Origin of the sequence: Extibacter sp. GGCC_0201 (genome assembly GCF_017566055.1) — a bacterium.
Classification (GTDB): Bacteria; Bacillota; Clostridia; order Lachnospirales; family Lachnospiraceae; genus Extibacter.
This window is the reverse complement of the sequence record NZ_JABFCH010000015.1, coordinates 1-96541: the sequence shown is the minus strand read 5'-3', so window position 1 is coordinate 96541 and position 96541 is coordinate 1. Positions and strand designations below refer to the sequence as shown.

Here is a 96541-nt window from a genome sequence, read left to right as displayed (position 1 = left end):
ATAGTCGCAGTTCCCGGACGCATCGGAGCATCTGCCCCATACCTCCCCATCGGCGCCCTAGTTTACTAAACCTCCAAATAACCTCGAAGGCAGGCCATCAGCCTGTCGTTGTCTTCCGGATCCATGATGCAGAACCGGATATACTCTCCGTCCAGGCTCCGGAATGAGGAACAGTCGCGTATCATGAGACCCTGACGGATTGCATGCTCGAATGCGTCAGAAGAAGTGAGCCCTTCCCTAAGGAGCCTGACGAGGATAAAGTTGGCATACGGGCGGTAGGTTTTCACGCCCTTCCATGTACGGAGCTCGTTGAACAGACGGGTACGTTCGGAATCTATCAGGTTCCACGTCTTTTGGATATACGTGTCATCTTCGAGCATGAGCCTGCCGGCAAAGGCGCCGATGCTGCTCAAGCTCCACGGATTCTGGTGCCGGTGCAGGACGTCGAGGAACGCCCTGCTGCTCGTGATACCATATCCGAAACGAAGGCCGGGGGCTGCAAAATATTTGGACACCCCGCGGATGACCATAAAGTTGTCGTACTTCGGTACGAGCCCGATAGCGGTGATGGCTTCCGGCTCCGGAGCAAACTCGGCATATGTCTCGTCAATCATGACGAAGATGCCTCTCTCCCTGCAGAACCGGAGGATCTCCTCAAGCTGCGCGCAGGCAAGTGCCGAGGAGGTAGGGTTGTTCGGATTGCAGATGACAAGCAGCCCGGTGTCCGGGGCAAGGGCGTCCAGAAGGTCCGGCACGTCGAGGGCAAAGTCCTTTTCTTCCCTCAGATTGTAATATTCCAGCGTACCGCCGACGAGAGAGAGCTCCCTGGCATATTCAGAGTAGGTAGGGCCTATGACGAGCGCCTTTTTCGGTCGCAGACCGCTGATGAGAAGAGAAATCAGCTCGGTAGAACCGTTCCCGACTACGATGTGCTCCGGGTCTGCATGACAATAGGCGCCGATGGTGTCCCTGAGCCGGGCATAATTCCGGTCAGGATACCGGGTGATTACATCCAGGTTGGATGCAAGCTGCTCCTTCACATGCTCAGAGAGGCCGAGCGGATTGACATTAGCGCCGAAACTTACGATATCCTCCTGCGGTATGTGGTAGTACTGCGAGATCTGTTCAATATCACTTCCATGAAATTCAGGTTTTTTATCCATATCTATACTTCCTGTCTACATATTTTCAAGATTTTGTATCTACAGCATTGCCATCTCAGCCAGAACAATGCTATAATTCATTATAATATGTTTTTAGAAAAATGCAACGAAAGAAGCAGGTGGCAGGCTTGAAAAACAAAATTCAGAAATTTTCCAAGGGTGACTTCCATAATGCACATCCTGATGTTCTCTTCCAGGAAACCAATCTCGTTATGATTATCGGAGAAGGTGAAGTGTACAGGGGAAGTTTTTCTGTGAAAAGCCAGACAGAGGGGAATATACGGGGGTTGATATACCCGTCTTCTTTTCGTGTTCATTTTAAAGACCAGGGATTTGACGGAAATCCTGCAAGAGTAGAATTTACTTATGATGGCAGAGGATTACGTCCCGGGCATGTGGAGGAAGGCAAGTTTACGGTTGTCTGCAACGGGGGAGAGTATGAACTTTCCTTTACTGCTATTATCGAGAAACCGTATGTGATGACTTCTTACGGCAAAGTACAGAGCACAGATGATTTCAGAAAACTGGCAATCAAAGATTTTTCGGAGGCAGGACGGCTGTTCCGCTCCAGAGAATTTTATGAAATATTAAAATATGAGAACGAGAGGATCTTCTACCTGTACGACAACATGAGGAAATGGTCCCTCGGCGAGCAGGCGATGGAGGAATTCCTTGTCGGCATCAAACAGAAGGAGTGCATCTTCCTCACCCTTCCCGGAGAAGGCATGCTGTTTGAAGATATTGAAGAGTCCACAAAAGGCACGCTTACGCTCATGAAGAATACATGGGGATTCATGCCAATCAAGGTGGAGGCGGAGGAGAGGTTCATCAAAGTGCTCCGTCCCGAGCTCAGCACGGAAGACTTCGTCGGCAATACGTACGAGGTAGAATATCTCGTAAGACCAGAGCATCTGCACGGCGGAAGGAACTTCGGCGCATTGAAGTTCATCACGCCGTATGAGACACTCATATACGAGGTAGAAGTGCTGCAGAACCAGGATTATGACGAAGATCACCGTATGAAGGAACTGCTGGAGGCCCAGATTCTGAAGGGGTATGTCGGTTATGTGGCCGGAAGGGTGGAACTGAACAACTGGGTGGAAAGTGCAATCGAGAAGATGGCGGCACTGCGTAAGATGGATCCCCAGAGCGAGACGCTGCAGCTTCTGCAGGCCCATATATATGTGATTGGCAACAAGGCGGAAGAGGCGAAATGGATACTTGAAAACTATAATTACAACCGGTTCGCCATAGGGAAAGACCCGGTAACGAACTGCTACTATCTCTATCTCACGGCGCTCATCAGAGGCAAAGGTAGTCACGTAGACAGGGTCCTCGACGAAATAGGAAAGACCTATATGCGGCATCAGGATTCCTGGCCGCTTCTCAGCATGTTGATCAACCTGGACCCCAGGTACCGCAATCCGTATAAACGGATTGAAGTGCTGGAACAGCAGTTCAGCTTTGAGATTCATGAGGTGCTCTTCTATCTGGCGGCATACGAGTGCTATAAAGAAAAGCCGACATTGCTGAAAAAGTTAGGCGAATTTGAGATACAGGTGCTCAATTTCGCGTCAAAATACAGATTGATGACGAAAGAGCTGGCTCTGTATGTCGCCAATTTTGCCAGCCAGCAGAAGAATTACAGCGATGCCTTGTTCCGCATTCTGGAACGAATCTACAAGATGTACAGCGAGACAATGATATTGAATACAATCTGCACGCTGCTGATCAAGGGCAACAAGAGCCAGCAGCGTTATTTCGAGTGGTATAAGCGGGCTGTGGACGCAGAACTTAAGATAGCGCAGCTGTATGAATACTATATGGTGACGATAGAGGAAGAGCGGGTGAGAGGCCCGCTTCCGAAGTCCATCTTCCTGTACTTTATGCACGGCAATACGCTCGATTATAAAAAGGCGGCATTTCTGTATGCCAACCTGATTACTTTTGAAGAGGAAGGGAGCGACCTGTATCTGAGCTACAGAGAGCAGATGGTCGCCTTTGCGTGGGATCAGCTGGAGAAGCGCCACATCACAGAGCCGCTGAAAATCCTGTACAAAAGATTCTTAAGGGAAGATGAGATGAATGCAGAACGGATGGAAGCACTGCATGATATCTGCTTTGCCTATGAAATCACGACAAAGGTGCGCAACATGAACTGCGTGCTGGTCATAGAGAAGGACGGCAATGTCCGCCAGAGGATTCCTTACGATGAGGAGGACGGCGCGGTTATCTTCCTGTATGATAAGGAGTCAAGAGTCGTGTGGGAGTCCCTGGAAGGAAGGCATTATACGGATTCCATCGCATACGAGACGAAAAGGCTGTTCTATGAGCCACGTTTTCTCGACATGTATAAAAAGTATGCGGCCCATGCCGGCATATGGAAGCATGAGGAGAAGAAGCAGGAGGCAACTTTTGAAAATATCAGGCAGATGGGAATGGACGCGTTTGATGAAAAAGACATTTTCCGGCTCTGCAGCAAACGGATAAGGGAGGATAACTATGAGGAGGATGAATTCTTAAGCTACCTCTGTTTCGAGTTGTTTAAGAAGGAGCAATATGACAAGGCTACGCTCATGTATCTGGCCAATTACTACTGCGGAGCTACGTCCGATATGAAAAAGCTCTGGAAGGTTCTGAAAGATTATGGGATTCCGGCCAATAAGGTGGGCGAACGCATTATTACTCAGATGGTCTTTTCTGAAGACCTGTTCAGGGAGGAAGATATATTTGAAGATTATTATCTCTCTGACAGCGTGTATTTCCGGCTTAAGCAGGCATATCTCGCCTATGTCTCCAGAGAATTCATGCTGCGGGGACGAAAGACCGGCAGAATCGTGTTCGACATCATCATACACGAGTGTGAGAAGAAAGAGGAACTGCCAGACATCTGCAAGATAGCGTTGTTGAAATACTTTTCCACACAGGATTATACGGCAGGCGAGGAGCCGGTTCTCCACGGAGTGCTCAGGGAAATGTGCGAGAAGCAGCTTGTATTCCCATGCTATCTGAATTATAAGGAATCCTGGCTGAGGGAGAACCAGCTTTATGACAAAGTTATAATCGAGTACCAGGCCACGCCGGGAAGCCGGGTGGAACTTCACTATAAGATGAAACAGGGAAGAAGAGAAGAGCTGGGCTATCGGATGGAAGTGATGACGCCTGCATATGAGAACATCTATGTCAAGCAGTTTATCCTGTATACGGACGAGAGCATCAGCTATTACTTCAAAGAGACGGACGGCAGACAGAGCATAACGACAGAGAAAGAGACGCTGGCCAATGTCAGGGAAGCTTCCGGCACAGGAAAGTTTGGCAGGCTGAATACGATGGCTGCCATGAGTCCTGCAAGCAAGAAGAAGGCGATGCTCCTGTATAAGGAGGAAGAGATTATGGCGGAAGAAATATATAAGATATACTAGGAGAGGAGGAGATGGTAATGAATAAGGGGAGCATGCTCGGCTATGATCTGAACGAGAAGAGCTGTCAGATAAGTTATTATGATGAGACAAGAGACGAACCGGTGACATTGGAAGTCGCGGTGGACAATTACCAGATTCCTCTGATGCTTGGTTATTTCAGGGACCGGTGGGTGTATGGGAAAGAGGCAAAGAGGCTGGCGACCGTCAATGAGGGATGCACGGTCTCAGATCTTTTTAACCGGGCCGTCAGGCAGGAAAAAGTGAGAGTAGGGGCCAAGACGCATGATGCGGTATGGCTGCTCGCCAAGTTCATCAGCCTGTCACTTGAAGAATTTGAGAAGATAACGTACATCACCTTTTCTGTACCGGATAATAACATTGATATGACGAAGATGCTGAAAGGTATCGGCAGGCATCTCGGCATAGAGAAGGAGCACATATGTGTCCAGGACTATAAGGAAAGCTTCTGCCAGTATATGTTCTATCAGCCCAAGGAGCTGTGGCAGTACGAATCGGCCTTGTTTTACTGTGATGCGCAGGAAATCAAGGCGTATATGCTGCGCCGGCTGAACACGGTGACCGGACGGGGGAACGAGAAGTTCGTCACGGTGGACGAAGTGGCGAACGCCCGTATGAAAGAGCTGGAGGCTATCTATCCGGTACTGAATGTGGACAAGGCAAAAGACGCGGACGGCAGATTCAAGACGTTCATACAGAGTGTGTTCGAGAAAAAAGTCGTCTCTTCCGTGTACCTGACAGGGGAGGGGTTCGAGAACAACTGGTATCCGAATTCACTGAAAGTGCTGTGCAACGGCAGGAGGGCGTTTCTGGGAAACAACCTGTACAGCAAAGGAGCATGCTATACGTCTATCCGGAAATGCCGCGATTATGATGAAGGACCGGTCTATCTGGACGAGACGAAGATGACCGAACAGATATGCCTGCGCATGCGGGTCAACGGGCAGGAAGGATGGCATCCTATCGTGTCATGGGGGACGCATTGGTATGAAGCGGACGGACAGTGGGAAGTGATACTGGAAGATACGTCGGACGTCGAGATTCATATCGAGACGCTCGCCGCAGGCGACCTTAAGGTAGAGACCGTGCAGCTGGAAGGGCTTCCGGACAGGAAAGACTATTCCCTTCGTCTTCTGATCGAGACGATGTTTCTGGATGAGAGGACGTGCAGGCTCAAATTCAAGGATATCGGATTCGGCGAATTCTATCCGCCTACAGGCTTTCAGGTAGAGAAGGAGATACATTTAGGAGGAATCAATGGGCAGTTTAATTCTATGTCATAAGAAAAAAGCAAAACAGCCGTATGAGATTACGAGAATTCATGTCCGCATATATACGATAGAAGAGCTGTGCTATTACATCTGCAATAACCTCTACCTGATTGATTATACGATAATGAATACTCAGCTCTGCGACTGGATCGAGCAGGAGCTCGAACTGAAGGCGCTGGCAGAAAGGCTCCGCCAGGAGATTACGCAAAACTGCTCGGTGGAACAGTTCGTGCTGACGATACTGAAGGAATCCACGATATATTCACAGTCCGACATCAACAAGATACAGGGCATCCTGGAGCACCTGCAGAATCAGAACGATGTGGAGCGGGAGAAGTACAAGGCGGACAGCCTGCTCAAGAGCGGGGAATATGCCTCTGCCATCCTTGTGTACCAGGCTATCGTAAGCAAGGAGTGGGACGACTCGCTGGACAAGGCCTTTTATGGCCGTGTCTACGGCAGCCTTGGCACGGCATACGGCCGTCTGTTCCTATATGAGGAAGCGGCGAGGATGTACCAGGAGGCATACCGTCTGTGCGAGGAGCCGCAGATGCTTAAAGCCTATATCTACAGCTGCTACAGGGGGATGCCGGAGGAACAGTTCGTGAAGATGATGTCAGGCAATCCCGCGTATCTGAGCACTGCCTCTCTGCTGAAAGAGGATGTCAAGAGGATACGCAGGGAGATTAATATGGAGATAAGCATAGAGCAGCTGGACCAGTGGAAAAAAGAATACCGCAGGATTGACAAGAATCATGGAATATGCTAATATAACAGAGCGATTTAGTGTGGTAAAGTAATCAACTGATGAACTGGTAAAACAGTACAGCGGATGAGACGCCCGTAATATTGCAGATGAGGAGGAAGCATTTATGAAAAGAAAATTAGCGGTATTATTAGTTCTTGTGATGGTTGCAGGGATGGCGGCTGCAGGATGTGGAAATAAAGAAGAGAAGTCGGACGCCAAGACAGACAGCGCGAAAGAAGAGAAGGCAGACAATGGCGACGATACCTTTGTGGTGGGATTTGACGCCGCGTTCCCGCCGTACGGATACAAAGATGACAACGGAGAATATGTAGGCTTTGATCTTGACCTTGCGCAGGAAGTGTGTGACAGAAACGATTGGGAACTGAAAAAGCAGCCCATAGACTGGGATTCAAAGGATATGGAGCTCAGCTCCGGGACGATCGACTGCATCTGGAACGGATTTACGATGAATGGAAGAGAAGACAAATATACGTGGTCTGAGCCATATGTAGATAACAGCCAGGTAATCGTTGTACCAGAGGATTCCGACATTAAGGAATTCAAAGACCTGGCAGGCAAGATGGTAGAAGTGCAGGCCGATTCTTCCGCATTACATACGCTTGAGAGCGACGACAAAGAAGAGGGCGGACAGGCAGAGCTGGCAGCTACGTTCGGGGCATTGAACCAGGTGGCAGATTACAACACCGCGTTCATGGATCTGGAATCAGGAGCATGTGAGGCGATTGCTATGGACGTCGGCGTAGCCAATTACCAGATTGACAGCAGGGGCGGCGGATTCCGGCTGCTGGATGAAAAGCTGTCCACAGAACAGTACGGCGTAGGGTTCAAAAAAGGAAATGAGGAGCTGCGTGACACCGTTCAGAAGACATTGGATGCGATGGCAGAAGACGGCACTTTGGACAAGATAGTAGAGAAATGGGCCGACGGCGGCATCAGCGCAGATGCAATCTGCCTTGGCAAATAAGCCCAGCCAGGGATTGACTGCACATAACAGAGGCCAGGCCGGACAGGCCTGGCCTCTTTCGGACTGAGAGAAGATATGGATGAAGAATGTGATACGGAGGAAGATTAGATGAATGTGGCTTTGATTGTAAAACAGCTGGCCGGAGGTATGGTCGTATCGATAGAGATATTTGTGGCGACGCTGATATTTTCGCTGCCCCTCGGACTGATCGTAGCGTTCGGAAGGATGTCCAGGATCAAGCCCGTACAGTGGATTACAAAGCTGTACATATCAGTGATGCGGGGGACGCCGCTCATGCTTCAGCTGATGGTCGTCTATTATGGCCCCTATTATCTGTTCGGGATGCGCATATCGGCTTCGTACCGGCTGACGGCAGTTCTGATCGGGTTTGCGATTAACTATGCCGCATATTTTGCAGAGATTTACAGAGGCGGCATCGAATCTATATCGGCAGGGCAGTATGAGGCGGCTCGTGTGCTCGGCTATACGAGGCCCCAGACCTTTTTCCGTATCATATTGCCCCAGGTGATGAAGCGGATACTCCCGTCGGTTACGAATGAGGTGATAACGCTCGTAAAGGATACGTCCCTGGCTTTTGTCGTGGCGGTTCCTGAGATGTTCACGACCGCCAAGCAGATCGCGGCGGCCCAGACCTCCATGACGGCCTTCGTGGCGGCCGGCATCTTCTATTATGTGTTCAACCTGATCGTGGCAGTGGTGATGGAAGCGATTGAAAATAAGATGAGTTATTACCGGTAGGAGGATATGGCATGAGTCTGTTAGAGATGAAAAATATTAAGAAAAGCTTTGGCGATACGGAAGTGCTGAAAGACATATCGCTCACCGTAGATACAGGAGAGGTGCTCGGCATCATCGGCCCTTCCGGTTCCGGGAAATCCACGCTCCTGCGGTGCGCCACGAACCTGGAGACGCCTGATTCGGGAGAGATACGCTACGCAGGCACGTTCGGCCTCGTATTCCAGAACTTCAACCTGTTTCCGCATTATACTGTCCTGAAAAACATCATAGACGCGCCGCTGAAGGTGCAGAAAAGAAAAAAGGAAGAAGTCGTCGCAGAAGCGAGGAAGCTGCTTGGGAAGATGGGGCTGGAGGGCAGAGAGGATGCCTATCCTTACCAGCTGTCCGGCGGACAGCAGCAGAGGGTGTCCATTGCAAGGGCGCTGGCCATGAATCCGGATATCCTGTTTTTTGATGAGCCTACTTCTGCGCTGGACCCGGAACTGACCGGAGAGATCCTCAAGGTCATCAAGGATCTTGCGGCGGAGCATATGACGATGGTAATCGTTACCCATGAGATGAACTTCGCGAAAAACGTATCAGACCATATCATATTCATGGACGACGGGTACATCGCGGAGCAGGGGACCCCTGAAGAGGTATTTGGCTCATCTAACGAGAGGATGCAGGAGTTCCTCGGGAAATTTGGCTAAAACTTATAAGTGACGATGAACCTATAAGATACGCTTATGAATACGCGTGCAATAAATAATGAATAAGAATTTATACAAGGCAGACGGGATTATTGCTTTTCCTTCTGCCTTGTATTATACTTATACGTGCATAAGGCGTCTTGGCGGGGGTCCCCATATCAGCCTCCGCTAATCAGGCCTTGGACTCAGATGATAAAACAAGAAAAGGATGGGTGTTAGTATGCAGAAATTAGAACAGTTATATGAAGGAAAAGCCAAAAAAGTCTTTAAGACAGAAGATCCAGATATTGTAATTGTAGACTATAAAGATGATGCGACAGCATTTAATGGAGAAAAAAAGGGAACAATCGTAGGTAAGGGCGTCATCAACAACCGGATGACGAACTACGTCTTCCAGGTTCTTGAAAAAGAAGGAGTGCCGACCCACTTTGTAGAAGAGCTGAGCGACAGGGAAACGGCGGTCAAGAAGGTGGAGATCGTACCGCTTGAAGTAATCGTCCGCAATGTAGCAGCCGGGAGCTTCTCCAAGAGACTTGGAATCGAAGAGGGGACGAGCCTGCTGGCGCCCACGCTCGAATTCAGCTATAAGGACGACGACCTGGGAGATCCGCTGATCAATGACTACATGGCAATCGCGATCGGCGCGTCTACGAGGGAAGAGATCGAGAAGATTACAGAGTATACGTTCAAAGTCAATGAAGTGCTCAAAAAGTTCTTTGCAGACGCAGGGATCGAGCTGATCGACTTTAAGATTGAATTCGGAAGATTCCACGGGGACGTTATCCTGGCAGACGAGATATCTCCGGATACGTGCCGCCTCTGGGATATAAAGACACATGAGAAGCTGGACAAGGACCGTTTCCGCCGGGATATGGGCAATGTGGAAGACGCATATCAGGAAGTGTTCAGAAGAATCGGCATAAAATAGTAAGGAGCTTAAACATTCATGAACCAGTTTGAAAAGGTCACGACAGGTATGGGAGAAGAATGTGGTGTATTTGGAGCCTATGATATGGATGGGGGCGATGTAGCCCCCACCGTATATTATGGGCTTTTCGCATTACAGCACCGCGGGCAGGAAAGCTGCGGCATAGCAGTGACGGACACATATGGGGAAAGAAAAGTACGCTCGAAGAAAGGGCTCGGACTTGTCAATGACGTCTTTGACGAGGAGTCCCTCAGGGAACTGAAAGGAAATCTCGGAGTAGGGCATGTGCGCTATTCCACAGCAGGGGGCTCCAGGGCGGAGAATGCCATGCCCCTTGTCATCAACTATGTGAAAGGGACGCTCGTCATCGCCCACAACGGCAATCTGACGAATGCGGTGGAGCTTCGGAGGGAGCTGGAATACACCGGGGCCATCTTCCAGACGACCATCGACTCTGAGGTGATTGCGTACCATATCGCACGGGAACGTCTGAATACGGGGAAGGCCGAGGATGCGGTAAAGAATGCGATGAAGAAGATCAGGGGTGCATATGCGCTCGTCGTCAGTTCTCCAAGGAAGATGATCGGAGCCAGAGACCCCTTCGGTCTGAAGCCGCTCTGCATCGGTAAGCGCGGGAATACGTATATCCTGGCATCGGAAAGCTGCGCCCTTTCTGCCGTAGGCGCGGACTTTGTGCGGGATGTCGAGCCGGGTGAGATCGTTTCATTTACAAAGCATGGCATCGAATCAGACAGGAGCATGGCAATCGATGCAGGGAAACAGGCCCGATGTATCTTTGAATATATCTACTTTGCCAGGACAGACAGTACGCTTGACGGTGTGAACGTGTATCATTCCCGGATTATAGCGGGAAGAGCGCTTGCAAAGTCTTATCCCGTAGCCGCGGACCTCGTTGTCGGGGTGCCGGACTCCGGGCTCGTAGCCGCGAAAGGCTATTCGGAAGAGTCGGGGATCCCGTACGGCATGGCCTTCCATAAGAACAGCTATGTAGGCCGTACGTTCATCAAGCCGAGCCAGAGCGAGCGGGAGTCAAGCGTGAAGATCAAGCTCAATGTCATAGAGGAAGTGGTACGGGGCAGACGGATCGTGATGGTTGACGATTCCATCGTGCGGGGTACGACGTGCGCCAATATCATCAAGATGCTGAAAAAGGCAGGCGCTCTAGAAGTCCATGTCAGAATAAGCTCCCCGCCTTTCCTGTATCCGTGTTATTTCGGAACGGATGTACCTTCCAATGAGCAGCTGATCGCCCATACGCATACGCCGGATGAGATACAGAAGATGATCGGGGCGGACTCCCTCGGCTATATGGAGATAGACAAGCTGAAAGATATGGTAGGGGACCTCGGATACTGCGATGCATGCTTTACAGGCAACTACCCGATGGAAGTGCCGGGGAAGGATGTCTCACAGGCTTTTGAATAGACTCGGAGCATATGGGGTGGATTTATGAAATTGGATGAAAGGATAAAGAATATGAGTACAGACAGATATGTAAGCCCGTTATCAGAGCGTTATGCCAGCAAAGAGATGCAGTATGTCTTTTCTCCGGACAAGAAGTTCCGGACATGGAGAAGGCTTTGGATTGCGCTGGCCGAGACGGAGAAGGATCTCGGGCTTCCGATTACGGATGAACAGATTGGAGAATTGAAGGAACACAAAGACGATATCAACTATGATGTGGCGAGAGAACGAGAGAAGGTCGTCCGGCATGATGTGATGTCGCATGTATATGCATACGGGCAGCAGTGCCCGAAGGCGAAAGGGATCATCCATCTTGGCGCCACATCGTGCTATGTCGGCGATAATACTGACATCATCATCATGGCGGAAGCGCTGGAGATCGTGAGAAAGAAGCTCCTCAACGTCATAGCGGAGCTTGCCGCATTCGCGGATGAATACAAGGCGCTTCCGACGCTTGCGTTCACACACTTCCAGCCTGCCCAGCCTACGACGGTGGGGAAGAGGGCCACGCTCTGGATGCAGGAATTTATGATGGATCTGGAAGATCTGGAGTATGTGAAGGACAGCCTGAAGCTGCTCGGCTCCAAGGGGACGACCGGGACCCAGGCGAGCTTTCTGGAGCTGTTTGAGGGAGACCAGGAGAAGATAGACAGGATAGACCCGATGATCGCAGAAAAGATGGGATTTAAAGCATGCTATCCGGTATCCGGACAGACCTACTCGCGCAAGGTGGATACAAGAGTCGTGAACGTGCTTGCAGGCATAGCCGCCAGCGCACATAAGTTCTCTAACGATATACGGCTCCTGCAGCATCTGAAAGAGGTGGAAGAGCCATTTGAAAAGACCCAGATAGGCTCTTCCGCGATGGCGTACAAGAGAAATCCGATGCGAAGCGAGAGGATTGCATCCCTGTCCCGCTATGTGATGGCGGACGCGCTGAATCCTGCCATAACATCGGCGGCGCAGTGGTTTGAACGGACGCTGGATGATTCCGCGAACAAGCGTCTCAGCGTACCGGAAGGCTTCCTGGCTGTGGACGGCATCCTGGACCTGTGCCTGAACGTCGTGGACGGCCTCGTCGTGTATCCGAAGGTGATTGAAAAGCGTCTTATGTCGGAGCTGCCCTTCATGGCCACGGAAAATATCATGATGGACGCGGTCAAGGCAGGCGGCGACAGGCAGGAACTGCATGAGAAGATCCGGGAGCTGTCCATGGAGGCAGGAAGAAATGTCAAAGAAAAAGGGCTGGATAACAATCTGCTGGAACTCATCGCGGCAGATCCGGCATTCAATCTGAGCGAAGAAGAGCTTAAGAAGACGATGGATCCGTCCAGATATACCGGACGTGCGGCGGTGCAGGTAGATGCGTTCCTTAAGGACTCGGTATCACCGCTGCTTGAAGCAAACAAAGAAGTGCTTGGCATGAGCGCAGAGATCAATGTCTAGCAGATAGAATATAAGGCGGCTGCCGGAGTGGATTCCGGCGGCTGCCTTTTTTGCAGCCTGTGCCAGGGCGTTGGCATTTTACACAAATCTTCAGATGTATGTCAACGTAAATTCAATGTGTAAATGTGAATATTGAAGAAAATTCACCAAAAATCATCATTAGTGAAGAATCCTGTTGCATTTACTTTGTTAATAATTTATCATATACTTATCGATAGGTAAGGTCTGGTTATCGGCCGTATCTATGAGAGAAGGAGGGAATTTAGAATGGATACATTAAATGACATTGTCTTGACGATTCAGCATTATCTTGCGGATTACATCCTGATTGCTGCGCTTCTGCTTGGCGGCATCTGGTTTACCGTAAGGCTTGGGTTTATCCAGGTAAGAGGATTCAAGGAAGGCATGAAAAGGACGTTCGGCGGCCTGTTCCACAAGAAGGGGGAGGCAGGAGCCGACGGCATGTCCTCATTCCAGGCACTGGCTACGGCAATCGCGGCGCAGGTAGGTACCGGCAACATAGCCGGGGCTGCTACGGCACTTGCAATCGGAGGGCCCGGAGCAATCTTCTGGATGTGGGTCGCGGCTTTTCTCGGCATGGCAACCATATTTTCAGAAGCCATCATGGCGCAGAAGTACAAATGTGTAGGTGACGACGGTGAGGTGACGGGAGGTCCCGTATATTATATCCGTGCGGCATTCAAGGGCACGTTCGGCAAAGTGCTTGCGGGCATATTTGCAGTACTGATAATCCTGGCGCTTGGCTTCATGGGCAATGCGGTACAGTCCAACTCTATCGCGGCAGCTTTCCACACGGCTTTCGGCGTTCCCCAGGCAGTGATGGGGGTCATCATCGCAGTTCTGGCTCTGGCCGTATTCATGGGCGGCATGAAGCGGATTGCCAAGGTGACAGAGACGATAGTCCCGATTATGGCTGCGCTGTATATCGTGGGGGCATTGATTGTAATCATCTATAACTATAAGAACATACCTTACGCGTTCCACGCGATTATCGTCGGCGCTTTCAGCCCGTCATCCATCGCAGGCGGCGCGGTCGGGGCAACGATCAAGCTGGCGCTCACAAAGGGTGTGGCCCGTGGCCTTTTCTCCAATGAGGCCGGTATGGGCTCTACGCCGCACGCACATGCGGTCGCCAAGGTAGACCATCCGGTGGAACAGGGATTCGTGGCAATGATCGGCGTGTTCATCGATACGTTTGTCGTCCTGAACCTGACGGCGCTTGTCATCATTACGACAAAGTCAATCCCTACGGGGAAGACAGGAGCGGAACTGAGCCAGTATGCATTTTCCACTTTGTTCGGCAAAGGAGGGGATATCTTCATCGCAGTATGCATGTTCTTCTTTGCATTCTCTACGATCGTGGGATGGTATTTCTTCGGCCAGGCGAACATCAAATACTTGTTTGGCGCCAAAGCCGTGAAAGTGTATTCCCTGCTCGTGGCTGCCTGCGTCGTACTCGGCTCTCTCGCCCAGGTTGACCTTGTGTGGAATATGGCCGACTGCTTCAATTCCATGATGGTCATCCCGAATATTCTAGGCCTGTTCGCGCTGAGCGGCATGATCAAGAAAGTGCATGACGATTATTATAAGAACTTTTTAAATAAGAAGTCAAAATAAGTTTGGAGTAAATATACATAAATTTAAATGGGATTTGTTGTGTGAAATTACCAAATCGAACTTTCTCATTTGAAAAGGTTGAAAAATTATTAACAATAAGTTAATATTAAAACAAGCAATAAGATATATTCATTGCGTCTATAAATAAAATTTAACAGCGGGTTGATTTTTTTTCAAGAGAGAGCCATGCATATGGCCGCCGAAGAGGCAAGCCGGACAGGTGAGGGTGAACACTTGTGGGGTGAAACTTTCAGGCAAAAGGACTGGGAAAAGGACCGCATTCTGAATCTTGTGTTGAAGTAAGATGATTACGCCAAAAGACAGAAAGGACGAATTGCACATCTGTGTTTATATCGTCCTTTTTTTATTCAAAATTTGATTACCATAATTATCCAGTCGAAGAGGTGGATGGGATGCAGAATGATTACATAATAATAACGAATAATCCACTTGTACCGGAGAAAATCGGCGGAACGCATAACGTGGAGTACGAAGAGATTTCTTATGAGGAAGTGCTCAGGGCGGTAAGAGACAGAATACATGAAGGGCACACGCTTTTATCACACCCTTTGTCGGGGAGTGTAAAGCCTAATGAAACACCATATAAATCAATCATGCTGTCGGCAGGAAAGGGGGAGGTAGACCCGAGGTCGGTCGTTATCATCGAGAATGCCATAGAGGCGTGCGGCAAGTTCGTGTTCAAGTCAGACAAGTATAAGCGCGAGGTATATGATGACTTCCAGATGATAGACTGGACCCTACTGGAAAGCGCGATAACATCGGCAGACGTGTGGTAATGTCTGCACAGCCGGGCAGGAAGCGTCCGGCCAGGTATGCGGGAGGTTGTAACAAGCGAAAGCTTCAACAAATAACAACATTTAACTTAAGGAGGGAACAATACGTGAAATTAGAAATGGGACACATATACATCAAGGATATTCAGTTCGCGGCAGAATCCAAGATTGAAGACGGAATCCTTTATGTATCAGAAGAGGCTGTAAAGGCAGTAGCTCTCGAGGACGAGAAGATCAAGAGCGTATCATTCGACATTGCAAAGCCAGGTGAGAGCGTGAGGATCACCCCTGTGAAGGATGTCATCGAGCCACGTGTTAAAGTAGAAGGAAGAGGGGGAATCTTCCCGGGCGTCATCTCTAAGGTAGATACGGTAGGAAGCGGCAAGACTTATGCGTTAAAAGGCATGGCGGTCGTTACGGCCGGCAAGATAGTAGGCTTCCAGGAAGGCATCATCGACATGACAGGCCCTGGCGCGGACTATACGCCATTTTCAAAGACGCTCAACCTCGTTATGGTATGTGAACCGGTAGACGGTATCAAACAGCACGACTATGAGAAGGCAGTAAGGTTTGCAGGCTTCCGGGTTGCGGTATATATCGGGGAACTTGCACGGAACCTTACACCGGACGAGACGAAAGTGTATGAGACATGCACGATCAAAGAAGGCATGGAAAAATATCCGGACCTTCCGAGAGTCGCATACGTACAGATGCTTCAGAGCCAGGGGCTTCTGCACGATACATATGTGTACGGCGTAGACGCGAAGAAAGTGCTTCCGACTGTCCTGAATCCGACGGAGATCATGGACGGCGCTATCGTATCCGGCAACTGCGTATCCGCATGCGACAAGAACCCGACCTATGTGCACCTGAACAATCCGGTCGTACATGATATGTTTGAAGAGCACGGCAAGACAATCAACTTCGTATGCCAGATCATCACAAATGAAAACGTATACCTTGCAGACAAGCAGCGTTCCTCAGACTGGACCGCAAAGCTTTGCAAGATGTTAGACCTTGACGGTGTCATCGTATCCCAGGAAGGATTCGGAAACCCGGATACGGACTTGATCATGAACTGCAAGAAGATCGAGGCAGAGGGTGTCAAGACGGTTATCATCACAGACGAATATGCCGGACGTGACGGAAGATCCCAGTCTCTTGCAGATGCAGACGCGGCAGCAGACGCAGTGGTGACAGGCGGAAACGCGAACCAGGTTATTATCCTGCCTAAGTTGGACAAAGTTATCGGAACTCTTGACTATGTGACCAAGATTGCCGGAGCCAGCGAAGAGACGCTTCGCGAGGACGGTTCCCTGGAAGTGGAGCTTCAGGTTCTGACAGGTGCGACAAACGAAACTGGTTTCAACAAACTGAGCGCGAGATAATAAGGGAGGATACAGTAAATGAGCAAAATTAAAGTTGTACATTACATCAACCAGTTCTTCGCTAACATCGGCGGGGAAGAAAAAGCGGATTATCCGGCGGAGCTTCGCGTAGGTGAAGTGGTAGGACCGGGTATGGCATTTAACATGAATTTTAAAGATGAGGCTGAGATTATCGCCACGATCGTGTGCGGCGACTCCTACTTTAACGAGAACCTTGAGAAAGCAAAGGCAGATGTCCTTGCGATGGTAAAAGAGCAGGCTCCTGACGTGTTCATCGCAGGCCCGGCATTCAATGCGGGACGTTATGGCGTTGCGTGCGGTACGATAGCAGCAGCGGTCCAGGAAGAGCTTGGCATACCGGCCATCACAGGCATGTATGTGGAGAATCCGGGTGCCGATATGTTCAAGAACCAGGTATATATGGTTGCCACGAAGAACAGCGCGGCCGGCATGAGAGGCGCGGTAGCGAAGATGGCTCCTTTAGCTCTTAAGCTTGCCAAAGGAGAAGCAATCGGCGCGTCCTGCCAGGAAGGCTATATGCCGAACGGTGTGCGCGTGAACTTCTTCGAGGAAGAAAGAGGATCAAAGAGAGCGGTAAAGATGCTGCTTCAGAAATTGGCTGACAAGCCGTTTACTACGGAATACCCGATGCCGGACTTCGACAGGGTGGATCCAAACCCGGCGGTCAAAGACCTAGCACATGCCAAGATCGCCCTTGTCACATCAGGCGGTATCGTACCGAAAGGGAATCCGGACCATATCGAGAGCTCCAGTGCGTCACATTACGGTGAATACGACATCGCAGGCGTCATGGATCTGACGGAAGAGACGTATGAGACGGCCCACGGCGGATACGATCCGGTATACGCGAATGAAGATTCGGACCGCGTGCTTCCGGTAGATGTGCTTCGTGACATGGAAAAAGAAGGAAAGATCGGTGAGCTCCATCATCTGTTCTATACGACGACCGGTAACGGAACTGCAGTTGCGTCCTCCAAGGCATTTGCAGCTGAGTTCTCGAAGAAGCTGCTGGCTGACGGAGTAGATGCCGTAATCCTCACCTCTACATGAGGCACCTGTACTCGTTGCGGTGCAACGATGGTGAAAGAGGTCGAGAGAGCGGGCATCCCGGTTGTGCATATATGTACAGTCACTCCGATATCGATGACGGTTGGCGCGAACAGGATCGTACCGGCTATCGCAATTCCTCATCCGCTCGGCAATCCGGCTCTGGATGCTGCCGAGGAGAAGGAGCTTCGCCGCCACATTGTTGAAAAAGCGCTTGACGCTCTTACGACAGAAGTTGACGGTCAGACGATTTTTGACTAGAGCAGATGTTACTTTAACAAGAAAAAGGAGATGAATCCCATGGGCAAGATTTATGACGTAATTATCCTGGGTGCAGGTCCTGCCGGTCTCGCGGCAGGGCTGTATGCAGGCAGAAGCCGTCTTTCTACGCTGATAATTGAAAAAGGGCAGGATGGCGGACAGATTGCAATCACGGACGAGATTGAGAATTATCCGGGGCAGATGGTAGAAGGCGAATCAGGACCTTCGCTTATCGCAAGGATGACAGGACAGGCAGAAAAATTCGGTGTTGAACGTGTATCAGACACGATTGCTGAAGTAGAGCTGGAAGGCGACGTGAAGGTACTGAAGAGCGCGAAGGCAGAATATCAGGCGAAAAATATCATTATCGCCACAGGCGCTTACTCCAGACCTATCGGCTGCAAAGGCGAGGCGGAATTCATGGGCAAGGGCGTATCCTACTGTGCTACATGTGATGCGAACTTCTTTGAAGACTTTGAAGTGTACGTAGTCGGCGGCGGGGACTCCGCAGTCGAGGAAGCGATGTATCTCACCAAATTTGCCAGAAAAGTCACGATCATCCACAGACGTAACGAGCTTCGTGCCGCAAAGTCTATCCAGGAGAAAGCATTTGCCAATCCGAAGATCGACTTCTTCTGGGACAGTGTCGTAGAAGAGGTGTACGGGGATGACATTCTCCAGGGCATGATCGTCAAGAATGTAAAGACCGGCGAGACGCGTAAAGTAGAAGCCGACCCTGAGGACGGCATGTTCGGGTTGTTCGGCTTCATCGGAACGGTTCCGAATTCCAAGCTGTTTGAAGGCATCGTAGATATGGACGAGCGAGGTTATATCAAGACGGACGATGATATGCATACGAACGTTCCGAACGTATATGCGGCCGGCGATGTGCGTATCAAGAGCCTGAGACAGGTCGTAACCGCTGCTGCGGACGGAGCCATAGCTGCAGTCCAGGTAGAGAGAAGCTTATCAGATTATTTTTAGGAGGTAGAGGAAGATGATTGATGTAACGAAGGAAACATTTGAAGAAGAAGTGTTAAAGGCAGAAGGCTATGTATTTGTAGACTTTTACGGTGACGGATGCGTGCCATGCCAGGCTCTGATGCCAAAGGTTCATGAATTTGCAGACACATACGGGGACAAGATGAAATTCACGTCCCTGAACACGACGAAGGCACGCCGCCTTGCAATCGCGCAGAAAGTGTTAGGACTTCCTGTCATGGCTGTATACAAAGACGGCGAGAAGGTGGAAGAGGTCGTGAAAGACGACGCGACACCGGAGAACATCGAGGCGATGATTAAGAAATATATCTAATCAAGGATAGTTTTCTTTATCATAAATACAACTAGCAACACACAAGAAAGGAGAAAGCATAATTATGGCTATTTTAGATGGAAAAAAAGCAATAATTATCGGAGACCGTGATGGAATCCCGGGGCCGGCTATCGCAGAATGCGTTAAGACTGCCGGTGCCGAGGTAGTATTCTCATCCACGGAATGTTTCGTCTGAACGAGCGCAGGCGCAATGGACTTGGAAAATCAGAAGAGAGTAAAAGAATTTGCTGATGAATATGGTGCAGAGAACTTAGTAGTAGTTCTCGGTGCTGCAGAAGGTGAAGCTTCAGGCCTTGCAGCAGAGACCGTAACAGCAGGAGATCCTACTTTCGCAGGTCCATTGACAGGGGTCCAGCTTGGACTCAAAGTATATCACGTGTGCGAACCAGAGATGAAAGAAGAGTTCGACGAAGAAGTGTATGATGAGCAGATCAGTATGATGGAAATGGTACTCGATGTTGATGATATCATTAATGAAATGACAGCCATCAGAGACGAGTTCTGTAAATTTTAAGTGTGTGGGGTGGTGTCACCCCACCACCCCGTATATTTAATGAAAGGTGGAAAACCAATGAACAGTGTAATCAAAGGGGCAAGTTATGTATTAGTACATACCCCGGATATGGTTTTATATAATGGAACGACGCAGACGACGGAGAGAATCGTCAATCCAGATTCCGAATATCTGAAAGAGGTGCCGAACAACCTGCGTTCTTTTAAAGAGGCAGTAGAATATTGGCCAAACCAGACATATATCGGCAATGTGCATCCGGATGAACTGGCTCAGGTAGAGTTCCCCTGGTATGACAAGAACAAAGAGGGAGCCGACCGATTCGGTAAATATGGCGAGATTATGCCGCAGGAGGAGTTCCTGTTCCTCGTGCAGGCAAGCGATATGTTCGAGGTCGTAAGGCTGGACAAAGAATTTGTGGCAAAGTATAAGGACGCGTTTGCCGCAAACCCGATCATCTCTGACGATATCGTTGAAAAAGTCCACGAGGGCGTGGAACTGGGCGAGATAGAGCATTTCGTCAACGAAGAGCATGCAGAAGGGTTATATCACGATGGAAAATTAGTAGGCTGTGTAAAAAGAGCCCATGATATCGACGTTAACTTATCTGCCCATGTCATGCATGAGAACCTTATGAGCAAGGCTTCCAGTGTTCTGGCGCTGCTCTATGCGGTACGCAATGCAGGGATTGACAAGGCGGATGTAGAATATGTTATAGACTGTGCAGAAGAGGCATGCGGCGACATGAACCAGAGAGGCGGCGGAAACTTTGCCAAAGCTGCGGCGGAAGTTGCAGGCCTGGTCAGCGCTACAGGTTCTGATGCAAGAGGATTCTGTGCCGCACCGGCACACGCCGTGATCGAAGCGGCAGCCCTTGTCAAGTCAGGCGCATACAAGACGGTTGTCGTCACATCCGGAGGATGTACGGCCAAGCTTGGCATGAACGGCAAGGATCACATCAAGAAAGGACTTCCGATCCTGGAAGACTGCCTCGGAGGCTTTGCGGTAGTCATCTCTGAAAATGACGGCGTGAACCCTGAGATAGATCTGAATATGCTCGGCCGCCACAGTGTCGGTACGGGCTCCGCACCGCAGGCTGTCATCGGAAGCCTTGTCACAGATTCGCTTGACAAAGCAGGAATGAAGATTCCGGATATCGACAAGTATTCTCCGGAGATGCAGAATCCGGATATCACGAAGCCGGCAGGAGCAGGAGACGTTCCGCTTGCGAACTACAAGATGATCGCGGCCCTCGCTGTGAAGCGCGGTGAGCTGGACAAGAAGGAGCTGGCGGCGTTTACGAAGGAACACGGTCTTACCGGATGGGCACCTACGCAGGGACACATTCCGTCAGGAGTTCCGTATATCGGTTTTGCGCGTGAGGACATCCTTGACGGCAAGATCAGGAATGCGATGATTATCGGTAAGGGAAGCCTTTTCCTCGGACGTATGACCAATCTGTTTGACGGCGTATCTTTTGTAATCCACGGCAATACGGCCGAGGAAGAAAGTGCGGCGGCAGGCGTATCCGAAGAGGAAGTCAAAGGACTCATTGCGAAGGCGATGAAAGATTTTGCCGCGACTCTGATGGCAGAGTAAGGGGTGGTGAATATGGCAGATAATATAGAGAAGATGATTGCCTCCACCTTTATGGAGATGGCGGAAGGGCTTGAGACCGGAAGCTTTGGAAAGAAGCCGAAGATTGCGCTGACAGGCATGGGAAGCGAACATGGGGAAGAGAATTCCATGGAAGCAGCGGTAGCAGCGGCAAGAGAGGGTATCGATGTGTACTACATCGGTACGCTCGAAGCAGAGGGAGTGACTACAGTGAAAGTGGCTGACGAAGACGAAGGCCATAAGAAGATGGAAGAGCTCCTGAAGAATAAGGAAGTAGACGGTGCGGTAACGATGCACTTTCCGTTTCCGATTGGTGTATCCACTGTGGGGCGTGCGATCACACCATCCAAAGGCAGGGAGATGTATGTGGCGACGACGACAGGTACATCGAGTGCCGACCGTATCGAAGGCATGATTAAGAATGCTATCTACGGCATTATTGCAGCTAAGACCTGTGGAAAGGCAGATCCGACGGTGGGAATCCTGAATGTAGACGGCGCCCGCCAGACAGAGATCGCTTTGAAGCAGCTGAAAGAAAATGGCTATGGTATAAACTTTGCGGAATCGGCCAGAGCGGATGGAGGATGCGTGATGAGAGGCAACGATGTGCTCCAGGGCTCACCGGACATTATGGTATGTGATTCCCTGTCAGGAAACATCCTGATTAAGATGCTGTCCTCTTATACGACAGGAGGAAGCTATGAGGCATCGGGATACGGCTACGGCCCCGGGATAGGGGAAGGGTACGAGCAGCTTGTGATGATCATCTCCCGTGCTTCAGGTGCACCGCTTATCACCGGGGCAATCCGCTATGCGGCACAGCTTGTCAGGGGCAAGGTGTTTGAAGTTGCAAAGAAGGAGTTCGATGCAGCCAACAAAGCCGGCCTGAAAGAGATTCTTGCCGCCAGAAAAGCTTCTGAAAAGACAGCAGGAGATTCCGAGGAAGTGAAAGCGCCGCCGAAAGAGCCGGTTACGTCCCAGATAGCGGGAATTGAGATCATGGATCTTGAGGACGGCGTGAAAGCCCTGTGGAAGATTGGTGTCTATGCAGAGAGTGGTATGGGCTGTACAGGACCGATTATCCTCGTTTCAGACGCAAATCTTGCTAAAGCAGAGGAAGAGCTTAAGAAAGCAGGATTTATCAACTAAATTAACCGTGGAAACCACCAGATTGTTTTCTAATATGAAAAGTGGCGTCTTGCGTGTGGCGAGATGCCACTTTTCATTTGTTCTTTCCAAGCCTTATAATGAATTGAATGTGAGGTGTTAATAGTGGAAGATGTTTTGACATTACGAACAACAGGAAGAAGATTCAGAATTCAGACCGGAAAGATCATGACAGGCACTCTTCTTGCTGCGTCTTTGGGCTGCCTGTATATTGCCAGTCTGAGACAGCCAGTACCGGAGACGGTTTCCTCCGGAGTGGAATATGTCGAAGACACAGTTATACAGATACCGGGACCAGCGCCTGGACTGCCGGATGCCAAGCCTTTCAGGCGGCTGCTGGACCATCCGGAAGAAGCCGGGATTGTAATTCTTCCCGGGAAAGGACTTGCAGAAGACATTCAGGCGGAGGATAATCGGAATCCTAAGAAGGCCGATGCAGCAGACAAGCGTTACCCGGTATCCGGAAGCACAGAAAAAGAAGAGGAGCAAGTGCCGGACGCCGGGACGGAACCGCTTGTTTCCGTACTCGTAACGTTTCACGGCAACGGAGGTACGCTGTCCGAGACAGAGATGACGCTTGATGAGTATTACCTGGATATCTCTTCGGTGGCAGAACCCAGAAGACTCGGTAAAGTATTCGACGGCTGGTACACGGATCCTTCCTGTACCGTTCCGTTTGCAGGCATTGAAAATGGGCAGACAGAGGTACACCTGTATGCAGGCTGGAAGGAATTCCCGACTTATATATGTGATGACAGAGGATATATAACGGGTTACACCGATGCGGATGCTGTTGCGGAGGAGGCTACCATCATCCTGCCGACATCCCCGGATTGCCTCGGAGTCGAGGCAGGCGCCTTCGCTGGACTGGAAGATCTGATAGTCGATTTCTATATTCCGCCGAATATCATCTATATCGCACCGGGAGTGCTCGAATCATTCCCCAATCTGATGTTTATAGAAGTGGTGGAAGGGAATCCTGCATACTACAGCGACGGCGGGATATTGTATAAGGCAGATGGAACGCTCTATGTATATCCGGCAGGGAGAGATAATTGGGGAAGTGATTGAAATTAGTAGGTGACTGGTGATATAATAGGCTGGATTAAACAGACACAGGGGTAATAAGTATGAATATCAGACAGATTACGGAAGACAAGAAGGCATATCTGGACTATTTATTGCTGGCAGACCCTCAGGAAAATATGATTGACCGTTACCTTGACGACGGTGAGATGTTCGTGCTGTGCGACCGGGAGCAGGTCATGACCGTTGCGGTCGTGGTTCTGCTGAAGAACCGGAAGTGCGAGCTTAAGAATATAGCGACGAAGCCAGAGCATCAAGGCAAGGGATATGCCAGATATATGATCCATTACTTGTGTGAACATTACAGCAACCGGTGCGACACGCTTTATGTCGGCACGGGCAATTGTGCCAAGAGCATAGGATTCTATGAGAAATGCGGGTTCGTAAACTCCCACATTATCGTGAACTTTTTTATAGACAATTACGATGAGCCGATCTACGAGGACGGGAAGCTCCTGACGGACATGGTGTATCTCAAGAAGTATCTGGATTCCGAAGTGGATGTCAAGAAAGTGGTGAATCTGGCTCTGGAAGCCGGCAGGATACTACTGAAAAACGGGGGTGAGATCTTCCGTGTGGAGGAGACGATTACGCGCATATGCAACCGTTTTCACGTGGATAAGGTAGATATCTTTACGCTGAGCCACGGTATATTCGTGAGCGCTGAGAATGGCGTGCAGGAGGCATATACGAAAGTGAAGCATGTGCCTCTTTCGGCTCCGCATCTTGGGATAGTGGCTGAAGTGAACGATCTCTCCAGAGAGATATCGGCGGGCCGCGTCGGGGTGGACGAGGCGCTTCAGAAGCTCGGGGAGATAGACGGCATACCGCCCAAACGCAGCTACTTCCAGATACTGGCTGCAGGGGCAGGAAGCGGATTCTTCGGTTTCCTGCTCGGGGCCTCGGCGCTGGAGAGCGTGATCGCGTTCTGCATCGGCTGCCTGCTCTATATCTGGGTGCTCGTCGGCAAGCGGCATCATATGTCTAAGATTATCATAAACATAGCCGGCGGCGTGATTATCACAGCGCTGGCTGTCGCGGCGGTCCATCTGCCATTTCCCGGTCCGGTCAGGCTGGAGGGGATGATCATCGGCTCCATCATGCCGCTCATTCCGGGCGTCGCGTTCGTCAATGCGATCCGTGACATCGCAGACAGCGATTTCCTGTCAGGGACGGTACGGATGATAGATGCCCTGCTCGTGTTCGTATATATTGCCATAGGAGTGGGAATCACACTTAGTATCTATAATAATATGTTTGGGGGGCTGGCGCTGTGATACATGACATTTTTATGAACGTTGCCTGCCCGTTTATAGGGACGATGGCATATGCGGTGCTGTTCAACGTACCGAAGAGATATTACCTGAGCTGTGGAATGACCGGTACGGCCGGATGGCTCGTCTTTGCCCTGTCAGGCCGGTATACGTCCTCAGCAGTAGCGGCATTCCTGGGAGCGCTTATCGTGGTGCTCATCTCCAGGATGCTCACGGTGAGGATGAAATGTCCGATTACGATATTCCTCGTATCAGGCATCTTCCCGCTCGTGCCCGGCGCCGGCATCTATTATACGGCCTACTATCTAGTGACGAACCAGCTATCCCTCGCCGCCCAGAAAGGCCTGGACTCGATTAAGATAGCGTTCGGAATCGTGCTTGGAATCGTATTTATCGTATCCATACCTAGAGAGTTCTTCCAGATTCGTTACTGGAAGGAAAGAAGAATCAGAAAAGGTTGGAGCAGATAGGAAAATATGGTACAATAAGAGTACGAAAAACAGCAGGAGGGAGGGCTGGCGTATGTTAGGAAAGACACTATCGGAGATATTGAAAGAGAGCAGGCATACTACGGTTTTAAGTGGTTTTGGCATGCTCCTGGAAAGCGGATACCCTGCAATCAGGGATGGGGATGAGTCGTATGAGATCGAGCAGAGGTACGGCTATTCCGTGGAGGAGATATTCAGCAGCTCCTTCTACTCCACAAGGAAAGAGCAGTTCTATGAATTCTACCGCAGCGAGATACTGAAGATGCTGGATAAGCCACCTGGCAGATGCTTTTATGAGATGGCGGAGCTTGAGAAAAGAGGCCTTATCCAGTCGGTCATCACGAGGCGCATCTATGGACTTCCGCAGAGGGCCGGCTGCAAGAATGTCATCAATCTCCACGGCAGCGTGTATGATAACTACTGTCCGCACTGCGGAAAGGAATATCCGGTAGAGTATATAACCGAATCCAAGAGGATACCGCTCTGCCAGGCGTGCAGCACACCGATACGCCCGAAGATATGCCTGTTTGGCGAGATGGTCGACAACCGCGTCATCACGGAGGCGGCGGAAGAGGTCAGGAAAGCGGATGTGCTGCTCGTGCTCGGAACCAATCTGAAGACGTATCTCTGCAGCCAGCTGATTGATTACTATGAAGGGGATAAGCTCGTTCTGATCAATCCGGAGAAGCACTTCTCGGATAAGCTTGCCGATGTAATCGTACATAAGAGTGTAGAAGATGCTCTTGGAGAAATACTAAAAGAATTAGGAGAATGATCATGAGGAAAGTAAGAACAAGATTTGCACCGAGTCCTACCGGAAGAATGCATGTAGGAAATCTGAGGACAGCGCTGTATGCGTATCTGATAGCGAAGCATGAAGGCGGAGACTTTATGCTCAGGATAGAGGATACGGATCAGGAACGGTTTGTGGACGGTGCGCTTGAGATTATTTACCGTACGCTTGAGAAGACCGGGCTCATCCATGATGAAGGGCCGGATAAAGATGGGGGCGTGGGCCCTTACGTACAGAGCGAGAGGAACGCCTCCGGATTATATATGGAATACGCCGAGAGGCTCGTGGAGCAGGGAGAGGCGTACTACTGCTTCTGCGACAAGGAGCGCCTGGATTCGTTAAAGAGCAAGGTGTCGGAATCTGGAACCGAGATCATCACGTATGACAAGCACTGCCTGAACCTGAGCAGGGAAGAGGTGGAGGCGAACCTGGCATCCGGGAAGCCATATGTCATCCGTATCAATATGCCGGCAGAAGGGACGACGACGTTCCATGACGATATATATGGAGATATCACGGTTCCGAATGAAGAGCTGGATGATATGATCCTTATGAAATCAGACGGATATCCGACCTATAACTTTGCCAATGTCATCGACGACCATCTCATGGGCATCACCCATGTGGTGCGGGGGAACGAGTATCTGTCGTCCGCGCCGAAGTACAACCGCCTGTACGAGGCGTTCGGATGGGACGTTCCGACTTATGTCCACTGTCCGCTCATCACGGATGAGAACCATAAGAAGCTGAGCAAGCGCTGCGGGCATTCTTCCTATGAAGATCTGCTGGATCAGGGATTCGTGTCCGAGGCGATCGTCAACTATGTGGCGCTGCTTGGATGGTGCCCGGAAGACAACCAGGAGATATTCTCGCTGGAAGAACTTGTGAAAGCATTCGACTACCGCCATATGAGCAAGTCTCCGGCCGTATTTGACGTTGTGAAGCTGAGATGGATGAACGGGGAATATCTGAAGGCCATGGACTTTGACCGGTTTTATGAGATGGCAGAGCCTTATATGAAAGAGGCCATCACGAAGGACTATGATCTGAAGAAGATCGCCGCGCTCGTAAAGACGAGGATAGAAGTATTCCCGGATATCAGAGAACAGATTGATTTCTTTGAGGAGCTTCCGGAATATGACACGGCTATGTACTGCCACAAGAAGATGAAGACGAGCGAGGAGAACTCGCTGGAGGTGCTCACGGATATCCTGCCTGTGCTGGAGGCACAGGAGGACTTCAGCAATGATGCGCTGTTCGCGGCATTAAAGGGTTATGTGGATGAGAAAGGCTGCAAAGTGGGCTTCGTGATGTGGCCGGTCCGCACGGCGGTATCAGGCAAGCAGAATACCCCGGGCGGTGCTACTGAGATCATGGAGATACTCGGGAAAGAGGAATCTCTGAAAAGAATCCGCAGGGGAATAGGACTTTTAAGCAGATAAGAGGTATATATGGGGTTAAACAGTGCTCAGAATGAGGCGGTCGCCCACCACGACGGGCCATGTATGGTCCTGGCAGGTCCCGGTTCCGGGAAGACACTCACCATCGCAAAACGAATTGAATATCTGATTCAGAAGCATAAGGTAAGGCCAGAAGAGATTCTGGTCATTACCTTTACCAAGTATGCGTCCAATGAGATGAAGAAACGTTTTCTGTCCGTGATGGGAGAGCAGCTGCCGGTTACGTTCGGAACGTTCCACGGCATCTACTACGGGATTCTGAAGTGGGCCTTAAGAATCGGACAGGAGAATCTGCTCACCGATGAAGAGCGCTACCAGCTCCTGCGTCAGGTCATAGCAGAGTCAGATATGGAAGGGACCCTCTCGGTCGAAGAGGAAAAGGATTATCTGAAGGATCTGTCTACAGAGATTGGGAGGATCAAGAACGACCGTCTGGATATCGAAACGTATGAATCAGCCCGGTTCGGCAAGGAGCGGTTTCGCTCGATATACTGCGATTACGAGGCGGCGAAGAAAAGATGGAATAAGATTGATTTTGAAGACATGCTGCTGCTCTGCTGCCAGCTGTTTCTGAAACGACCGGATATACTGGAAAAGTGGCAGCAGAAATTCCGCTATATACTTGTAGATGAATTTCAGGACATCAACCAGGTGCAGTATGATGTGGTGCGCATGCTGGCGGCACCGGAGGACAATCTGTTCGTGGTAGGAGACGACGACCAGTCTATCTATGGGTTCCGGGGTGCCAGGCCAGGGATCATGGCAGAATTTAAGAAAGACTATCCAGATGCCAGGCAGGTGCTTCTCGATGTGAACTACCGGTCTACGTCCCACATCGTCAACGGCGCGCTCAGAGTAATCGGACACAATCAGAAACGGTTCAGTAAGGCGGTCCGTTCCGGCAGAAAGCCGGGTGAGACGGTGCACGTACAGGAAGTGAAGGACAGCGTGGAAGAGGGCAGATACGTCGTGGAGCAGATACGTAAGCTGAACGGACAGGGAATCCCTTACAGCCAGCTTGCCGTCCTGTACCGGACAGGACTGGATGCAAGGGCGCTGTCGGAAAGCCTGATGGAATACCATATCCCTTTCACTATGAAAGAGCATATGGACAATATATATGACCACTTCATCGCCCGGGACATCAGCAGCTATTTCCATCTCGTCCTGAAAGAATACGGCCGCAGGCATTTCCTGCAGATTGCAAACAGGCCGAACCGGTACATCGGGCGGGACAGCATGAGCGAGGAACCTGTGACATATGAATCGCTCCGCCGTTTCTACTGCGACAAGGACTGGATGATGAACCGGATAGACCAGCTGGAGTGGGACATTAAGATGATGGAGAACAAATCCCCTTATCTTGCAATCCAATATATGCGAAAAAGTATCGGCTATGACGGGTTCCTGAATGAATATGCGGCTTACAGGCAGATACCCGGCCAAGAGCTCTTTCAAGTGCTGGATGAGATACAGGAGCTTTCCAGAGGATATGATACGATTGAAGGCTGGTTTGCACATGTGGAGCAATACAAACGGGTGCTGAAGGAACAGGCAAAGAAGAGCGCGGCAACGGGGGAGAGCGTCTCCCTGATGACGATGCATGGTTCAAAAGGGCTGGAGTTCGATACGGTGTTCATCATCCAGGGCAACGAAGGGGTAGTCCCATATAAGAAGGCGAAGACAGAAGATGAGATAGAGGAAGAGCGGCGGCTCTTTTATGTAGCCATGACAAGGGCAAAACGAAAGCTCATCATCAGCTACGTCAAAGAAAAAAACGGGAAAGAAGCCAATCCCTCCCGTTTTGTAAACGAATTATTCCTCACTGTCTGATTCGTCGAATTCCTGCATGTCCAGCCATTCGTCAAAGGCGTCGGCAGCGATTTCATATTCATCATCATCTTCGATATTCTCCAGTTCCGGTTCTCCCGGAGCCGTCTCTTTATAGCGGTAGATGTATACGTCGCCTTCCTCGCTGTCTCCGTTCTCATCAAGCGGGAGGAGTGCGATATATTCATTGCCGCCGGCCTCATATACGGTAAGGATGGCACATTCTACCACTTCGTCATTATCAAGCGTCAGGGTAACCATAGGGGTATCGTCATGTCCGCAGCAGTCCTCATGTCCGCAATTGCATTGCTGTTCGCTCATAGTCTTATCTCCTTTTATATACGAATATTATATCTTACATATCAAGATACATTAACTGTACCAAAGGAACGTATAAAATGCAAGGGAGTTTTTGCCATCTCCAGGCGTATGTGAAAAGAGTAGCCAAAACTTTGAAAATAGTGTAAAATATATCTGTGCGTTTGAAAAATAATGCATAAGGAGGATAAAACATTATGATGAAGAGGAGAATGTCAAGTGTAATAGCGGTGATGCTTATCTGTATGTTCGCGCTGTCCGGCTGTAAGAAAAATGTAGGGACGCCGGAAGACAATGCTGTGAAAGATGAGGAGTCCGATGATAACATAGAAGGGGAAGAGGAAGATGCCTATGTGTTCGGCTTCTCCGTAATCGATATGCAGAACCCTTATTTTATAACGCTGGAAGGGGCGACAAGAGAGGCCATAGAAAGTAACGGGTATCGAATGATCACGAAGGATCCGGCTTCTGACGCGGCGTCGCAGGCGGCACAGATACAAGAGATGATAGACGAAGGCATCGACGCTATCTTTCTCTGCCCCGTCGACTGGGAGGAGATAACAGATTCGCTCAAAGCGCTGAAGGATGCCGGCGTTCGGATCATTAACGTGGACAGCCAGGTAAAAGAGATGGAGTATGTGGATGCATACATAGGTTCTGACAATCACAATGCAGGATTCATATGCGGGGAGGATCTGATAGCAAAGCGTCCGGACGGAGGCAAGATTGCCATCCTGGAATGTCCGACCCAGAATTCCATCAATGACCGCATCACGGGCTTCGAGGAAGCGATTGCAGAGGCCGAGAAGGGCTTTGAGGTCGTAGCAAGGGAAGACACCGGAGGTGAGTTTGACAAAGCGCTGGAGGCTTCTAAAAAGATTCTGGAAGAGAACCCGGACATCACCGCGATCATGTGCGGCAACGACCAGATTGCGGTAGGTGCGATGACCGCGGTAAATCTGGCTAAGATGGAAGACGTCATCATATATGGCGTAGACGGATCGCCGGACATAAAGAAAGAGTTTAAAAAAGCGGGATGCCAGATAGCCGGGACAGCGGCCCAGTCCCCGATCAACATGGGGAAGACGGCAGCAAAGACGGGAATCGGCATCTTAAAGGGCGAAGAGTTTGAGCCGGAAGTATATGAAGAAGTATTCATGATTAATAAAGACAATGTAGATATGTATGGAGTAGATGGCTGGCAGTAACAGGAAGGACTTAAATATGAAAGCAGTTGAGGGGAAACCATTGCCGTTAGGCGTTACAATCACAGATGACAGGATCAATTTTTCCATCGCAGTGCCGGAGGGCAGGACATGCAGCCTTCTGCTCTACGAGGTCGGAAGCTGTGAACCGTGCGAGCGGGTCCCGGTGGAGCAATCCATCGGGGAGGTGCATTTCATTGCGCTGGAAGGTATGGAAGCAGACGCTTATGAATATAATTATATGTTCGATGAACGGATCGTGGTGGACCCTTATGCCAGGGCACTTGCGGGCAGGAGCGTATGGCGGAGGGAATATGACGTACAGCAGCATGAAGTGAGGGGTATCATACAGACGGGGACATATGACTGGGAGGGCGATGCGCCGCTCCACATCCCTTATAACGAGGTAATCGCGTACAGCCTCCACGTCCGTGGATTTACAAAGCACAGCTTATCCAAAGCGGTCCATAAAGGTACGTTCGCCGGGGTAGTGGAAAAGATACCATATCTGACGGAGCTTGGCATCAACCAGATCCACTGCATGCCTGTCTATGAGTTTGAGGAATGCCTGCAGTACACGAACTACTGGGGATACGGGGAAGGCTTCTTTTTTGCCCCTAAGAGCGCCTATGCCGCTTCCGGCGATGGTGTCAGGGAACTGAAAGACATGGTGAAGGCATGCCATAAGGCCGGCATAGAAGTCGTGCTCGAAATGCCGTTTACCGACAAGACGCCGAAGCAGCTGATGGTTGAATGCCTCCGGTATTATATGCTGGAATACCATATGGACGGCTTTATCATGAATCCGGCCGTGGCACCGATGGAGACGCTTTCCGGAGATCCTATCCTGAAAAGCACTAAGGTCATGAGGCATGATATGGGCTTTCAGACCGTAATGCGCCGCTTCCTGAAGGGGGACGAGGGCATGGTAGGTGATGCCATCTACTGGCTGAAGCATAATTCCCGGCAGGATGGAATATTCAACAGTATAGCCGCCCATAACGGTTTCACGCTTCAAGACCTCGTATCTTATGATGGGAAGCACAATGAAGCGAACGGCGAGAACAATCTGGACGGACCGGATTACAACTACAGCTGGAACTGCGGAGCGGAAGGGCCTACGAGGAAGAAGGCGGTCCTGCAGCTGCGCAGGAGGCAGATGAGAAACGCGTTCTTCCTGCTCCTGCTTGCACAGGGTACGCCGTGCATATTGGCGGGAGATGAATTTGCCAACTCCCAGAAAGGGAACAACAATGCCTACTGCCAGGACAATCCAACGGGATGGCTCGACTGGGGAAAGGCAGAAAGGGAATCGGAGCTGTTCAACTTTGTAAAAGAGCTCATAGCCCTCAGGAAAAAGCATCCGGTGCTGTATCCCGCGAAAGAAGCGGAAGGTATCGATATGCTCTGCTGCGGAATGCCTGATGTGTCTTACCATGGAGAAAACGCGTGGAAAATACCTTCTGAAGTATCCAGCCGCCAGCTGGGAGTCTATTATTATGGAGCATATGCCGACGACGAAGACTGCTTTGTAGTCTATAACATGCACTGGCTTCCGCACACATTTGCGCTGCCGTCCCTGCCGAAAGATAAGAAATGGCATGCGGCGGCTTCAACGAAGGACGGTATTCTTGCAGAATGCAGGCTGCTTGAGAACCAGCGGCTGATAGAGGTCGAAGAGCGTACGGTTATCATGCTGACAGGACGGTAAACATGGAATGGATTCGTAATAAGTTTGGTTTGACTACATTTCAGCTGAAATGTATCGCTATCATATCTATGGTCGTTGACCATACCGGGGCCGTATTATTCCCCGGCAGCATGCTGTTCCGCTATATTGGGCGGATAGCGTTTCCGATATTCTGCTTTCTGCTCGTAGAAGGCTTCCTCCATACGAGAGACATACGCCGCTATATGTCCAGGCTCCTGATATTTGCTTTTGTGTCCGAGCTTCCATATGATCTGGCATTCCGGGGCACCCTTTTAGAGTTCGGATACCAGAATGTGTTTTTTACATTATTCTTGGGCGTGGTGCTTATGTATGTACTGCAAAAAGCGGCCGATTGGCCGGTCAAGGCGATAGAAGTATTGCTCGTGATGTGGCTGGCGGAGGTGCTTAGGACCGATTACGGTTCCCAGGGGATCCTGCTGATAGCAGCGTTCTTCCTGCTGCGTGACCGGCTGTGGACAAAGCTTGCGGCGGGCACGGCATGGTGCTTCGTCTGGAACGGTGCCGTGCAGAGGTACGGCGCGCTGGCAATGGTTCCGATAGCCTTGTATAACGGCGAACGTGGGCGGAGCATGAAGTATTTCTTTTATGCGTTCTATCCGCTGCATCTGCTCATCCTGTATGGGGTTGCCAGATGGCTGATATAGTTAACATGGAAGTGGAGTAAGAGTTATGAAAGCATGGAAGCATTTATGTACGATCAATCACCATAAGCTGCTGGTGATGAAGCAGTGTTTCAAGGTTGGACTATACAGGCAGGGACTTCTGCATGACATGTCCAAGTATTCGCCTTCGGAATTTCTGGTGGGCTGCAGATATTACCAGGGGACGAGAAGCCCGAACAATGCGGAGCGGGAAGATACCGGTTATTCTACCGCGTGGCTGCATCACAAAGGGCGGAACAAGCACCATTACGAGTATTGGATAGACTACAGCGCCAATCCTGAGGAGGGCATCGTCGGGCAGAAGATGCCGACACGGTATGTGATCGAGATGTTCATGGACCGGATCGCGGCATCCAAGACATATATGAAAGAGGCATATACAGACGCCCATCCGCTGGAATACTATGAAAAAGGTGCCGCCAAGCTCGGGAAGATGATCCACGAAGATACGGCGGCGCTTCTCCATCATCTGCTGAAGATGCTTGCAGAGGAAGGTGAAGATAAGACGTTTGCGTATATAAGGAAAATAGTGATGGAATATAAGAGAAAGAGGAAACAGCGGTGATGACAGGCCGTTGTTTCCTCTTTTTTTATCTGCCGTCCTGATTTAGCTGCCTGCTCCATTCCTTCACATAGTCCAGAAACTTTACAGTGGCCGGCGTAGGCGGAGCGTCTTTCGGACAGGCGACGCCAAGCGTGCGGGAGTAATGTTCTGTGAAAGAGCGCGTGCATATGTCGAAGGGGGCATTGTACAGAAGCAGCCGGGGCAGTATCGTGATGCCGAACCCTTTCTCTACCATCTTAAGCGTGGCAAAGTCCTCATTGAGCCTGTACTGTATCTTTGGCTTTATATTATTCTGCTTAAAGATGTATCCGGTCTCATAATCAAGCCCGTCGGAGGAAAGCACGAAATTTTCGTTATTCACGTCAGACAGGGACACTGCCATCTTTTCAGCCAGAGGATGCGACTTGGGAGTCACAAGCATAAGCTCATCATTACCCATAGGGATGAACGGCAGATCCGGGACGCTGTAGCGGGATGCGAAGATACAGTCGAGCCTGCCGGTCTGGAGCTTCTCTTTCAGCGGATTAAAGCCGTCTACGGTCATCTCGAAACGGATATTCGGATACAGTTGCGAGAACTGCTTCAATATGTCGGGCAGCCAGTGGTAGGAGATGCTCTGTATCGTGCCGATGCGGATATATCCGCTGTCCAGGCTGGTGAGGTTTGATGCGATCTGGCTGATCTTATTCTTCTCCCGGCAGATGATTTTTAACGATTCGATGATTTCCTCGGTATTCGGCATAAGGTCCATGCCGTGCTTTGAACGCTTGAACAGGGGAAAGCCAAGCTCTTTTTCAAAGTTCTTGATGGCCTGGCTGATGGCGGACTGCGTATAGTTCAGGCTGGCGGCAGTTTTGGATATGCTGTGGGTGTCGCATACGCTGAGGATGATCTCATATTTATTCATGGCAGCTCCTTCTATTAGATATTTTAAAGCCTCTGTTCAAAACTACTTAAGTCTGGGACGGAAATCATGCATTTTCACTACATATAAGAAAAAATGAACATATCCTTAAGTAAAGCTGGCTTTTTTATCAGGACTTGTTTCTCTATTATAAACATATATGATAAATTATTGTCAAGCAAGTTATGAACAGGCGGCGGACAAAATGTAAGGAGGAGAAATCATATGGGAACAGAGTTTTGGAACGGGGCAGAAGCTGCCCACAGAAGGGTCATGATGAAAGCGGCAGGATATTCGGATACGGATATCAGGAAGAAGCCCCACATCGGAGTGCCGAACTCTTATATGGCGGGCTCTCCGGGATCTGCACATCTGAGGCAGATAGCAGAAGCGGTGAAGGAAGGGATCTGGGCGGCCGGAGGCGTACCGGTCGAGTTCGGGATTCCGGCAACGTGCGGGAACATCGCCAATGGCGCGGAAGAGCTGAAGTACGAGCAGGTGGGGCGTGACATCGTGGCGATGAGCGTCGAATTTGTCACGAGGGTACATAACTTTGACGGGCTCGCGATGATAGCTTCCTGCGACAATATCATAGCAGGATGCTATCTGGCGGCAATGCGTCTGGACATTCCGTCTATGATCGTAACGGGAGGCTCGATGCAGCCCGGACAGCACTGTGGGAAGACTGTCGTAGAAGCAGATCTGGATGCCGCACGCTTTTCCGGGGCAGATGAGGAGTCGCTTATGGAGATGGAAGATAACGTATGCCCGTCCTTTGGGGCATGCCCGTCTATGGGCACTGCCAACACGATGCAGATGCTCGGCGAAGTGCTCAATCTCGTTCTTCCGGGAACATCCACGATACCGGCTTCTGACAATGCGAAGCTCAGGAAGGCGAGAGAGGCCGGCATGTATGCGGTAGAGATGGCCAAGGCAGGGAGAAGGCCTTCCAAACTTATCACGAAAGAGGTGCTGCATAACGCCATCATGTTCGATATGGCGGTTGCGGGATCGACGAATGCTGTCCTTCACCTTTTATCTTACGGTTATGAGCTTGGCATTGAACTTACGCTGGAAGACTTTGAGAGATATGCCAAGGATATTCCTTGCATCAATGCCGTAGTGCCGAGCGGGCCGTATACGGTCGTGGACTTCCACTATGCAGGCGGAGTGATGAACGTGATGAAGATGCTGGAGAGCAAGCTGTTCACTGACGTGACCGGCATGTACGGGACGTCATGGTCTGAGATGCTCTCGAAAGTGACACCTCAGGAGAATAAGGTCATCCACTCCTTGGAACGCCCTCTGTTCCATGAGCCGGGGCTTAAGATTCTCAGGGGAAACCTGTCGCCGAATGGCGCTATCGTACGGCCTACCGCAGTTTATGAAGAAGTGAAATATATGAGAGGCAAGGCGAAAGTGTTCGAGGGGGACCGGGCAGCATTTGACGCTATCCAGGCAGGCGAGATCGTGCCCGGCGATATCATCGTCATCCGTTATGAGGGCTGCAAAGGTGCTCCGGGCATGAAGGAGCTGATGCTGAGCATAGATGCCCTTATCGGGCTCGGGCTGCACAAGAGTGTCGGATTGATCTCCGATGCCAGATTCTCAGGTTTCAACTTTGGGGCGATCATCGGCCACGTGTCACCGGAAGCCTATGACGGCGGCAATATCGCTCTTGTGCAAGACGGGGATGAGATTGTCATCGATATCCCTGGAGGGGAAGTGTCCATGCTCGTACCGGATGACGAGCTGGCAAGGAGGAGAGAGAAGTGGGTATGCCCGCCGCTTAAGGAGGAAAAAGGCTGTCTCAACATCTATGCCAAGATGTGCCGGCCGGCAGAAGAAGGCGGGGCTATGCAGCCATGGGATCTTGACGCCAGATTCAAAAGATAGAGGTTCTGCAATCGTCCCATGATCAGTGTCCCGGGATTCCAGCCTTTCCGGCCTCCGGGACACTGATACCGGTAAAAGCCGTCTGCCGGGGCGGCGTCCGGATGGGATAAAAAAAGATGAAAAGATTGAGAAAATTTGTTGACATTTGGAGCAAGTCATAGTAATATATTCTTCGGACGGTTTAAGTCATGCGGAAGTGTCGGAACTGGCAGACGAGCAAGACTAAGGATCTTGTGAGCAATGCGCTCGTGTGGGTTCAAGTCCCATCTTCCGCATTCATCAAAAAGCTAGAAACCCTTGATTTATCAGGGGTTTCTTCTTTTTTGCGTTCAAAGTGCTTTGGTTACCTCTGGTTACCTGCATGAGTTTCAGCAGGCAGGAGCGCATCGAATGCCCATACGCTCCTTGCATCCGTGACGTTATTTCTAATGTTCCGTATTCAGTTTTTCAGTTGCTTTCTTCTGCCTGATATTCAGGCGATGTTCCCCTTAAAACCCTTATCGGTAACCGTTCGCGGTAACCAATATCCCAGGATTGGGTGCAAGTGTGGACAAGGCTCGTTCGAACTGCTCGTTCGTCTCGTCCTGTGTCTTGGTGTTGAAGGTGTAGCACCGGAGCGTGGTTCGCTCGTCCTCATGGCCGACCTGTATCCTGGCTGCATCAATGTTGACACCGCCATCGATCAGGTGCGATACATAGGTCTTCCTGATCTTATGCGCCGATCTGAACGGGATGCCGAGTATGTTGCAGTATTTCTTTAGCCGGTATGTGACCATATCGACGTTCACACGGGTAATCCCGTTTGTGAACAGATAGCTGTCATCAGCGCCCCTTGCCGCAACGCCGGAAAGCGCTGCATCGACAACCTCCCTGCCACCGTGGGTAAGGTACACATCGCGGAAGCCTGCTGAGGTTTTCGGGTGGTCGATGACCATATGCCCGATCTGCTTGAAGGTCGTCTCGTCAATTTGAACCGACACCTCCACCTCTGAACGGCAGATATGGGCAACCAACCCGTCGATGTCGCTTCTTTTCAGCGCAACAACCTCGCCGATTCTGAGCCCCGTGTAGAAAAGCAGGATGAGTGCCAGGCAAGCGCCAAGCGAGTTGTCTTCCTTCCATTCTTCCCAGGCAAGCCTCATCAGGAAGAACTCCTCAGCCTCGGTGTACACCTGCGTCTTCGCCTCTGGCTTGCGCTTTTTGACAAGCAACTTCTTGTTTATCTGGGCATGCGCGAACGGATTGTAGGAGATGATCCCGCTCCGGTACCCGAAATCGAGTATCTGCCGAAAAGGCATGGACATGTTGTAGTACTTCTTCTTGTCCATGGCCTCGGCTTTGATCTTGTTGTGGATCCATGTCTCTATGTCTGTTGAATGCATCAGCCGGATCGGCTTGCTGATGAGATCCGCATCCTTCGCGTAGTACTTGTTCCAGGTGGCTACCGCACGCTTGACGGTGTTCATTGATTCGGTCTTTGCCTTGTAATGCTCCATCCAAAGCGGGTAGAGCTTGGCAAGCGTCGGGTCTATTGTCTTCTCATTCTTGCGGTAGGCCTCGACAATCGCATCTTCAAGTGCTTCCCGCGTGTTGCGCTTGATGAGCCGCCTGCCGTCGCTTTTTGTGGCATCCGGCACATGGGTTCGCCATTTGCCGTCTTTACCTTCGAAAATCGAGTACTTATGGTTACTTAAAATGTTCTTCTTAGTTAGCATAGCAATGTAGTTCTGCACATCACTTAGCTCTATTTTACCGCTCTGACCTGCGGTTTTCAATGTTTCAAGAAGCTCTTCGAGCCCTTTTTCGAGCACCGGTTCCATATGGGCATCACCCCCTCCTCATGCCACCTGCCAGTATTACTCCGCTCGGAACAGCAGCACCTTCGCGGTTAGCTTCGCCTCCAAGCGCCGTATCATCTCAATATCGGTTCCTTTTCTGCAATGCCCGCCATCGTCGACCGACTCCCTCATGGCAAGCGTTGCCATGTAGGGCCGGTAGTATCCGATGACGGTCTCCATGGCAATCGGGTCGCCTTTCGATGCCCGAAGAATCGTCTGGTAAGGCAACAGCGCCTTCTTCTGCTTTCCCTGCTTCATAGCGAGTCCTCCATTTCATCAAGCATGTTTCCGAGTTCCTTCAGCGCCTGCGATCTGTGGTACTGGACATTCGCACGTTCCATTCCCACGACCTGCCCGATTTCCCTGTCCGTGAGCCCCATGTAGTAGCTCAACAGGACGATTTCCCGTCGTTGCGCCGAAAGCGCACCTAACGCCTCGAACAGCCCCTCATCGTTCACGATGAAGTCGATTCCGCGAACACGGAGCAGCTGCTCGAATCGGAAGTACTCCGGCGTAAAGGACAGCTTCCCGAGCTCGCGAGGGCTCATCTCCGAGAAAAGCACCTCTTTTCCCTGCCTGCGCTTGCGCTCGTCGTAGGCATCGCGAGCCTCGTTGCGAAGGATCTTCTTACAGTACGCATCGAACTGATGTCTCTTGCTTTGCTCTGTTTTCCTATCCATGGATCGTCACCTCCTTTCCAAGCGGTCACGCCGACCAGATGGAGAGAGGATGGCGATGATTCCTTGTTGCCACCACTACGGCGCAAACAAGGTGAAATGCAAAAGCAAGAAACGGCAAAGTTGCTGTTCAAGTACCGTTTTTAAGCAAAACAAAAGCACCCAGCCAAAATGACCGGGTGCTGACTTGTAGAGGCGGGCTATGTATCCTAGCAAACTTGCCGCCCGCCACGGGCACAATATGTGCTAAGATGCCTTCTATCGGTTGGAGTTGGTAGCTCCTTCTGACCGTCTCGATCGTCAAAAAACCCAAAGAACGAATCGAAACCAGAATCGAACCATCTGAGTGGAAACGGATGAAATCGAATCTCTTGAAAGCGTGCTATCATTATAGCACGGTATCACGCAGGAGAGCACTGAAATGTGCCAGGTTTCGACAAGTTCATAGCGTTTCAAAGCCATCGATGCGGTGGCTTTTTTCATATCTAAAGCCTATTGGAAACCTCACCAGCGCCTATGGTTGCGTGGTTTGGTACCAATGAACGTTTGGCATCAGTCGTGAAGAAATTGTGACCGGAAAGTGATGCAACGATTTGTTGCGTAGAGCTCGGTACCTGTGGTCCTCATCTCCACCTGCATCCGATGCCGCGAGCCCAGCGGGCAGCGATATGCCATAAACGCACCAGGAAGGAAACCCCGCCTATAAGAGACCTGTGCCCGAAGGGCACCAGGATGTGCGTAAGGCGTTGTGGTAAACGCGAAGCGTTTTCCACGATGGCTTTCCACATCCCTTTCGCGGGGCTCTTTTCCTTTCCAAGGAAATCAATCAATCCGCGCTTGCGCGGCTCAGTGAGCGAAGCGAGCGTCTGAGGGTATTGCAGCCCGGATTATCAGATGTGCGTGAGCCAAGCAAAGTCTCAAGGCAACCCCTATGCAACCCGATAGTGTTACGGGGTTGTGCTACAATAGGGTTGTAACACAAAGCATAAAGGAGAAGCATTGAGAAAGAGCAACGTAGGTCGAAATAGGCTGCTAGCTGCGGTAGCGCTTATAGCATGTCTCTGCATGATGATTCTTGCTGGTTGTACGGGCGTTTCCCGATCAGCAGACAAGCCTGTGCTGGATGAGGCAACCGTAGTTCGTGTTGTCGATGGGGATACGTTTGTGGCAAATATCGATGGGCAGGATGAGAAGATTCGCCTGATCGGTGTCGACACGCCGGAAAGCGTAAACCCTGACGAAAGCAAGAACACGGAGAGGGGGAAAGAGGCTTCAGAGAACACGAAGTCTATCTTGACCAAGGGCAAACACGTTTGGTTGGAAGCGGATGTTCAAGACGAGGACAAGTACAACCGGAAGCTAAGGTATGTTTGGCTTGAAAAGCCAACAGATTCCAATAACCGCGAACAGGTGGAAAGTGAGATGTTAAACGCTGTTCTGGTAAAGGACGGATGGGCTGACCCGATGGAGATAGCCCCAAATACCAAATGGGCATCGATGTTCGATGAGCTGAGCGGAGCTGCATAAGCTAAAAGGAGGGGTTACCCTCCTTTTTCTTTGCTTATCCGCAAAAGCTCTATATCACAACCTAACAACCCCGTTAGGTTGTGATATAATAGATGCATAGCGTAAAGCCCAACAGTCAGGAGACGAAATGAGCAACATCGAGCAGCTGAGCGTGAAGCAGCTCATCGAGAAGCAAGGCCTCACAGTGCACCAGCTCCGCACGACCCTGGCCCGCCTGGAGAAGCAAGGCTACGGAAGCCTCCCCGTGGTGCTGGCCGCAGACGACGAGATGAACGATCTGCGCCCCATCCTGGACACCCAAGACGCAGCCGTGATGACCTGCACCGAGCGAGAGTGCCACGGCCTCGGCGCATACGTAGTGATCGGTTAGAAGCAGATAGGAGCCAATGAGATGAGCAAGAAGAAGCGCTTCATAGGCCACCGAAGCCTGGGCAACATCCTCCTTTTCGGCTTTCCCAGTCCGATTACCATAGTGAAGCGGATGTTCCGGAGAAGCTTTCGTTGAGAGAAACATTGTGATACCCGCCCAACTCGGCGGGTATTTTTGTGCCAAAAGTCCCTGGTCAGGTGAAAATTGGCATTCGATTGCGAATATGTCGATGCGATTATCCATATAGCACAACCTAACAACCCTGTTGGGTTGTGCTATAATATCAGATAAGAACAAGCAGCGCGAGGCAGGAGAGCGAATGAAACCGAACAGCATCGAGAAGCTGAAGCAAGCCGAGAACTTCATGAATGCCGCTGCGGGGCTGCTGGATTCCGTCGTATCGGTTGAGTGGGAGTCCCTTGCCGAGGGTGATTACAAAACGGAGGAATGCATCGACGAGATGGAATCCATCAGCAACGCTCTGCGTAAGCAAAGGGCAAGCGTTATGAAGCTCGTCATGGATCAGTCCTTCCGCCAGGTAGCGGAAGAGCGCCCGAGTACCATGGGCTTCCTCGAAGATAACTAGCAGGTACGGTTCGATGCCCAGCAACGGTTACCATGACAAGATCCGCAAGATCCTCGCAATGCTGGAAGGCGCCAAGACCGAGGGTGAGGCCAAGGCGGCCAACCTCGCCTTACAGCGTCTCCTTGCCAAAAGCAACCTAACCGCCGAGCAGGTAGGCGCTTTAGGTTCGGAAGATCCGTCTGCCTCGATCGAGGAAGAGCCTGTTTACATCGGCAGCAACGATGTGTTCTGGAAGAGGATGCTTGCCAGCGCCATAGCGGAGAACCTGCGCTGCCGCGTGATGCTCACCGCATTCCCTGACAAGCCGAGGGCGAAGATCATCGTGTTCGTCGGCCATGCGGAAGATGCCGCCGTTGCCTCGGAATGCTACCGCCTGACATTGAAAGTTGCCCAACGCTGCTTCAAGCTCTATTCGAAGTTGTGCAGGGATTCCGGTTGCCCGATCGATGTCACCGTAACGGCAGTGCGCAATGCCTACTACATCGGCTTTGCCGAAGGCCTCTATGATGCCTATTCGCAACAGGTTGCAGAGAACTCGGAGCTTGCCATCTGCTTACAGGTTCCGTCAGACGTGCAAGCTTTCTTCGAAGCCAAGCACCTCAACAGCATCCCAAAGCGGAGGATAACGGTCAGCGACGAGCAGACTCGGGACAATGGCCGTATCGACGGCTACAGCTACGGTACCTGCCGCACCTTCGACTGATCCCGCCGGGTTTTCCACTTTCCCACAATCCGACCCGAGGCGAGCTTTAGTAGTGCTCGCGTATCTCGGCTCGAATCATGGAAAAGTGGAAAACCCTAAACCGCCTATGATTCCCCTCAGAGGGGAATCCGGCTCACCCGACCGTCCGGTTCCGTTCCCCTAGGATCACGCTCAGAGCGCGATCCGCTCACTCCACCTTCACCGCCTGTGTGGAAAGCTCAGCTACGGGCTGTGAAAATGCCCTTCGCAGACCTTCCCACACAGGCTTCTGCTATACTCGATGTCACCCGCTATGCAGATACGCTTCTTTCACTGCATAGGCTTTCTCTTGTCAGGACCCATGCAACGCCTCGAACTCACGTTGCATGGGTCCTCTTGTTGTTTTCAGATTCCCATAGACTCAGCGAGCAGCGCGAGCGTATTCATCGGCGTAAGCCGTTCAACGAGCGCAAGCGAGTGCATCACCTGAAGCCCTTCCAGTCGGTAGCATCAGCTGTGCGTGAGCCCCTATAACCAAACACCTTCGCAACCCAACAACCTTGCAACACCACCGCATCCCAACATCCCCAAGCGGTTTTCCCACAGACGGCGAAACGCCTTGGTGTGGAAAAACCCCACCATGATGTTTCGGCTTATAGAACCGAAAAGCCTTCCGACAAGGAAGATCGTCCCGCCCGGGAAATCCCAGCTCAAAGCCACATTTCTTTATATCACAACCCAACAACCTAACAGGGTTGTGATATAATTAGGTTACAGCGTAAGACATACGGTAGTTAGGAGACCGAAATGACCACCGAAATGAACCTTGCAGAAGCAGAGAACCTGGTAGCGAAGCTCCTTCCCGAGTGGATGGATACGGCAAGCAGCAACTTCGCGGGATTCGCAGAGATGCTGCTTAACGATTACGAGGATTGGGCACGCGACACCATGGAATGCGTCTTGATGCCAAGCGAGGACGAGTTCGTGCGAACCTTCGAAGCATGGAAGCTCGTGGCAGACCGCTATTTCAAGGCCATGTGCCGCCCTGTGCCGTCCTTCAAGACCGCAGACGGCGTAACCTGCTATGTAGGCGATCTGGTGTACTGCAAGGACGGCAAAAAGTACGAGGTGACGGAAGTCCTAAGCGAGGAGCTTGTTCGTGCTGGCGAGTTCAATGCTCCCTTTGCAGTCGCGAATCTGTGCTACTACGAGCCAGAAGCCCCCAAAAGCCTGAAAGCCGTTCGAGCCGAGAAGCAGGCCGAGCGCAAGCAAGCCGAGCGCAAGGCGGCAACCGAGTTTGAAAAAAAGGTTCGCCGTGACATGCTTGCAGCGCTGAACGATAGGGGCAGCTTTCACGAGCGTTTGCTTTGGGAGCTGACGGAAGCAAATGGGTACATTGGGATCAAAACCAGTATGGACGAGTCTGACTGGGAAACATTCTTGGATACCGATGCAGGAGCCGAAGCCGTTGCGTGGTGGGAGAGCCGAGATGTTCGCTTCAAGATCAGCGAGTGGGAGAAAGGCGTGATTCTTTACGTTGACGGAGTGAATCCCAACACGTTTCACTGCACCTGCTTTGACTTCAAGACATGGGGCGAATACCAGCATCTTGCACGCTAACCAAGGAGGGCAAAAGCCCTCCTTTTTCTATGCTCATCTGCGCTTATCGGATATTATGTTATGGTATACTATGTGATACATAGTAATACCTAAGAGATCGGAGCTGAAATGGCAACGGCAACAATGGCAACGCTTTCTGCCAAAGTGAAGCCAGAGGAGAAGGCGGCGTTCAATGAGGTTTGCGACAGTATCGGGCTTTCCCCATCGAACGCTATCCGCATGTTCGTGTCGGCGGTAAACAAGTGCAAGGGACTTCCTTTTGATACCAGGAACCCATATGGGTTCAACAAGGAAACTCTTCAGGCGATGGAGGACTCTGCGAACATGGTCGGTGTGTCGCGGGGGTTTGATTCAATCGATGACATGATCGCCGAATTGGAGCGTTGATTCATGCAGATTCGATTTACTGCAAGATACAAAAAGGACTACAAGGTCTGTATGAAACGCGGCATCGATATGGAGAAAGTCAATCAAACGTTGGTTTGGTTGCGTGACGGGGTAGAGCTGCCTGAAAGAATGAAAGACCATGCGTTGAAAGGGAACTACAAAGGCCACCGCGAATGTCACATTGAGCCGGATTTGGTGCTTATATACCGTTACAACTATGAGTGCCAAGCCGTGATGGCGGTAAGGTTGGGAACTCACTCCGATGTTTTGGAATAGGGGAATCGAGTTCAAGGAGGGCTATTGCCCTCCTTCTCTTATCCGAACGGGTCGCAGCCCCTTCTCATGCCCGACCCAGGCTCCACGGTCTAAGCCGCGAAGCCTGGGCAACCTAACCGCCCGCCCGGGTTTACGCACTTTCCCACAATCCCGACTCCTACGGGCTTTAGTAGTGCCCTTCGAGCGCCGGAATCATGGAAAAGTGGAAAACCCTCCACCGCCTATGATCCCCCTCAGAGGGGAATCCGGCTCAACCCATATGCTAAGATTGCCGTTGCGGTGCGGTTCCATCCAGTCACGGCCGCACCCATATTATGGCCATGGCAGATGTCCCAAGGTTTTCGTGTAACGGGCATCTGCCTTTCTTGTCTCCTAGCGAAAAGCAGGCTCATAGCAGCACCAATCAGGACGGCGAAACGCATCCCAGCATCCCCAAGCGGTTTTCCCACAGACGGCGAAACGCCTTGGTGTGGAAAAACCCCACCTTGAAATTTCGGCTTATAGAACCGAAAAGCTCCTGGTCGCATGGGTGCGTCCCGCTCGAACCCCCCAGCTCATCGGCATGTTTTCTTATGTTGTGTCCTAACAACCCAACAGGGTTGTGATATAATAGGGTTACAGCGTAAAGGTCAACAGATAGGAGAGACAATGAGCATTCCAAGGCGAATCGAAGCCCGCAAGGCGGCAAAGCAGGCGCACGAGCAGGGCATCTGCCCTCTGTGCAAGAAGCCTGTGAAGCCGTATATCGCATATTGCGGGCAGTGCGGCTGCGACCTCCAAAAGGGCGTGAAGCTGGCAACCCTCACCACCGAGTCCAAGTAGCGAGAACCCAAGGAGGAGCAATCATGACGAAGCGGGTTTACTGCCGCGAAGCGATATACCGTGAGGAGTACATCGTGGACGTTCCCGACAACCTTCCAGAGGAAGAGTGGGAAGAGTACGTTCTGGAAGAGCTGAAGGCGCTCGACCGTGACCCAGATGATACCAAGTTCAGCGAGTACCTGGACGGTGCATGGTTCACAGATACCTGGCTCACAGAAAACTAACAGTCAAAGGAGGGTAAAAACCCTCCTTTTTCTATGCTCACCTGCGGTTATTCTATGTGTTGTGCCCTAACAACCCAACGGGGTTGTGCTATAATAGGGTTACAGCGTAAAGGTCACGGATAGATAGGAGACCGAAATGACCACCGTAGAGAAAACCACGAAGAAGATGCCGCTCGCGATGCGTGGGCATATCGCCGCGAGGAACTACCTTGTACGCAATGGCCTCAGGATTGTGGAAGACGGCTACTCCTGCGATCAGGGCGAGGTCGATTTCGTTGCCATGGACGGGGAGAACTGCATGTGCTTCGTGGAGGTAATGACGCGTTTCGCCCACAGCAGCGACCCGCAGTTCCCGAACGAGGCGGTGGACAACGCCAAGCGCCGCCGCCTCGAAGGCATAGCGATGAGCTATCTGATGAGCAACGAATCTCCCATGAACATCCGCATCAGGTTCGACATAATCTCGATTGCGGCTTGGGGCGAAGGCAGGGCTGTCCTCCGCTATCACAAGAATGCCCTGGAAGCTGCCTAGGCAGCCCAATCCCCGCAGGGCGGGCGCGAATCAGTGCCCGCCCTACCCACCGAACCGAAACCAACCAGTTAGGAGCAGGAAAATGCCCAAGCGTACCGTACAGGAAACCATAGAGTACTTCGAGCAGCTGGCAAGCGAGTTCGAGAAGAAGTCCCACCGCGAGCAGGATGAGCTAACGAAAGCTCAATACGCCGCCAAAGCCGAAGCCTACGAGCTTGCCGCCTTCGAGCTGAAGCGCAATTGCGACTACTAGCCACCAAAGGGCTGCACCCGAACCCCACGGGTCGCAGCCCTTTTCCATACCCGGCCCAGGCTCCACGGTCTGAGCCGCGAAGCCTGGGCAACCTAACCTCCCGCCCGGTTTTCACACATTCCCACAATCCCGACTCCTACGGGCTTTAGTGGTGCCCTTCGAGCGTCAGGATCATGGAGATGTGCAAAAACCTCCACCGCCTAAAATCACCCCTAGAGGGCGCTCCCCGGCTTGCTTTTAGGGGGAGCGCCTTTTATGTTTCCCAATCTCTTTTCAAAGAAAAAAATCTCAGCGAGCACCGCGAGCGTATCAATCGGTGCGCAGCACCGCTTACCTGATGTCCCCGAAACCCGGGTCATCAGCCATGCGTGAGCCAAACGAAGCTCACCGCCGCAGAAAGGAAGCCGTGCCAATCCTCGGCACGCCCCAGATCGCCCGGTTCCGTTCCTTAGGATCACGCTCAGAGCGCGATCCACTCACTCCACCTGCACCGCCCGCCATGGAAAGCTCAGCTACGGACTGCAGGAGTGCCCTCCGCAGACCTTCCCACAGCGGGCTTCCAAAAGGATCCCCAACTTGCGTTGGCGGTACTTATCTGTTGGATGGGCAAGTATATGCCGCTCCCTCGCAACCACCAAGGGTGCAAGCATCTTTTTGCAACTTCTTGAGTCCGTTCCTCCCTCAACAACTTGCAAAAAGACTCCGGGTGCTGGGATGCGCACCCATCGCCCTTGATTAGCTCCGTCGCTCCGCTGCGCTCGCACCCATCAACAGCATAAGCACCGTTGCTTCAAGACAGTGCTTGAACCAAATTCAACAAATCAAAAGGAGGAAGTTTTCATGACGAAAGCGAAAAGAAACGAAACAACAGAGGTAACAGCAGTAAAGGCACAGGCAGTGCAGGTGGCATATGTAGAGGAAAAAGACATGGCACGCGAAGCCCAACTCGCAAGTGAGATTAACTTGATTACCGAGCAGACCAAGCAGATGGTTCTGATGAACTTCATAGAGCTTGGCAAGCGCCTTACAGAAGCCAAAGCCATGGTGAAGCATGGGGAATGGGGCAATTGGCTGAAAGAGAGGGTGAACTATTCCCAGCGTACCGCGAACAACATGATGAAGCTCTATGCGGAGTACGGCGCGAGCGGCATAGCGTCAAAATCGCAGTCAATTGCGAATTTAAGCGTCACGCAGGCCGTGGCATTGCTCGAGATCCCAGCAGAGGAGCGTGAAAAGTTCGCTGAGCAGAACAACGCAAAGGACATGACTATCCGTGAGCTTAAAGAGGAGCTTGCCAAGAAGAAAGCCGAGCTCGCCGAGGAACAGTCAAGCACCAAAGCCGCCCTCGCCGAGGCCCAGAAGCGCCATGAGCAGGAAAACGCTCGCTACAAGGAGCAGGCCGAAAAGGCATTGGCCGACAAGTCCCGGATAGAAAGGGAGCTTGAACAGCAGAAGAAGCGACAAGCCGAGCTTATCGAAAGCAAGGATACCGAGGCAAAGGCACAGGTAGAGGCCGCCATCAAGCAGAGCCGCGAAGAGCTCGCCCGCACCAACGAGGAAGTGGACGCATTGCAGGAAGAGCTTGCGAAGATGAACAGCAAGCATAAAGCAGAGCTTGAAGCCATCCGTGAAGAGGAGCGAAAGAACTTCCAAGAGGAACTGAATGCCAAGGACAAGGAGATAGAGGAGTCGGCGAAGCGTTTCTCGAAAGCCGTTGAAGAGCACAGGAAAGAGATGGCATCGACAAGAAAAGACCTCTTGAAGGAGCAGAGCAAGAACTCCGAGGTTGCCACACTCGGCAAGGCAACCTACGCCATGGAGCAGTTGCTCAAAAGCTACGAGCAGGTTATGGGAATCATCGAAAGCGTTGGCAAGTTCGACCGTGTGACAGCCAAGAAGATGATGACAGAGGTTAACAAGTCCATGCACGCTGTGGAAACCAAGGTTCGCAAGAAGCTCACAGCCTAATGCCATGCAATGGGTAGCAAGACCCCCGCCCAACCGGGTGGGGGCAAATAAAAGAGAAAACCGAAAGGAGGGAACAGAGGTGCTGGAAGAAAGAGAATTTCAAAGAACCGTGAAAGATGCCCTTGCAAAGATCCGAGACAAGGACATGCGCATATTGCAGGAAAGCAACATAGAGGCAAGGGAAAGCGAAGCCATCAACGCCGAGGCAGAAGGCGCGTACATGTGCGTTCTCGAAGAGCTCACGGCAAGGCAAAGAGAGGCGGTGAGGCGTTACATGGCAACTCAAACCGCCGCCGACAACGATCAAGTAGACAATGCCTACATAGCCGGAATAAGGGATGGAATACGTTTCATGATTAGTTTTAGGCTGGCTGATAATCGGTAAAAACAAGGTCTGACCTGCGGTTTGTGGAGGGTTTGTGAAGTAGCGACTTAATGCCCTGATAACCCAATAACCCTGTTGGGGTGTGCTATAATTGAGTCATCAAGTTAAAGGGTGAGCGGAAGGAATCGCCACCCATGAGAGATCGGAGCTCATCATGTCTATCAACCGCGTTATCGTATCTGGCAACCTCACCCGCGACCCCGAGGTACGCACTACTGCTTCCGGCAACCCGGTGATGGGTTTCGGCATCGCAGTGAACGACCGCCGCAAGAACAGCCAGACCGGCGAATGGGAGGATTATCCGAACTTCATCGACTGCACGATGTTCGGTGCCCGTGCCCAGAGCGTTTCCCGCTTCCTTTCTAAGGGCAGTAAAGTAGCCATCGAGGGCAAGCTCCGTTGGAGCCAGTGGGAGACCAACGAGGGTCAGAAGCGCTCCAAGATCGAGATCATCGTAGACGAGATCGAGTTCATGTCATCTATTTCCAACGGTGCTCAGGTACCCGCTACAGCATCCGCGTCCGCTGTTGATCCTATGACTAGCACCCTTTACGATGACGACATCGCGTTCTAAGCAAGCCATGCAGGGTAGGGTAGGGTAGATTCCCTGCCCTTTGGCAATACAGGTTGGCACCACATCAATAACGGTTGCAGGGTATTTTTAACGAAACGTGGGCGACCAATAGAAAGGCACTTGCGAAAGCAGGTGTCTTTCCTATATTCGCATTCGAATGCGAATATCTCGGTGCGATTTTGGAAACGATGAAAGTGTAGCAGTTAATGCAAGCATATGTATAGCAAATGCTACACATATGCTTGCATTATGCGTACATTTGTGCTATAATTAAACCAAGAAAAGAGAAAAGGAGATGAGCTATATGGCACAGGTAAGCGTAAGAGTCGATGATGAGGTTAAGCGTAATGCTGAGGCAACGTTGAACGCGATCGGCATACCGATGTCCACCGCAGTCAACGTCTTCCTGAAAGCTGTTGCAAGGGAGCATCGTATCCCGTTTGAGCTTAACGCTGATCCGTTCTATTCGGACAGCAACATGAGGCACATAAAGAGAGGGATCGAGGCCCTTGATGCCGGCAAAGGCGTGGAGCATGAGCTGTTGGAGGACGATTAGATGAGGAAGGTATGGTTTGATGAGGCATGGGATGATTATGTTTCGTGGCAACGTGAGGATAAGAAGACATTGAAGCGCATCAATGCTTTGGTAAAGGATATTGAGCGTGGAAACGGCTTCGATGGCATCGGAAAGCCAGAACCGTTGAGGGGGAATCTAAGCGGCTTCTGGTCGAGGAGGATTGATGACGCGAACCGACTTGTGTACCGGGTAAAAGACGGGGTACTTGAGATCGTCTCATGTAAAGGACATTACGATGATTAACGGCATCAGTTAAGGCACTTGCGAAAGCAGGTGCCTTTTTCATTGCTATGAAAGCGGGGCGGCAAGGTAAAAGCCCTGTATCTGCAAATGGTGTTTTGCAGATACAGGGCTTTAATCGTAATAGATATTGAGAGAGCCCGAGAAAAGCCAGGTCACCATTCCCGGCGAAAAGAAAGGTGGGCCCTCTCAACACGATCATGATACCCGATATGCAGGCCTGAGCAGAGCACGCAAAATTTTTTACTGTGTTGCAGGGTTGTGCCGTTGTTGGGGCGTAGGGTTGTGCTACAATAAAGCTACAGCGGAAAGGAGATACCTGTTATGCGAGGTTTTAGCTTCTTGATTACATGGCTCGTTTTCGGAATTCCGAGCTCGGCTATCGCCGTCGGCATCGGCTGCTTTCTTCATTTGAGCGCCATCACCATTGCGGCTCTCGTTGTTGCCATCGAGGCGATGACGGTGCTGTCTGGCGTGTTCTGCGTGGCAGCGAAGAATGCTGACATTCGGATGAGATACATGTTCGAGGGTTAAGAAAAGAAAGGAAACAGTCATGAAGACTATTGCGATTTGCAACCATAAGGGAGGAGTCGGCAAAACTGCCGCCTCAATGGCATTGGCGGAAGGCCTGAATGCCAAAGGTTACCGCACATTGCTTGTCGATCTCGACCAGCAAACCAATGCAACCCGTCAGGCTGGTGCGAAGATCGAGGATGCGGTAACCGTCTATGATTTGCTTACATCCTTCGAGTACACCGCCGCCGATGGCATCCAGCACTATGAGCATGGCGACATCATTCCCGGCGACACGTTGGTAGCCGATGCGGAAGTTGAGATGTCCAAGCTTGATACTCCGCTTACGATGCTGGCAGATGCCCTTGAGGGAGTTGAGGGTAACTACGATTACTGTGTTATCGATTGCCCTCCGTCGCTTGGCATTGTGACCCGCAACGCAATTGTCGCGGCAGACGATGTGATTGTGGTGGTGGTTCCAGACACGGCATCAGTTGACGGCTTTGGGAAAGTTTACCAAGCATGCGAGGCGATTCGCAAAAACAAGCGTTTGAATCCCAATGTGACCATCGCTGGCATCTTGATCAACACTTATGATGCACGTGGTCGCTTGGAGCGCTCGCTTGATGAGCAGCTTCCCGAGGTTGCCGAGAATGCGGACACAAAGGTTTTCGAAACACGTATCCGCAAGTGCGTTTCCGTTCGTCAGGCACAGAGTGCCCACATCTCTCTTTGGGATTACGATCCGGAATGCACGGCCGCTGAAGATTTCAAGGCGTTTATCGATGAATATCTCAATCAGGAGGAGAACTAAAAATGGCTAAGACGCGTAAGAGCAATACCGAGTTTGAGATGAATACCGGTGCCAACGAGTCGGTTGCGAAAGCATCCATGAAGAAGAAAACGGAAAGCACAGAGAAGGGCGTTGGCGAGGTCGTGAAATTGCCAGGCGGCTACACTAAACGTCGCTCCCGTGGCAACGATCGTAAGATCAACCTCAGCGTATCCCCTGAGCTCCACAAGCGCATTCGCGATGTGGCACGCGATGAGGATGTCAGCATGAACCTTCTTGTCAGCCGCGTGATGATCGAATGGTTGGACCGAGAAGGGTACTAAGTCCAAGTCAGTTGATGCTTGCTCGGTCGCAACGCTTGTTGATTAAGGCAGAGCTTTCCGGTTGCGTTTAGATTGTATGATCTTGGGCAACTGATCAAATCACGATTTGTATACGTCTTGATAGCCCCCTGTTATTTGTATCTGGTTGATGGCGATCAGCCGATCAAGATCAGTGTAGTTGGGACACAACTGAAAGGAAGCAGAAATGCCAGAAACATCATTGCGAAACGATGAGCAGATACGCCGCAACATCGAGCTCGCTTACATTGGCTTAACCTTTAAAGGCGAGCTGGTTGACGCGGCGAGCCTTACCAAGGAAGTCATAAGCATCGGCCGCATGGTCGCAGACAACTCGCTTGCGGTATTGGTTCAGAAGTCAGCGCGTTTGGTTGGAACGATCAAGGACATCAAGTTCGAAGAGTCAAGTCAGCGCTATCTCGTTACTTTCCGTGCAAACAACAGTGACGAGGATGAGATTGTTCGCTCCGAGCGAGTCGACAGCCAGCGTGGCGAGACCGTTAAAGAGTTGTGGGGAAGGAATAACCTTGGTGGACATAGGGTTGTTCTCTATAAGCACAACGAGCGTGTTGGTGAAGATAAGAAACGCGAGAAAGGTTATCGAGTAGCGCCGTGGGTTACTGATCTCGGTCTTGCTCGATAGCTGAAAGGAGTTGTTACCATGATTGAAAGCACGCCTCCAAAGCTCACCAACGAAGAGCGATTGGCTGCTCTTGAGGCAGCTAAAGTTGCCCGTGTGAAGCGGGCTGAGGTCAAGAGAAAACTTGCAAGCGGCGAGATGTCGGTTGAGGAAGCGATCAGCATGAAGGACGATGAGATTATAGGTCGTCTTAAAGTTGTCGATATGATCGAAGCGGTTCGAGGATTTGGCAGCGCCAAGTCGGAGAAGTTGATGAAGGAGATCGGGATCGCAAAAAACCGTAGACTTAAAGGGCTCGGCTGGAAGCAAGCAAAAGAGTTGATTGATCGTTTACCCTAAAAGCATTTGGATTAGAGAAAACACCTGAAGGCTCCTCAGAAATGGGGAGCCTTTTCTATTCAAAGCCTCCGCTAGGATCCCCCTCAGAGGGGAATCCGCTCACCGGGACATGTATTTCTTTTTTGCAAAGCCAGAAAATTTGAAGTGTCCGCCCGGGTTTACGCACTTTCCCACAATCCCGGCTCCTACTGGCTTTAGTAGTGCCCTTCGAGCGCCGGAATCATGGAAAAGTGGAAAACCCTCCACCACCTAGAATCACCCCTAGAGGGCGATTCGGCTCAATCTGATTTCATCAAAAGGCTCTTCCAAAAGAGCCGCATCAACGAGCGCGAGCGAGCGTATCAATCGATGCGAAGGCATCGCACAGTGAGCGAAGCGAACGTCCTAGGGTGTCGCAATTTGCAACATCAGATGTGCGGGAGCATCCATAACTGAAAGGCTAACTCATTCAAGAAGTTAGCCGTATCAGCGAGCAGCGCGAGTGGATCAATCAGATCAAAGATCTTCCGAAAACGCAGCGTTTGCTTTGCAGAGATCCAATTGGAAATCAAAAAGAGCGGTTACCCAATCAAAAGAGCAAGCTACACCAAATCCTTGTTGTCCCGCCTGAGGGCGGGACGCTCCGGCGAAGCCATCGGAACGCGGGGAGGCTTCTCCCCACGCCCCGACGTCATCGCCGGAGCCCGCTGCAGCTCTCCGTTCGGACCCTTCCAAAGGGCGGCTCCACTGCGAGCTTACGCTCTCGCTACGTTCCGTTCGAACCCTCCCCATAGGTCGGCTTCACTGCACTTCGCTCACTGTCTGCGCAGGATCACGGGGAGGCTTCTCCCCGCAATTCTGCTCCGCCAACGAACCCCCTTCGGGAATCCGTGCAAGCTTTCCTTAACTCATGGTAATATAGCTATCGCTAATTACCACGGTTAAGGGCTTGCCGGACTGGTCGGGACTGCGGCATCGGACTTGCCGATGTCGGTTCCCTGTCCGGGGTTCCGGGTGCTGCGCAGGAATCGCGTTGGCGATTCGCTTGCACCCTCCGATGGTTCCGCTTGCGCGAGCCATCGGCGAATAGCCCGAGGCCGCTCGGGCAAAGGTAAGTGCTTTTCCGCTCCGAAACCGAGGCAGCTCGCTTTGCGAAGCGGACAAAGCCGCAATGTACGAAGATGCGAGGACACCAAGAAAGGAGGCAGACAGTTGAACAAGAAGAGAGGCGACAAGGCCACCATATTGTTGAGCATGACGAAGATAGAGAAGGAAGCCCTTCAGAACCTCGCCAAGCGCTCAAACGTTACAGTGTCCGAGCTTGTGCGCCTAGCGCTCGTCTACCAGGCAATTGATTTGCCGGAGGCGCCGCTAGGCAATGTCGGCAGCTTGGACAAGGAAGAGCCGCGCACCAACTGTATTCAGGTTCAGGTGACGGACAGCGAGAAGCTTGCGCTGAGAGAGCGTGCCGAATCGCTGGGTTGCAGCATGTCGGACCTTGTTCGCCGCAGCGCTATCCAGGGCAAGGTCGTCCAGCAGAACGAGATCGACATCGAGGCAGTGCGGCGCATGACCCATGAGCTCCTGAAGCAAGGCACGAACCTCAACCAGCTCATGTACTTCCTTAATGCAAACGGCATAGCGGCCTTCGATCCAGCAGAAGTGCAGCAGGTGATTTGGAACGTGCGCGATGCTGTCAGGAAGGCCACCGAGTTGACCGAGATGCTGAAAAGCCAAGTGTAGCCTCAGTGCAAATCCTATATTCGCAATTGAATGCGAATACGAATCGGAAAGGAGGAAGCAGGATGACGATCATAAAGCTGAAGCCCGTTACCAGCGAGCGCCATGGCGAGAACGTGCGCCGTTACCTGAACGGCAAGGATGCCTTGGCACGCGATGGCTGGAACATCTTCCACAGCGAGCATTGGTATGCGGAGATGGACCGAACGCGAGAGCTGTTCGGACACAACGAGCCGGCGAAGCGCGGCACGAAGAACACCATCATGTACCATCAGATTCTCGCTTTCCTCCCTGAGGAGTGCAGCGTGAACGGCGGCAAGATGACCCCTGAGCACTGCATGCGCTACGCAATGGAGTACGTAGCGAAGCGCTACCCGAACAATCAGGTCGTCTTCGCGCTTCACGAGGAGAAGGACAAGCAAGGCAAGCGCTATGCTGTGCACATGGCGATCAACCGAAGCGACCTGATGACCGGCAAGCGAATACACGGTGAGGGCGGGAAGAACGGTTACAAGAAGCGTGTAGCCACCGTTCGTGAGATGGATTCCGAATGGGGCTTGAAGCAAGTTGAGGAGGGCAAGCCCAACTCCCTTATCCGCAATCGCAGCCCACGCGATGCCGAGAAGGCGATCATCGAGGACGACCGTTACAGCTACAAGAACAATCTGCGAGAGATCGTTGCCTCAGTGATCAAGTCGCCGAATGTGCGTAGTCTCGGCGACTTCAAGAAGTGGATCGAGGAGTTCGGTGGCGAGGTCGATGTTCGGGACGACAAAGTGTACGTGACCGACACCGATGTCCGCGAGACCGGCAATCCGAAGTGCACCTTTGACATTGGAAAGCTGGACGGCCGTTTCACTTTGCAAGAGATCCAGAAGTCGCTCGAAACGAAGAGCGTGCAGCAAGGCAAAGAGCCCGACAACCCGAAGGCCGTCTACCTTGCCCGCATCGACAAGGCGCTTGCAGCCTATCGCGAGGCCGCCAAGCAGATGGGCGCCGATACTCCCAAGCTGAAGCTGCCGAAGCGCCCAGACTCCCTCGTGGGTGACCGTGACGTCACCGACAGAATTCTGGCTGCCTCGCGTGCTGCAGAGAAGATTCGCAGCAAGGCAGTCCCGAAGCGCAGCGGCGGTGAGCAGCTTCCCGGTCGCGGCGGCAAGGGCTCTGGCGGCGGTACCCATAATCGTGCCCGCACGCATAGCCAGACCGTTACACGGAAAAACGGTCGCGGCGGCGGCGAGCGCAGCAACACCAGCAGGTAAAATTCAATTGAAGAGAGAGGAGAATGTGCATGAAGAACAGCAGCAAGGCAAAAGCCGCGCTCGACGCGCAGGAAAAGTTGCCGCTTGATGAGGATCTTGACAACGAAAACGAGGGAGGAGACTTGAGCCAGGAGGGGATGGCGGAGTCCGATGCTGCGATGCTCGAAGATGCGAAGGCAAATGTCGCGCAGGACGATCTTATCGGCATCGTGATGGGAAACGATAACCCGGATGCCAACGAAACCGGCTCCGCCCCAGAGCAAGGCAGCGAGCATGAGCCTGAAGTTTCCGATCAGCAAAGCAATCAGAATCAGTCAGACGATCGGTCAGCTGAGCAAGAAGAAGGCGAAGAGCAGCAACCAGCAGACGAGCAGGAAGCTGAAAAGTCGGCACAGGAAGATGTCCAGAAGGAAAAGGCAGAGGAGTTGCCTGCAGCACCGGCAACCCCGGCTTCGCAGGCATCGACCGCCGATCCCGCGATGGCTCAAATGCTCATAAAGCTGACGACGGACATGAGCATCCTGCTCGATCGCATCGATCGGCTTGAGAAGCGCATCGAGGCAATCGACGGCAGCACCCGCGATGCGAAGGCAACCCAGGATGCTTGCCTGAAGCTTGCCCAAAAGACCAACGATTACTTCACCGATGCCGGGAAAAGGATTGATGATGCGGTGAAGAGCAGCACGCAGGATGCGGTGAAGACCTTGAACGAAGAGTTCGCAAAGGGCATGCGCTTGTGCGCTCAAAAGGCGTCCGAATCGGTGAACACTGTCCGAAAGGATGCCGCCGAGACGATAGACAAGGTGCATGCGCAAGCCGTGGAGCATATCCATGAGCTGGAGCAGGCAGCCTCACGCCGCTCGAAGATGTACTTCATGATGAACCTTCCCGAGCGCGTCCTGAACTATGCGAAGTACCTTGCCATCCTGATCGTGTTGGCATTGGCCCTGGCTTTCGGAATCGAGCATTTCATGTAAAGAACGTTCGGAAGCGAAGGGATCCAGAAGGATGGCAGGAAACCGCCCGAATGGGCTCAGAGTTGTGCAAAGAAGAAGGCAACATCCTCCCGTTGCTCCCCAAGATAAGCTAGACCTAAATCATATTGCTGTGCTATAATTCAATGGCTATATGGTTATAGCACTCGTCTAAATGAAAGGCTCCTAGCGTCCTCGCTGGGAGCCTTTTTGCATAACAGAACAGTTATCTGCAAGAGAAGACCATTGTCTCACACATACAAACGTACAAAAAAGGAGCCGAATCAGGCTCCTTTTCCATTTTCTAATTTCTAAGCTCCCTTTTCAGAGTAGACGGCGAAATCCGCTTCCCAATTCTTGTGAACCGCAGCGATTGCGCTTGCCCCACGTTCGTCTGTAGCTTCAATGGCGAACCCGTTTCCATAGGCAACTGGCTGAAGTCTCAACCGTTTGGCGATTTGAAGCAAAGCTGACGCTGCTCGGTTGGGATCGCCGAAGTCGTAAAGCATTAGCTCGGTTATATCGATGTTGAGCGCTTCGGCTATTGCCGCCTGCCTATCTTTTTTCGGCAAGCGTCTACCCTCCTCGTAGCTTCTTAGGGCGCCGACCGAGATATGAAGCACGTCGGCCAATTCACGTTGGGTGATGGGGATGGCATTCCGAAGAGCCTTCAGCTTCTTGGCAAAGCAAGATTGAATCCAATTCTCTTTAAGCTTGCACTGTTTGTTGCAAGAATGATCGGCGAGGCGCAATGGAAAATCGTCTGAAAGGTACGGGAGGCAAAAGTGCTCCTTCCAAGTTGCGAAGTCGCCGATAGAGATATGATGCGCCCATTCCTCGATGAATCGTTTCATGAATGAGGAAGAAGGGAAGAGCAAGTTTTGCTTCTTGTCTTCGATAGGGCATGTTTTGACTCGTAAACCGTAAACTTGGCAAATCTGGCGCAAGCCTGCTTGAAGCTCAAGATCGTTATCGAACAGGTAAATGCAGATAGATCCGACAGAAACATCAAGGGCATCGGCGAGCGCGTTGAGCGTTGTGATTTTCGGAAAGCAACGTCCAAGCTCGTAATTCCGTATCGCATTTTCAGAGATCCCGCAAAGCGAACCAAGCTCTGCTTGCGTGAGCCCTTTGCCTTCTCTAAGCAACCTAAGGTTGTCGGCAAACAATTCGGCATCGAACTGTCTATCGATAAGGATGCCCTTGTTGATCATCTAAACCCCTCACTCGCTAGCGAACACAAGCGTCCGCTCGTTCTTCCACCTGTTGTACGAGCACGTGACAAAGGTGTAGTTCCGGGACGGCACCGAGCTGTCTATCACAACGTCGGCGGATTGCGCCCTCTCTGCGTACCACCGACCGAAATCAGCCGTATCGGTAAACGAGGTGCGCTTCGACCTGTCCGTTCCCGCGTTGATCATCTCGGCGAGCTTAACCGAGAGGATATGCTTTTCCCCCGGCATCTGAAGCAGCACCTTGCCGTTTTCCTTTGCGAAAGCGGCATCCGTGTACTTGGAGAACGCCGAGAACACCGTCTGATCGTTCATGTGATGTCCGAATATCACAGAGTTGTACGATTTGAACCCCGCAGCCTCACAGCCTGCATCGAGGTAAGGGCATCCGTAGACGTTGTACTTCCCATAAACATCGTGATGAAGATAGTATTCAGGGTCGTCGGAATGCGCCTGCACGATAGGCGAGTCTATGTTGGTCCCAGGCACGGTGACCCAACCGATGACGTCCGGGTTAACCGATTTCCAATAGTCCCAGTCGACCTCCGGGAACCCGTAAGGGTCGAGCGACACCTCCCGAGCCTGCCCGCCGGGAGATGGGTTGCCCGCCTGCTCCATGGACCAAAGCGTGAATCCAAGAATTCCTGCCGCAACCAAGAGTATCCCGCAGATCCCCATGGCAATCCTGCTCTTAACTTTATGCGAGATCATTCAATCCCTCCTTCCTAAGCGAAAGCGAATCAAGCTTGAAGCTTTCTCATCATTTGCAGACAATTATGCGAACAGTAGCACTTCCTGCTTTTGCCTTTAACGAAGAAAGGAAGTCCACAATAGACGCAGATTCCAAGGTTTATCGACTTATAGCCGAGTAGCGATAACCATAGCCGACTTTCAAGATTGGAAGCCAATAGATCACCTTCATGATATCCATTGAAACCAAAGTCCAACTGATAATCGCCTTGCCTAAGAAGACTCGTGGCAAGGTCATGGAAAAGGTTGTAGGCAGAAGCAAGGCTGCTGTCTGCATATGGGTTGAACGCAATGCCCTTCTTGCGCAGGTACCCTTCAAAGAACCTGTATGCCCGCTCATATTCGAAACCAGATAGGAGAGGTCCCTTTCCTTGCTGGATTGCTGCTTTCAGCGACAGAAGGAAAACAAGCAGGTTTTTAACGGCAGTCCAATCAGAGAGATTTTCTATGACGAATTTGCTTTCAGGATCACATGTGGCCAAAGCATGCGAAAGCGTTTCTTCGCGCGAAAACGAGAACTTCGCGATAGCGTTCCGAGCGCTTGATTCTTTCAATGACGAGACATTTCTATGACCGACTGAGAAGAAACTACATTCGGATGCAAGTGCAGTTCTGCTTGCCCGTGAGAGGTGCGGGGAAACACTGTTTTTCACGAGCTTGCCTTCAAGGCTTAAAGGCATTCCAAATTCTTGGATAGTGCGGAGCAATTGGAGGGGGTTTTTAGCTGCAAGGAAATTATTGAGAAGTCGAGCCTCTTCGGAGCTGTTCAGCAGCGAACCCCGTGGTTCAGATGCCTGTTCAAACTCTTCAGAGCTTAATGTCCAAACCAGCTGATGCGCCGATGTCTCATCCTTCGTCAGAATAACCTGCAATGCAACCTCCTTCAAAAGCCTTTAGCACAACTACGCCGAGCAAGGCAGAGTTGCAAGGCACAGCCGGAACCGTATCGACAAGCTCCATATTCCCGTTTGTGCATCACTAAAAACATGCTAACCTGTATACGTTGTGTTCAGAGTATACAATCAAAAATACAAACGGTGCCCCGCTAACCCGGGCAGCATCGTTTTCAAGTCAAAGCCAGGGACCGTGCAAAAGTTGCCTGGCTTTTTTCATGTTCTGATACAGTCGTGGGACAACAGATAGAGAGCATCTAAGGAATCGTTCTGCTACAATGGATCCATACCGTGATCAGAACGGGAATCTACGCCTGTGGAGAGCATATCTTCTGCGAGAAATCGCGGAAACCGCTCGCTGAAGCAGGAAGACCTGGTGCTTTTCCCGGTTCCTTGAGATATGAAAGCCCTGTTCACACAGCGGTTTCAACTGCGTAGGTTTTGGAACCGGGTGATGTGCCACGGTTACTGAACCGTAACTTGCACGATCAGCTTGTTGTTCAGTTTTGGAACCGGACAAAGCATCAAGCTCACTGAACGCACCGTGCAGCGATACTCGTTGCCTCGGCTGACCGATTTGATTAAAAACCATTGCTGATGAAAGCAGTGGTTTTATTTTTAGACGATGATACCTTAAAACGGAAGGGTCCCGCGTTAGCCGCCCGAAACCGAAAGCAATGAAAATCCCTCCTTCAAAGCTCAATGCAAATAATTGGAAGGCACGGGAGAGCGTCGGCGCATGAAGGCAGATTCAATGTCGGTACAACGACAAACCCCCTTTTCAGAGAACAAAAAGGCAACCTTTTTCCGATTTAATGTCTCCCAGAGACATTAAATACGCTACAATGTATCTATCAGGAAAATCCTCTTACGAAAAGGATAACGATATGCCAAACGAGAAGAAGGGCGACGAGGAGCACGGCGTCCGCCTGTCCTACAAGTTCTGCATCTACCCGACCCCATCCCAGTGCGAGGCGATCAAGGCGAACATCGACGCATCGCGCTTCGTGTACAACCACTACCTCCGGGCAAGGATGGATGCCTACGAGCGCACCCAGCAGGAGGTTCGCCGGCCCAAGCCCGCATGCGACGAGCAGGGCAACGTGCAATACGATCAGGATGGCAAGGAGATATGGGAGCGCACCGAGGGCGGCAAGGTCGTCTTCCACACGATCCCGAACCCGACCTACGATCCCGCAGCCAAGGTGATGTCGATGTTCGACACGTCCAAGGACCTGACGCGCCTGAAGAAGGAGCTCGTAGACGAGGACGGGAAGCCTTGGCTCAAGGAAGCCGACGCCACAGCCCTCATCTACGCCCTTCGCAACCTCGACACTGCCTACCAGAACTTCTTCCGTGGCATCAAGAAGGGGCAGGACGTCGGTTTCCCCAAGTTCAAGTCCCGTAAGAACCCGGTCCAGACCTACAAGTCCGGCAACGTCAAGCTCGCAGGCTGCGACCTTGATGACGGCAAGGCCGAGGCTGCGGTGGCGGAGATACCCTCGCCGATCCCTGCCGACTGGGACCTTGCCGGCATCAGCTGGAACGGCATCGTGCTCCCTAAGATCGGGAAGGTGAGGGCGAGGATCCACCGCATCCCGGAGGGCAAGTTCGTGAGCTGCACCGTGGAGCGCAAGGCAAGCGGCGCCTACTACGCATCGACCAACGTCAAGGAGCGGGAGCTTCCCGCGTACCCAGCCGCAACGGGCGAGGTCGGCATCACGTTCGGCGCCTCCCACTGGGCGGTGACCTCCGACGGTCAGGTGATGGACCTGCCGGAGAGGATCGAGCGGCTGCAGAGGCGCCTTGCCATCGCCCAGCGAGACCTTGCCCGAAAAGAGCCCGGCAGCCAGAACTACCTGAAGCAGAAGAGGAAGGTGGCCCGCATCAACGAGCGTATCGCCGATGTCCGCAAGGCAGCGACGCATAACGCGACCAGGGAGCTCATCAACGGCTACGGCACGATAGCCGCCCGACAGATGGGCTCCAAGGAGATGCAGCAGCATGACGGCGCGGCGACCAAGGACCTTCCCCGCAAGGTGAAGAAGATGCTCAACCGCAAGATGATCGACGGCAACTTCGCGGAGTTCAACCGCCAGCTTGCCTACAAGTCGGCATGGGCGAACCGCACGTTCGTCGAGGTTCCCGGTGACACTCCTACGGCCCAGGTGTGCAGCCGATGCGGTCATGAGGAGCTTGTCCTTGCAAGGGACTTGCGCCCCGCATGGACCTGCCCGGAGTGCGGCGCAAAGCATGACCGCAAGGCAAACGGAGCGCAAAACGTATTGGAAGCCGGCAAGGACATCCTTGCAAAGCAGGAGCAGTCCTTCGTCACCAAGGCGAAGAGGTCCCGCGAGAAGAAGCGAGCCGCAAAGCCCAAGAACAGCGAAAAGCAAAACGATTGGCAGCTTTAAGCTCAACGACAAGAGAAGGAGACAGAGTAATGGAAGAATTGGCGATTAAATTTGTGGTGCTAATAGTTATGGTCGGGATCGGGCTTGCGTTCGACCGATGGGTCTTCCCATGGGAAGACGTCGCGGACGGCGACAAGCCTGCGAAGTACGTCCCCCTGCACGAGCAGTTCAGAAAGTAGCCCAAAATGCCCAAATTCACTGCCCACCTAATAGCCCTGCTAACAGACAATCAAGAAGGAGCGTCCAGATGACGAAAAGCATTGCATACAGGCTAGCCCTCACCGCCCTTGCCGCGGCAGTGCTCGCGATATGCCTCGACCACATCCCGTTCGAGGTCGGCGTCTGCCTCACCTCGAGAATCGCCTCGGCAGTAGCCGGCATCCTAGGTCTGGGCATGGCACTGGGGACGTTTCCCAACGCATTCGGCATGGATCCGAGCCGCAAGTCCTTCAAAGCGCTCTCCGTCATCGGCTGCATCGCTGTAGGCTTCAGCTTCGCAGCCTGCCTTGCCGGCTACACAGGCTACGGCTACGGAATCGCGGCGGCGGTGGACCTCATAGCCTTCTGCTGTGTTGGCATCAGCTCATTGAACGACGAGAAGGAGCCCAGATGACCGATGGCAAGTCAACCCTCACCTTCGTGATACAGATCCTTACAATAGCGATCCTGATTGCCTGCCTGTCCATTATCCTGCCGATCAGGCAAAGCCAACTAGAGCGTTACCCGTTCCAAGACGGTAACTACAGCCTCCGTTCTGTCTCCAACGAGAACGGCCAGTACGATATAACGCTGGTGCTCGCCGAAGGTACGGGCATCACCGAAGCGAAAAGCGTTTCAGTATCAGAGAACTCCGATTACGAGCCTGAATCGCACACGGAGGGCGGAATAACGTACATATCGCTGCAACCAGGGGAGCGTTATGAGCTGCATTCCGAGGAACGCTATCACATGACATTGAGCGAGTCCGAAGTGCAAGTGCAACCTGTAGATGACGGCACCCAACGAATCGAGAAGAAGTCCTCAATCCTGGGCACGCGATACACCCTCTACATGTAAAAAGGAACCGATATGCCCCTAACCAACACTGACATACAAGGCACCCCAGAATACAAGCTGAAAGCCCTCTACGAGGAACTTGATGCTTCTAAAGCAGCATATGCAAAAGCGAAAGCAGAGCGTGAGCGTAAAGTGAAAGCTACTTGGAGAACGCCTAAATATATAGCAGCTATTGCTTTGGGGAGCCTGTCGGGGATGGTGGTTCTACTAGGTAGCTTATGGTTTTTCGGCTCTTTAGCTATTGGGTTGCTGATTGACAGCTGGAAAATCGCAGCTTTTCCGTGGTCGGGACCGTTTTTCCCATACGCTTTCGGGGGTTACTTGGTTTCGGTGCTCATTTTGATTCCGTGCGTATACGTAGAAAGAAAGATGAACCCGGAGTATCACCCAGTCATGATTCCTGCAGGCATACGCACAGAAGGTGCAATCAAAGAAGACATCCAAGCCCTGTTAAAGCGCAACCCCTCCCTGAAAACCCTCAACGAAGAACTGAAAGCAGGTCTGAAATGACCGCCGAAAAACCACCGCTTAGCAATCAAGGCGAAACCAGCCGCGAAGCAGTAACCGACCGCCTTGCAAGGCTCGATGACTACGGCAAGCTGGAACTGTTCTCAACCTGTCACAACTGTGCGAAGTGGCAGGAAGTCCTCTTCGCTGACAATGAGCACTGCATAAAGCCAAAAGTGGCAAAAAGCCCTCCTTCCAGGCACCCTTTTTGTCTTGGCAGCAGGAGTGTACAACTTCGTGATTCTGATAGGAGCGATGTTCTGATGCAGGAAATGATTAGCGTAGACAACAGCAAGGCAGCGGTAGGCCTGCTCGGCAAGCTGCTCCAACTGTCCTACATCGAGCAGTGCATACTGCTCGATCATATAGAGGACGGAATGACCATCGAGGACCTTGTTGCCTCCTTGAAATCCTCCGCCAGCCATGAGGCAAAGTCCATAGCCAAGCGTATCGAGGCGCTTAGCGAAGAACTCAACGGTTCCGGTGAGCAAGATATGGCTAACGTCGCGGAGGAAATGGGAATAAAGATGCCTGATATCGATCGAAAGAGCATGGTCGATGCGGACATCGAGGCGGTAAAGCAGAACGTGATCATGGGCATAAACTGCACGAAGCATCCAGGCGAGGACGCATGGGATCCGACCATCACGGCTGCAAGGCTTTTCGAGAAGGCGGAGAAGGCGCTCTTGAGAGACGCCGACGCCTATTTCGCCCAAAGGGCGGCGCAGGAGGCCCTGAGCCTGTTGAAGGCCAATGAGCGGCAGATCGAGCAGCTGCACACGTTGCTTGAGCAGGAAGGTTCGAAAGATGATCGATGACGATAAGCGCCGGGAGACAGCGAGAAGGCTGCGAGCTGCCGCAGAGCAGGCGGACCCGGCGGTAGGAGTGTCGGAGTTGGAGATATTCTGCATCCTCGACGTGGACATGGGCGGGGAGCGCGGCTTTGCCGACATGCAAGACGTTCTGCGCCTGGCAGACCTGATCGATCGACCGGCAAGGCAAGGAAGCGAAAAAGGCGATGAGCGGTAGAGGACCGAAGACCCGCCTTTCTGCCAGCGAACGGGCGGTTCTGTCGCTGATCGCCGAATACGGTGATGGGGGAGCAGTCATCGCAAAGGACAGCCTTGCGAAGACGATAGGCAGGACCGTCCGCACAGCGCAGCGTGTGGTGAGGTACCTGCGGGAAAACGGTTTGATCGAGTCGATTCCCCAAAGCGACCGATCTGGAGGCGCATCGCCAAATCTCTACGTGATCACATCGAAGGGCTTGATGGAGCTCCGCAAGGAGCGAGATCAAGAAGAGAGATGATGAGAGCAATTGGGGGCTCGAAGCAGGAAAAATTTTGGCAGGAAAGGCGCCGATAACTCTTTGCAAATATTCTATAACTCTAGTAGTCTATATATAGGACTATAGAGTTATAGAACACTAGAGAGGTAAAGGAGGTCGAGGAAATGGGACCAGTCGAATGCATAATCGCGATATTGATGACGCTTCTTGTCTTCCGCGTTGTCTGGCAACTCACGAAGAAGGTGCTGGCGATGCTGGCGGGCCTGTTCCTGATCTCCTTGGCCGGGCTTGCCGTCTTCGCAGTCTACAGCGGAGTGACGAGTCTCGTTGGAATGCTCTTATGAGAAAGGAGTGTGATCGCGATGTCGAAAGACGACGAGGACCGGCTTGTTCAGATGAACGTGCAGGTCCCGAACTGGGTAAGGCAGCGGTTGCGCGAGCGTTACGTGCGCACAGGCGAGGGACAGTCCGCTTTCGCCCGCCGTGCGATAATCCGCCTGCTTGAGGAAGAGGACGAGCAGAGGCCGAAGGATGGGCAATGTTGACGGCAGTGTTGGCGGTCACCTTCCTTGCCTTCGTGTTGGCAGTGTTGGCTTTTGGCTACGCAGGACGCAAGGAAAGCCTCAAGCTCATCTTGGCAACCGGCCTCACGATGATCGGGACCGCTGTGGCAGTCATAGTGGTCACAGCGCTCATCGTTGTGACGGGTGCGTAAGGGACAAGAGGCGAAAGGAAGGCTAACTGATGGAGACGACCTCATGCATCCTAGGCATCATATGCCTCGTTGCCCCGCCGTTCTTCGCGATGCTCGCAACGCAGGGGCTTTACAGCCTTGTGCGGGGCAACGGCTTCGGGCACCCATGCCGACTCGGTTTCGGCATCGGCATGGTCGGTTTCTTGCCGATGCTTCTCATCGTGCTCGGGATCAAGGCGGATGCGTTCTTCCCAGAGCTCGGCGCTACATTCGTTGTCACCGTTGCAGCAGCGGTCGGGCTTGTCCTGGCAGTCATCGCCCCCATCGTTTGGCTTAGGTTCCTGAAAAGCGAGGACGCACAGCAAGACGCATGGGAAGAGGAGGACCGCCGTAACCGCGAGTACCTTGTCGTTCGGCATCGCGAGCAGAGCAGCAACTACGGCAGGCATGCCGATATACGATAAGTTAGGAAAACAAAAAAGCGATTAGAAAAGAGACGAAAGGAATGAGATACATGGAAGAGAACAACAAGCAATCCGGCCTCGATCCAGAGGCGAAGACTGAGAAGCTGGAGGCAATGCCCGCCGATCAGGGGCAGGCAGACGCAACCGAGAAACTTTCGGCAACGGAGATCCCCGCAGACAAGCCCAAGGTCGCGAAGATGGAGACCGCAGAGCGCCGCATCGAGAAGTCCCTGGCAAAGCAGGGCGTTGAGCACGGCGAAGGCGATGTCCACGATGCGTTGATCCCGCTCTACGAGCGCTACGAGCTCACTGGTGCCACGCCGACCCAGGAGGCATTCGCCGAAGCCTGCCGAAACCAGAACGCAGGACTCCACGTAGCTAACATGGCGAAGAACCCGTTCCGCCCAACCGGAAAGCGAAACGCCCTAATCGCCGTAGGCTGCGCAGCTGCAGCAGCTCTGATCATCGTAGGAAGCGCATTCGCGTACAGCTCCACCCACCAGCCGGAGCCGAAGCAGGAGAGCGAGCCCGCCGCAGCTGAGGTGAAGCAGGTAGAGGATCCGACCATCCACGCAAAGGTAAACTGCGATGGCTGGAACCAGGACACCTCCACGCCCATCGTGCTGAGCATCTACCAAGGCGACGTCAAGGACACGCTCACCAGCACCGATGAGAATGTCACCGCCCCCGAACCGATGGCGGAGAAGCAGGTGGTTGCAGGCGAGGACACCGAGATCACCGAGATCACCGAGAAGGGAACCTACACCCTTGCGATCGTCGGCTCCCCGATGCTCGATGACGGCACCTTGTTCAACCTCCCTGAGCCGCAGGTAGTGGAGTACGACGGCGAGCACGGGGCATCCATCGAGATGACGCTCACGCCCAAGGCAGCCGAGAACGTAACCGAGGCAGACATCGCAGCCGCCCAGGCAACGGCAGTGGCAGCCGGCACGGACGCCGGAAAGGCCTCCAACGCCGCAAACGCTGCCAACAGCAAGGCATCGAGCGCCCAGGGCGGAAACGTCGCAACAGGCAACAGCACCGCCGCCTCGAAGAACAACAGCAACAAGACCGGCGTAACCGCCCCAAGTCAAGGAAACCAGGGAGGCAACACCGGCAGCAACCAAGGCGGAAGCACTCAGCCCCATCAGCACAACTGGGTTGCTAAAACAGTGCATCATGATGCAGTTTACGAGAATCAGACTACCTACATTCACCACGATGCAGTTTACGAGAATCAAACGGTTTCTGTATGCGTAACTTGTGGAGCTGAAAATCCTTCTTTGCAGCATTCTAAGAATCATGCATTAAATGGGCAGAGCGATCAGGTTGTTGAAAAACAAAAGCGCGTTAAGGTTAAGGATGCTTACGATGAGCCTGTTACAAAGTCTGTGCTAGTGTCTGCAGCCTATGATGAAACCGTTGGTTATTACTGCTCCACCTGCGGTGCAACGAAGTAACAGTAGCGTAACCCCGTTGGGTTGTGCTATAATACTAGTATTGTTGCGAAAAAGGAGGGAACAGCGGATGGAATCAAGATCCGAAACAGACATCCTTGGTCGCCGCTGGTACCGGATAGACATCCTGAAAGGCGACCGAACCTACGACCGCCTCACGATAACGGCAGAGTCCGACAAAGCGGCTGAGCTGCAAGCTCACCGCGAGGCAACCCGCCTCGCTCTGGTCGGTAAGAGCAGAACGCTTCGCCTGTACCCAGACGACAGAAGTCACCTAATAGCAGAGATCAAGTCAAGATAAAGAAAGAGCCACAGGAGCAAAACCCTGTGGCTCTTCTCATATTCGCATTCGATTGCGAATATCACTTTCCAAGCGCTTGGCCCAGCGGCATGATAGCATCCAGCAAAGCAACGATGCTGTTCATGGTGTTGCCACCGTGAACATCTCCAGTCACGTAAACCAATTTCAATCTCCTCTACGTATGAAGCTCCCGTCTTGCCTCTGCGATCAAGCGGCGCTTATCGAGCCATTCGTTCATTTCCTCATCGTTCATGATCTTCTGGCACCGGAAGAGCGGGATTCCCGCTTTCATGAAGCAGCAGTCTTTGAGGTTGTCCTTCTTCCGCGCCTCATCCGTGCCATGCGTCGAGTCGTCCAGCTCGATGCCGAACAGGAACCGGTCGCTTTTCCCCAATATCATGAAATCGATATGCAGCTGGGCAAGCGTCCTGAACCAAACCGCGTTCTCGTCCGGATCGTTCGTCTTGACATCCAGGATGTCCATCAACCGCACCTTCGGGCAAACCGTGAGCCCTTGCTTGCCGCAAGCACGGTGAAGCACCTTGTAGAAGGCGTGCTCCCTTTTGGAGAATAGCCCGGTGCGCTGATCGATGGGGAGCTCGTCAACCGGCGGGAGATGGTCGAGATCGAGCCATTTCCTCTGATCGCCGCTTGAATCAACCGTTGCCGAGGCTTCCTGATGCTTTGGCGCTTCCTCATGCTCAGCAGCCAGCTTATCGTGCTCTTCGATATGCCGGTCGATCAGATAGCTGTAGAACGATCGGCTTTGATTGGCGGGTATCATGCGCTTCTCGAGATCGGAGAGAAGCCCTTCCTTCCTCATCGCATCTACAAGCGCGATTTGCCTCTCCGTTGGGGCAAGTCGCTGTGCATTCCCTTTCGAAGCCTTATGCGATGAGAACGCCCGTTTCTCCGATTTTCCCCGTACGCGCCTACGGAACCCCAAGAGCTTGCCGAAAAGGTACACGAGCAGAAGACCGATGGCAATGAACTCGAAGAAGCTGGTAGATGAGGAATCCAAGGCGAGCCTCCAATCAGGATGGTTGTAGTTAGATGGTACCATTCATCGCCGCCCGCGCCGCACCCATCGCGCCGCTGGGCTCGCCGAACGCATCGAAGCTCCATTCAACGCGACCTCGATGCTGGACCCATCTGCCAAAGCAAGTTGTGCAGGTCACGGCGGGCTTTCTGCAAGGCAGAGCCTTTTGCCGGAATGCCCGTGCAGAATCCCTGTGCGTGATACAATCCACCTGTACCCGCGTCGGTCGGGGAACCTACGCCTGCGAAGAGCTTGTTGGCTCGCTGAACCAGGAAGACCCGGTGGCAAGCAGTGGGGCTTCGGTGCAGCAAACCCACCAGAATCAATCCCGGCTCACCGTCCTGCTTTGCCTGCCGCCATCAGCCACCGGACACTCGCAGCGTCGTCCTCAACGCAATCTCAATGTACTCGGGAGCGCAGCAAGCTCAAGCTTTCCGTTCCCGCAACGCAGCAGCCTGCCTTTTTCCCGAAGCAGAATCCGCATTGCGTGGCGTGTTGCTGCCGTGAATGTCCCGTTTTCAATGCCGTGTTCCCGAATCGTCCGACAACCTTACATCAACGAGCGCAAGCGAGTGGATCCGCGAAGCCCCTCAGCGAGCATCGCGAGCGTATCAATCGGCGAACAGCTGTTCAGTGAGCTAAGCGAGCGCATCACCTGAATCCCCCGCAACTCAGATCATCAGCTGTGCGTGAGCCCCAACGCCCCCGCAACCCAACACCATATCGAAAGCGAATCGCATCCTATTCGCCCACATCTCGCAAGCTTCCCGCACAGCACCGGCAGGCAAGCGCAGCGCAACTCATCGCAACCGGCACATCGCATCAACTTCCCATCTCCCTCGCCGACAACCTCGGACGCACGGCAAGACGCTGGCAAATCACCTCAACTGCCTGCATCCTGCAAGAATTGGCTCCCATGTCATGGCACCTGCCGCCATCTCTCAATGTTCCGTGACCCAGCACCGCCAAAAGCCCGAAGCAGCCCCTCAGAATCGCCAGCAGCCACCTCAAAGCTCATTTCCCCAGGTCGCAATTTGCCGTTGGTTCTTCCCATATTCAGGCTATTCCCTCATGTTCGTTCGCCTTGCCCTCAGCACCTCGGTTGCTTGTATGGTTTCTAACACCCCCGTCCCGTACCGCAAGGGCTGCCCTACGGCGCATCGACGTGCAAGCCCGCCTTGTCCCTTGACGCTCCGTTCCTTAGTGCGTTTGACCGAAACCAAGCAACGAAGGTTGCTGAGAACAAAACAAACAAGAACAAGGAGGAACTGAAAATGAAGGAAGGAAACACAACGGCAATGCTTGAGCAACTGAGACTTAGAGAGGTGGCGCTTAACAGCATATTTGCGAAAACGGGGCAGAAGATCCGAGTGAAGGCGGTCAAGGTGCACAAGAACAACAATGAGCGAGTGGGCTTGGAGGTGCGCGACAAGGAGCTTCCAATTGTGCTGACGTATTACCCGACAGCGGACGACATGATGCAGCCAGATGTTCGTCTGATTGAGAGGATAGTCGATGTGCTGAGAGAGGAGCGGGATGAAGTCGGCCTGATCGTGCACGAGCCGGACCGCGACGAGTTCACAGCTAATTTGGTGCCTGAGGTGATGAGCGTGGAGAACGCCAAATGGCTGGAAGCGGATGGCAGGCCATGCAAGATCGTTCTCGATATGGTGGTGACGCTTCGCTGCCTGTGGAGGGTCGATATGCTCGCAGATTCCGAGAAAATCGCAAGCTGCCTGGTGACGAAGCAAGTTCTCGATCGCTATAGCCTGAGCGAGAGCGAGGCGTTCGCGATCGCGATGCAGAACTTGGAGGAATCCGCAGAGATCGTCCCGATACGTCAGGTTGTCGAAGAGCTTCTTGGGCACGAGGTGCCGGAGAACGACTACGAGCCGGACATGTACATCGTGAGCAACCGCCTCCGCACTAACGGGGCTCCGCTCATGTTCTCCAAGAAAATCCAAGGCGAGCTTCTTGAGATGTTCAGGAAGCGAAGCGTAGCGGTGCTTCCATCGAGCATTGACGAGTTCATCGCCATCAGCGCAGATCATATGCCGATCGAGGAGTTGAAGGATATGGTGGCTGAGATCAACAGGACGCAGGTAGCGCCTGAGGCTCGCCTGACCGATGAGGTGTACGTTATCACCGGAACACCGGAGAAGCCGATACTCGGCATGCACACCAGCTTGGGTCTTCCAGGGCAGACGTTCCTAGTAGCTCGCTACTAACCAATCAAGGCAGGCTCGGTAACTTGCACCCGCCGGGTCTGCTTAAAGCAACGAATTGTATCACGCACAGGGAGAGCCTGCCGACATTGCATCCCGGTAGGCTCTTCCTTTTTCCATGCCCGCCACGACCTCACCCCGGTCCGCACCCATCGCGGACCGGGGTTTGAATCGCCATGCGTTCGGAAGGAGCTGCCGGTGGCAGGTCCTGTAGATCTCTGCCCGAAAGAAATTTTCGGCCGAAGCTTTGCAAGAAGTTGCTTGTATGCTATTATTCATAGCAGAAAGTCTCCTATCGTGATTGTTTCTTGATAGGTATGCTTTTACGCTGTATCCCCTGGTCTTCGGATTAGGGGAATTTTTTGTTTTATGTTCCTTTTGCCATAAGCTTCGGTACAGCGTAGAATATGGGCGCTATTGCAGTGTCCGTCTGATTTTGCGGGTGAAGCCTTCTCAAAGAGAGGAGGTGAAGCCCATGATGAACTTTATTCTTGGAATTGCCGCTTTATGCGGCATCGCCGATTTCGTAATCGAGCGTATCGAATCTGTTCGCAAGATTGTGCGGAAAAAGAAGATGAACAAATAGAAAGAGCCAGGTAAATGCCTGGCTCAAAGTAGATTTGCTTCACCCGTTCTCTAACGACCTAGGAAATTGTTAGTATATCGGCGGGCGCTGCGATGGTTTTATTATACCAACACATTTGTTGAACGCAAATTATCTTCTTCTCGATCCACCAGCGGTGTTGTTGTACGAGCTTGTGGCGTTGAATGCCTTGATGAGTTTCTTCTCCAAAGCATTCATCTGCTGTGCCGGGCATGGCACGATCTTCACGAAAACAGGCTTTCCGTTTCGAACATCGGCATAGACATCGCCGTTGCCATGTCCCGTGAGATGGTTCCGCACACGGGAGCATACATGCAGGGATTGCCCCACATAGACGTTCTCATAAGCCTTTCCATCAGGTGAAGGGGAGGTGACGATTACATAGCAACCTGGCTGGTCCAGCATCTTGTATCCGCCGGTCACCTTGTTCCCTGATTTTGTCGTTTTCCAATTCCCAAGGAAATTGCCTGCGGAAATCATCTGCGAACCCAAGATGCTCTGCCGCAGCGCAGCTTGATGCTGCCTTTGCCGCTCGATGGCGATCAGCTGGATGCAGCCTGCGATGATTACCAAGAGAATCATTATGATGGCGCCGATGGAAATCTCGAAGTTGAGGAGATCTTGCCCGGCAAGGTTTCCCTCAAATCCCATCCGCATCAACCTAAGCCAGCTGTCTGCATATGAGGTTATGTTCATTGAAGCCCTTTCTTTTCGCTTCTTCGATTATAGCCGATATGCCCCTTAACCAGGCTCTTTACCTAAAACCTCAGCGAGCACCGCGAGCGTATCAATCGGCGAACAGCCGCTCAGTGAGCGAAGCGAGCGTATCCCTGAAGTCCCCGCAACCCGGATCATCACCTCTGCGTCAGCCCAAACGCCCAAAACGCCCCCGCAACACAAAAAAAAACCCCACCGAACAGAAGTTCAGCGAGGTTCTTAAATTCGCATCCGAATGCGAGTTTCGCTGCACGAATCGCTCTACGCCTCGGTAGGCTGGTTAACGTTTTCGTTCTGCACGGTCTCCGGATCGGCCGAAACCCCGCAAGTGGAGCACTTGTAGTCTTTCAGGACGGACTCATCGTATGCCGCTTTGTCGGTTACCGGCTCGTCCCATGCATCCTTCACCTTCACAGTCTCCTTGTGCGGAACCTGCTTGGTCAGCCCTTTGTGACCGGTTTCTCTCAGATGGTCGGTGCCGTCGTTGGTATCCGGGTCAAAGTACTTGCCGCAAGTGTTGCACATGGTTGAGTAAACGGTTTGATTCTCGTAAACCGCGTCATGGTGGACCACGTGCGTCTCGGCGTCATGGTGGACCGTCTCGTATTCGGCAACCCAGTCGTGCTTATGCACATCCTGGGATGCCTGCGAGTTGTCAGAAGTGTTTTGGTTGTCAGCAGGTTGCTGTTGCTCTTGCGCGGCAATCGGCTCAGGCTGTTGCGATCCATGGATCGCAAACCCGATGCCGATGCCGGCTGCGAGCACGACGACGGCTACGGCGATTGCAATCGCCGCGATGCGGACGTTGCCAGTCGGCTTGCCGTTGTCGCTTGATGCCTCCTGCTCGTTATGGGCGTTTTCGCTGTCTGCCATGCAGTCACTCCTTTCTTGAAAAGGGGAGGGTGCCAACATCGGCACCCTCCCAAATGTTTCAGCAGGATCCTAGAGGCTATTCCTCGTCGGACTCGCTATCGGTCTTGCCCTCAGCTGCAGCAAGCTTGCGATGACGGTAAGCATAGGCACCGGCACCGCCAGCCAAAGCTACGAGGGCGGCGATCAGCGCATAGATCAGCGTCATGTCGACGCCGGTCTTGGAGTATCCGTCGCCACCGGGGGTATCGAACGTATTGTCATCGGGCTCAGAAACCGTCACGGTTTGAGCCTCGTCGTCGATGTCCTGATGGTCTGCGATCTGGATGCCGTCCTTGTAGGCGATCTCGAACGCTACGAGGTCCTTGCCGCCGAGTTCGGATGCATCGAACGTGAACTCAAGGTCAACGGTACCGTCAGCCTTGTTCGGGACGAACGTGGTCTCAGCGGTAACGTTGCCGTCACCGACAACCAAAGGCTCGCCGGTCGATTTGTCCATCAAGGTGCCGGACACCGTGTATTCCTTGCCAGGAATCAAGTCGGTGTACTCGACGTGGTCAACGACGGTTGCCTCACGGGAAGGCAGGAGCGTATGGTCGCCATCGGTCTTGTCCGTTGCCGTTGTAGACAGCTTAGGTGTGACGATGGAAACGGTCTGCCCCTCGTTGCCGAGGTCGGACTCATTGGCGATCAGCTCAGAGCCCTTGAACAGGAACTCGAACACAACTGTGTCCGTATCCTCGTTGTAGATGGAGTTGATCGGGAAGTCCATCGAGACGGTGCCCGACTGCTCCTCAGGCGTGAAGGTCTTCTTCTGGATGCTGAGGCAGCTTACGATGTCAGGGTTCTCCTGCATCACCTTGGCAATGGCCTCGTAATCCGGGCTCAAAGGAAGCGCAGGTGCGTCCTTAGTGAGCTTGACCTGATCGTCGGTGTAGGTAGCAACCTCGGTAGTGGAGGAATCCTTCACCTCGGAGAGCTTCCAGCCGTCATCGCTCTTTGCAAGCACGTGCTGAACACCGTCGACATCTGTGTAGCTGTAGGAACCATTGGAGGCGGTAACCTCAAAGCCCTCGCCGAACGCCTTGCCATCGATCTCGATAGCGGAAACGTCGCCGGAGCCAAGCCCGCATGCGGCCTTCAGGTCGTCCGCGAACTTCTGCAGATCCTCAGTAGAGATCGCCGAGGCACCCTCGCCGGAGAGCAGCGGCAGACCCGTGGACTTGTCCATCAGGATACCTGCAACCTGGTACTTATCGCCTGGGATGAGGTTCTTGTAGGCGATCTCGTCGGTGATGGAGGACTCGGGATCGGCTGACATGTGCTTGTCGCCGTCAGCGGTATCCGTTGCCGTGGTGCCGACCTCGGGAGGAACAACCTCCACGGTCTGATCCTCGTCATCGATGTCTTCATGGAAGGTGATCTCGATGTCGTTGCGCAGAAGCTTCTCGAATGCGACCAGCTTCTTACCGGCCAAAAGGTCGGCATCGAACTCGAACACAACGTCCACAGAGCCCTCGGGCTTCTCCGGGGTGAACGTGGTGGAGCCGGTAACCGGGTTGCCGTCCGCATCCAGCAAGGCCTCGCCGGTTTCCTTCACCATCAAGGTGCCGGATACCGTGTACTCCTTGCCAGGAACGAGGTCCTTGTACTGAACAGCGTCCACGACGGTTGCCTTATGGTCTGCGGGAACTTCCTTGTCCCCATCCAAGCCATCGGTGGCTGTGGTGTGGACCTCTGGAACGATGACGGTGACAGCCTGTGCCTCGTCGTCGATTTCCTTGTGACCGCCGACTTCTTTGCCTTCACGCTGAAGCGATTCGAACACGACCAATTGTGCGTCCTGTTCGAGCTGGGAAGCGTCGAAGCTGAACTTAACGTCGATTGTGCCGTAGGTGTCCTTCGGGGTGAACGTGGTAGAGCCGGTGATCTCCTTGCCCGTGGTCGGGTCGATGTAGGCCTTGCCGGTCGCCTTGTCCATCAGCGTGCCGGAAACGGTGTACTCGCGTCCAGGAACCAAGCCGCTGTACTCAACGGTGTCCACAACGCTTGCCTCAGGATCCTTGACGATGTTCTTGTCTTCGTCAACTGCATCGACGGCAGTGGTGCCGAGCTTCGGCTCGGAAACCGTTACAGACTGTGCAATGTCGCCAATCTCGGTGTGGGAGGCTATTTCCTTGTCCTTGAAGACAACATGCTCGAATGCAACGAGGGTGTCTCCGTCTTTCAGGTTGGAGCCGTCGAAGTTGAACTCAATGTCAACGGTGCCGGCGGTGGTTTTAGGAGTGAACTTCGTCTCAGCGGTAACCGGGTTGCCGTCCGCATCGGTGAGCACCGTGCCGGTTGCCTTGTCCATCAGCTCGCCCTTGAGGGTGTACTCCTTGCCAACCGTGAGTCCAACGTAGGCAACGGTGTCCTTGACGGTAACCTGGGTATCCTTGACAACGTCTTTGTCGTTGTCAACGCCATCTGTTGCGATGGTGCCGATGGCAGGAGGCTTGACGGTGATGGTCTGACCACGGTCGTCAAGATTCTCATGGGTGTCGAGGATACGGTCAGGAGCCTCAGTGGCTGCTATCGTCTCGAACACGACGAGATCGGTAGAGTCGGTCAGGTTGGAGCCGTCGAAGTTGAACTCGACGAAAACATCCTGTTCCTGGCTCTTAGCCGTGAAGGTGGTAGAGCCGTGGATCTCGTTGCCGGATGCATCAACATAGGCCTTGCCAGTTGCCTTGTCCATCAGCGTGCCGTTGATGATGTACTCGGTGCCCTTCGAGAGGTTGTCGCAGGAAACCTTGTCAACGATAGTCACATCGGGCTCAGCTACAACTTCCTGGTCCCCGTCAGCCTTGTCGGAGGCCTGAGTGGAGATCGAGATGTCCTGGTCGGTCAAGGTTCCGAGGTTGACGGTGTTGTCAGCGTTGAAGGTGTTGTCGCGGGAAACCGTGAAATCCTTCTTGATCAGCTGATAGCCATCGTTCGCCGCACAAGGCAGCTCTTCCAAGGTGTACTCGTCATAGGGGAGCGCACCACGCTCATCGTCGGGATCGGTGATCTTGGTCTCATCGCCGTCCTGATACTGGCCGAACCAAACGCCGCTGGTCGAGTCGAGCGTTTTGCCCGTATCAAGCAGCTTGGCGATGAAGCCTTGAACGCCATCGGCATTCTCAGTCATAACCCAATCGTTGCCGTTGGTGTTCTCGGTGTGCTTGTTCCAGGATGCCTTGGTGGAAGCCTTGCCGTTCTCGTCAGTGACGATTACATGGGACTCGCCGGTGGTCTTGGAAGTGATCTTGAAAGGCACGTTCGCAAGCGAATGAGCATCGTCGGATGCAGCCTTCGTGAACTCCAAGTCAGAGCGGAACACTGGCTCAGCCTGCTCGGGAGTATTGTAGGAATGGATAATATCTATATTACCGTCAACAGTGATTTGACGAACAAAAGATTGATCCATACCGAAAGGCTGCGGAAGATTGTAGCCTTTCGGTGCCTTGATTTCCTTAATAACGACAGTGCCAAGTGGCAGTGAGATTGCACCGTTTGCGGCTCGATAGAAGTCGTCACCGCTTACTTTATAAGGAAGAGTGGCGGTAACGTTGCCGTCGGCATCATGCACTTCAAAACTTTGGTCTGCATAACGAAGATTTACATAACCATCTTCATCTGTTTGCAGAACCCATTTACGGGTAGGATCGCCAGATGCCTCGGCATCAGCTACAGAGTCATAGTAGCCATCGTAATACTCGACAGAGTATTGGGCACCATAGAGGGAAGCACTGCCAAGAGGCAGGTTTTTCTCACCGCTGTAAGTTTTCTCACCGTCGTACTTACCAAGCAAAGTACCAACAGGGTCGCTTTGCGGCTGGTCCTTCAAATTGGAAGTAGTCGTCTGACCGCTCTTGATCTCGATGCCGTGCGGCTCCTCGTCGAGCCCGTAGCCGTTAGGTGCCTTCAGCTCCTTGATGGTGTAGGTGCCGGAGGGCAACAGCTTCGACTTCGCGTAGCCGTTCGCATCGGTGGTGAGCTTGTCGACTGCCTGGTTGTCAGCGTTGTAGACAGCGTACTCGGCGCCCTCCAGGGAGTAGCAGCCGTTGCCGTCGGTGATGTCGGTGTTGGCAGAGGACTTGTTGATCTCAACCCAACCGCCGAAGTTCTTGATGAGCTTAACCTGTGCGGAAACGTGCTGATAGCCGATAAGACCGAACTGGTTGCGGCTATGGCCATCGGTAACTCCAGGAGGGGTGATATAGACGTCGTAGACAACCTCACCGGTCTCGGTGTTGATGCTGTTGAGGGTTGCCGTGTAGTTTGCCTGGACATTGGTCGGCTGTGCAGCCGAGCGGTCTGCGCAGGAGCCGGTTGCAGTGCATCCGGACAAGTAGCCCGTGAAGTTGCTGAGGGCGAACTGGGCAGGATGCAAGGACCAGGTAGCGCCGATCCAGCAGGTGCCGCTGATGCTCTGCGGAACATCGGAGGTCGGGTTGGTGGTCGGGACGATGGTTACATCGGCAACGGCCCACTTCGCCTCAACAACGACAGACTCCTTGACGGCGGAGTTGAAGTTGTACTGCTGGTCGTCTTGGGTGTACCAGCCGAGGAACTGCCAGCCATCGCGGGATGGCGCTTGAGGGGCACTGCCCTCAACGGATGCGTAGGACTTGCCCCATGGCACGGTGACAACCGTGTCTGCGGTCTTACCCCCATCGTTTGCCGATACCGTGACAGAGCACTGGGTTTGCGTCCAGATGCCGTTGACGACGGTGCTGCGGTTTACCTTGGTCGAGTTCCAGTCGAAGTCGGCACCGGTCTCGGCGTCAACCCACTTGAGGCTCAGCCCTTTCTCGGCTTGCTGCTCCGCGAGGTTCGCCACAGGCGTGTTGCCGTTTGCGTCCGTGTAGTTCACCGGGTCTGCGTTGACCGCTTGCCCGACGGTGAAGTCGCCAGCAGCCGACGACAGCACAGGCAGTGTATCGCTGGCAAGGCCGTCAACGGTGGTTGTCACGGTCACGTCGTTCGGGGCCGCAAAGGCGGGTGTCGGGTTGCTGAGCGCCCAGGTGGGCATCAAGCCCACGACCAGAATGAACGCGAAAAGCGAGTTCACGAACTTCGCGAAGCTTTTCTTCGCTTCTTTCATAAGCTTTCTCCTTTCTTATTCGAAATGAGGGATAAATCTATCTGATGATACCGCAAGAGAACCGTAATAAAACCGTAAAACACTCGTTTCAACTGGCATAACAACCCATAATCGCGGCAAATGCGTCTCAAGGCGCAACTCACAGAAAGAATCCCTCCGAACAACTACGCATCGAAACCCTGAAAAGCAAGGACAACCCGTTGCTGATAACATTCACAGAACCGGTTCTGAAACGACGAGATAGAATGGCTTAAATCCCCTTATTCCCAATCCTCGTCGTCATCCTCATCGGAATCCGCAACATTCGCTGCCTCTGCCTCGCGTATCTGCATGATTGCCTCAAGCGGGTAGCCCATGCGAGCTGCCAGTGCTTCCTCGGAAACCCCTGGGTTCGCCTTCTTCAGGTAATCGAACACCGCGCTTGCACGGCGATTGATGCCGGTCACATTGTCGTTGCTGAAGCACAGGATCTCCTGGTTACGGAACTTGGTGCCGTTGATCAGGAACCCTCCCTGCCTCCATGCCACCAACTCGCCGTTCACCGTGATCTGCGCAATCTGCTCAAGCTCGCTTTTCGACACCAGCAGTATTCTCTTGCCGACACGGCGCACAGCATGGGAGATGCGCGTATTCGAGTCCTCGTCCACAACCTCGAGGCTGTCCTTGCAGTCGGAACCGTCGTACCAGAACACATCAAGCGCGAAGCCCTCTTCCTCAAGCACGTCGAGCCTGGGACTGAACTCCGTCATGAGGTTCCTGCCGGTACGCCCCCATGGCTCGTTTGCGATGAAGTCGGTGGTTGAGAAGACATCGAGCTTTCCCGATTGGTAGTAAACCAAGATGTCCATATTGAATTTCCCCTTTCAAAAAAATCGGCGAATAGCCGTTCAGTGAGCGAAGCGAGCGTATCCACGTATCGTCGCAACTGGGGGCGACATCCGTGCGTGAGCTTCGCAAATTCGCAATTGGATGCGAACATTGCTCAGCTCATCGCGGATCAATCTCATGTTCCGGCTCGTTGCGCGATACCTTGTTGTCGTCTCGCTTGTGCTCAGAGGCATCGCGAACCTTGTTCACCATGCCTGAAAGGTCCATATCTTGAGCCTCTTCTTTTGTCTGCTGACCTGCGCTTTTAAACTTGTCAATGCATTTAGGCTGATGTATAATGGTATTAGGGCTAAGGCTTGAGTAGTTCCCGAACAATTGGCGTTCGGCCAGACGCTCAAGTTTTTGGCCCTGTTTTTTGTCTATATACACGATTTTGTCCGGTGTAAGCGCTCCCTGAAAATAATTCATGAAGTTGTCTTTACCGAAAACCGTGAGAACAAGATTGGTTTCAACGGTTTCCAGCTCATAATGTCCCTTGCCGTCTGGCTTGATGCTTGCGATCAATGGCAGCTTGTCGTTGTCAACTGCGCAAAGCACAACCAAGAGAGCATCGTCACGCGATGGATTGTCGGCCAAGATCACCGGTTTCTTGAAAAGCTCCGGCCATCGCTTTATCTGCGCGATGGTGAACCCATGACGATGAGGATGGTTGTTTGATTTTGGCTTCAAGGCCTCGCGTAAGTGGTTCTGAGTGTAAAGCATGGGCTTTTGCTCGAAACCGGCAGCAAGCAGGATTTGAGGAGTATCGCTGATCTTCAAGTAGGCGAAACGCTCCAATCCACCAGCTGAGGCTAGATCGATGTCGTCTCCGAATCGAAGATACTCCTGGCATTCTGCGGCATATCCGGCAAAATCCTGAGCCTTGTCGTTGCCTGCGATCAAGTGAACCTTGCGATCGGAATCGAGGTAGGTAATACGCTCATCCTCGGGCATCTCAACCGAGTCTTCGTATTCTCGGATAGAGAGAATGATCTCTTTGCTTTTCTCGCTGAGATTCGTGCTTTCATCCTTCTTATCACTCAACAAGGCCTGCAACGCTCTTGCAGGAGCGTTGGCTAAATCTTTCAGCAATCCCATATAGTTTCCCCCTTTGCAGTGCAATCCTTCTATTGTCCAACAGGGTAGCAGGGTCGCAACCCCACAACCCAGCAACCCAACGCCCTAACGCCCGTCATGTTCCGGCTCGTTGCGCGAGATGCTGTCATCGCCGTGCTTGTGCTCAGCCGCGTCCTTCAATTCTCCGGTAAAGGCCGAAAGTCCCATCCGATCATCGTCGTCGACCCCGAAGATCCTGTTGAACTCCTCATCGCCGATCACATCGGCACGAGCCGCCTCGATTCGCCAATCATCGACCCCAAACGTTTGCTCGTGCGCATACTCGCTTACAGCAAACTCAACGGTCCGTTGGATGTCGGAGCGGATGAACTCGGCAAGCGAATCAGACGGCTGGAGCTTAGATGCATCTTCGAAAAGATTCCCAAGCTCGGCGTTCCGTGCCTCATCGCTCAGCTCGTCGATACGCTCGAGGTCTTGGCGGGCGGCGAATCCGGCGCCATCGGTAAGCCGTCTGAACTCGATGTCGGTAACCCGCTCCACGCCGCCAGGCCATGCCCCATGGCAGGTCGCAACGAAACCCGTAACGGAGTCCCCGTTCATGGATAGCGCCCAATCGACACCGGACTTGTAATCCACGTTGTTCCGATCGAAGACAGCGGCCATTCCCTGGTTGATGAGCAGATCGTATGTCGGCTCACTGCCATGCTCATTGATGCGGACAGCGAAGGCGTCCACCTCGTTAAAGCGCGAAGGGTCGATGTCGGCGGCAATCACACTGTTTTCCGCCGCATGCTTGACCTCATCGATCTCATCCTCGCCGCAATCGAGGATGCTCCTCTCGTTGAGCGGCACAAGCTCCTGATCCTGGTCGAGCTTCGGATGCCCGAAGGCCTTGATGTCATCGGTCAGGGTAGGGTAGCAGGTCATGAAAGGGTCGCGCCCGATAGCCACAGAGCTGCGGAAGGCATCCGATTCATCGAAGAAGCGGAACATCTCCATGGCCTGCGCCTGCGTGAAGCCGGTTTCCGACAGGTCCGCCGCATCGCTGATTGTGAAAATCCCCGTGCCCGACTCCTTGACCCCATCCTCAAGGAACTTGAGGAACCGTTCCTGAAGCACGGGATCGTTCTCGCGGGCATAGGCAGGAGCGAAGTTGAAGTTCCACTCATAGCCGCCGAACCGGATGTTTCCGTTGTCGTACGCCTTGATTACCGCATCGCGCGATGCTCCCATGCCGTACGTTTTGGCAATCTCATCGATCTCATCGAGCGTCAGGTCCGCAATCGGCTCATCGAACGCATTGCCGTCCTGCTCATCGACGGTAAGGCTGTCCCCTTCGATAACGAAGTGCTCCTCATAGGAAGAGCCGACTTCCTGTCCGTAAACCTCAACTTCAAGCCCGAGCTGGGCAACAGTTGAACGGAAAAGGCTCTCCTCATCGTAGATGTCGACGCTGTTCAAGAAGGATCCATTGAACTCGCCGCTGAAACGGTTCGGCTCGTCGAATCCGAAGTTGTCGCATCCGTAGATGCTTGGAAACGCATCCGAGTTGAGAAGAGCACGAAGCTCTTCAATAGCCTCATCGGTTCCCCTCATGCACATGCTGTAACTGCCTGTGTTTGCCATGTCAAATCTCCTTCTTATGCTTTTAAGTTATCTGCCGTCATGTCCCGATCGCTGAACACGCTGCTCTCTGTGCCCCTTCGAGGCGGCTGCGTCTTTCAGAACCGTTGCCATGTCGGTTACGCCGGCACGGTCGTCTGCCTCGGTTTCCCTGCGATGCTGCTTATGCTCATGATGCCGGCTCCTTCCCTTGGCGTGATCGAGCCACGGTCTTGGCTCATATCCATCGTTGCAAATGCACCGTGGAAGGCGTATAATAGTATTTGAGTCAAGGCTCGAATAGTCTCTGGGGAATTGAATCCCAGATATACGTTCGATCTCTTGGCTTTTTTCTTTGTTTATGTAAAGAACCTCGCTCGGCGGAACCTTGTACCTGAGCTGAGAGTCCACGTTGTTCTTGCCGAACACGGTGATCAGGAAGTTCGAGTTCGCGTAGCGCATTCCGTCGTGGAGCCCCGATTTGGAGTTCGGCTGCAGCACCGCCAGAAGTGGGGACTTGTCGCCGTCCACCTGGTTGAGCACAACGCATATCCGGCTGTTGCTGTTCGGCGAGTTGTATATCAGCACTGGATCTTCGAGCAGCAACGGCACTTGGCACATCAGCTTCGGGTCGATGCCGTGGTTGTGCCGGAACTGCTCACCCTTCGAAGCCTTCGGGGCAAGAGCCTTCAAGGCATGCCGCCGCGTGTAGAGCAGCGGATCCGCCTGAAATCCAAGCTGCTGGTAGATTTTCGGTGTGGTTCCAAGAAGAAGGTCGTTTCTCAACGGCTGCTTCGCATCCTCTCCAGGAATCCTCTTTGCGCTTCTTCCATCCTCGGTGAAGCGAAGCGTTCCAAGTTGCCGTATGAATTCAAGGTACGTAGCGCATCTGCCGGCATATTCGAGGAGGGTAGGGGAGATCTCGCAGGTGATCTTCGGCTTGCCGCCCTCGATCTGAAGGAGGCGGTCGGAATCTTTCATCGGGGTGGAGATCTCATAGCGGTTGATGGTTCTGATGGCCTCCGCATATCGTTTCGCTTCCTCAATGTCCAACTTGTCCCTCCTTCAAATAACTTGCTGTCCGGTGCTCAACTAGAATAAAACCCTTGCTTCAAGTGCAGATAGCTAATGCGCACCATGGTCCAAATCGCCATACCCTTTGCCGGGTTCGTTGTGATTGTGCTCAGCAGCGTCCTTGAGGTCGGCTGCCATGTCTGAAAGCCCCATCTGCGAATCAGACCCTTCCTCCCAAGGCTCGATTCCCATGAGCCTTGCCACCGTAACGCCGTCTTTTCCGAATTCCTCCTCGAAATCGAGCCAAATCTCCTCGCGGGGCGTGCCGGCAGGATACTCGCGCCATTCGGCATCGATACGCTCGTTGTCGTCGATGCATACGTCTCCCAGTTCAGCCCAAAGCTCCTTGGCAAGGGCAACACGCTCAGACGATGCAAGTCCCGCCAGCTTCCCATCCCGCTCTGCAGCGATAAGCCCTTCCGCTTTCTCAGCGAAGTCCGGGAAGATGTTGATGTACGCATCGTCGCCGAACTCGATCACGTTCTGGAAGTCCTTGTTTGTCCAGATCAGATCTTCCAGGCAGCGCATCCCCTCCTCGCCGTAATCCTCAATGCCCTGCTCCCGGTTCTCGATGAAAACCATCTCGTCATCGCCTTGCAGGTCTATATCATTGATAACTTTCTTGAGGGTCTGTTCCATTGAATCGTTCACTTGAATACCTCCAAAACATCATGCTCTGCGATATGAGCCCAGAGAGCTTATGCCGAAAATCACCGCTCATTGCCGACGGTATGCTCCTCATGCGCCTGCTGGGCATCCTTATGCGCCTTATCGGCAGCTTCCCTAAGCTCAGCTGACCGGCTCGACAATTCCACTTGCCCGTTGTCCAGCGCAGGTGCCTTGTCCTTGTCATCTTTGCCCTTCGTGCCGTTCCCACGGAACCTTGCAGCCACTTCGTCGGGAATCTGCGCATCAAGCTCCTTCATATAAGCCCTACCAGGAGCCTCGCGCCCTGTTGCCTCCTCGTAACGGTCGACGATCATGTCGGTAGCCTGGGTGGCAAGCGAAGAAGCGCGGAATAGCACATCGGGGTCGTCAGAGATGACTTCTCGCCAGTTCTGCAGGTAGGCGACATGCTGCTTGTAGTGCTTGGATTTCGGGTCGATGTCGGCTGGAAGCCCGAGCTCTGACGCGCTGAACATGCTTGAAAGCTCGGCGACAAGCTCCTCTTTGGCATACTCTTTGGAACCGAATGTTCCTATCTGCGAGCGATCGAGGGCAGAAGGATGTCCGGTTGAGTGCCCCATCTCATGGAGCATGGTGGTGGTAAACGAGCTGTAGCTGTCGAAGCTGTCGCGCGGCGGCATCTGAATCCGGTCGAGGACAGGGGAGTAGGCCGCTATGTTGCCGCCGCCCTCGATGATAGGGCAGCGAGATGACTCGATCAGATCTTCGATAAGCTCAAGATTCTCATCATCGGTACATTTCTCGTTTTCGGGTAGGGGAGGAACCGGATGGTATTTCGATGCATCTCCGCCGGTACGTTCCGCCCATTCGTCGATTTCCTCCTGAGTCATCATCTGCGACAGGTTGAAAACCGGATAGGCCCGGTTGAAGCTCGGTATCAACTCGTATGCGTCCGGGTCGTTGTCCGGTGCATCCCGATCGGTTTTAATGCGCTTCATCTTCCAATGCTCGATGACGCACGAGCGTTCTCCTTCGCGCAATCGCCATCCGGCAGCCTCAAGGTTCTTGAACGTGACCCATCTCGGATCGGCGTACCCATGAATCATGGCCATGCCAAGAAGATGCGTCCTGTTGCCGCCACGGTAGGTTACGCCGGTTACCGGGTTGTGCGGAGCCGCCATATCGTGCCATGGCTTGACCCATTCGAAGCCGCCCTTGTCCATGTCCTCAATGACCTTATCTACGATCTGCTTGCGTTGCAGGTCTGCACGTTCCTTTCCCGTCAGCTTCTTGCCACCAGAGGCCATACGGCATCCCTCCTCATTCTTTAAGCTATTGCATATTCTACCAGCAACTCTGGTAAACCTTTCCAATTACAGCCACTATTACGGCAAACCCATCTGGAAAGCAAGCCGTTGCACCCGAAAGCGCAGTGCATTCCCCTCTGAGGGGGATGCTAGCAAGCGCTGCCGTGCATGAGCTTCAACAACCTCACAACCCAGCAACCCAACGCTGCAACAACATAAAACCACTGCGGCAGCTGCCCAAAACTCCCAACAACAAGAACCTTCTCTTCAAAGCCTTAGCGGAAATTTCCGGAGCAGTGGGAGAGTGTCAACATTAAAAGGCAACATAACAGCCGGCACCCCATATTCACATTCAAATGCGAATATGCCGGAAGAGCCGATCAAGAAGCGGAAATATACTGCTGATGAGGCGCTGAAAGCGCTTATTTGTGGTAAGAGATGGGAGAACAACGATGCAAATCGACAAGACGACATGCCTCAACGGCGCACTTTGGAGATCCGACAACTTGGCAGGAGCCGATGCGGAAACCGGCAAGGGATTCTCCGGCACCAACCGCCCTGCCAAGATCGCTGAACCTGTTAGCTGTGTTCGATGAAAACACCCGCAAAACCCAAAAGAGCCGAAGGCAAAGCGCCCTCGGCTCTTCTCATCTCATCGCTTTTTCTTCTTGCTGTCGGGAAAATCGAAGGTCACGCTGCACTCGACGACATCGAGCTTGAGCTTTGCGTCGAACGTGCTGCCGTTCTTCCCTTTGAATCCCTTGATGAGCCCTGTCTCATGCTTATCGAGAAGCGTTTGCGCCTGCTTGTCGGTGAGCTTCTTATGCGCGATCTCCCTGAAGAAGCGAAAGCCGCAGCCGGCAACTGAATGCCATTTGCCGTCATCGCCCTTCTCGCTTTTGTTTGAGGAGCAGGTGATGGTCTTGTCGGTCAGCAGAACGTCCTTTCCGCATCGCGGGCACTTGCCGATTGCCTTGGCGTTCTTGGATGGGAACACGAACTTAACCTTGAGGTCGTTGGGATCGAGCTCAAGGTACGCATCGAACGCCTTGCCGCTTTTCCCTGCAAAGCCCTTGATGAGCCCTGTGCGCTTGCCGGAGACGATTGCCTCCACCTGCTTCTTGTCGAGCTTCTTATGCGCGATCTCTCGGAAGAAGGAGAACCCGCAGCCGGCAACCATGCTCCATTTGCCGTCGGCGCCCTTCTCGCGCTTGATGGATGAGCAGGTTGCCACCTTGTCGCCTAAGAGCACCTGCTCACCGCATTTGGGGCAGTCCCCAACAGGATCGCCGCCGAGGGTGAATTGCATCGAGTCGAGCTTCGAGGCGTTTGCCTCCATGACCTTGACATCGTGGGCAACCATATCGGCAACCTCTTCAAGCACATCTTCAGGATCGAGCTTGAAGTCGCCGACCAGCTCCATCTTGTCGAAAAGCTCCTTGGTAACCGAAGGATCCGCAATGCGGCACCCATCGATAAGCGCATAGCTCACCTTTCCGCACTCCGTCAAGGAGAGGTTGCCACGGCTCTCTGCAAGAAGCGACTTCTCGATACCGGACTTTGAGATGTCGGCAAGGGTAGAGGTGCGTGTGGCACCGGTACCCACGCCGTGCCTCTCAAGCTGCTTGTTCAGCCATTTTATGGTAGGCCTCTGCGGCCGCTGGTTCGCACCCTCATGGACATAAGGCACGGCAGTGTCGGAGAATCCCTTGCCGGTTTCCTCATCGGCATCGTCTGCGGACTCGCCGTCTGCATCGAATACCTTCTTGAAGCCTTCCTTGCCGGGAATCGGAACGCGCGTGTCTCCAATGTATTCGGGGAAGTCCGCAATATGCCCCTTCACAAGCTCGTATTCGTAATCCTCGCAGAGGATGGCAAGGTAGTTCTTGGCAAGCGTCTCGTAGATTGCCTGAGCCTCCTTGCCGTATTTGGCAAGGTTCTCCAAAGAGCCTGGCACATTGGGACCGGGGCGGTTGGCGCCGTGGGCCCCGCCTTCCTTGACATGCGTTTTGCGCGGCTCGGTATGCGTGAGCAGCGATGCGTCGATGCCCACAACGTCGGCGATTCGCTTTGCGAGCGGCAGAAGCTCGGTGAACTGCTCAGGCGTGACCGTCTTGTCCTCGGTACGGGGATACGACACAACCTGCGCCTCGTACATGTTCTGGTAGGTCTTCAGCACCGATTCTGGCTTGAACCCCTCGTTTCGCGCCAAGATAGCGGAAAGCGCAGCCAAATCGAGCAGCTTGCCAGGTGCAGTGCGCTTGGAAACCCTTGAGTCCTCGACGACATCCGACTCATGGAGTGCGGACAGGTCGACCTTCTCCTTGCTGTCGAAGCGAATCTCGGATGGGTCCTCAACCTTGCGTGCGAACATATTGCCGTTCGCATCCTTGAAGCGAGCCTCGAAGAACGGCTTCTTCACGTAGCTCTCATAAGCCTCTTGCTGCCGTGCCACAAGAGCCACAATGACGCTTTTCAGCCGTCCTTGCCGAACGGTCGCCCTGTAGCCCTTCCCGCGTGCGATCGAGGTCGCAGCGCGAACGAATTGCATCGATGAGAGGTCCCATCTGTCACGAAGGAAACCTTTCTGGAAGTCGCCGTCTGCTTCCATGCTCTCGATGCGCTTCCTAGTGCAAAACGCCTTCTGCACCGATTTCGGCGCCTCGTCTGGGAAGTACATGCGGGATGTCTTCCCATGCCAACCGCACCATTCAAGAGCCTCCCAAGCAAGGACCTCGCCCTCGCCTGACGGATCGTCATCGGTTGCGATAGCCACCTCGTCGACGTCCGATAGCTCTTCCTTGAGCTCCTTCAGGATGCCATCGCATCCGTCTTTAGTTTGCTTTTCCCATGCAAAACGGGTCAAATCCCATGGCAAGTGCCTTGTTGACCACTCGGCTACTTCATCGTGGTAGTCGTCCGGCACCTGTTCCTCAGGGTCTTTCAACCCGCGCAGATGCCCCCTCAATGCGCATATCTTGTATTCCTCGCCGTTGTATCTGCCTGCGGTGCCTCCAAGTGCGGTGGCGAAGTTCTTCTTGGCAGACGGCTTCTCAGCCAGAACAAGGATCATATAACCATTCCTTTCTTTCAAAAATCAGTGAGCAAAGCGAGCGTATCGATCCGCGCAGCGGCTCAACGAGCGTAAGCGAGTGCATCACCTTTCACCTTAACGTTCTCCGCCCTCACGCACTGCGAATGGCGAAAAGCCCCTGACCGATGCCTGCCTCTGCGCAGCATCGCGCAGCTCGTCGGTCCTGTCCGAAAGCCCGATCTGCCCATCAGCGGAAGCAACGTCGAAATCGTCAAGGGAATGCCCATTCGAGCAGAAGAGCTGACCGCCGAACCGAACAGCCTCTCCGTTGCGCTCATCCTCATCTGCCAAAGTGAAGGGCGACTGCCACTCGCATCGATCGACAAGCCGCATGGCATACGAAGCGTTCCCCTCTGCGGCATCCAGAAAGTCACCCCAACCGAGCGCATTTTTTCCCTCATCGATCTCATCCAGGTTGTCCGGAGCATATTGCACCGAAACGTACCTGTCGGGAACCAAGCCGCATTTCGCAGAGATGCTGCACTCGTCGGCAAAGCACCATCCGCATCCGTCCTTCTCCATGGCCCTCACGATGTAATCGATTGCGGAATGCTCGTTGCGGGTAGGGCAGAAGCCGATCTCCCCGTCATGCCACCGGTCCGGCTCGTAGAACGACGCATGCTTCCAAGCGTTGCGGATAACCTCGCAGCTTTTCGGATCAACGATCTCCGAAAGCTTAACCTCGGCACGGTAGATGCCCATGACGCGTCCACGCTCAACGTCAACGCTCGGCATCAGCACGGTGCCGGTCCGCGCGTTGTAGAGCCCCTGATCGGTCCGCATGGCAACACGGGCCAAGGCAAGCGCATCCTTGGTGCTGATCTTTCCGTCAGCCTGCTCGGCTTCCAATGCGAGCAGAGCATCCGCACGGCTCATCTTATCGACATCGTATCCCGCTGAACCGAAGTACCCCTCAACGGCAAGCACAGCTTCCTCATGGGTATCGAATCCTTGATCATCGATCCCCATGTCCTCCTGCGAGAAGCGGAAGATGCAATGCCACGGTTTTTCATCGCCTTCCGCGCTTTCCCATACGCTGCCGGAAAGGAAAGTGCCTTCGCCGAAGTCAGCCGACAGGACAAGCTCGTTTTCCTTCGCATCGCCCGCAGCCCACTTTGCAGGGAACCTATCACTCTCGGCAACAGCAGCAAAGTCGCTCATGAAATATACCTCCTTATGCCTGCTGGTTCTATTTACAAATGCCCAGGTCAGGCGTATAATTAAGATATACAGAAAGTTAAATCATCTGTATATCTTGTTTTGATTTGTTTGGTTCTCGGCAACGGGAGAAAACGAAGGGCGGCAGCGCGAAAGCGCATGTCGCCCTTGTTCGTTGCCCGCAAAGCCTAACGTGCGTCAATATCATGGGAATGGGTGTTGTCGCGGGTATCGTGCTTATGCTCAGCAGCATCGCGCAAAGTGCCCATCAGGTCCGAGAGCCCGACTTGCTCCTCTTCGAAGAAGCCCTTGTCGTTCTGACGGTCGTATTCCTCGCCGATAAGCTCTTTAAGCTCATCAAGGCTGTACATGTTCAAGTTCGGGGCCTCACCGCTGTCAACGAAGAATCCGCTGTCAGTGAGGGTTACCTCATCGATGATGGAACGATCGTAACCGGTTCTCTTGTAGTCGATCGCGATGCCTGCGGCTTCGATGCTCTCCTTTAGCTTAGGGTTTTCATCAAGCACATAGAACGCATAGTTTTCCTCAGGGGTGTCGCCATCCTTGTACTCGAAGTCGACCTTCTCAATGAGGTCGGCTTGTTCAATGAGGTTCATAAGCTGAGTGATATTCTTGGGGGTATGGAAGCTATCGATCCATTCCTCAACTTTATCGAGATCGTCAGGATCGGCCATCTTGAGCTGCTGTGCGAGTATGTTCATCTGCTCGGCGGTCGCATGGGCGAAAATCTCAGGATGGTCGAATGGGACCCCATCGAGAAAGTCTGCGATATAGGTTTCCTCATGCATCGGCGTAACCAATCCATTGCCTTCCAAGAACCCCTGAAGCTCCGATCCGCTTACAGGCAAGGTGATCGCACGGTCTCGCAACTCGCCCTCTGCATAAAACCCCTCGTTACCGATAAATACCGTGATACCGTTCGAATAATCCATCTTAAATATCCCTTTCACTGTTGCCGTGCATCCTTGTCGTTTTCGATATGCTCACTGTTTGTTGCCCTTGCGGCTGCCTCGCTTGCGTCGCGAACCTCAGCCGCCCGCACGTCGAGCCCGATCTGAGATTGAGCTTCTTCCTTGGTATCGCCGAGGTGTTTCCTGGCGTACGTTCTGAACGCGGTATGGGAGATGCCGAGCATCTTGCCTGCCTCACGTTGCGAGATTTCGCCATGTGAGTACTTTTCGAGAACGGAAGAAAACCCTTCGATCTGATCGGCGCGGCGAATCTTGTCCTGGTTGAGCTTTTCGCGGAATCCCGCTATCCAATCCGAGACGACGGATTGGGATACCCACAGCTCGTCGGCGATTTGCTTTTGAGTCATCTCGCCGGCAACCCATTTGCTGAAGTAGCTCTCGAAGTCGTCCGGCATTTTCGTAGAGTAAAAGCCCATCCTTCTCCTTCCTCTTGATGAGGGTGCCGCAGCCCGGATCATTAGCTGTGCGTGAGCCTCATTGCTGATCAACGGCAGCGCAGGGTAGTGGGGTAGCACCTCAACAACCCGGTAACCCAATACCATATTCGCATTCGGTTGCGAATATGGTGACTCCTTGCCGTAGCTGGAAACGCTCCCTCGTCGTACCGCCGTTCCCATCTACAGCAAGGCATAAGTTGCTGCCTGAGACAATTTGTTTGTTCCCAAAGCTAATGCATATTCTACCAGCAGCTCTGGTAAACCTTTCCAATTACAGCCACTATTACGGCAAACTCATCTGGAAAGCAAGCCGTGAGTACGGGAAGCGTGTGAAAACCCGTCATCGACAATAAAAAAGCCCAGCTTGGACGGCAATCCTGCTGGGCTTGGGAAGACGAAGCTATCGTCTTCTGATGTATGACACCATTATACCATTGCAAAAGTCCTGCGTCAGCCGCCCACGCCCGCAGCAGCAACAATCCTCTCTCCAAAGCCTAAGCAGAAACCTCCGGAGTAGTGGAGAGCACCAATGCACAGCCGAAAACCTCACGGCAACACCCTCCCAAGCCACGCTCGCTGAACCCAGAACGCATCTCCGCCGTCATTCTCCCCAAATTCGCATCCGATTGCGAAGATCAGCTCATCCTGTTGCAAGGCAAGTCATAGTGGATTTGCCAACTGTGTATCGTCTCGGAACCCAATGCATCATGTTGCTAAGCTGGAAGAGGGCATGCGCCGCCTGCAGGGGATTCAGGAAATCGTAGAACACTAAAGAGCTGGCAGGCACATCTAGCTGTCGGGCGATGCGGTGCCGCAGCCCGTCATCGGGCAACTGCCGCCCTTGCTCGAAGCTCCGGTACTTCGCCACGCTGATGCCGAGCAGATTCGCAAAGTCGCCCTGCAGGATCCCACGCTGCTTCCGCAACGCCGGAAGCTCCTTGGAGAGGAGCCAAGCAGAGAAGCCAGCATTGCCGCTTGCCTCAGGACGCTTGTCCTTCAACTCGAAGGAGCATCTTCTGGGAAAGTCTTCTTGGCTGTAGCTTTGCCGGTACCTGTCCTGCCAAGAGAGCATGTCGGCAACCGACATGCGGCCGGAGCGCACCTGCTCCGTGACCGAAAGCCAATCTGAGAAGAGCTGAACCATGAACTCGCTGGTAGGAATAAGGCAGCAAGGGCCTTGTGCCTCGTCTGAGGTCAGGTGCATGACCCCGTAGTCTTCGCAAAGCGATTTCAGTGCAGCGAGCACTTCGCCGATGTTTGAGAAAGAGTAGATGCAGAGGCTTTCCCTTGCCACGCCAAGGGCCTGGGCAATCGGCAGAAGATGCTCGTATTCCGGGCATACCTTGCCGATCTCGTAGGCCCTAACGGAGGTGACGGCAACGCCCATCGCATCGGCAAGGCCCTTCCTTCCCAATCCCGCCTCGGTCCTGAGCCGGGTGATCTTTGCCCCTATCAGCTTCGGGTCGAGCTGCCGGTTGAATACCCTTGATTTTCCCATGCTTGTTTCTTTCAGTACGCAATTCGCTGTTCAAGTCCCTTAAAGACTCTCTTGCAATTATACTAATTGCAATGCATTCTGCTGACTTCTTTTGTAGTTTGGAAAGGAAAAACATGACGAAGCAGATAACGGTGAGGATGCCCGATGAGCTCCTAGAGCACTACGATAAGTTGGCAAAAAGGACAGGTGCGAACCGAACAAGTCTCATAGTGGAAGCGCTTGACCAAGCAGTAAACGATTTGGAAATCACGAAGCTTACCGAGAAGAATCCGCTTTACCAGTTCGGTTTCCCCGACGAGGCAGTAGCGAAGACTGGTGGAGCCGCCAAGTTGAGGGAAGATGCACAGTGCTTGGGCTTTGTCTTCGGTGGCATGCGAATCCATGCCAAGAATCCGGATAAGTACAGCCGGTTTCTTCCTCGAAGCGAAAAGGACATGTTCCAAGGTGAGCATCTGCTCGGGGTTTACGAGGACGATTCCTCAAAGCCGAACTATATGGACATCTGGCTTGAAGCGGGAATGCTCGGTCTGCAAAGCGATGCAGGCAGCCCATCCTTGAGCGATGCCTTGAAGTCGGTGGACGTTCGGTTGAGGTTGGTCGAAGCAGAAGGCGAAACGACGCAATGCATTGCCTTTTACAGGAAAGGAGACCCAACGTTCTACGGGCTTGGCAGCTATATAGCGTTGGTCGATCCAATCAGATGGGAACCGGTTCAAGACCCAAAGAATCGCAACTGAAATCTGCTATAATGCACCCATACCGCCGTCAGGGCGGGAATACGCCTGCGGAGAGCGTACCTTCCAAGAGAAAATCGCGGAAACCGCTCGTTGAAACAGGAAGACCAGGCAGATTTTTCGGTACTTTGAGATACAACGTCCCAGCTCATGCGCAGTTTTCGGATGTATCAGTTTCAGTACCAGGTAATCTGCCATGGTTGCTGAACTCCACCTGCATGTAGGAGCCCAGCTTGTCAGTTTGAGACCTGCCTGATCTGCCACGGTTGCTGAACTTGCTCATTTTCATTTCTTAACATCGCAACACAAAGAAGACCCCAAGCACCATCGGTGCCTGGGGTCTTCTTCATTCGCAACGTATCGAGGCAGGATCAAGGAGCTACTTGAGCTTCTTGATCCTCCTGAGCGCATCCGCACGCTCCAGCTCATCGGAAAGCACAGCTTCCCGTATCTTATCGCTCCGCTCATCGAGCCAACCTTCAAGCAGTGCGGGATCTATACGCTTCCAATCCGCATCTACGATACGCAAAACGATTTTCCCGATTATCGATTCGGCAACGCCCAGTGCGTCCTTATCGGCTTTCCTCTCCGCAATCTCCAGCTCTTTTTTCTCCGCCATAAGCGCAGCGATCTGAGCCTCGATGCTGGCAACAGTCTTTGCCATCAACAACACCTCCAATAAAAAGCTTTCAGGACAACTACGCACCGAAAGCGCGAACAGCAAAAAGAGCAGGCACCCCCACGACCAAGAAGGGCACCTGCCATGATAACTGCAGACAAAACCTACAGTAAGGAGACCATCCAATTGTACCAAACGCAGGATACCCCCGCGAAAGCCGCCCAAAACTCCCAACAACAAGAACCTTCTCTCCAAAGCCTAAGCAGAAACCTCCGGAGCAGAGAAGAGCACCAGCGCCTAGCCGAGAACTCCCAGCAAAACCGCAGGTCAAAGACTGAAGACCTTACGATCCGCAGGCTTACATGGGGAAACAAAGCGATGAAAGCTGCGTTCGAGTCCGTAAAGCAAAAGCTAACAGCCCAAAGCTAAAGTCAAGGTAAACATCAATGCAAACAAGAACAGCCCAGAAGCAAAATGCCTCCGGGCTGTTCTTGTGTATGCTAATATTCGCATTCAATTGCGAATATTAAGCAGCCGCAGCCAAATCATCACCTGTCTGCGAAGCAGCAAGCAGTGCTTTTCGGTTGGATTCCCTTATCAACTTTTCCAGTTGTGATAATGATACGACCTGCTGGGCTGCTTGTGGGGGAGGGACACGCGAATAGCCGCTGTAACCTATTCGTTCCATGAATGAAACCTATAGAGTACAGTAAAGTCAGAGCGAAAAAAGAACGACCCTAGGCAAAATGCCCAAAGTCGTCCTGATCAAAGATCTAACGGAAGTTCCTACCGCGCATCGTCACCGAGCCCGAGGTCCTGCATGTCCCGCGAATCGCTTTCATGCGATGCGGCATCCCTTGTGTCGGAAGCCATGCTCGACAGGTCGTAGCCGAAGTCCTCGTTGTCCTCGAGATCCTGCTCGAAATCTTCCAAAAGCTCAGGATGCTCGCTCATAGGAGTAGAGAACCCTTCGGCATCCTCAACAGCATAGTCGGCGAACTCCCTGTTGACGGCGGCTATCGCCTCGACATCCGATCGGGTTGGTGTCTGATTCTCCCCGAAGCTGCGCATAACATTGAGCGTATCAATGGCGTTGCGCCCGCTGTCCTTGTCCCCAAGCTGCTTGATGGCAAACGAAGCCTGCTCGTCGGTCAGGCTCGCGATCTCGCCGTTGGCCTCATCGAATCCCAATGCAACCACATTGCCGAAGAGGACGGAGTGCAGGTCGTTCTCCTTAGCCGCATCCATAGGGGCACCCGGCTGGCTGAACTGGCTGATGTACTCGACCTTAGCCATACTTTCAGTGGTAAAAAGCGCACGGTTCGGTTCCCCAGTGAACATTCCCTCGTCGTTGACCCACAGGTCGATGCCCTCATCGCGAAGCACGTTGACGTTCTCGATGTGTCCTTGAACCGCCATCTGCATCTGCTCAAGCGAGTTGTTCAGATCGATGTACACCGTGCGCGGCTCCTCACCAACAGGGAATACAACGCCGCGCACGGCAACCCCCATCTGCACGGCAAGCTGATCGATCTCCTCTTTGCCGATCCATTCCGGCTTCGCATCGTCAGGGAACGACTCCCAGATGGCACGCATGCAGGCAATCTGCTTCTCAGGGTCGTTCTCCGCCCAAAGATGCCTCATGCTGCCCGCTTTCAGAGCGTATTCGCAATCCGCTTTCATTCTGCTGAGCATCTGGTACCTGTACGTGATGTCGGTGTTCAAGATACTGTCAAGTTCCGCCTGCGTAGGCTGTGCCATACGGCATCCCTCCTCATTTAGTAAGCTAATGCATATTCTACCAGCAACTCTGGTAAACCTTTCCAATTACAGCCACTATTACGGCAAACTCATCTGGAAAGCAAGCCGCGAGGTGTGGGAAGCGCAGCGCATTCCCCTCTAGGGGGGATGCTAGCAAGCGCTGCCGTGCGTGAGCTTCAACAACCTCACAACCCAGCAACCCAACGCTGCAACACCATAAAACCATTGCGTTAGCCACCCAAAACCCCCAACGGCAACAATCCCTTTCTCCAAAGCCTAAGCAGAAACCTTCGAAGCAGTGGGAGAGTGCCTTGCATTCGTTGAACCAGGAAAACCGTGCAGGTTGCTGAACTCCGTCCAGATACGTCAAACTCTCCCAACAACCAAGAAAGCCCAGAGGCAAACACCTCTGGGCTTTCTCATTTTTGCATCCGATTGCGAATATCAAGCTGCGGTGGGCTCTTCCTGCACGATGTCACCAGACGCCTCTTCTTCTTTTGCGCCTGCCTCGTCAGTAGCAGATGCCGTGTTGCTGCCCTCCGTCTCACTATCGGCAGACGTTTCGCCATCCGTCTTGCTTGCATCCTTGTCGTTGCCGTTCTCGTCGGAAACGCTCAACGCATCCCTGTTTCCCTGCTCTTCGCAAAGCGGGGCGATCGCGGAATCCTCACCGTCCTCGTCGCTTGAGGCTTGCCAAGCCAACGGAAGGATCACGCCAGGGGCGTTGGTGTTGAAACCATTGTGGCCGCGCACTTTGTAAACATCCCATTTTGAGCAATCGAGTATAAGGTTTGAGCAGCTGGTGAACATAGAGTGTGCGTATTTGAGGCTTGAGACATCCCAACCGGAGAGGTCGCCGAGCGTGGTGATGGATGAGCAGCCTTTGAACATGCCGCCCATCTTGGTCATCTTTGAGACATCCCAACCGGAGAGGTCGCCGAGTGTGGTGATGGATGAGCAGCCGCTGAACATATAGGATGCGGTGGTGAGGCTTGAGACATCCCAACCGGAGAGGTCGCC

The 96541-nt window shown here is 52.8% G+C and carries 99 protein-coding genes, 1 tRNA gene and 1 riboswitch; of the genes, 71 read left to right on the top strand and 29 right to left on the bottom strand.

Annotation, left to right across the window (positions count from 1 at the left end):
* Positions 1–65 precede the first annotated feature (65 nt).
* On the bottom strand, positions 66–1163 hold the full coding sequence (locus tag HJV72_RS11490) for a pyridoxal phosphate-dependent aminotransferase (RefSeq protein ID WP_208071131.1): 1098 nt from the start codon (positions 1161–1163) through the stop codon (positions 66–68).
* 101 nt (positions 1164–1264) lie between these two features.
* Between HJV72_RS11490 and HJV72_RS11485 the strand changes: the two genes are divergently transcribed.
* The 24 genes from HJV72_RS11485 to HJV72_RS11370 all read left to right on the top strand — a co-directional run bounded on the left by HJV72_RS11485 (position 1265) and on the right by HJV72_RS11370 (position 29631).
* Complete coding sequence (locus tag HJV72_RS11485; RefSeq protein WP_208071128.1) at positions 1265–4585, top strand: DUF5717 family protein; 3321 nt, start codon at positions 1265–1267, stop codon at positions 4583–4585.
* Between the two features lie 17 nt (positions 4586–4602).
* Positions 4603–5886, top strand: coding sequence for a DUF5716 family protein (locus HJV72_RS11480; RefSeq protein ID WP_208071127.1), 1284 nt, complete (start codon positions 4603–4605; stop codon positions 5884–5886).
* Positions 5861–6643 carry a tetratricopeptide repeat protein gene (locus HJV72_RS11475; RefSeq protein ID WP_208071125.1) on the top strand — a complete coding sequence of 261 codons (783 nt, stop codon included), beginning with the start codon at positions 5861–5863 and terminating at the stop codon, positions 6641–6643. The genes HJV72_RS11480 and HJV72_RS11475 overlap by 26 nt, the downstream gene beginning before the upstream one ends.
* 103 nt (positions 6644–6746) lie before the next feature.
* Positions 6747–7607 (top strand): amino acid ABC transporter substrate-binding protein, encoded by an 861-nt coding sequence (locus HJV72_RS11470; protein WP_208071122.1) that lies wholly within the window; start codon positions 6747–6749, stop codon positions 7605–7607.
* A 108-nt stretch (positions 7608–7715) separates the two neighbouring features.
* Positions 7716–8366 carry an amino acid ABC transporter permease gene (locus HJV72_RS11465; protein ID WP_208071120.1) on the top strand — a complete coding sequence of 217 codons (651 nt, stop codon included), beginning with the start codon at positions 7716–7718 and terminating at the stop codon, positions 8364–8366.
* An 11-nt stretch (positions 8367–8377) separates the two neighbouring features.
* Complete coding sequence (locus HJV72_RS11460) at positions 8378–9058, top strand: amino acid ABC transporter ATP-binding protein (protein ID WP_066575092.1); 681 nt, start codon at positions 8378–8380, stop codon at positions 9056–9058.
* A 220-nt stretch (positions 9059–9278) separates the two neighbouring features.
* Entirely contained in the window at positions 9279–9986 is a 708-nt protein-coding gene (gene purC, locus HJV72_RS11455) for a phosphoribosylaminoimidazolesuccinocarboxamide synthase (protein WP_066575094.1), read from the top strand.
* A gap of 18 nt (positions 9987–10004) precedes the next feature.
* On the top strand, positions 10005–11432 hold the full coding sequence (gene purF / locus HJV72_RS11450; protein ID WP_066575097.1) for an amidophosphoribosyltransferase: 1428 nt from the start codon (positions 10005–10007) through the stop codon (positions 11430–11432).
* Between the two features lie 51 nt (positions 11433–11483).
* Positions 11484–12917, top strand: coding sequence for an adenylosuccinate lyase (gene purB, locus HJV72_RS11445; RefSeq protein WP_117772503.1), 1434 nt, complete (start codon positions 11484–11486; stop codon positions 12915–12917).
* A gap of 267 nt (positions 12918–13184) precedes the next feature.
* Positions 13185–14555 carry an alanine/glycine:cation symporter family protein gene (locus tag HJV72_RS11440; RefSeq protein ID WP_066575100.1) on the top strand — a complete coding sequence of 457 codons (1371 nt, stop codon included), beginning with the start codon at positions 13185–13187 and terminating at the stop codon, positions 14553–14555.
* Positions 14556–14719: 164 nt separating this feature from the next.
* A riboswitch (glycine riboswitch) is annotated at positions 14720–14831 on the top strand.
* Between the two features lie 137 nt (positions 14832–14968).
* On the top strand, positions 14969–15352 hold the full coding sequence (locus tag HJV72_RS11435) for a GrdX family protein (RefSeq protein WP_066575103.1): 384 nt from the start codon (positions 14969–14971) through the stop codon (positions 15350–15352).
* A 104-nt stretch (positions 15353–15456) separates the two neighbouring features.
* Positions 15457–16737 carry a glycine/sarcosine/betaine reductase component B subunit gene (locus tag HJV72_RS11430; RefSeq protein ID WP_198146271.1) on the top strand — a complete coding sequence of 427 codons (1281 nt, stop codon included), beginning with the start codon at positions 15457–15459 and terminating at the stop codon, positions 16735–16737.
* Between the two features lie 18 nt (positions 16738–16755).
* The gene (grdB, locus tag HJV72_RS11425; RefSeq protein ID WP_082912767.1) at positions 16756–18066 is read left to right on the top strand and encodes a glycine reductase complex selenoprotein B; all 1311 of its coding nucleotides are present in this window, start codon (positions 16756–16758) and stop codon (positions 18064–18066) included.
* Positions 18067–18105: 39 nt separating this feature from the next.
* Positions 18106–19050: a thioredoxin-disulfide reductase gene (gene trxB / locus HJV72_RS11420; protein ID WP_066575110.1), complete on the top strand. Its 945-nt coding sequence runs from the start codon at positions 18106–18108 to the stop codon at positions 19048–19050.
* Between the two features lie 13 nt (positions 19051–19063).
* On the top strand, positions 19064–19381 hold the full coding sequence (gene trxA, locus HJV72_RS11415) for a thioredoxin TrxA (protein WP_006443888.1): 318 nt from the start codon (positions 19064–19066) through the stop codon (positions 19379–19381).
* A gap of 64 nt (positions 19382–19445) precedes the next feature.
* On the top strand, positions 19446–19916 hold the full coding sequence (gene grdA / locus HJV72_RS11410; protein ID WP_082912768.1) for a glycine/sarcosine/betaine reductase complex selenoprotein A: 471 nt from the start codon (positions 19446–19448) through the stop codon (positions 19914–19916).
* Between the two features lie 57 nt (positions 19917–19973).
* On the top strand, positions 19974–21512 hold the full coding sequence (gene grdC, locus HJV72_RS11405) for a glycine/sarcosine/betaine reductase complex component C subunit beta (RefSeq protein WP_066575111.1): 1539 nt from the start codon (positions 19974–19976) through the stop codon (positions 21510–21512).
* 12 nt (positions 21513–21524) lie between these two features.
* Complete coding sequence (gene grdD / locus HJV72_RS11400; protein WP_117772466.1) at positions 21525–22679, top strand: glycine/sarcosine/betaine reductase complex component C subunit alpha; 1155 nt, start codon at positions 21525–21527, stop codon at positions 22677–22679.
* Between the two features lie 135 nt (positions 22680–22814).
* Positions 22815–23768 carry an InlB B-repeat-containing protein gene (locus HJV72_RS11395; protein WP_208071118.1) on the top strand — a complete coding sequence of 318 codons (954 nt, stop codon included), beginning with the start codon at positions 22815–22817 and terminating at the stop codon, positions 23766–23768.
* Between the two features lie 59 nt (positions 23769–23827).
* Positions 23828–25060: a GNAT family N-acetyltransferase gene (locus HJV72_RS11390; RefSeq protein WP_208071117.1), complete on the top strand. Its 1233-nt coding sequence runs from the start codon at positions 23828–23830 to the stop codon at positions 25058–25060.
* A gap of 14 nt (positions 25061–25074) precedes the next feature.
* On the top strand, positions 25075–25527 hold the full coding sequence (locus tag HJV72_RS11385) for a threonine/serine exporter family protein (protein WP_066581383.1): 453 nt from the start codon (positions 25075–25077) through the stop codon (positions 25525–25527).
* 52 nt (positions 25528–25579) lie between these two features.
* Complete coding sequence (locus tag HJV72_RS11380; protein WP_208071116.1) at positions 25580–26320, top strand: SIR2 family NAD-dependent protein deacylase; 741 nt, start codon at positions 25580–25582, stop codon at positions 26318–26320.
* A 2-nt stretch (positions 26321–26322) separates the two neighbouring features.
* Complete coding sequence (gene gltX, locus HJV72_RS11375; protein ID WP_208071115.1) at positions 26323–27780, top strand: glutamate--tRNA ligase; 1458 nt, start codon at positions 26323–26325, stop codon at positions 27778–27780.
* Positions 27781–27789: 9 nt separating this feature from the next.
* Complete coding sequence (locus HJV72_RS11370; RefSeq protein ID WP_208071114.1) at positions 27790–29631, top strand: ATP-dependent helicase; 1842 nt, start codon at positions 27790–27792, stop codon at positions 29629–29631.
* Here HJV72_RS11370 and HJV72_RS11365 read toward each other — a convergent pair.
* Positions 29614–29889, bottom strand: a complete 276-nt coding sequence (locus HJV72_RS11365) for a DUF1292 domain-containing protein (protein ID WP_147629837.1) — start codon at positions 29887–29889, stop codon at positions 29614–29616. The two genes, HJV72_RS11370 and HJV72_RS11365, sit on opposite strands and share 18 nt — an antisense overlap.
* 254 nt (positions 29890–30143) lie before the next feature.
* Here HJV72_RS11365 and HJV72_RS11360 point away from each other — a divergent pair, with 254 nt between their 5' ends.
* From HJV72_RS11360 to HJV72_RS11345, 4 genes are read left to right on the top strand one after another with little or no spacing between them, the layout of a single operon-like run.
* On the top strand, positions 30144–31154 hold the full coding sequence (locus HJV72_RS11360; RefSeq protein ID WP_082912770.1) for a substrate-binding domain-containing protein: 1011 nt from the start codon (positions 30144–30146) through the stop codon (positions 31152–31154).
* Between the two features lie 16 nt (positions 31155–31170).
* A complete protein-coding gene (locus HJV72_RS11355; protein ID WP_208071112.1) occupies positions 31171–32862 on the top strand; it encodes an alpha-amylase family glycosyl hydrolase in 1692 nt (563 codons plus the stop codon).
* Between the two features lie 2 nt (positions 32863–32864).
* On the top strand, positions 32865–33527 hold the full coding sequence (locus HJV72_RS11350) for a TraX family protein (protein ID WP_208071111.1): 663 nt from the start codon (positions 32865–32867) through the stop codon (positions 33525–33527).
* Positions 33528–33552: 25 nt separating this feature from the next.
* A complete protein-coding gene (locus HJV72_RS11345) occupies positions 33553–34110 on the top strand; it encodes a DUF5662 family protein (protein WP_117772474.1) in 558 nt (185 codons plus the stop codon).
* Positions 34111–34135: 25 nt separating this feature from the next.
* Here the strand turns inward: HJV72_RS11345 and HJV72_RS11340 are convergent, their stop codons facing one another.
* A complete protein-coding gene (locus HJV72_RS11340) occupies positions 34136–35017 on the bottom strand; it encodes a LysR family transcriptional regulator (protein ID WP_066575145.1) in 882 nt (293 codons plus the stop codon).
* Between the two features lie 222 nt (positions 35018–35239).
* Between HJV72_RS11340 and ilvD the strand changes: the two genes are divergently transcribed.
* Both ilvD and HJV72_RS11330 read left to right on the top strand, forming a co-directional pair.
* Positions 35240–36910 (top strand): dihydroxy-acid dehydratase, encoded by a 1671-nt coding sequence (gene ilvD / locus HJV72_RS11335; protein WP_208071109.1) that lies wholly within the window; start codon positions 35240–35242, stop codon positions 36908–36910.
* A 190-nt stretch (positions 36911–37100) separates the two neighbouring features.
* Positions 37101–37185 (top strand) — tRNA-Leu (locus tag HJV72_RS11330).
* Between the two features lie 222 nt (positions 37186–37407).
* Here HJV72_RS11330 and HJV72_RS11325 read toward each other — a convergent pair.
* Genes HJV72_RS11325 through HJV72_RS11315 form a run of 3 tightly spaced genes read right to left on the bottom strand, consistent with a single transcriptional unit; the run spans position 37408 to position 39428 of the window.
* A complete protein-coding gene (locus tag HJV72_RS11325; RefSeq protein ID WP_208071108.1) occupies positions 37408–38730 on the bottom strand; it encodes a tyrosine-type recombinase/integrase in 1323 nt (440 codons plus the stop codon).
* A gap of 36 nt (positions 38731–38766) precedes the next feature.
* Complete coding sequence (locus HJV72_RS11320; protein ID WP_208071106.1) at positions 38767–39006, bottom strand: helix-turn-helix domain-containing protein; 240 nt, start codon at positions 39004–39006, stop codon at positions 38767–38769.
* Positions 39003–39428, bottom strand: coding sequence for an RNA polymerase sigma factor (locus tag HJV72_RS11315; RefSeq protein ID WP_208071104.1), 426 nt, complete (start codon positions 39426–39428; stop codon positions 39003–39005). The genes HJV72_RS11320 and HJV72_RS11315 overlap by 4 nt, the downstream gene beginning before the upstream one ends.
* A gap of 996 nt (positions 39429–40424) precedes the next feature.
* Here HJV72_RS11315 and HJV72_RS11310 point away from each other — a divergent pair.
* The 24 genes from HJV72_RS11310 to HJV72_RS11195 all read left to right on the top strand — a co-directional run bounded on the left by HJV72_RS11310 (position 40425) and on the right by HJV72_RS11195 (position 57032).
* Entirely contained in the window at positions 40425–40952 is a 528-nt protein-coding gene (locus tag HJV72_RS11310; RefSeq protein WP_208071103.1) for a thermonuclease family protein, read from the top strand.
* Between the two features lie 127 nt (positions 40953–41079).
* The gene (locus HJV72_RS11305; RefSeq protein ID WP_208071102.1) at positions 41080–41322 is read left to right on the top strand and encodes a hypothetical protein; all 243 of its coding nucleotides are present in this window, start codon (positions 41080–41082) and stop codon (positions 41320–41322) included.
* 319 nt (positions 41323–41641) lie between these two features.
* Positions 41642–41908 carry a hypothetical protein gene (locus HJV72_RS11300; protein ID WP_208071101.1) on the top strand — a complete coding sequence of 89 codons (267 nt, stop codon included), beginning with the start codon at positions 41642–41644 and terminating at the stop codon, positions 41906–41908.
* A gap of 13 nt (positions 41909–41921) precedes the next feature.
* Positions 41922–42611, top strand: coding sequence for a DUF2786 domain-containing protein (locus tag HJV72_RS11295; protein WP_208071100.1), 690 nt, complete (start codon positions 41922–41924; stop codon positions 42609–42611).
* Between the two features lie 786 nt (positions 42612–43397).
* Positions 43398–44210: a hypothetical protein gene (locus HJV72_RS11290; protein WP_208071099.1), complete on the top strand. Its 813-nt coding sequence runs from the start codon at positions 43398–43400 to the stop codon at positions 44208–44210.
* 108 nt (positions 44211–44318) lie between these two features.
* Entirely contained in the window at positions 44319–44597 is a 279-nt protein-coding gene (locus HJV72_RS11285) for a type II toxin-antitoxin system RelB/DinJ family antitoxin (protein WP_208071098.1), read from the top strand.
* Between the two features lie 3 nt (positions 44598–44600).
* A complete protein-coding gene (locus HJV72_RS11280) occupies positions 44601–44873 on the top strand; it encodes a type II toxin-antitoxin system YafQ family toxin (RefSeq protein ID WP_208071097.1) in 273 nt (90 codons plus the stop codon).
* A 648-nt stretch (positions 44874–45521) separates the two neighbouring features.
* Positions 45522–45695 (top strand): hypothetical protein, encoded by a 174-nt coding sequence (locus HJV72_RS11275; protein ID WP_208071094.1) that lies wholly within the window; start codon positions 45522–45524, stop codon positions 45693–45695.
* Between the two features lie 23 nt (positions 45696–45718).
* Entirely contained in the window at positions 45719–45919 is a 201-nt protein-coding gene (locus HJV72_RS11270; RefSeq protein WP_208071092.1) for a hypothetical protein, read from the top strand.
* A gap of 136 nt (positions 45920–46055) precedes the next feature.
* Positions 46056–46451, top strand: coding sequence for a YraN family protein (locus HJV72_RS11265; protein WP_208071090.1), 396 nt, complete (start codon positions 46056–46058; stop codon positions 46449–46451).
* 82 nt (positions 46452–46533) lie between these two features.
* Positions 46534–46704, top strand: a complete 171-nt coding sequence (locus HJV72_RS11260; RefSeq protein WP_208071088.1) for a hypothetical protein — start codon at positions 46534–46536, stop codon at positions 46702–46704.
* 840 nt (positions 46705–47544) lie between these two features.
* Entirely contained in the window at positions 47545–48672 is a 1128-nt protein-coding gene (locus HJV72_RS11255) for a DUF3102 domain-containing protein (RefSeq protein ID WP_208071087.1), read from the top strand.
* Positions 48673–48751: 79 nt separating this feature from the next.
* Positions 48752–49057 carry a hypothetical protein gene (locus tag HJV72_RS11250; protein ID WP_208071085.1) on the top strand — a complete coding sequence of 102 codons (306 nt, stop codon included), beginning with the start codon at positions 48752–48754 and terminating at the stop codon, positions 49055–49057.
* A 154-nt stretch (positions 49058–49211) separates the two neighbouring features.
* On the top strand, positions 49212–49631 hold the full coding sequence (locus HJV72_RS11245) for a single-stranded DNA-binding protein (RefSeq protein WP_208071083.1): 420 nt from the start codon (positions 49212–49214) through the stop codon (positions 49629–49631).
* A gap of 304 nt (positions 49632–49935) precedes the next feature.
* Positions 49936–50187 carry a type II toxin-antitoxin system RelB/DinJ family antitoxin gene (locus HJV72_RS11240; protein WP_208071081.1) on the top strand — a complete coding sequence of 84 codons (252 nt, stop codon included), beginning with the start codon at positions 49936–49938 and terminating at the stop codon, positions 50185–50187.
* Positions 50188–50451 (top strand): Txe/YoeB family addiction module toxin, encoded by a 264-nt coding sequence (locus HJV72_RS11235; protein WP_208071079.1) that lies wholly within the window; start codon positions 50188–50190, stop codon positions 50449–50451.
* Between the two features lie 321 nt (positions 50452–50772).
* Positions 50773–50982 carry a hypothetical protein gene (locus HJV72_RS11230; RefSeq protein ID WP_208071077.1) on the top strand — a complete coding sequence of 70 codons (210 nt, stop codon included), beginning with the start codon at positions 50773–50775 and terminating at the stop codon, positions 50980–50982.
* Between the two features lie 19 nt (positions 50983–51001).
* Complete coding sequence (locus tag HJV72_RS11225; protein ID WP_208071075.1) at positions 51002–51775, top strand: ParA family protein; 774 nt, start codon at positions 51002–51004, stop codon at positions 51773–51775.
* A gap of 2 nt (positions 51776–51777) precedes the next feature.
* Positions 51778–52077, top strand: coding sequence for a toxin-antitoxin system HicB family antitoxin (locus HJV72_RS11220; RefSeq protein ID WP_208071073.1), 300 nt, complete (start codon positions 51778–51780; stop codon positions 52075–52077).
* A gap of 205 nt (positions 52078–52282) precedes the next feature.
* Positions 52283–52738 (top strand): hypothetical protein, encoded by a 456-nt coding sequence (locus HJV72_RS11215; RefSeq protein WP_208071071.1) that lies wholly within the window; start codon positions 52283–52285, stop codon positions 52736–52738.
* Between the two features lie 18 nt (positions 52739–52756).
* A complete protein-coding gene (mihF, locus tag HJV72_RS11210) occupies positions 52757–53074 on the top strand; it encodes an integration host factor, actinobacterial type (protein ID WP_208071069.1) in 318 nt (105 codons plus the stop codon).
* Between the two features lie 1191 nt (positions 53075–54265).
* A complete protein-coding gene (locus HJV72_RS11205; RefSeq protein ID WP_208071067.1) occupies positions 54266–54796 on the top strand; it encodes a plasmid mobilization protein in 531 nt (176 codons plus the stop codon).
* Positions 54797–54858: 62 nt separating this feature from the next.
* Complete coding sequence (locus tag HJV72_RS11200) at positions 54859–56055, top strand: relaxase/mobilization nuclease domain-containing protein (RefSeq protein ID WP_208071065.1); 1197 nt, start codon at positions 54859–54861, stop codon at positions 56053–56055.
* Between the two features lie 29 nt (positions 56056–56084).
* Entirely contained in the window at positions 56085–57032 is a 948-nt protein-coding gene (locus HJV72_RS11195) for a hypothetical protein (RefSeq protein WP_208071063.1), read from the top strand.
* Positions 57033–57340: 308 nt separating this feature from the next.
* Here HJV72_RS11195 and HJV72_RS11190 read toward each other — a convergent pair whose 3' ends face one another.
* Genes HJV72_RS11190 through HJV72_RS11180 form a run of 3 tightly spaced genes read right to left on the bottom strand, consistent with a single transcriptional unit; the run spans position 57341 to position 59883 of the window.
* Positions 57341–58243 carry a helix-turn-helix domain-containing protein gene (locus HJV72_RS11190; RefSeq protein ID WP_208071061.1) on the bottom strand — a complete coding sequence of 301 codons (903 nt, stop codon included), beginning with the start codon at positions 58241–58243 and terminating at the stop codon, positions 57341–57343.
* 9 nt (positions 58244–58252) lie between these two features.
* Positions 58253–58972 carry a class B sortase gene (locus tag HJV72_RS11185; protein ID WP_208071059.1) on the bottom strand — a complete coding sequence of 240 codons (720 nt, stop codon included), beginning with the start codon at positions 58970–58972 and terminating at the stop codon, positions 58253–58255.
* Positions 58973–59001: 29 nt separating this feature from the next.
* Positions 59002–59883, bottom strand: coding sequence for a hypothetical protein (locus tag HJV72_RS11180; protein WP_208071057.1), 882 nt, complete (start codon positions 59881–59883; stop codon positions 59002–59004).
* Positions 59884–60791: 908 nt separating this feature from the next.
* Here HJV72_RS11180 and HJV72_RS11175 point away from each other — a divergent pair.
* The 14 genes from HJV72_RS11175 to HJV72_RS11110 all read left to right on the top strand — a co-directional run bounded on the left by HJV72_RS11175 (position 60792) and on the right by HJV72_RS11110 (position 68085).
* Entirely contained in the window at positions 60792–62318 is a 1527-nt protein-coding gene (locus HJV72_RS11175; RefSeq protein ID WP_208071055.1) for an RNA-guided endonuclease TnpB family protein, read from the top strand.
* A gap of 29 nt (positions 62319–62347) precedes the next feature.
* On the top strand, positions 62348–62497 hold the full coding sequence (locus tag HJV72_RS11170) for a hypothetical protein (RefSeq protein ID WP_208071053.1): 150 nt from the start codon (positions 62348–62350) through the stop codon (positions 62495–62497).
* Between the two features lie 68 nt (positions 62498–62565).
* Entirely contained in the window at positions 62566–62931 is a 366-nt protein-coding gene (locus tag HJV72_RS11165; protein WP_208071051.1) for a hypothetical protein, read from the top strand.
* Complete coding sequence (locus HJV72_RS11160) at positions 62928–63374, top strand: hypothetical protein (RefSeq protein WP_208071049.1); 447 nt, start codon at positions 62928–62930, stop codon at positions 63372–63374. The genes HJV72_RS11165 and HJV72_RS11160 overlap by 4 nt, the downstream gene beginning before the upstream one ends.
* 12 nt (positions 63375–63386) lie before the next feature.
* A complete protein-coding gene (locus HJV72_RS11155; protein ID WP_208071047.1) occupies positions 63387–63884 on the top strand; it encodes a hypothetical protein in 498 nt (165 codons plus the stop codon).
* Entirely contained in the window at positions 63881–64699 is an 819-nt protein-coding gene (locus HJV72_RS11150) for a hypothetical protein (RefSeq protein WP_208071045.1), read from the top strand. Before HJV72_RS11155 ends, HJV72_RS11150 begins: the two co-directional genes overlap by 4 nt.
* Positions 64689–64910 carry a hypothetical protein gene (locus tag HJV72_RS11145; RefSeq protein WP_208071043.1) on the top strand — a complete coding sequence of 74 codons (222 nt, stop codon included), beginning with the start codon at positions 64689–64691 and terminating at the stop codon, positions 64908–64910. Before HJV72_RS11150 ends, HJV72_RS11145 begins: the two co-directional genes overlap by 11 nt.
* Complete coding sequence (locus tag HJV72_RS11140) at positions 64900–65190, top strand: helix-turn-helix domain-containing protein (protein ID WP_208071041.1); 291 nt, start codon at positions 64900–64902, stop codon at positions 65188–65190. The genes HJV72_RS11145 and HJV72_RS11140 overlap by 11 nt, the downstream gene beginning before the upstream one ends.
* A 143-nt stretch (positions 65191–65333) precedes the next feature.
* Complete coding sequence (locus HJV72_RS11135) at positions 65334–65513, top strand: hypothetical protein (RefSeq protein WP_055213556.1); 180 nt, start codon at positions 65334–65336, stop codon at positions 65511–65513.
* A gap of 18 nt (positions 65514–65531) precedes the next feature.
* Entirely contained in the window at positions 65532–65714 is a 183-nt protein-coding gene (locus HJV72_RS11130; RefSeq protein ID WP_208071039.1) for a hypothetical protein, read from the top strand.
* Positions 65708–65884, top strand: coding sequence for a hypothetical protein (locus tag HJV72_RS11125; protein WP_208071037.1), 177 nt, complete (start codon positions 65708–65710; stop codon positions 65882–65884). Before HJV72_RS11130 ends, HJV72_RS11125 begins: the two co-directional genes overlap by 7 nt.
* 29 nt (positions 65885–65913) lie before the next feature.
* Complete coding sequence (locus HJV72_RS11120; RefSeq protein ID WP_208071034.1) at positions 65914–66327, top strand: hypothetical protein; 414 nt, start codon at positions 65914–65916, stop codon at positions 66325–66327.
* Between the two features lie 50 nt (positions 66328–66377).
* Positions 66378–67787, top strand: a complete 1410-nt coding sequence (locus tag HJV72_RS11115; RefSeq protein ID WP_208071032.1) for a hypothetical protein — start codon at positions 66378–66380, stop codon at positions 67785–67787.
* A gap of 67 nt (positions 67788–67854) precedes the next feature.
* Positions 67855–68085 carry a hypothetical protein gene (locus HJV72_RS11110; RefSeq protein ID WP_208071030.1) on the top strand — a complete coding sequence of 77 codons (231 nt, stop codon included), beginning with the start codon at positions 67855–67857 and terminating at the stop codon, positions 68083–68085.
* Between the two features lie 175 nt (positions 68086–68260).
* Here HJV72_RS11110 and HJV72_RS11105 read toward each other — a convergent pair whose 3' ends face one another.
* Complete coding sequence (locus HJV72_RS11105; RefSeq protein WP_208071028.1) at positions 68261–69031, bottom strand: DUF2726 domain-containing protein; 771 nt, start codon at positions 69029–69031, stop codon at positions 68261–68263.
* A gap of 107 nt (positions 69032–69138) precedes the next feature.
* Here HJV72_RS11105 and HJV72_RS11100 point away from each other — a divergent pair, with 107 nt between their 5' ends.
* Positions 69139–69783 carry a hypothetical protein gene (locus HJV72_RS11100; protein ID WP_208071026.1) on the top strand — a complete coding sequence of 215 codons (645 nt, stop codon included), beginning with the start codon at positions 69139–69141 and terminating at the stop codon, positions 69781–69783.
* Positions 69784–69946: 163 nt separating this feature from the next.
* On the opposite strand, the gene HJV72_RS11095 is transcribed toward HJV72_RS11100, so the two are convergent.
* The gene (locus HJV72_RS11095; RefSeq protein ID WP_208071025.1) at positions 69947–70135 is read right to left on the bottom strand and encodes a hypothetical protein; all 189 of its coding nucleotides are present in this window, start codon (positions 70133–70135) and stop codon (positions 69947–69949) included.
* A gap of 263 nt (positions 70136–70398) precedes the next feature.
* Here HJV72_RS11095 and HJV72_RS11090 point away from each other — a divergent pair, with 263 nt between their 5' ends.
* Positions 70399–71352: a DUF5688 family protein gene (locus HJV72_RS11090; RefSeq protein WP_208071024.1), complete on the top strand. Its 954-nt coding sequence runs from the start codon at positions 70399–70401 to the stop codon at positions 71350–71352.
* Positions 71353–71412: 60 nt separating this feature from the next.
* Here the strand turns inward: HJV72_RS11090 and HJV72_RS11085 are convergent, their stop codons facing one another.
* The 15 genes from HJV72_RS11085 to HJV72_RS11015 form a co-directional block, all read right to left on the bottom strand.
* Complete coding sequence (locus tag HJV72_RS11085) at positions 71413–71628, bottom strand: hypothetical protein (RefSeq protein ID WP_208071023.1); 216 nt, start codon at positions 71626–71628, stop codon at positions 71413–71415.
* Between the two features lie 436 nt (positions 71629–72064).
* Entirely contained in the window at positions 72065–72649 is a 585-nt protein-coding gene (locus HJV72_RS11080; protein ID WP_208071022.1) for a GIY-YIG nuclease family protein, read from the bottom strand.
* Between the two features lie 282 nt (positions 72650–72931).
* Positions 72932–73543, bottom strand: coding sequence for a hypothetical protein (locus HJV72_RS11075; protein WP_208071021.1), 612 nt, complete (start codon positions 73541–73543; stop codon positions 72932–72934).
* Positions 73544–73619: 76 nt separating this feature from the next.
* On the bottom strand, positions 73620–78674 hold the full coding sequence (locus tag HJV72_RS11070; RefSeq protein WP_208071020.1) for a VaFE repeat-containing surface-anchored protein: 5055 nt from the start codon (positions 78672–78674) through the stop codon (positions 73620–73622).
* A gap of 260 nt (positions 78675–78934) precedes the next feature.
* Positions 78935–79522 (bottom strand): hypothetical protein, encoded by a 588-nt coding sequence (locus tag HJV72_RS11065; protein WP_208071018.1) that lies wholly within the window; start codon positions 79520–79522, stop codon positions 78935–78937.
* A 139-nt stretch (positions 79523–79661) separates the two neighbouring features.
* A complete protein-coding gene (locus tag HJV72_RS11060) occupies positions 79662–80639 on the bottom strand; it encodes a MuF-C-terminal domain-containing protein (RefSeq protein ID WP_208071017.1) in 978 nt (325 codons plus the stop codon).
* A gap of 84 nt (positions 80640–80723) precedes the next feature.
* Positions 80724–82244 (bottom strand): hypothetical protein, encoded by a 1521-nt coding sequence (locus HJV72_RS11055; protein ID WP_208071015.1) that lies wholly within the window; start codon positions 82242–82244, stop codon positions 80724–80726.
* A 27-nt stretch (positions 82245–82271) separates the two neighbouring features.
* Positions 82272–83273: a MuF-C-terminal domain-containing protein gene (locus tag HJV72_RS11050; protein ID WP_208071013.1), complete on the bottom strand. Its 1002-nt coding sequence runs from the start codon at positions 83271–83273 to the stop codon at positions 82272–82274.
* Positions 83274–83345: 72 nt separating this feature from the next.
* Complete coding sequence (locus tag HJV72_RS11045; protein WP_208071011.1) at positions 83346–83945, bottom strand: hypothetical protein; 600 nt, start codon at positions 83943–83945, stop codon at positions 83346–83348.
* Between the two features lie 59 nt (positions 83946–84004).
* Positions 84005–85228 carry an ArdC family protein gene (locus tag HJV72_RS11040; protein WP_208071009.1) on the bottom strand — a complete coding sequence of 408 codons (1224 nt, stop codon included), beginning with the start codon at positions 85226–85228 and terminating at the stop codon, positions 84005–84007.
* Between the two features lie 652 nt (positions 85229–85880).
* Positions 85881–88301, bottom strand: a complete 2421-nt coding sequence (locus tag HJV72_RS11035; protein ID WP_208071008.1) for a topoisomerase C-terminal repeat-containing protein — start codon at positions 88299–88301, stop codon at positions 85881–85883.
* Between the two features lie 96 nt (positions 88302–88397).
* Positions 88398–89483, bottom strand: a complete 1086-nt coding sequence (locus HJV72_RS11030) for a hypothetical protein (RefSeq protein WP_208071006.1) — start codon at positions 89481–89483, stop codon at positions 88398–88400.
* 185 nt (positions 89484–89668) lie between these two features.
* Positions 89669–90433, bottom strand: a complete 765-nt coding sequence (locus HJV72_RS11025; RefSeq protein ID WP_208071004.1) for an antirestriction protein ArdA — start codon at positions 90431–90433, stop codon at positions 89669–89671.
* A 14-nt stretch (positions 90434–90447) separates the two neighbouring features.
* Entirely contained in the window at positions 90448–90888 is a 441-nt protein-coding gene (locus HJV72_RS11020) for a helix-turn-helix domain-containing protein (protein ID WP_208071002.1), read from the bottom strand.
* A 661-nt stretch (positions 90889–91549) separates the two neighbouring features.
* Complete coding sequence (locus HJV72_RS11015; RefSeq protein WP_208071000.1) at positions 91550–92407, bottom strand: helix-turn-helix domain-containing protein; 858 nt, start codon at positions 92405–92407, stop codon at positions 91550–91552.
* A 113-nt stretch (positions 92408–92520) separates the two neighbouring features.
* Between HJV72_RS11015 and HJV72_RS11010 the strand changes: the two genes are divergently transcribed.
* Positions 92521–93144: a ribbon-helix-helix protein, CopG family gene (locus tag HJV72_RS11010; protein ID WP_208070998.1), complete on the top strand. Its 624-nt coding sequence runs from the start codon at positions 92521–92523 to the stop codon at positions 93142–93144.
* 376 nt (positions 93145–93520) lie between these two features.
* Here the strand turns inward: HJV72_RS11010 and HJV72_RS11005 are convergent, their stop codons facing one another.
* The 3 genes from HJV72_RS11005 to HJV72_RS10995 all read right to left on the bottom strand — a co-directional run.
* Positions 93521–93805, bottom strand: coding sequence for a hypothetical protein (locus HJV72_RS11005; protein WP_208070996.1), 285 nt, complete (start codon positions 93803–93805; stop codon positions 93521–93523).
* 741 nt (positions 93806–94546) lie between these two features.
* Positions 94547–95521 (bottom strand): LPD11 domain-containing protein, encoded by a 975-nt coding sequence (locus tag HJV72_RS11000; RefSeq protein ID WP_208070994.1) that lies wholly within the window; start codon positions 95519–95521, stop codon positions 94547–94549.
* A 444-nt stretch (positions 95522–95965) separates the two neighbouring features.
* Positions 95966–96541 (bottom strand): BspA family leucine-rich repeat surface protein (locus HJV72_RS10995; RefSeq protein WP_208070992.1); only part of this gene is annotated, 576 nt, incomplete at its 5' end.

Coding starts and splice junctions, on each gene's coding strand:
- HJV72_RS11490 (WP_208071131.1), bottom strand. CDS start 1,163: ATGGATAAAAAACCTGAATTTCATGGAAGTGATATTGAACAGATCTCG.
- HJV72_RS11485 (WP_208071128.1), top strand. CDS start 1,265: ATGCAACGAAAGAAGCAGGTGGCAGGCTTGAAAAACAAAATTCAGAAA.
- HJV72_RS11480 (WP_208071127.1), top strand. CDS start 4,603: ATGAATAAGGGGAGCATGCTCGGCTATGATCTGAACGAGAAGAGCTGT.
- HJV72_RS11475 (WP_208071125.1), top strand. CDS start 5,861: ATGGGCAGTTTAATTCTATGTCATAAGAAAAAAGCAAAACAGCCGTAT.
- HJV72_RS11470 (WP_208071122.1), top strand. CDS start 6,747: ATGAAAAGAAAATTAGCGGTATTATTAGTTCTTGTGATGGTTGCAGGG.
- HJV72_RS11465 (WP_208071120.1), top strand. CDS start 7,716: ATGAATGTGGCTTTGATTGTAAAACAGCTGGCCGGAGGTATGGTCGTA.
- HJV72_RS11460 (WP_066575092.1), top strand. CDS start 8,378: ATGAGTCTGTTAGAGATGAAAAATATTAAGAAAAGCTTTGGCGATACG.
- purC (WP_066575094.1), top strand. CDS start 9,279: ATGCAGAAATTAGAACAGTTATATGAAGGAAAAGCCAAAAAAGTCTTT.
- purF (WP_066575097.1), top strand. CDS start 10,005: ATGAACCAGTTTGAAAAGGTCACGACAGGTATGGGAGAAGAATGTGGT.
- purB (WP_117772503.1), top strand. CDS start 11,484: ATGAGTACAGACAGATATGTAAGCCCGTTATCAGAGCGTTATGCCAGC.
- HJV72_RS11440 (WP_066575100.1), top strand. CDS start 13,185: ATGGATACATTAAATGACATTGTCTTGACGATTCAGCATTATCTTGCG.
- HJV72_RS11435 (WP_066575103.1), top strand. CDS start 14,969: ATGCAGAATGATTACATAATAATAACGAATAATCCACTTGTACCGGAG.
- trxB (WP_066575110.1), top strand. CDS start 18,106: ATGGGCAAGATTTATGACGTAATTATCCTGGGTGCAGGTCCTGCCGGT.
- trxA (WP_006443888.1), top strand. CDS start 19,064: ATGATTGATGTAACGAAGGAAACATTTGAAGAAGAAGTGTTAAAGGCA.
- grdC (WP_066575111.1), top strand. CDS start 19,974: ATGAACAGTGTAATCAAAGGGGCAAGTTATGTATTAGTACATACCCCG.
- grdD (WP_117772466.1), top strand. CDS start 21,525: ATGGCAGATAATATAGAGAAGATGATTGCCTCCACCTTTATGGAGATG.
- HJV72_RS11390 (WP_208071117.1), top strand. CDS start 23,828: ATGAATATCAGACAGATTACGGAAGACAAGAAGGCATATCTGGACTAT.
- HJV72_RS11385 (WP_066581383.1), top strand. CDS start 25,075: ATGAACGTTGCCTGCCCGTTTATAGGGACGATGGCATATGCGGTGCTG.
- HJV72_RS11380 (WP_208071116.1), top strand. CDS start 25,580: ATGTTAGGAAAGACACTATCGGAGATATTGAAAGAGAGCAGGCATACT.
- gltX (WP_208071115.1), top strand. CDS start 26,323: ATGAGGAAAGTAAGAACAAGATTTGCACCGAGTCCTACCGGAAGAATG.
- HJV72_RS11370 (WP_208071114.1), top strand. CDS start 27,790: ATGGGGTTAAACAGTGCTCAGAATGAGGCGGTCGCCCACCACGACGGG.
- HJV72_RS11365 (WP_147629837.1), bottom strand. CDS start 29,889: ATGGTTACCCTGACGCTTGATAATGACGAAGTGGTAGAATGTGCCATC.
- HJV72_RS11360 (WP_082912770.1), top strand. CDS start 30,144: ATGATGAAGAGGAGAATGTCAAGTGTAATAGCGGTGATGCTTATCTGT.
- HJV72_RS11355 (WP_208071112.1), top strand. CDS start 31,171: ATGAAAGCAGTTGAGGGGAAACCATTGCCGTTAGGCGTTACAATCACA.
- HJV72_RS11350 (WP_208071111.1), top strand. CDS start 32,865: ATGGAATGGATTCGTAATAAGTTTGGTTTGACTACATTTCAGCTGAAA.
- HJV72_RS11345 (WP_117772474.1), top strand. CDS start 33,553: ATGAAAGCATGGAAGCATTTATGTACGATCAATCACCATAAGCTGCTG.
- HJV72_RS11340 (WP_066575145.1), bottom strand. CDS start 35,017: ATGAATAAATATGAGATCATCCTCAGCGTATGCGACACCCACAGCATA.
- ilvD (WP_208071109.1), top strand. CDS start 35,240: ATGGGAACAGAGTTTTGGAACGGGGCAGAAGCTGCCCACAGAAGGGTC.
- HJV72_RS11325 (WP_208071108.1), bottom strand. CDS start 38,730: ATGGAACCGGTGCTCGAAAAAGGGCTCGAAGAGCTTCTTGAAACATTG.
- HJV72_RS11320 (WP_208071106.1), bottom strand. CDS start 39,006: ATGAAGCAGGGAAAGCAGAAGAAGGCGCTGTTGCCTTACCAGACGATT.
- HJV72_RS11315 (WP_208071104.1), bottom strand. CDS start 39,428: ATGGATAGGAAAACAGAGCAAAGCAAGAGACATCAGTTCGATGCGTAC.
- HJV72_RS11305 (WP_208071102.1), top strand. CDS start 41,080: ATGAGCAACATCGAGCAGCTGAGCGTGAAGCAGCTCATCGAGAAGCAA.
- HJV72_RS11300 (WP_208071101.1), top strand. CDS start 41,642: ATGAAACCGAACAGCATCGAGAAGCTGAAGCAAGCCGAGAACTTCATG.
- HJV72_RS11295 (WP_208071100.1), top strand. CDS start 41,922: ATGCCCAGCAACGGTTACCATGACAAGATCCGCAAGATCCTCGCAATG.
- HJV72_RS11290 (WP_208071099.1), top strand. CDS start 43,398: ATGACCACCGAAATGAACCTTGCAGAAGCAGAGAACCTGGTAGCGAAG.
- HJV72_RS11285 (WP_208071098.1), top strand. CDS start 44,319: ATGGCAACGGCAACAATGGCAACGCTTTCTGCCAAAGTGAAGCCAGAG.
- HJV72_RS11280 (WP_208071097.1), top strand. CDS start 44,601: ATGCAGATTCGATTTACTGCAAGATACAAAAAGGACTACAAGGTCTGT.
- HJV72_RS11275 (WP_208071094.1), top strand. CDS start 45,522: ATGAGCATTCCAAGGCGAATCGAAGCCCGCAAGGCGGCAAAGCAGGCG.
- HJV72_RS11270 (WP_208071092.1), top strand. CDS start 45,719: ATGACGAAGCGGGTTTACTGCCGCGAAGCGATATACCGTGAGGAGTAC.
- HJV72_RS11265 (WP_208071090.1), top strand. CDS start 46,056: ATGACCACCGTAGAGAAAACCACGAAGAAGATGCCGCTCGCGATGCGT.
- HJV72_RS11260 (WP_208071088.1), top strand. CDS start 46,534: ATGCCCAAGCGTACCGTACAGGAAACCATAGAGTACTTCGAGCAGCTG.
- HJV72_RS11255 (WP_208071087.1), top strand. CDS start 47,545: ATGACGAAAGCGAAAAGAAACGAAACAACAGAGGTAACAGCAGTAAAG.
- HJV72_RS11245 (WP_208071083.1), top strand. CDS start 49,212: ATGTCTATCAACCGCGTTATCGTATCTGGCAACCTCACCCGCGACCCC.
- HJV72_RS11240 (WP_208071081.1), top strand. CDS start 49,936: ATGGCACAGGTAAGCGTAAGAGTCGATGATGAGGTTAAGCGTAATGCT.
- HJV72_RS11235 (WP_208071079.1), top strand. CDS start 50,188: ATGAGGAAGGTATGGTTTGATGAGGCATGGGATGATTATGTTTCGTGG.
- HJV72_RS11230 (WP_208071077.1), top strand. CDS start 50,773: ATGCGAGGTTTTAGCTTCTTGATTACATGGCTCGTTTTCGGAATTCCG.
- HJV72_RS11225 (WP_208071075.1), top strand. CDS start 51,002: ATGAAGACTATTGCGATTTGCAACCATAAGGGAGGAGTCGGCAAAACT.
- HJV72_RS11220 (WP_208071073.1), top strand. CDS start 51,778: ATGGCTAAGACGCGTAAGAGCAATACCGAGTTTGAGATGAATACCGGT.
- HJV72_RS11215 (WP_208071071.1), top strand. CDS start 52,283: ATGCCAGAAACATCATTGCGAAACGATGAGCAGATACGCCGCAACATC.
- mihF (WP_208071069.1), top strand. CDS start 52,757: ATGATTGAAAGCACGCCTCCAAAGCTCACCAACGAAGAGCGATTGGCT.
- HJV72_RS11200 (WP_208071065.1), top strand. CDS start 54,859: ATGACGATCATAAAGCTGAAGCCCGTTACCAGCGAGCGCCATGGCGAG.
- HJV72_RS11195 (WP_208071063.1), top strand. CDS start 56,085: ATGAAGAACAGCAGCAAGGCAAAAGCCGCGCTCGACGCGCAGGAAAAG.
- HJV72_RS11190 (WP_208071061.1), bottom strand. CDS start 58,243: ATGATCAACAAGGGCATCCTTATCGATAGACAGTTCGATGCCGAATTG.
- HJV72_RS11185 (WP_208071059.1), bottom strand. CDS start 58,972: ATGATCTCGCATAAAGTTAAGAGCAGGATTGCCATGGGGATCTGCGGG.
- HJV72_RS11175 (WP_208071055.1), top strand. CDS start 60,792: ATGCCAAACGAGAAGAAGGGCGACGAGGAGCACGGCGTCCGCCTGTCC.
- HJV72_RS11170 (WP_208071053.1), top strand. CDS start 62,348: ATGGAAGAATTGGCGATTAAATTTGTGGTGCTAATAGTTATGGTCGGG.
- HJV72_RS11165 (WP_208071051.1), top strand. CDS start 62,566: ATGACGAAAAGCATTGCATACAGGCTAGCCCTCACCGCCCTTGCCGCG.
- HJV72_RS11160 (WP_208071049.1), top strand. CDS start 62,928: ATGACCGATGGCAAGTCAACCCTCACCTTCGTGATACAGATCCTTACA.
- HJV72_RS11155 (WP_208071047.1), top strand. CDS start 63,387: ATGCCCCTAACCAACACTGACATACAAGGCACCCCAGAATACAAGCTG.
- HJV72_RS11150 (WP_208071045.1), top strand. CDS start 63,881: ATGACCGCCGAAAAACCACCGCTTAGCAATCAAGGCGAAACCAGCCGC.
- HJV72_RS11145 (WP_208071043.1), top strand. CDS start 64,689: ATGATCGATGACGATAAGCGCCGGGAGACAGCGAGAAGGCTGCGAGCT.
- HJV72_RS11140 (WP_208071041.1), top strand. CDS start 64,900: ATGAGCGGTAGAGGACCGAAGACCCGCCTTTCTGCCAGCGAACGGGCG.
- HJV72_RS11135 (WP_055213556.1), top strand. CDS start 65,334: ATGGGACCAGTCGAATGCATAATCGCGATATTGATGACGCTTCTTGTC.
- HJV72_RS11130 (WP_208071039.1), top strand. CDS start 65,532: ATGTCGAAAGACGACGAGGACCGGCTTGTTCAGATGAACGTGCAGGTC.
- HJV72_RS11125 (WP_208071037.1), top strand. CDS start 65,708: ATGTTGACGGCAGTGTTGGCGGTCACCTTCCTTGCCTTCGTGTTGGCA.
- HJV72_RS11120 (WP_208071034.1), top strand. CDS start 65,914: ATGGAGACGACCTCATGCATCCTAGGCATCATATGCCTCGTTGCCCCG.
- HJV72_RS11115 (WP_208071032.1), top strand. CDS start 66,378: ATGGAAGAGAACAACAAGCAATCCGGCCTCGATCCAGAGGCGAAGACT.
- HJV72_RS11110 (WP_208071030.1), top strand. CDS start 67,855: ATGGAATCAAGATCCGAAACAGACATCCTTGGTCGCCGCTGGTACCGG.
- HJV72_RS11100 (WP_208071026.1), top strand. CDS start 69,139: ATGGTACCATTCATCGCCGCCCGCGCCGCACCCATCGCGCCGCTGGGC.
- HJV72_RS11090 (WP_208071024.1), top strand. CDS start 70,399: ATGAAGGAAGGAAACACAACGGCAATGCTTGAGCAACTGAGACTTAGA.
- HJV72_RS11085 (WP_208071023.1), bottom strand. CDS start 71,628: ATGAATAATAGCATACAAGCAACTTCTTGCAAAGCTTCGGCCGAAAAT.
- HJV72_RS11080 (WP_208071022.1), bottom strand. CDS start 72,649: ATGAACATAACCTCATATGCAGACAGCTGGCTTAGGTTGATGCGGATG.
- HJV72_RS11075 (WP_208071021.1), bottom strand. CDS start 73,543: ATGGCAGACAGCGAAAACGCCCATAACGAGCAGGAGGCATCAAGCGAC.
- HJV72_RS11070 (WP_208071020.1), bottom strand. CDS start 78,674: ATGAAAGAAGCGAAGAAAAGCTTCGCGAAGTTCGTGAACTCGCTTTTC.
- HJV72_RS11065 (WP_208071018.1), bottom strand. CDS start 79,522: ATGGACATCTTGGTTTACTACCAATCGGGAAAGCTCGATGTCTTCTCA.
- HJV72_RS11060 (WP_208071017.1), bottom strand. CDS start 80,639: ATGGGATTGCTGAAAGATTTAGCCAACGCTCCTGCAAGAGCGTTGCAG.
- HJV72_RS11055 (WP_208071015.1), bottom strand. CDS start 82,244: ATGGCAAACACAGGCAGTTACAGCATGTGCATGAGGGGAACCGATGAG.
- HJV72_RS11040 (WP_208071009.1), bottom strand. CDS start 85,228: ATGGCCTCTGGTGGCAAGAAGCTGACGGGAAAGGAACGTGCAGACCTG.
- HJV72_RS11035 (WP_208071008.1), bottom strand. CDS start 88,301: ATGATCCTTGTTCTGGCTGAGAAGCCGTCTGCCAAGAAGAACTTCGCC.
- HJV72_RS11030 (WP_208071006.1), bottom strand. CDS start 89,483: ATGAGCGACTTTGCTGCTGTTGCCGAGAGTGATAGGTTCCCTGCAAAG.
- HJV72_RS11025 (WP_208071004.1), bottom strand. CDS start 90,433: ATGGATTATTCGAACGGTATCACGGTATTTATCGGTAACGAGGGGTTT.
- HJV72_RS11020 (WP_208071002.1), bottom strand. CDS start 90,888: ATGGGCTTTTACTCTACGAAAATGCCGGACGACTTCGAGAGCTACTTC.
- HJV72_RS11015 (WP_208071000.1), bottom strand. CDS start 92,407: ATGGGAAAATCAAGGGTATTCAACCGGCAGCTCGACCCGAAGCTGATA.
- HJV72_RS11010 (WP_208070998.1), top strand. CDS start 92,521: ATGACGAAGCAGATAACGGTGAGGATGCCCGATGAGCTCCTAGAGCAC.
- HJV72_RS11005 (WP_208070996.1), bottom strand. CDS start 93,805: ATGGCAAAGACTGTTGCCAGCATCGAGGCTCAGATCGCTGCGCTTATG.
- HJV72_RS11000 (WP_208070994.1), bottom strand. CDS start 95,521: ATGGCACAGCCTACGCAGGCGGAACTTGACAGTATCTTGAACACCGAC.